General features: G+C 61.5%; 102 protein-coding genes, 14 pseudogenes and 1 riboswitch (1 of these 117 only partly in view). Of the genes and pseudogenes, 80 read left to right on the top strand and 36 right to left on the bottom strand.

Translation table 11 applies throughout. The annotated features are described in order from the left end of the window. Together A9976_RS29155 and A9976_RS29150 are read right to left on the bottom strand one after the other, a co-directional pair. Positions 1–450: the start of an MFS transporter gene (locus A9976_RS29155; RefSeq protein WP_183021855.1), read on the bottom strand. 759 nt of this gene lie to the left of the window's left edge; the window shows 450 of its 1,209 coding nt (coding positions 1–450); the start codon lies at positions 448–450; the stop codon falls past the left edge of the window. A gap of 51 nt (positions 451–501) precedes the next feature. Beyond that, complete coding sequence (locus A9976_RS29150) at positions 502–1,500, bottom strand: LysR family transcriptional regulator (RefSeq protein WP_183021854.1); 999 nt, start codon at positions 1,498–1,500, stop codon at positions 502–504. A gap of 76 nt (positions 1,501–1,576) precedes the next feature. Here A9976_RS29150 and A9976_RS29145 point away from each other — a divergent pair, with 76 nt between their 5' ends. Continuing rightward, complete coding sequence (locus tag A9976_RS29145; RefSeq protein WP_259649358.1) at positions 1,577–2,461, top strand: amidohydrolase family protein; 885 nt, start codon at positions 1,577–1,579, stop codon at positions 2,459–2,461. A 26-nt stretch (positions 2,462–2,487) separates the two neighbouring features. Next, a complete protein-coding gene (locus A9976_RS29140) occupies positions 2,488–3,483 on the top strand; it encodes a tripartite tricarboxylate transporter substrate binding protein (protein WP_183021852.1) in 996 nt (331 codons plus the stop codon). Between the two features lie 25 nt (positions 3,484–3,508). On the opposite strand, the gene A9976_RS29135 is transcribed toward A9976_RS29140, so the two are convergent. Together A9976_RS29135 and A9976_RS29130 are read right to left on the bottom strand one after the other, a co-directional pair. Continuing rightward, positions 3,509–5,140 (bottom strand): gamma-glutamyltransferase family protein, encoded by a 1,632-nt coding sequence (locus A9976_RS29135; protein WP_220808949.1) that lies wholly within the window; start codon positions 5,138–5,140, stop codon positions 3,509–3,511. A 13-nt stretch (positions 5,141–5,153) separates the two neighbouring features. After that, the gene (locus tag A9976_RS29130; protein ID WP_183021851.1) at positions 5,154–6,143 is read right to left on the bottom strand and encodes a tripartite tricarboxylate transporter substrate binding protein; all 990 of its coding nucleotides are present in this window, start codon (positions 6,141–6,143) and stop codon (positions 5,154–5,156) included. Between the two features lie 132 nt (positions 6,144–6,275). Between A9976_RS29130 and A9976_RS29125 the strand changes: the two genes are divergently transcribed. Further along, a complete protein-coding gene (locus A9976_RS29125) occupies positions 6,276–7,160 on the top strand; it encodes a LysR family transcriptional regulator (RefSeq protein WP_183021850.1) in 885 nt (294 codons plus the stop codon). 36 nt (positions 7,161–7,196) lie between these two features. Here A9976_RS29125 and A9976_RS29120 read toward each other — a convergent pair whose 3' ends face one another. Then, positions 7,197–7,580, bottom strand: a complete 384-nt coding sequence (locus tag A9976_RS29120) for a tautomerase family protein (protein ID WP_034395446.1) — start codon at positions 7,578–7,580, stop codon at positions 7,197–7,199. 110 nt (positions 7,581–7,690) lie between these two features. Between A9976_RS29120 and A9976_RS29115 the strand changes: the two genes are divergently transcribed. The 4 genes from A9976_RS29115 (at position 7,691) to A9976_RS29100 (ending at position 11,817) form a co-directional block, all read left to right on the top strand. Beyond that, the gene (locus tag A9976_RS29115) at positions 7,691–8,548 is read left to right on the top strand and encodes a LysR family transcriptional regulator (RefSeq protein WP_183021849.1); all 858 of its coding nucleotides are present in this window, start codon (positions 7,691–7,693) and stop codon (positions 8,546–8,548) included. Positions 8,549–8,959: 411 nt separating this feature from the next. Next, positions 8,960–9,814 carry an RNA ligase family protein gene (locus A9976_RS29110; protein ID WP_183021848.1) on the top strand — a complete coding sequence of 285 codons (855 nt, stop codon included), beginning with the start codon at positions 8,960–8,962 and terminating at the stop codon, positions 9,812–9,814. Between the two features lie 35 nt (positions 9,815–9,849). Next, positions 9,850–10,995, top strand: coding sequence for an AAA family ATPase (locus A9976_RS29105; RefSeq protein WP_183021847.1), 1,146 nt, complete (start codon positions 9,850–9,852; stop codon positions 10,993–10,995). A gap of 90 nt (positions 10,996–11,085) precedes the next feature. Continuing rightward, positions 11,086–11,817: an ABC transporter substrate-binding protein gene (locus A9976_RS29100; protein WP_183021846.1), complete on the top strand. Its 732-nt coding sequence runs from the start codon at positions 11,086–11,088 to the stop codon at positions 11,815–11,817. A 3-nt stretch (positions 11,818–11,820) separates the two neighbouring features. Here A9976_RS29100 and A9976_RS29095 read toward each other — a convergent pair whose 3' ends face one another. Next, positions 11,821–12,987 carry a metallophosphoesterase gene (locus A9976_RS29095; RefSeq protein ID WP_183021845.1) on the bottom strand — a complete coding sequence of 389 codons (1,167 nt, stop codon included), beginning with the start codon at positions 12,985–12,987 and terminating at the stop codon, positions 11,821–11,823. Positions 12,988–13,208: 221 nt separating this feature from the next. Here A9976_RS29095 and hrpA point away from each other — a divergent pair, with 221 nt between their 5' ends. The 4 genes from hrpA to A9976_RS29075 all read left to right on the top strand — a co-directional run bounded on the left by hrpA (position 13,209) and on the right by A9976_RS29075 (position 19,684). Continuing rightward, a complete protein-coding gene (hrpA, locus tag A9976_RS29090; RefSeq protein ID WP_183021844.1) occupies positions 13,209–17,297 on the top strand; it encodes an ATP-dependent RNA helicase HrpA in 4,089 nt (1,362 codons plus the stop codon). Positions 17,298–17,563: 266 nt separating this feature from the next. Beyond that, positions 17,564–18,214, top strand: a complete 651-nt coding sequence (locus tag A9976_RS29085) for a cysteine hydrolase family protein (protein ID WP_183021843.1) — start codon at positions 17,564–17,566, stop codon at positions 18,212–18,214. Positions 18,215–18,275: 61 nt separating this feature from the next. Next, entirely contained in the window at positions 18,276–19,178 is a 903-nt protein-coding gene (locus tag A9976_RS29080; protein WP_183021842.1) for a LysR family transcriptional regulator, read from the top strand. A 2-nt stretch (positions 19,179–19,180) separates the two neighbouring features. Continuing rightward, positions 19,181–19,684, top strand: a complete 504-nt coding sequence (locus A9976_RS29075) for a hypothetical protein (protein WP_183021841.1) — start codon at positions 19,181–19,183, stop codon at positions 19,682–19,684. A 1-nt stretch (position 19,685) separates the two neighbouring features. Here A9976_RS29075 and A9976_RS29070 read toward each other — a convergent pair whose 3' ends face one another. Further along, positions 19,686–20,225: a pyridoxamine 5'-phosphate oxidase family protein gene (locus A9976_RS29070; protein WP_183021840.1), complete on the bottom strand. Its 540-nt coding sequence runs from the start codon at positions 20,223–20,225 to the stop codon at positions 19,686–19,688. A 238-nt stretch (positions 20,226–20,463) separates the two neighbouring features. Here A9976_RS29070 and A9976_RS29065 point away from each other — a divergent pair, with 238 nt between their 5' ends. The 3 genes from A9976_RS29065 (at position 20,464) to A9976_RS29055 (ending at position 23,445) form a co-directional block, all read left to right on the top strand. Then, a complete protein-coding gene (locus tag A9976_RS29065) occupies positions 20,464–22,158 on the top strand; it encodes a long-chain fatty acid--CoA ligase (protein WP_183021839.1) in 1,695 nt (564 codons plus the stop codon). A gap of 185 nt (positions 22,159–22,343) precedes the next feature. Beyond that, the gene (blaOXA, locus tag A9976_RS29060; protein ID WP_183021838.1) at positions 22,344–23,144 is read left to right on the top strand and encodes a class D beta-lactamase; all 801 of its coding nucleotides are present in this window, start codon (positions 22,344–22,346) and stop codon (positions 23,142–23,144) included. An 82-nt stretch (positions 23,145–23,226) separates the two neighbouring features. Further along, positions 23,227–23,445: a hypothetical protein gene (locus A9976_RS29055; RefSeq protein ID WP_012206342.1), complete on the top strand. Its 219-nt coding sequence runs from the start codon at positions 23,227–23,229 to the stop codon at positions 23,443–23,445. Between the two features lie 74 nt (positions 23,446–23,519). Here the strand turns inward: A9976_RS29055 and A9976_RS29050 are convergent, their stop codons facing one another. From A9976_RS29050 to A9976_RS29010, 9 genes are all read right to left on the bottom strand, one after another. After that, positions 23,520–25,169 (bottom strand): PepSY domain-containing protein, encoded by a 1,650-nt coding sequence (locus tag A9976_RS29050; protein ID WP_183021837.1) that lies wholly within the window; start codon positions 25,167–25,169, stop codon positions 23,520–23,522. Continuing rightward, on the bottom strand, positions 25,166–25,504 hold the full coding sequence (locus A9976_RS29045; RefSeq protein ID WP_183021836.1) for a hypothetical protein: 339 nt from the start codon (positions 25,502–25,504) through the stop codon (positions 25,166–25,168). The genes A9976_RS29050 and A9976_RS29045 overlap by 4 nt, the downstream gene beginning before the upstream one ends. Then, entirely contained in the window at positions 25,485–25,757 is a 273-nt protein-coding gene (locus A9976_RS29040) for a hypothetical protein (protein WP_183021835.1), read from the bottom strand. Before A9976_RS29040 ends, A9976_RS29045 begins: the two co-directional genes overlap by 20 nt. A gap of 77 nt (positions 25,758–25,834) precedes the next feature. After that, complete coding sequence (locus A9976_RS29035) at positions 25,835–27,988, bottom strand: TonB-dependent siderophore receptor (protein ID WP_183021834.1); 2,154 nt, start codon at positions 27,986–27,988, stop codon at positions 25,835–25,837. Between the two features lie 159 nt (positions 27,989–28,147). Beyond that, positions 28,148–29,047 (bottom strand): NAD(P)/FAD-dependent oxidoreductase, encoded by a 900-nt coding sequence (locus A9976_RS29030; protein ID WP_183021833.1) that lies wholly within the window; start codon positions 29,045–29,047, stop codon positions 28,148–28,150. Further along, on the bottom strand, positions 29,034–29,519 hold the full coding sequence (locus tag A9976_RS29025) for an Rrf2 family transcriptional regulator (RefSeq protein ID WP_063325713.1): 486 nt from the start codon (positions 29,517–29,519) through the stop codon (positions 29,034–29,036). Before A9976_RS29025 ends, A9976_RS29030 begins: the two co-directional genes overlap by 14 nt. Before the next feature lie 66 nt (positions 29,520–29,585). Beyond that, positions 29,586–30,578 carry a tripartite tricarboxylate transporter substrate-binding protein gene (locus tag A9976_RS29020; RefSeq protein ID WP_183021832.1) on the bottom strand — a complete coding sequence of 331 codons (993 nt, stop codon included), beginning with the start codon at positions 30,576–30,578 and terminating at the stop codon, positions 29,586–29,588. A 49-nt stretch (positions 30,579–30,627) separates the two neighbouring features. Next, complete coding sequence (locus A9976_RS29015) at positions 30,628–31,776, bottom strand: porin (RefSeq protein ID WP_183021831.1); 1,149 nt, start codon at positions 31,774–31,776, stop codon at positions 30,628–30,630. Between the two features lie 183 nt (positions 31,777–31,959). Further along, on the bottom strand, positions 31,960–33,669 hold the full coding sequence (locus A9976_RS29010) for a tannase/feruloyl esterase family alpha/beta hydrolase (RefSeq protein WP_183021830.1): 1,710 nt from the start codon (positions 33,667–33,669) through the stop codon (positions 31,960–31,962). Between the two features lie 195 nt (positions 33,670–33,864). Here A9976_RS29010 and A9976_RS29005 point away from each other — a divergent pair, with 195 nt between their 5' ends. Continuing rightward, on the top strand, positions 33,865–34,752 hold the full coding sequence (locus A9976_RS29005) for an amidohydrolase family protein (protein ID WP_183021829.1): 888 nt from the start codon (positions 33,865–33,867) through the stop codon (positions 34,750–34,752). A 6-nt stretch (positions 34,753–34,758) separates the two neighbouring features. Here A9976_RS29005 and A9976_RS29000 read toward each other — a convergent pair whose 3' ends face one another. Together A9976_RS29000 and A9976_RS28995 are read right to left on the bottom strand one after the other, a co-directional pair. Continuing rightward, positions 34,759–35,259, bottom strand: a complete 501-nt coding sequence (locus A9976_RS29000) for a MarR family winged helix-turn-helix transcriptional regulator (protein WP_096916742.1) — start codon at positions 35,257–35,259, stop codon at positions 34,759–34,761. Positions 35,260–35,340: 81 nt separating this feature from the next. After that, positions 35,341–35,628: a zf-TFIIB domain-containing protein gene (locus A9976_RS28995; protein ID WP_183021828.1), complete on the bottom strand. Its 288-nt coding sequence runs from the start codon at positions 35,626–35,628 to the stop codon at positions 35,341–35,343. A 221-nt stretch (positions 35,629–35,849) separates the two neighbouring features. Here A9976_RS28995 and A9976_RS28990 point away from each other — a divergent pair, with 221 nt between their 5' ends. The 8 genes from A9976_RS28990 (at position 35,850) to A9976_RS28955 (ending at position 43,746) form a co-directional block, all read left to right on the top strand. Next, complete coding sequence (locus A9976_RS28990; protein ID WP_259649357.1) at positions 35,850–36,476, top strand: TetR/AcrR family transcriptional regulator; 627 nt, start codon at positions 35,850–35,852, stop codon at positions 36,474–36,476. Beyond that, positions 36,473–37,522 (top strand): DUF418 domain-containing protein, encoded by a 1,050-nt coding sequence (locus A9976_RS28985; RefSeq protein WP_183021826.1) that lies wholly within the window; start codon positions 36,473–36,475, stop codon positions 37,520–37,522. The genes A9976_RS28990 and A9976_RS28985 overlap by 4 nt, the downstream gene beginning before the upstream one ends. Positions 37,523–37,581: 59 nt before the next feature. After that, positions 37,582–37,673, top strand: a riboswitch (TPP riboswitch). Between the two features lie 67 nt (positions 37,674–37,740). Then, on the top strand, positions 37,741–38,859 hold the full coding sequence (locus A9976_RS28980) for a long-chain fatty acid--CoA ligase (RefSeq protein WP_183021825.1): 1,119 nt from the start codon (positions 37,741–37,743) through the stop codon (positions 38,857–38,859). After that, positions 38,856–40,325 carry an acyl-CoA reductase gene (locus tag A9976_RS28975; protein WP_183021824.1) on the top strand — a complete coding sequence of 490 codons (1,470 nt, stop codon included), beginning with the start codon at positions 38,856–38,858 and terminating at the stop codon, positions 40,323–40,325. The genes A9976_RS28980 and A9976_RS28975 overlap by 4 nt, the downstream gene beginning before the upstream one ends. 5 nt (positions 40,326–40,330) lie before the next feature. Beyond that, positions 40,331–41,137, top strand: coding sequence for an ABC transporter ATP-binding protein (locus tag A9976_RS28970; protein ID WP_409049563.1), 807 nt, complete (start codon positions 40,331–40,333; stop codon positions 41,135–41,137). Beyond that, entirely contained in the window at positions 41,134–41,895 is a 762-nt protein-coding gene (locus A9976_RS28965) for an ABC transporter permease (protein WP_012206326.1), read from the top strand. The genes A9976_RS28970 and A9976_RS28965 overlap by 4 nt, the downstream gene beginning before the upstream one ends. Positions 41,896–41,933: 38 nt before the next feature. Then, on the top strand, positions 41,934–42,947 hold the full coding sequence (locus tag A9976_RS28960) for an ABC transporter substrate-binding protein (protein WP_016453237.1): 1,014 nt from the start codon (positions 41,934–41,936) through the stop codon (positions 42,945–42,947). A gap of 1 nt (position 42,948) precedes the next feature. Then, on the top strand, positions 42,949–43,746 hold the full coding sequence (locus A9976_RS28955; protein ID WP_183021823.1) for an SDR family oxidoreductase: 798 nt from the start codon (positions 42,949–42,951) through the stop codon (positions 43,744–43,746). Between the two features lie 7 nt (positions 43,747–43,753). Here the strand turns inward: A9976_RS28955 and A9976_RS28950 are convergent, their stop codons facing one another. The 3 genes from A9976_RS28950 to A9976_RS28940 all read right to left on the bottom strand — a co-directional run bounded on the left by A9976_RS28950 (position 43,754) and on the right by A9976_RS28940 (position 48,193). Further along, positions 43,754–45,544 carry a methyl-accepting chemotaxis protein gene (locus A9976_RS28950; RefSeq protein WP_183021822.1) on the bottom strand — a complete coding sequence of 597 codons (1,791 nt, stop codon included), beginning with the start codon at positions 45,542–45,544 and terminating at the stop codon, positions 43,754–43,756. A gap of 69 nt (positions 45,545–45,613) precedes the next feature. Continuing rightward, entirely contained in the window at positions 45,614–47,098 is a 1,485-nt protein-coding gene (locus A9976_RS28945) for a helix-turn-helix domain-containing protein (protein ID WP_259649356.1), read from the bottom strand. 627 nt (positions 47,099–47,725) lie between these two features. Then, on the bottom strand, positions 47,726–48,193 hold the full coding sequence (locus tag A9976_RS28940) for a hypothetical protein (RefSeq protein WP_183021821.1): 468 nt from the start codon (positions 48,191–48,193) through the stop codon (positions 47,726–47,728). A 408-nt stretch (positions 48,194–48,601) separates the two neighbouring features. Here A9976_RS28940 and A9976_RS28935 point away from each other — a divergent pair, with 408 nt between their 5' ends. Both A9976_RS28935 and A9976_RS31665 read left to right on the top strand, forming a co-directional pair. Further along, positions 48,602–50,533, top strand: a complete 1,932-nt coding sequence (locus A9976_RS28935) for a midcut-by-XrtH protein (protein ID WP_259649355.1) — start codon at positions 48,602–48,604, stop codon at positions 50,531–50,533. A gap of 35 nt (positions 50,534–50,568) precedes the next feature. Further along, entirely contained in the window at positions 50,569–50,838 is a 270-nt protein-coding gene (locus tag A9976_RS31665) for a type I secretion C-terminal target domain-containing protein (RefSeq protein ID WP_259649354.1), read from the top strand. Between the two features lie 43 nt (positions 50,839–50,881). On the opposite strand, the gene A9976_RS28930 is transcribed toward A9976_RS31665, so the two are convergent. The 6 genes from A9976_RS28930 to A9976_RS28905 all read right to left on the bottom strand — a co-directional run bounded on the left by A9976_RS28930 (position 50,882) and on the right by A9976_RS28905 (position 56,610). Next, positions 50,882–51,025 carry a hypothetical protein gene (locus A9976_RS28930; protein WP_183021820.1) on the bottom strand — a complete coding sequence of 48 codons (144 nt, stop codon included), beginning with the start codon at positions 51,023–51,025 and terminating at the stop codon, positions 50,882–50,884. A 50-nt stretch (positions 51,026–51,075) separates the two neighbouring features. Then, positions 51,076–52,344 carry a ferritin-like domain-containing protein gene (locus A9976_RS28925; protein WP_183021819.1) on the bottom strand — a complete coding sequence of 423 codons (1,269 nt, stop codon included), beginning with the start codon at positions 52,342–52,344 and terminating at the stop codon, positions 51,076–51,078. Positions 52,345–52,352: 8 nt separating this feature from the next. Then, positions 52,353–53,219, bottom strand: a complete 867-nt coding sequence (locus A9976_RS28920) for a phosphate/phosphite/phosphonate ABC transporter substrate-binding protein (RefSeq protein ID WP_013801769.1) — start codon at positions 53,217–53,219, stop codon at positions 52,353–52,355. Positions 53,220–53,282: 63 nt separating this feature from the next. Beyond that, positions 53,283–54,392: an acyl-CoA dehydrogenase family protein gene (locus A9976_RS28915; protein ID WP_183021818.1), complete on the bottom strand. Its 1,110-nt coding sequence runs from the start codon at positions 54,390–54,392 to the stop codon at positions 53,283–53,285. Between the two features lie 293 nt (positions 54,393–54,685). Further along, the gene (locus A9976_RS28910) at positions 54,686–55,915 is read right to left on the bottom strand and encodes an EAL domain-containing protein (RefSeq protein WP_183021817.1); all 1,230 of its coding nucleotides are present in this window, start codon (positions 55,913–55,915) and stop codon (positions 54,686–54,688) included. Positions 55,916–56,307: 392 nt separating this feature from the next. Next, on the bottom strand, positions 56,308–56,610 hold the full coding sequence (locus A9976_RS28905) for a helix-turn-helix domain-containing protein (RefSeq protein ID WP_232245756.1): 303 nt from the start codon (positions 56,608–56,610) through the stop codon (positions 56,308–56,310). Positions 56,611–56,699: 89 nt separating this feature from the next. On the opposite strand from A9976_RS28905, the gene A9976_RS28900 reads away from it, so the two are divergent. Next, on the top strand, positions 56,700–57,416 hold the full coding sequence (locus A9976_RS28900) for an aspartate/glutamate racemase family protein (protein ID WP_183021816.1): 717 nt from the start codon (positions 56,700–56,702) through the stop codon (positions 57,414–57,416). Between the two features lie 158 nt (positions 57,417–57,574). On the opposite strand, the gene A9976_RS28895 is transcribed toward A9976_RS28900, so the two are convergent. Further along, on the bottom strand, positions 57,575–58,957 hold the full coding sequence (locus tag A9976_RS28895; protein ID WP_183021815.1) for a PLP-dependent aminotransferase family protein: 1,383 nt from the start codon (positions 58,955–58,957) through the stop codon (positions 57,575–57,577). 174 nt (positions 58,958–59,131) lie between these two features. On the opposite strand from A9976_RS28895, the gene A9976_RS28890 reads away from it, so the two are divergent. Beyond that, positions 59,132–59,365: a hypothetical protein gene (locus A9976_RS28890; protein WP_012206300.1), complete on the top strand. Its 234-nt coding sequence runs from the start codon at positions 59,132–59,134 to the stop codon at positions 59,363–59,365. A gap of 73 nt (positions 59,366–59,438) precedes the next feature. On the opposite strand, the gene A9976_RS28885 is transcribed toward A9976_RS28890, so the two are convergent. The 3 genes and pseudogenes from A9976_RS28885 to A9976_RS28880 form a co-directional block, all read right to left on the bottom strand. After that, a complete protein-coding gene (locus A9976_RS28885; protein WP_183021814.1) occupies positions 59,439–60,665 on the bottom strand; it encodes a PQQ-dependent sugar dehydrogenase in 1,227 nt (408 codons plus the stop codon). Between the two features lie 169 nt (positions 60,666–60,834). Beyond that, a pseudogene (locus A9976_RS32015) lies at positions 60,835–60,921 on the bottom strand (lactoylglutathione lyase); the annotation flags it as partial. A 96-nt stretch (positions 60,922–61,017) separates the two neighbouring features. Continuing rightward, on the bottom strand, positions 61,018–61,407 hold the full coding sequence (locus A9976_RS28880; RefSeq protein ID WP_183021813.1) for a MerR family transcriptional regulator: 390 nt from the start codon (positions 61,405–61,407) through the stop codon (positions 61,018–61,020). A gap of 75 nt (positions 61,408–61,482) precedes the next feature. On the opposite strand from A9976_RS28880, the gene A9976_RS28875 reads away from it, so the two are divergent. Then, the gene (locus A9976_RS28875) at positions 61,483–62,592 is read left to right on the top strand and encodes an SDR family oxidoreductase (RefSeq protein WP_183021812.1); all 1,110 of its coding nucleotides are present in this window, start codon (positions 61,483–61,485) and stop codon (positions 62,590–62,592) included. Positions 62,593–62,604: 12 nt separating this feature from the next. Continuing rightward, positions 62,605–63,549 (top strand): oxidoreductase, encoded by a 945-nt coding sequence (locus tag A9976_RS28870; protein ID WP_232245758.1) that lies wholly within the window; start codon positions 62,605–62,607, stop codon positions 63,547–63,549. Positions 63,550–63,595: 46 nt separating this feature from the next. Here the strand turns inward: A9976_RS28870 and A9976_RS28865 are convergent, their stop codons facing one another. Together A9976_RS28865 and A9976_RS28860 are read right to left on the bottom strand one after the other, a co-directional pair. Then, a complete protein-coding gene (locus A9976_RS28865) occupies positions 63,596–65,044 on the bottom strand; it encodes a DUF1501 domain-containing protein (RefSeq protein WP_183021811.1) in 1,449 nt (482 codons plus the stop codon). 55 nt (positions 65,045–65,099) lie between these two features. Next, a complete protein-coding gene (locus A9976_RS28860) occupies positions 65,100–67,007 on the bottom strand; it encodes a DUF1800 family protein (protein ID WP_183021810.1) in 1,908 nt (635 codons plus the stop codon). Between the two features lie 351 nt (positions 67,008–67,358). Here A9976_RS28860 and dbpA point away from each other — a divergent pair, with 351 nt between their 5' ends. Continuing rightward, the gene (gene dbpA / locus A9976_RS28855; RefSeq protein ID WP_183021809.1) at positions 67,359–68,759 is read left to right on the top strand and encodes an ATP-dependent RNA helicase DbpA; all 1,401 of its coding nucleotides are present in this window, start codon (positions 67,359–67,361) and stop codon (positions 68,757–68,759) included. Between the two features lie 411 nt (positions 68,760–69,170). Beyond that, on the top strand, positions 69,171–70,820 hold the full coding sequence (locus A9976_RS28850; protein ID WP_183021808.1) for a sensor domain-containing diguanylate cyclase: 1,650 nt from the start codon (positions 69,171–69,173) through the stop codon (positions 70,818–70,820). A 22-nt stretch (positions 70,821–70,842) separates the two neighbouring features. On the opposite strand, the gene A9976_RS28845 is transcribed toward A9976_RS28850, so the two are convergent. Further along, positions 70,843–71,331: a MarR family winged helix-turn-helix transcriptional regulator gene (locus A9976_RS28845; protein WP_183021807.1), complete on the bottom strand. Its 489-nt coding sequence runs from the start codon at positions 71,329–71,331 to the stop codon at positions 70,843–70,845. Next, positions 71,328–72,233 (bottom strand): alpha/beta hydrolase, encoded by a 906-nt coding sequence (locus A9976_RS28840; RefSeq protein ID WP_183021806.1) that lies wholly within the window; start codon positions 72,231–72,233, stop codon positions 71,328–71,330. Before A9976_RS28840 ends, A9976_RS28845 begins: the two co-directional genes overlap by 4 nt. Before the next feature lie 197 nt (positions 72,234–72,430). Here A9976_RS28840 and A9976_RS28835 point away from each other — a divergent pair, with 197 nt between their 5' ends. The 29 genes and pseudogenes from A9976_RS28835 to A9976_RS28700 all read left to right on the top strand — a co-directional run bounded on the left by A9976_RS28835 (position 72,431) and on the right by A9976_RS28700 (position 98,641). After that, entirely contained in the window at positions 72,431–73,606 is a 1,176-nt protein-coding gene (locus A9976_RS28835; protein ID WP_063325953.1) for an ABC transporter substrate-binding protein, read from the top strand. Positions 73,607–73,716: 110 nt separating this feature from the next. Beyond that, a complete protein-coding gene (locus A9976_RS28830; RefSeq protein WP_183021805.1) occupies positions 73,717–74,637 on the top strand; it encodes a branched-chain amino acid ABC transporter permease in 921 nt (306 codons plus the stop codon). A 2-nt stretch (positions 74,638–74,639) separates the two neighbouring features. After that, positions 74,640–75,602, top strand: a complete 963-nt coding sequence (locus A9976_RS28825; RefSeq protein ID WP_259649352.1) for a branched-chain amino acid ABC transporter permease — start codon at positions 74,640–74,642, stop codon at positions 75,600–75,602. Further along, complete coding sequence (locus tag A9976_RS28820) at positions 75,599–76,393, top strand: ABC transporter ATP-binding protein (protein WP_013801789.1); 795 nt, start codon at positions 75,599–75,601, stop codon at positions 76,391–76,393. The genes A9976_RS28825 and A9976_RS28820 overlap by 4 nt, the downstream gene beginning before the upstream one ends. Then, a complete protein-coding gene (locus A9976_RS28815) occupies positions 76,393–77,106 on the top strand; it encodes an ABC transporter ATP-binding protein (RefSeq protein WP_183021804.1) in 714 nt (237 codons plus the stop codon). The genes A9976_RS28820 and A9976_RS28815 overlap by 1 nt, the downstream gene beginning before the upstream one ends. A 235-nt stretch (positions 77,107–77,341) precedes the next feature. Next, on the top strand, positions 77,342–79,651 hold the full coding sequence (locus tag A9976_RS28810; RefSeq protein ID WP_183021803.1) for a type VI secretion system Vgr family protein: 2,310 nt from the start codon (positions 77,342–77,344) through the stop codon (positions 79,649–79,651). An 11-nt stretch (positions 79,652–79,662) separates the two neighbouring features. After that, positions 79,663–80,772: a DUF2169 domain-containing protein gene (locus A9976_RS28805; protein ID WP_183021802.1), complete on the top strand. Its 1,110-nt coding sequence runs from the start codon at positions 79,663–79,665 to the stop codon at positions 80,770–80,772. A gap of 3 nt (positions 80,773–80,775) precedes the next feature. Next, a complete protein-coding gene (locus A9976_RS28800) occupies positions 80,776–81,135 on the top strand; it encodes a DUF4150 domain-containing protein (protein WP_088164314.1) in 360 nt (119 codons plus the stop codon). 29 nt (positions 81,136–81,164) lie between these two features. Beyond that, positions 81,165–81,776 (top strand): hypothetical protein, encoded by a 612-nt coding sequence (locus tag A9976_RS28795; RefSeq protein WP_183021801.1) that lies wholly within the window; start codon positions 81,165–81,167, stop codon positions 81,774–81,776. A gap of 55 nt (positions 81,777–81,831) precedes the next feature. Then, positions 81,832–85,902, top strand: a complete 4,071-nt coding sequence (locus tag A9976_RS28790; protein ID WP_183021800.1) for an RHS repeat-associated core domain-containing protein — start codon at positions 81,832–81,834, stop codon at positions 85,900–85,902. Between the two features lie 3 nt (positions 85,903–85,905). Continuing rightward, positions 85,906–86,529 carry a hypothetical protein gene (locus A9976_RS28785; RefSeq protein ID WP_183021799.1) on the top strand — a complete coding sequence of 208 codons (624 nt, stop codon included), beginning with the start codon at positions 85,906–85,908 and terminating at the stop codon, positions 86,527–86,529. A gap of 325 nt (positions 86,530–86,854) precedes the next feature. Then, complete coding sequence (locus A9976_RS28780; RefSeq protein WP_183021798.1) at positions 86,855–87,079, top strand: hypothetical protein; 225 nt, start codon at positions 86,855–86,857, stop codon at positions 87,077–87,079. A gap of 574 nt (positions 87,080–87,653) precedes the next feature. Beyond that, positions 87,654–87,998, top strand: coding sequence for an RHS domain-containing protein (locus tag A9976_RS31660; RefSeq protein WP_232245759.1), 345 nt, complete (start codon positions 87,654–87,656; stop codon positions 87,996–87,998). 3 nt (positions 87,999–88,001) lie between these two features. Next, positions 88,002–88,247: pseudogene (locus tag A9976_RS31825) on the top strand (RHS repeat-associated core domain-containing protein); the annotation flags it as partial. A 361-nt stretch (positions 88,248–88,608) separates the two neighbouring features. Then, a complete protein-coding gene (locus tag A9976_RS28770; protein ID WP_183021797.1) occupies positions 88,609–89,190 on the top strand; it encodes a DUF416 family protein in 582 nt (193 codons plus the stop codon). A 390-nt stretch (positions 89,191–89,580) separates the two neighbouring features. Next, a pseudogene (locus A9976_RS28765) lies at positions 89,581–90,297 on the top strand (RHS repeat-associated core domain-containing protein); the annotation flags it as partial. Positions 90,298–90,320: 23 nt separating this feature from the next. Then, positions 90,321–90,548, top strand: a complete 228-nt coding sequence (locus A9976_RS28760; protein WP_183021795.1) for a hypothetical protein — start codon at positions 90,321–90,323, stop codon at positions 90,546–90,548. Between the two features lie 586 nt (positions 90,549–91,134). After that, positions 91,135–91,318 (top strand): annotated as a pseudogene (locus A9976_RS31650) (RHS repeat-associated core domain-containing protein); the annotation flags it as partial. Positions 91,319–91,416: 98 nt separating this feature from the next. Beyond that, positions 91,417–92,058 (top strand): hypothetical protein, encoded by a 642-nt coding sequence (locus tag A9976_RS28750; protein WP_183021794.1) that lies wholly within the window; start codon positions 91,417–91,419, stop codon positions 92,056–92,058. Between the two features lie 134 nt (positions 92,059–92,192). Next, positions 92,193–93,001 (top strand): IS5 family transposase gene (locus A9976_RS28745; protein WP_183021793.1). Its coding sequence is split into 2 segments (ribosomal slippage): positions 92,193–92,523 and positions 92,523–93,001, totalling 810 coding nucleotides; the frame shifts between segments, so codons are not numbered across the junction. Between the two features lie 107 nt (positions 93,002–93,108). Next, positions 93,109–93,870, top strand: coding sequence for an RHS repeat-associated core domain-containing protein (locus tag A9976_RS28740; RefSeq protein ID WP_310889435.1), 762 nt, complete (start codon positions 93,109–93,111; stop codon positions 93,868–93,870). Between the two features lie 9 nt (positions 93,871–93,879). Beyond that, positions 93,880–94,395, top strand: coding sequence for a hypothetical protein (locus A9976_RS28735; RefSeq protein WP_183021792.1), 516 nt, complete (start codon positions 93,880–93,882; stop codon positions 94,393–94,395). A gap of 604 nt (positions 94,396–94,999) precedes the next feature. Continuing rightward, a pseudogene (locus tag A9976_RS31815) lies at positions 95,000–95,386 on the top strand (RHS repeat-associated core domain-containing protein); the annotation flags it as partial. A 349-nt stretch (positions 95,387–95,735) separates the two neighbouring features. Next, positions 95,736–96,212 carry a hypothetical protein gene (locus A9976_RS28720; protein ID WP_183021790.1) on the top strand — a complete coding sequence of 159 codons (477 nt, stop codon included), beginning with the start codon at positions 95,736–95,738 and terminating at the stop codon, positions 96,210–96,212. 236 nt (positions 96,213–96,448) lie between these two features. Continuing rightward, positions 96,449–96,661, top strand: a pseudogene (locus tag A9976_RS31640) (RHS repeat-associated core domain-containing protein); the annotation flags it as partial. A gap of 414 nt (positions 96,662–97,075) precedes the next feature. Continuing rightward, positions 97,076–97,594, top strand: a complete 519-nt coding sequence (locus tag A9976_RS28710) for a hypothetical protein (protein WP_183021788.1) — start codon at positions 97,076–97,078, stop codon at positions 97,592–97,594. A 115-nt stretch (positions 97,595–97,709) separates the two neighbouring features. Continuing rightward, positions 97,710–97,982: an RHS domain-containing protein gene (locus tag A9976_RS31635; RefSeq protein WP_259649349.1), complete on the top strand. Its 273-nt coding sequence runs from the start codon at positions 97,710–97,712 to the stop codon at positions 97,980–97,982. A 30-nt stretch (positions 97,983–98,012) separates the two neighbouring features. Further along, positions 98,013–98,174 (top strand): annotated as a pseudogene (locus A9976_RS31810) (RHS repeat-associated core domain-containing protein); the annotation flags it as partial. A gap of 8 nt (positions 98,175–98,182) precedes the next feature. Next, the gene (locus A9976_RS28700; RefSeq protein ID WP_183021787.1) at positions 98,183–98,641 is read left to right on the top strand and encodes a hypothetical protein; all 459 of its coding nucleotides are present in this window, start codon (positions 98,183–98,185) and stop codon (positions 98,639–98,641) included. Positions 98,642–98,777: 136 nt separating this feature from the next. Here the strand turns inward: A9976_RS28700 and A9976_RS28695 are convergent. Next, a pseudogene (locus A9976_RS28695) lies at positions 98,778–99,474 on the bottom strand (integrase core domain-containing protein). A 31-nt stretch (positions 99,475–99,505) separates the two neighbouring features. Between A9976_RS28695 and A9976_RS28690 the strand changes: the two are divergent. The 20 genes and pseudogenes from A9976_RS28690 to A9976_RS28600 form a co-directional block, all read left to right on the top strand. Next, a pseudogene (locus A9976_RS28690) lies at positions 99,506–99,809 on the top strand (RHS repeat-associated core domain-containing protein); the annotation flags it as partial. Between the two features lie 407 nt (positions 99,810–100,216). Continuing rightward, the gene (locus A9976_RS28685) at positions 100,217–100,786 is read left to right on the top strand and encodes a hypothetical protein (RefSeq protein WP_183021786.1); all 570 of its coding nucleotides are present in this window, start codon (positions 100,217–100,219) and stop codon (positions 100,784–100,786) included. 346 nt (positions 100,787–101,132) lie between these two features. Next, the gene (locus A9976_RS28680; RefSeq protein WP_310889430.1) at positions 101,133–102,902 is read left to right on the top strand and encodes an RHS repeat-associated core domain-containing protein; all 1,770 of its coding nucleotides are present in this window, start codon (positions 101,133–101,135) and stop codon (positions 102,900–102,902) included. 4 nt (positions 102,903–102,906) lie between these two features. Continuing rightward, on the top strand, positions 102,907–103,497 hold the full coding sequence (locus A9976_RS28675; RefSeq protein WP_183021785.1) for a DUF6714 family protein: 591 nt from the start codon (positions 102,907–102,909) through the stop codon (positions 103,495–103,497). 95 nt (positions 103,498–103,592) lie between these two features. Beyond that, complete coding sequence (locus A9976_RS28670) at positions 103,593–104,120, top strand: RHS repeat-associated core domain-containing protein (RefSeq protein ID WP_310889434.1); 528 nt, start codon at positions 103,593–103,595, stop codon at positions 104,118–104,120. A 58-nt stretch (positions 104,121–104,178) separates the two neighbouring features. After that, positions 104,179–104,757, top strand: a complete 579-nt coding sequence (locus tag A9976_RS28665; protein WP_183021783.1) for a tetratricopeptide repeat protein — start codon at positions 104,179–104,181, stop codon at positions 104,755–104,757. 181 nt (positions 104,758–104,938) lie between these two features. Beyond that, positions 104,939–105,157, top strand: coding sequence for a hypothetical protein (locus A9976_RS32010; protein ID WP_183021782.1), 219 nt, complete (start codon positions 104,939–104,941; stop codon positions 105,155–105,157). Between the two features lie 78 nt (positions 105,158–105,235). Beyond that, positions 105,236–105,874 carry a DUF6973 domain-containing protein gene (locus A9976_RS32005; RefSeq protein ID WP_409049562.1) on the top strand — a complete coding sequence of 213 codons (639 nt, stop codon included), beginning with the start codon at positions 105,236–105,238 and terminating at the stop codon, positions 105,872–105,874. Further along, a complete protein-coding gene (locus tag A9976_RS28650) occupies positions 105,871–106,191 on the top strand; it encodes a hypothetical protein (RefSeq protein WP_183021781.1) in 321 nt (106 codons plus the stop codon). The genes A9976_RS32005 and A9976_RS28650 overlap by 4 nt, the downstream gene beginning before the upstream one ends. 147 nt (positions 106,192–106,338) lie before the next feature. Next, positions 106,339–107,110, top strand: a pseudogene (locus A9976_RS32000) (RHS repeat-associated core domain-containing protein); the annotation flags it as partial. Next, the gene (locus A9976_RS28640; protein ID WP_183021780.1) at positions 107,098–107,559 is read left to right on the top strand and encodes a hypothetical protein; all 462 of its coding nucleotides are present in this window, start codon (positions 107,098–107,100) and stop codon (positions 107,557–107,559) included. The pseudogene A9976_RS32000 and the gene A9976_RS28640, both read left to right, overlap by 13 nt. 253 nt (positions 107,560–107,812) lie before the next feature. Next, positions 107,813–108,331, top strand: a complete 519-nt coding sequence (locus tag A9976_RS28635; RefSeq protein ID WP_183021779.1) for a DUF3592 domain-containing protein — start codon at positions 107,813–107,815, stop codon at positions 108,329–108,331. Between the two features lie 243 nt (positions 108,332–108,574). Next, a pseudogene (locus A9976_RS31995) lies at positions 108,575–108,741 on the top strand (RHS domain-containing protein); the annotation flags it as partial. 178 nt (positions 108,742–108,919) lie between these two features. Further along, on the top strand, positions 108,920–109,312 hold the full coding sequence (locus tag A9976_RS28630) for a hypothetical protein (RefSeq protein WP_183021778.1): 393 nt from the start codon (positions 108,920–108,922) through the stop codon (positions 109,310–109,312). 245 nt (positions 109,313–109,557) lie between these two features. After that, positions 109,558–109,695, top strand: coding sequence for a hypothetical protein (locus tag A9976_RS31805; protein ID WP_183021777.1), 138 nt, complete (start codon positions 109,558–109,560; stop codon positions 109,693–109,695). Positions 109,696–110,685: 990 nt separating this feature from the next. Beyond that, positions 110,686–110,877 (top strand): annotated as a pseudogene (locus A9976_RS31990) (RHS repeat-associated core domain-containing protein); the annotation flags it as partial. A 374-nt stretch (positions 110,878–111,251) separates the two neighbouring features. Beyond that, positions 111,252–111,677 carry a DUF6896 domain-containing protein gene (locus A9976_RS28615; RefSeq protein ID WP_183021775.1) on the top strand — a complete coding sequence of 142 codons (426 nt, stop codon included), beginning with the start codon at positions 111,252–111,254 and terminating at the stop codon, positions 111,675–111,677. Between the two features lie 264 nt (positions 111,678–111,941). Further along, positions 111,942–112,387, top strand: a pseudogene (locus A9976_RS28610) (transposase); the annotation flags it as partial. Positions 112,388–112,412: 25 nt separating this feature from the next. Then, complete coding sequence (locus A9976_RS28605; RefSeq protein WP_183021888.1) at positions 112,413–112,892, top strand: hypothetical protein; 480 nt, start codon at positions 112,413–112,415, stop codon at positions 112,890–112,892. Positions 112,893–113,265: 373 nt separating this feature from the next. Further along, positions 113,266–113,466 (top strand): annotated as a pseudogene (locus A9976_RS28600) (IS5/IS1182 family transposase); the annotation flags it as partial.

The raw sequence follows: 113,466 nt of genomic DNA, 5'->3' as shown, positions 1-113,466 counted from the left end.
CAGCCCGCCGATCATCACGCGCGAGATGGCGCGCGCCTGCTCGGCGGGGTCGGTCATGGCGTCGGTGGCGGCAAAGCGGTAGCTCTGCACGCAGGCCGCGTAAAAGCCCGCCAGCGCCGTGCCTATGCAGAAGGTCACGAAATCGGAGTGCGCAATGCCCTGGGCCGCGATCACGCCCGAGACCACGCCCAGGATGGCGCCCAGCACATAGGCCGTGCGCCGCCCCATGCGCTGCATCAGCCAGGCCGCAGGCAGCGTGGACAGCGCCAGGCCCAGCTGGTAGATGCTGACCGGCAGCGTGGTGGCCGTGGGATTGGTGGACAGCTGCTGCCCGACCAGGCCGCCCAGCGAAATGATGATGGGCGGCGACGCGCCCCCCAGCGATTGCGCGGCCACGAGCAGGCCGAGGTTGCGGCGCTGCAGCGCTGGAGTGTGTTGTTCTGGTGTCATGGCTTGTGCGGCGGAAAGACCGCATCTTCACCGAAAAGCATGAGGGCTGGGTTAAGCGTTGTTCCGCGTGCCTGCCCTGTCCAGGCGCTGCTGGAGCAGGGATTTGCTGTACGCCTCCTGGAAGATCTGGTGGATCAGCTCCCTGAACCATTTGTGCCCCGCGTCATGGTCGTTGCGCGGATGCCAGACGGCGTCGATGGACAGGGCCAGCTCGGGCAGGGGCATGGGGCGCGCCACGCAGTTGGAGCCGGACAGCACGCTGTGCATCCAGTGCGCGGGCATGGCGGCCACCAGGTCGGTGGATTCGATGACGGGCACCATGCCCAGCCAGGTGGGCACCTGGAACATCACGCGCCGCGCCAGCCCGCGCTCGGCCAGGAGTTCGTCCACGATGCTGCTGCCCACGCCCGTGACCTTCAGGTGGCCCTGCTCCAGGTATTTCTCCAGTGTGAGCGGGGCGGCGGCGGCCGGGTGGTCCTTGCGCATCAGCACCATCCACTGGTCGTCCAGCAGGCGCCGTGACGCCGACAGCACCGAGCGCCCGCGCGAGACGGAAAGGCGGATTTCCACGCCTTCGTACTCGACGCGGTCCGAGGGCTGGCGGCCGTCGAAGGACTGCACCGACAGGCTGATGCCGGGCGCCACCGCACGCAGATGGATGCACAGCTGCGGGAGCAGCAGCACGCCCACGTAGTCGGACAGGCGCAGGTGGAAATTGCGCCGCGCCGTGGCCGGATCGAAGCCCTTGCTGACCTCGATGGCGCTTTCGATCTCGCTGAAGGCCTTGCGGAAGCTGCGCGCCAGGCGCACGGCCTCGGGCGTGGGCGCCATGCCTTCGGCCGTGCGCAGCAGCAGCGGGTCGTTGAACTGGGTGCGCAGCCGGCGCAGCGCGTGGCTGACGGCCGAGGAGGTGATGCCCAGCCGCGCGGCGGCCTTGCCCACGCTGCGCTCTTCCACCAGGGCCTCGAAGATCACCAGCAGGTTGAGGTCGATGCTGCGCAGGTTGACCGGAGCCCGGGGCGCGCCGTCTGCATGTTGAATGCTGTTCATTTTGATGATGACAAAGATGAGCTTGACTGAATTTTATGTGCGTCACGACAATGCACCAGCTTTGAAATGAATGCCCATGAATTCACCCAGTTTCAACCGTTGCGCCGGTGATCACCATGCAGTCGAAAATCCAGCGGAACAATATCTGTTTCCGAAAAATTCCTGCGATACCCATTTTCATGTATTTGGTCATTCCGATGAATTTCCATTGATTGCCGAACGTGCCTATACCCCGGCAATCGCCTCCATGGCGGATTACTGGAAAACATTCTGTCCCTTGGGCGTGGAAAAATGCGTTCTGGTCCAGCCGAGCGTGTATGGCCGCGACCATGGCCTGCTCAGGAAGACGCTGCGCCAGGCCGATGCGGGGCGCATGCGCGGCGTGGCGGTCATCCATGAGGACACGCCGGATGCCGAGATCGAGGAACTGCACGCCCTGGGTGTGCGCGGCGCACGGTGCAATGCGCTGTTTCCCGGCGGAGTCTCCGTCTCCAGCCTGCAGGCCGTGGCCGACCGTATCCGGGGCCTGGGCTGGCACATGCAGCTGCTGGTGAATGTGGATGACGACCCGGACCTGGTGCCGCGCGTGGCCGATATGGGCGTGGCCGTGGTGGTGGATCACTTCGGCCACCCGTCGCGCCAGCTGGGCGCCGGCGGGCCGGGCAGCCGCAACCTGCAGGCGCTGATGAAGGAAGGGCGGGCCTGGGTGAAGTTCTCGGGCGCCTACCGGATATCGGAGACGGCATCGGCCGTGGACCCTGCCGTCGTCCCCATCGCACATGCCCTGGTACAGGCCAATCCGCATCGGATTGTGTGGGGGTCGGATTGGCCGCACCCCGGAATCAACGCCCATTCCCATTCAGGGATTGAACTGGCGCAGGCATTGATGGAATGGGTTCCGGAAGAATACAGGCAAGCGGTATTGGTCGAGAATCCCGCCGTCCTGTATTGGGGTCATTGATTTTCAAATAGCAGGAGACAGAGAAAATGAATCGAATCACATCGGGCCGCAGAGGCTTTATCCGCACGGCGGCATCTTTCGCGGCGCTGGCTGCGGCATCGGCTGCATCGGCAGTGCAGGCGCGCGCATTTCCGGCCAAGCCGCTCACGCTGGTCGTGCCCTTTGCGCCGGGCGGCAATGTGGACATCGTGGCCCGCACGCTGGGCATTCCGCTGGCCCGGCATGCGGGGCAGTCCGTGATCGTGGACAACCGTGCGGGCGGCGGTGGTGCCGTGGGTTCGGGCTGGGTGGCGCGTGCCGAGCCGGACGGGCATACGCTGCTGGTGGCCACGCCGGGCCAGTTGGGCACCTTGCCCGAGATGATCAAGCTACCCTACCGTGCCGACAGCTTTGCGCCCATTGCCGTGGTCAGCCGCACGCCCGTGGTCGTGGTGGTGCGCGCCAACGACGCGCGCTTCAAGACCGCTGCCGATTTCATCAAGGCGATGAAGGCCAGGGATGGCAGCGTGACCGTGGGCCATGCCGGCCCGGGCTCGCCCAATCACCTGGCCGTGCTGCAGCTGGAAGATGCCGTGAAGGTGCGCGTCAATCCCGTGCCCTACAAGGGATCGGGGCCGGCCCTGGTCGATCTGATCGGCGGGCAGATCGACGCCGTGGTGGACCAGATCACCAGCTCCACGCCGCATATCAAGAGCGGCGCCCTGCGCGCGCTGTTCGTGCTGGGGCCGCGCGCCGGGGGCGGGCTGGCCGATGTGCCCGACCTGGCCCAGCTGGGCCTGCCGGTATTCGATGCCACCACCTTCGTGGGCGTGTTCGCGCCCAAGGGTGCGCCCACGGCCAGCGTGGACAGCCTGTATGGCTGGATCTCCCAGTCTGTGGCCGACCCGGAGTTCAGCCGCCTGATCCGCGAGCTGGGCAGCGAGCCCTTCCCGGCCAGCGCGGCCGTGCTGCAGCGCCTGGTCAGCGAAGAAGCCGCGCTGGCGGCGCGGCTGACCCGGCAGGGGCGCCTGCGCGCGGAGTAGCCGCCGCGCGCACTTTCCCTTTCCTCTAGTACCCGGCCGCCAGCCCGTCGCGGCGCGGGTCGCTGGCGATCTGGTAGCCCTCCACGGCGGGATCGCCCATGCGCCAGATGAACTGGCCGGCGCCGAAGTCCTGGTAGGGGTCGTGGATGACCTCCACCTGGTGGCCCAGCGCCTGCAGGCCGGCGATGGTGGCCGGGTCCATGCCGCCTTCCACGTTGATGGCCAGGCCTTCGTTGACGCGCCAGCGCGGCGCATCGCAGGCCGCCTGGGGCGACTGGCGGTAGTCCAGCATGCGCACCACAGTCTGCATGTGGCCCTGGGGCTGCATGTTGCCGCCCATGACGCCGAAGCTCATCACGGGCTGGCCGTCGCGGGTCAGGAAGGCCGGAATGATGGTGTGGAAGGGGCGCTTGCCCGGGCCCACCAGGTTGGCGCGGTTGGGGTGCCGGGGGTCGGTGCCGAAGCCGTGGCCGCGGTTTTGCAGGCTGATGCCGAAGCTCGGCTCCACCACGCCCGAGCCAAAGCCCGAGAAGTTGCTCTGGATGAAGCTGACCATCATGCCGCGCTCGTCGGCCGCCGTCAGGTAGATGGTGCCGCCGCGCACGGGGTTGCCGGCCTTGAAGTCCTGCGCACGGCGCGGATCGATCAGCCTGGCGCGCGATGCCAGGTAGGCGTCGTCCAGCATCTGTGCGGGCGTCACTTCCATGTCCGCATCGGCCACGTAGCGGTAGATGTCGGCAAAGGCCAGCTTCATGGCCTCGATCTGCAGGTGCTGGGAGGCCACGCCATCCACGGGCAGGCTGGCCAGGTCGAAGTTGGACAGAATGCCCAGCGCGATCTGCGCGGCAATGCCTTGCCCGCCCGGCGGGATCTCGTGCAGCGTGTGGCCGCGGTAGTCCTTGGCCAGCGGCTGCACCCATTGCACCTCGTGCGCGGCCATGTCGGCCATGCCCAGGCAGCCGCCGTGCTGCTGCACGAACGAGGTCACGGCCCGGGCAAGCTCGCCTTCATAGAAGGCCTTGCCGCGCGTGGCACCGATGGCGCGCAGGGCGCGCGCTGCGGCGGGAAAGCGGAACAGCTCGCCCACTTCCGGCGCGCGGCCCCGGGGCAGGAAGCTTTCCCTGAACCCCGGCTGCGATTGCAGCTCGGGCGCGCCTGCGGCCCATTTCTGCTGGACCACGGGCGGCACCAGGTAGCCGCGCTCGGCGATCTCGGCGGCCGGCTCCATCAGCGCGTCAAAGGGCAGCTTGCCGAAGCGCTCGTGCAGGGCCACCCAGGCGCTGACGGCGCCCGGCACGGTGATGGAGTCCACGCCCCGGCGCGGCGGCTTGTCCTGGCGGCCGTAGCGCTGGTGGAAGTACTCGGGCGTCCAGCCCTGCGGTGCGCGGCCGCTGGCGTTGAGGCCATGCAGCTCCTTGCCATCCCAGAGGATGCAGAAGGCGTCCGAGCCCAGGCCGTTGCTCACTGGCTCGACGATGGTCATGGCAGCCGCCGCCGCAATGGCCGCGTCCACCGCGTTGCCGCCTGCCCACAGCATGCGCAGGCCGGCCTGCGCCGCCAGCGGGTGGGAGGTGGACACGGCATTGCGCGCGAACACGGGCACCCGCCTGGAGTCGTAGGGGTTGCCGGGAGTGAAGGGAGAGGAAGAGGCGTGCATGAATGAACCTGCCTCAGTCGGCGGTGATGCCCATGGTCTTCACGTCGCGGCTCCAGCGCGTCAGCTCGCGGTCGATCTGCTGCCTGAAGGACTTGGGGTCGCTGGTCTCGGGGTCCAGGCCCTGGGCCTCGAACTGGGCCTGCACTTCGGGGCGCTCCATGATCTTGCGCACTTCCTGGGCCAGCCGCTCGACGATGGCCGGGTCCGTGCCGCCCGTGGTGAACAGGCCGTACCAGGACGTGAAGGCATAGCCGGGCAGGCCGGCCTCGGCGACGGTGGGCACGTTGGGCAGGTTCTTGACGCGCTGTTTCGTGGTCACGGCCAGGATGCGGGTCTGGCCGGTCTTGGCCGAGGTGATGGCGGGCGGAATGCCCGAGAAAATGGCCTGCACCTGGCCACCCGACACATCGGTGATGGCCGGGCCGTTGCCGCGGTAGGGCACGTGCACCAGGTTCACGCCGGCCTGCTGGGCAAACAGTGCGCCGGCCAGGTGCAGCGTGGAGCCGCTGCCCGACGATGCGTAGTTGATGGTGCCCGGCGCCTTGCGCGCGGCATCGATCATTTCCTGCACCGTCTTGTAGGGCAGGGCGGCGTTCACCAGCAGCGCGTTGCCGGACTCGGCCACCAGGGTGATGGGCTCCAGGTCCTTGCGCGGGTCGAACGACAGCTTCTTGGCCAGCACGGGCGCCACGGTGTTGCTGCCGATGGAGCCCAGCAGCAGCGTGTAGCCGTTCTTGGGCGCCTTGGCCACCACCTCGCTGGCGATCAGGCCGCCCGCGCCGCCGCGGTTCTCCACCACCACGCTCTGGCCCAGGCGCTGCTGCAGCTCCTTGGCCAGGATGCGGGCCACGATGTCGTTGGCGCCGCCGGCGGCAAAGCCCACCATGATCTTCAGCGGCTGCGAGGGCCAGGCATCGGCGGCGGGCGCGGCCCAGCCGGGCGTGGCGCAGGTCAACAGGGCGGCGCAGCAGACGAGCAGGCGGCGGGACACGGGTGCGGGCATGGATATCTCCAGAAATCCGGGAAGTGGGAGGGTGCGATCAGGAGGATCGGCTATCGGTTGCCAGCGATTTTGATGATAGAAACTGTTTGGTGAAAGCTGGAATTTCTTACGAATCTTGAAAGCAAAACTTTTATGCCAAGCCTGCGCATTCTTCGCACTTTTCTGGCCGTGGCGGCCGAGGGCTCCTTCACCGCCGCCGGACAGCGCGTGGCGCTGACCCAGGTGGCCGTGGGGCTGCAGATGCGCACGCTGGAAAACGACCTCAAGCGCAAGCTGTTCGCGCGCCAGGGCAAGCTGGTCACGCTCAACGAGCAGGGGAGGGCGCTGGTGCCCATTGCCACCCAGCTGGTGGCGCTGTACGAGCAGGCCAAGCACGGCACGCGGGCCGATGCACCGCTGGCCGGCACCGTGCAGTTCGGCTCCATCGTCTCGGCGCTGAGCCAGCTGGTGCGCGCCACGCTGGAGCTCAAGCGCCACCATCCGGCGGTGGACCTGCATGTGGTCTCGGGCAAGTCCAACCGGCTGATCGCCCAGGTGGAGAACCATGAGCTGGACGCGGCCGTGGTGGTCTGCAACCCGGCCATCAAGCGCCCCTCGCTGGTGTGGACGCCGCTGTATGCCGAGCCCATGGTGCTGCTGGCGCCGCGCGCCGCCCGGCCCGCGGCGCCCGCCGACATGGTGGAGCGCTATCCCTTCATCCGCTTCGACCGTACCGAGCACACGGGCGAGCTGGTGGAGCGCACGCTGCGCCGCCTGCGCGCCAAGCCCCAGGAGTTCCTGGAGCTCAACTCCATCGAGACCATCGTGGAGCTGGTGCGCGACGGCATGGGCGTGGCCATGCTGCCCAATCTGGCGCGGCATGGCTGGGAGGGCGACCCGCGCCTGCGCGTGCTGCCCGTTGCCCAGACCGCCGAGAGCCGGCAGATCGCCCTGGTGCAGCTGCGCACGGCGGCGCGTGCCGAGATCATCACCGCCGTGGGCCAGCAGTTCGTGGCGGCGCTGGCGGTGCCGGCCTGAGCGCGGCGCTGTAGGTGTCGCGCCGATCCGCGTGTCTTAAGTTGCGTATTGCGCGAGCCCATGGCCCATGGACCAGTTCTCCTTGTCCACCTCGACCAGGTTGACGAACACGTCCTCGGGCCGCAGGCCGGGGCTTTCGACCAGCAGCTCGGCGATGCGGCTGAACAGCGCCTTCTTCTGCTCCAGGCTGCGGGTGTTGCTGACCGTGAGCTGCACCAGCACCAGATCGTCGCTGCGCGCCACGCCCAGGTAGGAGGCGCCGTAGCGGAAGTTGTCGCCGTCATGCTCGGTGATGGTCATGAACTGGTCGTCCTCCGGCACGTTGAAGGTCTCGCGCATGGCGCGGTAGAGGCTGTCGCAGATGGCCTGGCGGTAGGCGGGGGACTTGCCGGCGCGCATGTTGATCCGGGTCATGGGCATGGTGTGGCTCCTTTGCGTTGCGTTGCTTTGCGTTGTGGGAGCCTCGAAGGTAGGCCGTGCCAGCTATTTTGAAAAGCCATGATTGCTGATATCAGTAATAATGGATTGCAATGATTCAACGACCCCTCGACCTGGATGCCGTGCAGAGCTTCGTGCACATCGCGGAGCTGGGCAGCTTCACGCGCGCGGCCGAAGCCATGCAGACCACGCAGGCCGCCGTCAGCCTCAAGCTCAAGCGGCTGGAGCAGCGGCTGGGATGCCGGCTGGTCGAGCGCACGCCGCGCCACGTGCAGCTGTCGGCGCTGGGCGCCGACTTCCTGCCCCATGCGCGCGAATTGCTGCAGGTCCATGAGCGTGCACTGGCGCTGGCCGTCAGCACGCGCCAGCGGCTGACCATCGGCATCAGCGACCACGTGGCCGGGCCTGAGCTGCCGACACTGATCGCCCGCATGAATGCGCAGGATCCGCAGCTGCTGATCGACATCCGCATCGCATCGTCCGGCCCGCTGCTGCAGGGGTTTGACCGGCGCGAATACGACACGGTGATCGTTCGCACGCATGCCGGGCGTGACGACGGCGAGCTGCTGGCCGAGGAGCCCTTCGGCTGGTTCGCCGCGCCCGGCTGGCAGCACCGCGCGGGCGAGCCCCTGCCGCTGGCCACGCTGGCCGAACCCTGCGGCGTGCGCGCCATGGCCGGGCAGCTGCTGGATACGGCCCGCATGCCGTGGACCGAGGTGTTCGTGGGCGGCGGCGTGGCCGCTGTCTCGGCCGCCGTCATGGCGGGGCTGGGCGTGGCCGCGCTGGCGCCGCGCATGCTGGCCCTGGGCGCCGTGGACGTGGGCCCGCGCCTGGGCCTGCCCACGCTGCCGCGCCTGCCCGTGCTGCTGCACACCCGCGTGCGCGAAGGCCGGCCGCGCGCGGCGCTGGATGCGCTGGGCGCCGCCTTCAAATCCGCCGTGCGTGGCTAGCAGCCAACAATCGGCCCGGCATGGCACGCAGCCGCTTGTGCCTGCGGGGCAACGGGCGATAGACTCGCACCCCTCCCATCCACCCTCACCCTTTCGAGGTGCACCATGCCCCGCCGCACAGCTTCCTGCTGAACGACTTCGTCACACGCTGATCCTGGCCTTGCCACGGATGTCTTTTGCGTGTGCGCTGCGGTGCGTGGCCTTTTGAGGGCTTGCGGCTGACCGTCCGGTTTGCGGACGGCCCCGACAGTCCTGCCATCTTCCCCTTCGACAGCCTGCCGGCCCGGCCAACACGGGCCAGGCCGCGCTGTCGCTGCATCCCCTGCATTGCGGCGCCTGGCGTCGTCGTCGGCTTTTCCCGCCCCATGGCATGGCGCCGTGGGGTGCTGCATCGTTTTCGGAAAGCACGACATGACCCCATCCATTTCTCCAGGCCCTCGCTTTCTTTCGAGCGTCGAGATCCTCAAGTACCCCCGCACGCCGCACCTGCGCGGCTCGCGCCTGCAGTCCGGCGACCAGGACGACGCCGTGCCCTATGAGCGGCTGGCCGGCCGTCACATCGTCGTCGAGGAAAAACTCGACGGCGCCAACGCCGCGCTGAGCTTTGCCGGCGACGGGCAGCTGCTGCTGCAGTCGCGCGGCCACTACCTGGACAGCGATCGGCCCGGCGGGCGCGAGCGCCAGTTCAACCTCTTCAAGCAATGGGCCCAGGCCCATGAGGGCGCGCTGCTGTCCCTGCTGGACGACCGCTACCAGGTGTTCGGCGAGTGGATGTACGCCAAGCACTCGCTGTTCTACGACGCGCTGCCGCACTGGTTCTGCGAGTTCGACATCTGGGACCGCTCGGAGCGCTGTTTCCTGGACACGCCGCGCCGCCATGCCCTGCTGGCCGGCGTGCCCGTGGTCTCGGTGCCCGTGCTCTACAGCGGGGCGGCGCCCCGGCGCATGCAGGACCTGCTGGCGCTGCTGGCCCCCTCGCTGGGCCGCAGCGCGCGCTGGCGCCAGGCCTTCGAGCAGGTGGTGGCCCGTCAGAAGCTGGACCTGCCGCTGTGCTGGCGGCAGACCGACGGCTCCGAACTGGCCGAGGGCCTGTACCTCAAGGTGGAGGAGGACGGCCAGACCGTGGCGCGCTACAAGTTCGTGCGGCCGGACTTCGTGCAGGTCATCCTCGACTCGGGCTCGCACCACAGCGAGCGGCCCATCGTGCCCAATGGACTGCGCGAAGGCGCCGACATCTTTGCGGCCGACATTCCAAAAAGCTGGTGAGGCCTGCAGCGCAGACCCATCGCAAGGAGATTTCCATGACGAACTGGAAACAGATCCAGTCCCTGGTGCCGCAGCCCGGCGCCGACCCCGACTTCGCGGCCTGCCTGGCCGCCTTTCCCCAGCTGGAGCTGGCCAAAACCACGCCGCAGGACCCGGTCTACCACGCCGAAGGCGATGTCTGGACGCACACGCAGATGGTGGTGCGCGAGCTGCTGGCCGACCCCGGCCATGCGGCGCTCACCGCCACCGAGCGCGAGACGGTCTTCCTGGCCGCGCTGCTGCACGACGTGGCCAAGTGCTCGACCACCGTGGTGGGCGAGGACGGCCGCATCGGCCAGCCCGGCCATTCGCGCCGGGGTGCGCTGGATGCGCGGCTCATGCTCTGGGAAGCCGGTGCGCCCGTGGACCAGCGCGAGGCCATCTGCCGGCTGATCGCCGTGCACCAGGTGCCGTTCTTCGCCTTTGCCGATTCGCGGCGCGGCCTCTCGCCCGAGTTCATCGTGCGCGAGCTGTCCTGGCAGGCGGACCTGCACCTGCTCACCCTGCTGGCGCGGGCCGACATGCGCGGGCGCATCTGCCCGGACATCGCGTCCGTGCTGGTCAACATCGAACTGGTACGCGAGTTCGCGCTGGAAGAGGGCTGCCTGCGCACGCCACGCCGCTTTGCCTCGGCAGAGACGGCGGTGCGCTACTTCCGCGGCGCGCAGCTGCATCCCGACTATGCGCTGCACGAGCAGGCCGGCTCGCGCGCCATCGTCATGTGCGGCCTGCCGGCCAGCGGCAAGAACACCTGGGTGGCCGCCCACCACGGCGACCTGCCCGTGGTCTCCTTCGACGATGCGCGTACGGAGCTGGGCCTGCGCCACGGCCAGAACGAGGGCGCGGCCGCCCACCATGCCGTGGACAAGGCCAAGGCCCTGCTGCGCGCGGGCCAGCCCTTCGTCTGGAACGCCACCCACCTGTCGCGCCAGATGCGCGGCAAGACCGTGGACCTGTGCCTGGCCTACGGCGCCCGCGTGGAACTCGTGCACCTCGAAGCCAGCCGCCCAACCCTGCTGGCCCGCAACCGCGCGCGCGACACCACGCTGACCAACGCGGCCCTGCTCAGCCTGCTGCAGCGCTGGGATGTGCCTTTGCCCACCGAGGCGCATGCGCTGTCGCTGCTGGTCAATGAGGGATAGGTCGGGGGCGCCGGGAGCGGGTGGATAGGGCGTGGGAGGCGGCCACCGGCAGTGCGATACTGCGGCGGATTTCAACCACGGGACCGATCCATGACACCGTCTTCCCAGCTGCTGTCCACCCTCGCGCCGCTTGGCCGCATCCGCGCCTCCATCAACACCGGCAATCCCATCCTTGCGCGGCTGCAGGCCGATGGCCAGCCCGCAGGCGTGTCCATCGACCTGGCCCGGCGCCTTGCGCAGCAGCTGGGGCTGGAGCTGGAGCTGGTGGTCTTCGACACGGCCGCCAAGTCGGTGGATGCCGTCACGCGCGAGGAGGCCGACTTCGGCTTCTTTGCCGTGGACCCCGTGCGTGGCGCGGGCATCGGCTTTACCGCGCCCTATGTGCTGATCGAGGGCAGCTACCTGGTGCGCCAGGATTCGCCGCTGACCGACAACGCCCAGGTGGACCGGGCCGGGCACACCGTGGTGGTCGGCAAGGGCAGCGCCTATGACCTGTACCTGAGCCGAGAGCTCAAGCATGCGCAGATGGAGCGCGCCGTGTCCTCGCCCGCCGTGGTGCAGACCTTTGTGGAATCGACGGCCGACGTGGCCGCCGGCGTCAAGCAGCAATTGGAGGCCGATGCCGCACGCCTGCCCGGCCTGCGCCTGCTGCCGGGCCGCTTCATGGTGATCCAGCAGGCCATGGGCCTGCCCAAGGGGCGCGGCGACGAGGCCCTGCGCGTGCTGGCGGCCTTTGTGGAAGAGGCCAAGGCCTCGGGCTTTGTGGCCGAGGCACTGCAGCGCCACGGCATCCAGGGCGCTGCGGTTGCGCCTGCGGCCTGAAGGTCAGGCCCCGCGCAGCACCAGCAGGTCGATGCTGGCCGGCACGCCCAGGCGCACGGCAAAGCCGGCCCACAGGCCCGCGCCGGAGCTGACGAAGAGCTTCATGGCGCCTACCTCGTACTCGCCGCGCACGAAGCCGTCATTGGCGGGGGCCACCAGCCATTGGTCCATGCCCAGGATCAGGCCGCCGTGCGTGTGGCCCGACAGCTGCAGGCCCACGCCGCGCGCCGCGTTGTCGCGGGCGGTCCTGGGCTGGTGGGCCAGCAGCAGATGGTATTGCGCACCGGCCTCTTTGGCCTGGCGGGCCACGGTGTCGATGTCGGGCGGCACGCCTTCGGGCACGGACGGGTCGGTGTTCTGGCGCGACAGGCGGCCATAGGCCGGATCGCCGATGCCCGACAGCGCCAGGCGCGCGCCCTGCACATCGATCAGCTGCATGCGGTTTTCCAGCAGGTTCAGGCCCAGGCGGCGGAATTCGGCCATCCAGGCGTCGTAGCCGCTGTAGTACTCATGGTTGCCGGGCGCGGCCCACACGCCGTGGCGTGCCTTGAGCTGCGCCAGCGGCGCGACGTTGGCGCGGCCGCTGTCCACGTCGCCGTCCACCATGTCGCCGGGCAGCACGATGAGGTCGGGCCGCGCCTCCAGCGTGCGCTCCACGATGGTCTGCACATAGCGCGCGTCGTTGATGGGGCTGGCGTGGATGTCGGCCAGCACGGCCACGCGCAGGCCTTCCATGCCGGCGGGCAGGCCGGGCAGGCGCAGCGTGCGCTCGTGCACTTCGGGCGGGCGCAGCGCATTGGCCACGCCCCAGGCCGACAGCAGGCCCGCCAGGGCCAGGGCGCCGGTCGTGAGCAGCGGGGTGTGCAGGCGCCGCTTCCAGTCCTCGCGCCGGGCCACGGCGGCCAGCGCCCAGAGGCCGTCGCGCAGCACGATGAAGACGGCCAGCATCAGCAGCAGGGCCAGCACCCAGCCGCCCGGCACCTGCAGATAGGCCAGCGTGCGGTACTCGACCGTGCCCTCGCGCAGCAGCACCAGCAGCAGGGCGGGCGTGCAGCCCAGGGCCGCCGTGGCGACGGCCGCCATCAGGCGTGCGCGGCGCGGCATGGAGCGCACGGGCCACCACAGCCACAGGGCCAATAGCGGAATGACGAGGGCGGCAAGAGAAACCATGGGGAGCAGATCGAGGAAGGCGAGGGGGCGAGGACGGCGGCCAGGGCTGGGGCAGGCGGCATGGCGAGCGTCGATTGTGCGCAATGCCTTGCATGCCGCCGGCCTGCCCTGGCGAAGGCCCTGGCATGCGGGGGTTTTCATGCGGACGGCACAGGCCAGGCGTATGGAAATCCGCAGCCGTGTGGCGCCGCCGGCATGGCGCGGGGATAATCCAGCCCCTTATGCCTTTGAAGATCAGCTTCCCTGAATCCCTGCCCGTATCCGCCCGCCGTGAGGAAATCATGGAGGCCATGGACCGGCACCAGGTCATCATCGTGTGCGGCGAGACGGGCTCGGGCAAGACCACGCAGCTGCCCAAGATCGCGCTGGCGCTGGGCCGGGGCAAGGTCAACGCCACGCCCGACGACAAGGGCCAGGTGCGCGGCCACCTGATCGGCCACACGCAGCCGCGCCGCATTGCCGCCAGTTCGGTGGCCAAGCGCATTGCCGAGGAGCTGAACACGCCGCTGGGCGATGTGGTGGGCTACAAGGTGCGCTTCCAGGACCGGCTGTCCAAGGACGCCTCGGTCAAGCTGATGACGGACGGCATCCTGCTGGCCGAGACGCAGACCGATCCGCTGCTCAAGGCCTACGACACGCTGATCATCGACGAGGCCCACGAGCGCAGCCTCAACATCGACTTCCTGCTGGGCTACATCAAGCAGATCCTGCCCCGGCGCCCCGACCTCAAGGTGGTGGTGACGTCGGCCACCATCGATGCCGAGCGGTTCTCCAGGCACTTCGAAGGCCCCAAGGGGCCTGCGCCCGTGATCATGGTCTCGGGCCGCACCTACCCCGTGGAGATGCGCTGGCGCCCGTTCGAGGAAAAGCGCGACCACGACCTCAACGATGCCATTGCCGAAGGCGTGGACGAGCTGTGGGCCGGCGGCGCGGGTGGCGACATCCTCGTTTTCCTGCCCGGCGAGCGCGAGATCCGCGAGGCCGCCGACCACCTGCGCAAGCACCTGGCCCAGCAGCCCGTGCTGCGCCATGCCGAGGTGCTGCCGCTGTTCTCGCGCCTGTCGCAGGCCGAGCAGGACCGCATCTTCGACAGCCACACGGGCCGGCGCATCGTGCTGGCCACCAACGTGGCCGAGACCTCGCTGACCGTGCCCGGCATCCGCTATGTGATCGACGCGGGCACGGCGCGCGTCAAGCGCTATTCCTTCCGCAGCAAGGTCGAGCAGCTGCTGGTCGAGCCCATCAGCCAGGCGGCGGCCAACCAGCGCGCGGGCCGTTGCGGCCGCGTGGCCAACGGCATCTGCATACGCCTGTACGACGAGGCCGACTTCGGCACGCGCGCGCGCTTCACCGACCCCGAAATCCTGCGCTCCTCGCTGGCCGGCGTCATCCTGCGCATGAAGTCGCTGGGCCTGGGCGACGTGGTGAACTTCCCCTTCCTCGAATCGCCCTCGGGCCGCGCCATTGCCGACGGCTACCAATTGCTGGGCGAGCTGGGCGCCGTGGACGAGCGCGGCGAGCTGCTGCCCATGGGCCGCGAGCTGTCGCGCCTGCCGCTGGACCCGCGCGTGGGCCGCATGATCCTGGAGGCACGCACGCGCGGCGCCGTGGCCGAGGTGCTGGTCATCGCATCCGCCCTGTCCGTGCAGGACGTGCGCGATCGGCCGCTGGAGGCCCAGCAGCAGGCCGACCAGCAGCACGCCAAGTTCGACGACGAGAAAAGCGAATTCAGCGGCTACCTGCGCCTGTGGAAATGGCTGCAGGATGCGCGCGGCGGCAAGGTGGTGGCCAAGAGCCGCAAGGAAATGGCCGGCGCCCAGGCCCCGGCCGCCAAGCCGTCGGCGCGCAATGCCGCCTTCCTGCCCGTGGCCCAGCGCAGCGGCGGGCAGAGCGTGGCCGCCCCGGCGGCCGAGGCGCTGGCGGCCTTCCATCCGCAGTACACCGGCCCCGGCACGGATGACGAGCCCTCGCACAAGCTCAGCAACCGCCAGTGGGAGCAGCTGCTGCGCCAGAACTTCATCAACATCCGCCGCGTGCGCGAATGGCGCGACATCCACTCGCAGCTGCTGACCGTGGTCAACGAGCACAAGTGGAAGATCAACACCGAGGCCGCAGGCTACGACGCCGTGCACCTGTCCATGCTGTCCGGCCTGCTGGGTAACCTGGGCTACAAGGGCGACGAAAGCGATGCCTACCTGGGTGCGCGCGGCATCCGCTTCCATCCGCACCCGGGCGCCCACCTGTCCAAGAAGCCGGGGCGCTGGATCGTTGCGGCCGAGCTGGTGGAAACCTCGCGCCTGTACGGCCGGGGCATCGCCGCCATCGATCCGCAGTGGCTGGAGGAAGTCGGCGCCCACCTGCTCAAGAAGCAGCTGCTCGATCCGCACTGGTCCAAGAACCAGGCCGACGTGGTGGCGCTGGAGCGCGCCACGCTCTACGGCCTGGTGGTCTACAACGGCCGCCGCATGAGCTATGGCCGCATCGATCCGCAGTCCGCGCGCGAGATCTTCATCCGCCAGGCTCTGGTGGAGGGGCAGTGGGATACGCGCTGGCACTTCCTGCCCGCCAACCTCAAGCTGGTGCGCAAGGTCGAGGAGCTGGAGCACAAGAGCCGCCGCCAGGACGTGCTGGTCGATGACGAGCTGATCTACGCCTTCTACGACCAGCAGATCCCCAAGGACGTGTTCAGCGGCGCCACCTTCGACCATTGGTTCCGCGAGGCGGCCAAGGAAAACGCCGACCTGCTGCGCCTTTCGCGCGACGAGCTGATGCGCCACGAGGCGGCCGGCATCACCACCCAGGCCTTTCCCAAGGTGGTCAAGCTCGGCGGCGTGGACTGCACGGCCAGCTACCTGCACAGCCCGGGCGACGCGCGCGACGGCATCACCGTCACCGTGCCGCTGTTCGTGCTCAACCAGGTCAGCGACGAGCGCGTGGAATGGCTGGTGCCCGGCATGCTCAAGGACAAGCTCCAGGCCCTGCTCAAGAGCCTGCCGCAGCGCCCGCGCAGCCGCTTCGTGCCCCTGCCCGAAAGCGCCCAGCGCCTGGCCGAACTCTTCACCACGCCCGAGCGCTGGGGCCAGGGATCGCTGATCGATGCCCTGCTCAAGCAGGTGCGCGACGAGACCTCGCTGGACGTCAAGCGTGCCGACTTCAAGCTGGACATGCTCAGCCCGCACCTGTTCATGAACTTCCGCATCACGGACGAGCATGGACGCCAGCTGGGCCAGGGCCGCAACCTGGGCGCGCTCAAGGCCGAACTCGGCGCCAAGGCGCGCGGCGCCTTCCAGGCGCTGGCCGCGCTGAAGGTGGCTTCGGTCACGGAGGCTGCGGCCCCGCCTGCCGCCGCGCCCGAAGCCGGCAAGAAGGCGGCATCTGGCGCCCGGCAGGACAAGGCGGCAAAGCCTGAAAAGGCGGACCAGGCCACGCCTGCCAGCAACGCCAAGCCCAGCCAGCCCGCCGACAGCCGCTACAAGGAATGGAGCTTTGGCGAGCTGCCCGAGCTGATGGAGATCGGCCGGGGCGGGCAGACGCTGATCGGCTTCCCGGCGCTGATCGATCACGGCGATGCCGTCGGCATCGAGGTCTTCGACGAGCCCGAGGTTGCGGCCGCCCGCCACCGCGTGGGCCTGCGCCGCCTGTTCGCGCTGCAGATCCGCGACGCGCTCAAGTACCTGGAAAAGAACATTCCGGACCTGCAGAAGATGGCCGTCGCCTACATGCCGCTGGGCACTCAGGAGGAACTGCGCGAGCAGATCATCGACGTGGCCATAGACCGCGCCTTCCTGCAGGAGCCGCTGCCCACCAACGACGCGCAGTTCAAGCAGCGCGTGCAGGATGGGCGCGGACGCCTGACGCTGATCGCCAACGAGGTGGCGCGCATGGCCTCCACCATCCTGGTCGAGTACGCGGCGGCGCAGCGCAAGATCAAGGACACCAAGAACGCGCCTGATGCCACGGCCGACGCCGCCCAGCAACTGCAGCGCCTGGTGCCCAAGAACTTCATCGCGGCCGCGCCCTGGACCCAGCTGCAGCATTACGCGCGCTACCTCAAGGCCATCACCAGCCGGCTGGACAAGTACCGCGCCGACCCCGCGCGCGACGCCAGCCGCCTGACCGAGCTGCGCCCGCTGGAGCAGCGCTACTGGCGCCTGGTGGCCGAGCGCAAGGGCCACATCGATGCGCGCATGCAGGAGTACCGCTGGATGCTGGAGGAGCTGCGCGTGAGCTTCTTCGCCCAGGAGCTGCGCACGCCGTACCCGGTCAGCATCAAGCGGCTGGACAAGGTCTGGCAGCAGCTGCAGAACTAGCGCCGCGCCGGCCTGCGGCCCTTTCTTGAGCGGGAGGGCCGCAGGCCATGTTTCAATGCGACATCGCCACCTTCACCGGCACGCGGCCGGTTGAAGCGATGCAAGGCCCAAGGCCGTATGCGCCATCACAGAGATGGCGCATTTTTCAAAGCATGGGCGATCTGTGCAGAACCCGCACAGATGCTGGCCGCTCCATGGCGTTGCGGCGGGCCCTGTGCGTTTCTAGACTGCAGGCATCAACCACTTCACGTTTTCAGGAGCACTGCATGTCCCTCGCAGAACAGGCCAGCCAGGCCACCCAATCCACCGGCCATCCCACCCTCCGAGCCCTGTCCGGCGCGCCGGCGCGCAGCCAGTTGCCACGGGGTGCCACGGCGTTGCTGGTCATCGACTTCCAGAACGAGTACTTCAGCGGCCGCCTGCCCATCCCGCGCGGCCCGCAGGTCCTTGAGCAGGCCCGGCGCCTGCTGCAATGGGCCGATGCCGGGCAGGTTGCCGTGTTCCACATCCAGCACATTGCCCCCGAAGGTGCGCCCGTGTTTGCCGTCAATGGCAGCACCGTCCAGTTCCACCCCGACCTGCAGCCGCGCGCGGGCGACACCGTGGTGCAAAAGCGCAGCGTCAGCGCCTTCGTCGGCACCGACCTGGCCGACCAGCTGCGCGCGCGTGGCATCACCACCGTGGTCATCTGCGGCCTCATGACCCACGCCTGCGTGGCCGGCGCCGCACGCGATGCCGCGCCGCTGGGCTTCGAGGTCGTCGTTGCCAGCGATGCCGTGGCCACACGTGCCATCACGCGCAGCAACGGCGAATCCGTGGACGCCGACAGCCTGCACCGTGCCGCGCTGGCCGAGATCGAGGATGTGTTCGGCGATGTCATGTCCACGGACGGCATCCTGGCGCTGGCGCTGCGCTGAGCGGGCTGGGCGGCATCGGAGGTCCATGCCCCACAATCCCCGCCAAAGGAGTGCATGAGCAATGGACAGATGGCAAGCCATGCGGGTGTTCTGCGGCGTGGTGGACGCGCAGGGTTTCACGGCGGCCCAGGACCGGCTGGGCATGACGCATTCCACGGCGTCGCGCCATGTCAAATGGCTGGAGTCGGAGCTGGGCACGCAGCTGCTGCAGCGCAATTCGCGCGGGCTGAGCCTGACCGATGCGGGGCGCAGCTACTACCTCAGTTGTGTGCAGTTGCTGGAGCAGCTCGATGCGGCCGAGGCCGCACTGGCGCAGCGCCGTGCGCGCGTTGCGGGCGTGTTGCGCATCACGCTGCCGCTGGCCGTGGGCGCCATCGAGCTGGGCGACTGGCTGCCCGAGTTCGAGCAGCAATTCCCCGATCTGGAGCTGCAGCTGCTTTGCACCGACCGGCTGGTGGACCTGGTGGCCGAGGGCGTAGATGCGGCCGTGCGCATCAGCCGCCAATTGCCTGACAGCGGGCTGCAGGCGCGGCTGCTCACGCATTCGCCGCTGGTGCTGGTGGCGTCGCCCGCCTACTTGATGCGCCAGGGCGTGGTGCAGGCGCCCGAGCAATTGGCAGAGCACCGCGCCCTGGCCTTTGCGGCGGGCCCGGCCCCATTGCGCTGGAGCGTGGTGTCCGCGCAGGGCGCCGTCACCGAGGTGCAGCCGCACACGGCGCTGCGCACCGATTCGGTGGCCACCATCTTCGAGGCCGCACGCGCAGGCCGGGGCATTGCTGCGCTGACCTGGCATACCGTGCGCTCGGCCGTGGAGCGCGGCCAGCTGGTGCGGGTGCTGCCCTGTTTTCATCTGGGGCAGTACAGCTACCACGCGCTGTATCCGCGCACGCGGCATCTGCGCCCGGCCGTGCGCGCGTTTGTGGATTTCATGGCGCGGCGCTATCGGCAGGGGTCGGGCGGCTGAGCATGGTCTTCTGGAGCCGGCCACTGGATGCGCAGGAGCAGGCCTTTGTGCGCACGCATTTCGGCGCCTCGCTAGATGCGCTGCTGCCGCGCCTGCGCCTGTACCAGCGGCGCCTGGGCGATACGCGCAGGGCGCTGTCCATGAATGGCGGGCGCATCTTCATGCCGCGCGCCTTCTTCACGCAGTCCGATCCGCACCAGCCGCTGCGCCTGGTGCATCCGGAGATCGCAGGCATCTTTGCCCATGAGCTGCTGCACCAGTGGCAGCGCCTGCAGGGCATGCCCGTCACGCGGCAGGCCGCCTGGCTGCAGTTCAAGGCGCTGTGCGCGCGCGGCGATCCCTATGCCTATGAGCGCTGCGACGATCCCCGGCGCATGCTGCGGCGCTTTGTCCATGCCCAGGTGGAGCAGCAGGGCCAGATGTGGGAGGACCATGTGCGCGCCTGCGTGGCGGGGCAGGGCGATGCGGCGGGCGCCCTGATCGCGGCCCACGTGCGGGGCGAGTGAGTCAGTTGGCCGGGATGCTCAGTGCTTCGATCAGGTCATGGGCCGACACATCGCGCGCCGCGCCAAAGCCCGCCACGTGCCGGGCGATGGATGGCGTGATGCAGACAAAGCGGAAGTCGCCCAGATCGGTCATGAACGCGGCTTCGGGGAAGCGCAGCACATAGCTGTCGCGCGCGCCATCGGCCAGCACGCTGCCGGGCGGCGGCGTGCTGGCCACGCCTTCGATGGCCACGCGCTCCAGTGCATGCACCCCCTCGCCGTCCACTTCGGCCGCGCACACCAGCAGGCTGACGGCCGGGTGCAGCTCCATGGCCCGCGTGTGCGCTGCCAGTGCGCTCACGTGCAGCACAAAGCAGCCAAACTGCGCATTCCAGGCCCAGGGCACCATGGACAGCCGGGGGGCGGGCAGTGCATCTCCAGCCCCGGGGGCAGGGGAGTCGGCGGGCTGGGTGGCCAGGGCCGCGCTGCGGTGGCGGACCAGCAGATCGCGCAGCGACAGCTGCAGGCGGGACAGGCGGGGCATGGCGGGCGTGGAGGGCATGGCGCCATCGTACCTGTGGCGTACTTGTGGCGTACTTTTGACTTGCCCGTGGCCGGCTTGCGAAAGCAGAAGGCGAGTTGCGGTGGCGTCGGTATGCCATGGGCGCGCAAGCGTCACTTTGGCGACGATCTCCTGGGGCCTTCCCCAATGCCGGGAACCGGGTGTGGGCCTAGCCTCGCTGGCAAGGCGGATTGCCGCCGTCCCTTCCACTCACCGACACTTCAAAGCCCATCCACCCATGTCCTCCCAGCCCGCGCACCACGCTTTCTGGCCCAGCCGCCTGCCCCATTCCATCACCGTGCCCGCCACCAGCGTCTGGGACAACCTGGCCGTCAATGCGCGCCGCTACCCGGACAAGGCAGCCATCCGCTACTTCGGCAGCTCCATCAGCTACCGCGAGCTGTGCGAGGGCACGGAGCGCATGGCGGCCTACCTGCACGGCCTGGGCGTGCAGCGCGGCGACCGCGTCATTTTGCTGATGCAGAACACGCCGCAACTCATCCTGGCGCACTACGCCATCTTCCGTGCCAATGCGGTGGTGGTGCCGGTCAATCCCATGAACATGGCCGAGGAGCTCAGGCACTACATCACCGACGCCGACGCCAAGGTCGCCATCACCACGGCCGACCTGGCCCCGGAGCTGGCCAAGGCCAGCAATGCGCTGGCGCCCGGCCAGCGGCTGGAGCACCTGGTCGTCACCCAGTTCACGGACGCCTTCGATGCCGGGGTGCAGGGCGACGACGCCCCGCCCGTGCAGTGGCACGACTGGCTGCTGACCCGGCGTGAGCCGGCCGTGCTCGATGGCGGCAGCGTCCACACCTGGCAGCAGGCCCTGGCCTGTACCGACGCCGCGCCGCCCCATGTGGTGGGCCGCGACGACATGGCCGTGCTGCCCTACACCAGCGGAACCACGGGCCATCCCAAGGGCTGCATGCACCCGCACCGCTCCATCAACCACAACGCCGTGGCGGGCAGCTACTGGGGCAGCGGCACCAGCGAGGCGGTCGTGCTGGCCGTGGTGCCCATGTTCCACATCACGGGCATGGTGTCGGTGCTGCACACGGCCATCTTCATGGGCGCCACCGTGGTCGTCATGCCGCGCTGGGACCGCGAATTGGCCGGGCGGCTGATCTCGCGCTACCAGGTCACCAACTGGACCAACATCCCCACCATGGTCATCGACCTGCTGGGCAGCCCCAACTTTGCGCAATTCGACCTCACCAGCCTCAAGTACATCGGCGGCGGCGGTGCGGCCATGCCCCAGGCCGTGGCCCAGCGCCTGCTGGAGCAATACGGCCTGCGCTTCAGCGAGGGCTACGGCCTGACCGAGACGGCCGCACCCACGCACAGCAACCCGTTCGAGCATCCAAAGCAGCAATGCCTGGGCATTCCCTTCATGAGCACCGAGGCGCGTGTCATCGACCCCGAAACCGGCGCCGACGTGCCGCAGGGCGAGCAGGGCGAAATCGTCGTCCACGGCCCCGAGGTCTTCGACGGCTACTGGAAGCGGCCCGACGCCACGGCCCAGGTCTTCATGGAGATCGACGGCAAGCGGTTCTTTCGCACCGGCGACCTGGGCCACGTGGACGAGGACGGCTACTACTTCATCACCGACCGCCTCAAGCGCATGATCAACGCCAGCGGCTTCAAGGTCTGGCCGGCCGAGGTCGAATCGCTGATGTTCCGCCACCCCGCCATCCAGGAAGCCTGCGTGATCTCCACGCGCGACGCCTACCGGGGCGAGTCGGTGAAGGCGGTCGTCGTGCTGCGCGCCGGCAAGGAAGACACCACGGCCGAGGACATCATCCAGTGGTGCCGCGAGAACATGGCCGTCTACAAGGCGCCCAAGATCGTGCAGTTCGTCAAGGCCCTGCCCAAGAGCGGCAGCGGCAAGGTGATGTGGCGGCAGCTGCAGGAGGCGGAGGCTGGCTGACTGGCCCTCAGGGCCTCAAAGGCTAGAGCCCTAAGCCCTTGCCCTTGCCCTCGGCGCGTTCCTGACGCGGCCGCCGAGGACGCTGTGGGGATGTTTGCTGCATGGGCGCTGCGAATGCTGCGCGCGCATCTATGATCGCGCGCCAGACACTCACACTGCATCAGACAGCACACAGTACACAGCACATGCATGGATTTCCTGGGTCCGCTGCCACGGTCGTGGCGGCATTTTTTTGCCTTCCCGCTTGCGCGCACGAACTGTGCACCATCGTCGCCGACGCCGACACGGGCCAGTCCCTGGTGCACAGCGGCCCGGCCTGTGCCGAGCGCGTCACGCCGGCCTCCACCTTCAAGATCGCCATCAGCCTGATGGGCTATGACGCCGGCATCCTGCAGGACGAATCCCGGCCCGCGTGGCCGTACCAACCGGAGTATCCGGACTGGGGCGGCGATGCCTGGCGGCGAGAGATCACGCCCCAGGCTTGGATGAAGGACTCGGTGTTCTGGTACTCGCAGCAGGTGGCGCGGGAGCTGGGCCAGCAGCGGTTTGGCGCCTACGTGAGGGCCTTCCAGTACGGCAACGAGGATGTCTCCGCCGTTGCCGTGGCCCATCCCGGCCACAACGGCGCGTGGGTGGTGTCCTCGCTGCGCATCTCGGCGGCCGAGCAGGTGGCCTTCATGCGCAAGATCGTGCGCCGGGAACTGTCTGTGAGCAGTCAGGCCATCGACATGACTGCGCGCATCACCCGGCACCCCGTGCCTGTGGACGGCTGGACCGTGCATGGCAAGACCGGCACCGGGTCGCCCGGCAGCGACAACCGCTACGATGCCAGCCGGGCCTACGGCTGGTATGTGGGCTGGGCCACCAAGGACCAGCGCAGGCTGGTGTTCGCCACGCTGATCCAGGATGAGCAGGCTCGAAAGCCCAATGCCGGCCTGCGCGCACGCGATGCCCTGCTGCAGCGATTGCCTGCTGCGGACCGCTGACAATGCACGGGCGTTTCCTTTCCGCACCTCTCCCGCACATCTCCCGCACATCTCCTGCACAAGAGCGACAGACCGACACCCGATGAAGACCATTGACGAAATGCTGAACCTGGACCTGCTCACCCCCGAGCAGCACGTTGAGATCAGCGACTGGATTGCCCGCGCCAACTCCCCCGAGGAAATACTGCAGATGCCAGCCCCCCTGTGGCAGGCCGTGGAGCGGGCCAGCGAGGCCATGGGCGTCAATGCCGATCTCCTGCGCCCACCCTCGCTGGATGCGGGCGGCGCCGTTTTCGGATAGACCCGGCAGCAGGGGATGGGCCGGCCCACCAGGCAACCGGCCCACCTGCGCACTCCCATGGCGTGCCGGCCAGCTCAGCTGGCCGGTGCCGGTGAGTCCTTGGTGTCCTGAGGCGCCAGCCTGTCGCGCGGCGCGGACCACACGCTGTCCTGCGGGCCGCTGCGCGTGCGCCGTGCCGTGGCACGCGCCATCCAGGCCAGGGCCAGCACGCCGGCCGCGGCCGTCAGGTCCAGGCCGATCAGCGAGGTGTCCACCCACGCGCCGGTGCCTGGCGCCAGCCAGCCCAGCAGCGATGACAGCGCGATCGCGGCCGTGCAGGCGGCGGCCAGCCACAGCAAGGCCGGGGCCGCGCGCGCCGCGCCGCGCACGAAGGCCCAGGCCATGCTGGTGAAGAACACGGCGTAGTAGATGCCCATGTGCCATGCGGCCAGGTCATCGACGCGGCCCGGCAGCCACTTGGCGGCGGCAATGGTGGCGGAAATGCCGGCCACGCAGCCCAGGCAGACGCCGACGGTGGCCGAGGCCATGAGGGCCGTGTCGCGCCGCTGCACGGGCATGTCTGCGCCCTTGCGCTGGGCCTTGCGCCGCGTCTCCACCCACAGCAGATTGCCGCCGTAGAACAGCCACGCGCCCGCCAGGCCCAGCAGGAAGTACAGCCACCAGACCGCGAGTCCGCCGAACGAGGCCATGTGCAGCGCGAAGAAGCTGCTGATGAACAGGTTGGGCGTGCTCTGCCCGCCCGAGAGGTAGTCGGCCGAGAGCAGCTTTCCGCTGTAGGGATCGAGCATGGCAAAGCCACCCACGGCGCGCGGCGATACGGCCTGGGGATTCCTGCCCCAGACGCGCACGGTGGGCCTGGGGCCGGTGACCTGGGCGTACTGCAGTCTTTCGGGCTCGAAGCCGGGCGCGGCGGCCTTGACGATCTCCACCAGCTGCGAGGGCTTGAGCATGTCGGCCGGGTTGCGCGCGGGCGCATCCGGGGCCTTGCCCGATGGGCGCGCAAAGGTCTGGGCCCATTGGCCTTCGTGGATCAGCCTGTCCTGCACCTCGAAGATCTGGTCGTGGTAGGCGAAGACCACGGCGCTCAAGGCCATGACGATGTGAAAGGGCAGGCTGACGATGCCCACCACGTTGTGCGCGTCCAGCCACATGCGCTTGAGGTTCCTGCCCACGCGCAGGGCGAAGAAGTCCTTGACCAGCGAGGGCAGCAGGATCACCACGCCCGACACCAGGGCCAGGAAGTACAGGGCCGAGATCGCTCCCATGATCCAGCGGTTGGGGTCCGAGTCCACGGGCAGGCCGACCACGCGGTGCAGCACGTCGATGAACTCCACCAGGCGGGACGGACGCTGCTCATCGACTTGTACGCTGCCGTCGGCCGCGAGCCGTGCCGTGTAGTGGCGTACGGCGCTTTCGTCATGGTCGTCGGCCTTGGGATCGCGCACCTGCCATTGCAGGCGCGGTATGGCGTTGTCGCCCTGCAGCTGCACGATGGCGCCGCGCGCGGCCGCCGGCGTGCTGGCCAGGGTCCGGGCGATCAGCGGCTGCACCTCGTCCATGGGCACGGCCTGCACCACGGCGGCCGGCGGCGTGGACCATCGCCGGATGGGCTCCTTGAACACCGTCAGCGCGCCGGCATAGAAGGCAATGAACAGCGCCATGCCGCTGAGGATGCCCGTCCAGGTATGGACGGATTTGTAGATGCGGATGTAGTCGGCTCTCATGACACGGCTCCCACGCTGCCCAGCGTTGCGGCGCGTACCAGCCACCATGCGGCCAGGGCCAGCGCGTTGGCCCCGCCCAGCCAGGCCCAGGCGCGCAGGCCGCTGGAGAAGAAATACACCAGGGACTGCACCAGCAGCCAGACCGGCGGCACCAGCCACATGACCAGCTGCCCGCTCACCGCCAGCGGCATGTCGTGCAGCAGGGCGGCCAGCAGGCCGCTGGCACTGATCGCCAGGCCCGGGCCGAGCAGCAGGCCGGCCAGGGTCTTGGAGATCCAGTCCGGCCGGATGGGGGCCGGCTTGCGCGGGCGGGCCTCAGGGTGTGCGTCGGCCATGGAACAGCGCTCCGATATAGGGCAGCAGGGCGAAGGCCAGCATCAGCAGGGTGAGCCAGGTGAAGGTGGCGGCCAGCGCCCGCATGTCCTGGGCGAACGCCAGCCAGCCGGCGGCGAGCAGGGCAACGCTCGTGAGCCGGGCAGGCCAGCGCGGCCAGGCGGCCGCCCACAGCCTCTGGTTGGGCGAGGCCGCATAGATGCACAGGCAGGCCAGCGAGGTGGCAAGCAGGCCGGCGACGGTGAAGAACGGCATGGAAATTCGATCGTGGGAAGCAAAAGACCCGGCGGGACACATGCGCCCCGCCGGTTGGCCTGCAAGGCGTCAGGCGGTCAGAACGACACGGTCGCCGACAGCCTGAAGGTGCGCGGTGCGCCGGGCATGACGAAGCCGTCGGTGAACATGCCGATCCAGTAGTTCTTGTCCGTCACGTTCTCCACGCTGGCATTGAAGCGCACGGGCGTGGCGCCGAACCTGGTCTCGTACTTGGCCATCAGGTCGAAGCGGTTCCAGGCCGGGGCGCGCAGCTTGTTGCCGGAGTCCACCCACTGCGAGCCGGTGTACAGCACGCGGCCGCCGAACGACAGGCCCTGCACGGGCGTCTCCCAGTCGATGCCGATGCGCGCGCGCAGCTTGGGCACGCCGTAGTTCTCACGGCCGGAGTTGATCTGGCGCGACTTGATGTACTCCACCCCGCCCAGCAGCGACAGCGTCTGCGTGAGCTTGCCGAAGGCGCTCCACTCCAGGCCCTTGAGGCGCTGCTCGCCATCGAGCACCTGGGCATTGCCGCCGTTGGTGATGATGGACGGCTTTTCGATGCGGAAGGCGCTCAGCGTGTGCGTGGTCTGGCCCGCCTGCAGCTTCACGCCCACCTCGCCCTGCTTGGTCTGCATGGGCGCCAGGGTCTCGCCGGTGTTGGCAAAGCCCGCGCCCACGGTGCGGCCGGGCTCCAGGCCTTCGGTGTAGTTGGCATACAGCGAGACGTTGTCGCCCCAGGGCCGCACGACCAGGCCGGCCATGGGCGAGACGCGGCTCTTGCTGTAGTTGGACGACACGCCGTTGACCAGCGGCGTCTTCACCGTCTGGTGGCGTGCGCCCAGCGTCAGCAGCACCTTGTCGTTGGCGAAGCTCATCACGTCGGCCAGGGCCAGCGAGCGGAATTCGTTCTCGGTGGTGTAGCCCTTCCACTGCGGCGCGCCCGGGAAGGTGGGCGTCGTCGGCTCGTACATGTTGGTGGTGTAGCAGTAGTTGCAGGCCGTGTTGTAGGTGCCTTCCTTGTGCTTGAGGATGTTGAACGACAGTTGCAGACGGTGCTGCACGCTGCCCGTATTCAACTTGCCGATGACGCCGGCCTCGGCCGTGCGGCGCTCGGATTCGGTGTGCACGTTGTAGATGGCGCCGCGCGTGGTGCCGTCCAGGCCCGTGACGATGGCGCGGGTGCCGAACAGCAGGCCCTTGCCCTGCGCCTCGGAGGCGCCGAAGGCGAAATAGCCCTGCCAGTTCTGCGTGAAGTCCACTTCGGCGCGCGCCAGCAGGCCGCTGTTGTCGTACTGGCCGTGGGTGCCGCGGAACATGTTCACGTCGCCGCCGGGCGGTGCCAGCAGCCGGCCCACGCCGGGAATGGCCGCGCTGCCCAGGAAGCTGAACATGCCCGGGCTGCCGCCGTCGATCTTGGTGATGCTGTTGTACAGGTCCAGCGAGAAGCGGGCCCTGTCGCCCAGGTAGTCCAGGCCCAGGGCGCCCACGCGGCGCTTCTGGCTCTCGTCCTTGGCGCCCATGTCGCCCGAGCCGTAGACGCCGTTGAAGCGCAGGCCCAGCCGCTGCTCGGGGCCGAAGCGCCTGCCCACGTCGGCATGCATCTGCAGGTAGGAGTCCGAGACGTAGGTGGCCGTCAGGTCGGCCATGGGCTGGGCCAGCGCGCGCTTGGTGACCATGTTGACGGAGCCGGCCACGCTGGCCAGCGGCGGCATGCCGGACAGCAGCACGTTGGGGCCGCGCATCACCTCCACGCGCTCGAACATCTCGATGGGCACCGAATTGGCCGGAGCCACGCCGTACAGGCCGTTGGTGGCGATGTCCATGGCCGTCACATCCAGGCCGCGCAGGTTGAAGTTCTGCAGCAGGTGTCCCTTGTTGGTGGTGAAGACCACGGCCGCATCGTTTTCCAGCACATCCTGCAGCGACAGGGCGGACCAGTCCTCGGCCAGCTCGCGGGTGTAGGCGTTGACATGCACCGGCGCGTCCACGATGGAGGTGGCGCCCAGAATGCCCAGGCGTGCACCCTTGGCGGCCTTGCGCCCCGGTGCCAGCGTGGGCAGGTCCTCGCGCTCGTACTTGTCGCGCACGTCGATCTGCGACAGCGTCGGCGTCGTTGCGGTCGGCGCCTGCGCTGCATCCTGTGCGATCGCCGTGGACCCGGCGCCGGCGGCCAGCATGGCCAGAACAATGGAGTTGAACCGCAGCGTGCGGCCGTTGGTGGTGTGCATGGACTGGACTCTTGATGTTGTAGATGTCAATGAGAATCAGTCTTAATTATATTTTCGGATTTAGTTAGCATGGGAAGTTGTTGTATCCACGCATCGTCCGTCAGGCTGTTGATCTGCGTCCATGCACGGGCCCAAGGTCCGCCCCCCATCACCACCCCATCACCACCCCATCATCGACCGGTGCGCGCCAATGCCTGCCATGGCGCCATCGCTCACCGCCATGGCCACGTTGCCGGCTGCGCGGGCCGCGTCGCCGCAGGCGAACACGTTGGGGACGCTGGTCGCCTGGCCTTCTGCCATTTTGATGAAGGGCCCCATGGGGCCTTCTTCCAGGGCACATCCCAGTTGCTCGGCCACGGGGCTGGCGATGCGGGTGCGCGGCTGGGTGAACAGGCCGTCCATCACCAGGCGGCGGCCATCCTGCAGCACTACGTCGGCCCGGCCTTCCAGGCGGGCGATGGGCGTGGACTCCACCTGGGTGCCCCGGCGCGCAAGGGTGGAAAGCTCTTCGGCGCCGGGCGTGTAGGCGCCGTTGAGCAGCAGCGTGGTCTGGCCCCAGTCGGGCAGCATGACGGCGTGGTGGTGGGCCAGGGCCGAGCTGGCGATGATGCCGATGCGGCCCGCATTCATCTCGTAGCCGTGGCAGTACGGGCAGTGAAAGACGCTGCGGCCCCAGCGCTCGGCCAGTCCCGGCACGGGCGGCAGGCTGTCATGCACGCCCGGCGCCAGGACGAGGCGGGCGGCGCTGATGGCCGTGCCCGCTGCACGGAACTCCAGCCGGCCATCGGGCGCTACGCGGGCGTCCCCGGCCGTGCCGTCCAGCCACTGCACGGTGGGATAGGCCATCAGCTGCTGCCGGGCCTGGGCGGCGATCTGGCCGGGGGCCACGCCATCCTGGGTGAGAAAGCCGTGCGACGTCTCGCCGGCCTGGTCCACGAAGCGGTTGCGCCGCAGCCCGGCATCGACCACCAGCACCTGGCGGCGCGCACGCGCCAGTTGCAGCGCGGCGGACAGGCCGGCATAGCTGCCGCCGATGACGGCGAAATCAACGTGTTTCATGCGAGTGCTCCTGCAGTTGGTGCCAGCCCTGGCCGCCCGCTGCGCGATGGCGGGCCAGGCGGGCGTGGAAGTCGTGGGACAGGGCAGCCAGCGTCACCGTGCCCAGGCGTGCGAGCAGGGCGGCCTCGGCCTGCTGCACGGCGTTGCTCAGGGCTTCGTTCACGGCCTGGGCGACCAGGCATTCGGGCCGGTCTTCCCGGAAGCCCAGCGCCACCAGGCCGGGCGCGCCCAGGGCCTCATGCACGTCGCGCAGCGTGGTGCGGTCCAGTTCGCAAGAAAGCACCCAGCCCCCGCCATGGCCCTTGGCGGAGGTGACAAGGCCTGCATCGCGCAGGCCCGACATCAACCGGCGCAGCACGACCGGGTTGGTCTGCAGCGCGGCGGCGAGCATGTCGGAGGTGGCAGGTCCATCGCCCTCGGCCATGTGCAGCAGCACATGGAGGACGTCCGAGAATTGGCTGTTCTGTTTCATGCAACATTATTTGTTGCATGAGTGTGGCCTTGTCCCGTGAAGGGGAATGGGCCTGCCGCCGACTGATCAGGACTCGCCCGTGAACCCGATCTGCTTGACCAGCGAACTCCAGCGCTCGAGCTCGGCCTGCTGGTCGGCCGCCATCTCCTGCTGCGTGCTGCCGCGCGCCAGCAGGCCCAGGGCGGCCAGCCCGTCGATCACGGCCTTGTCCTTGAGCGCGGCCGTGATGGCCGCGTTGGCGTTGGCAATGGTGGTGGCCGGCGTCTTGGCGGGGGCGTAGAAGCCGAACCATTCCTCCACCGTGACATCGGGAAAGCCCAGTTCGGCAAAGGTGGGCACGTCGGGCAGGAAGGGCGAGCGCTGCTTGCCCGAGGTGGCCAGCACGCGCAGGCGGCCGGCCTTCAGGTACTGCAGGTAGTCGCCGCTGGGGTTCATGGTGGCCGCGACCTGGCCGCCCACCAGGTCGGTGATGCTGGGCACGGTGCCGCGATAGGGCGCGTGCTTGAGTTCCACCCCCGAACGCAGGCTCAGCAGCGCGCCCAGCAGGTGCGGCATGGAGCCCGCGCCCGGCGAGCCGAAGTTGGCCCGGTCCGGGTGGGCCTTGGCCCAGGCCAGGAAGTCCTTGAGGGTCTTGACCTCGGCCGGCACGGCAGGCCCCACGGCCAGGCCGTGGTAGATGACGGCGCCGATGGAGACGGGGATCGCATCCTCGGGCTTGTAGGTCAGCTTGGGGTAGATGTGCGGGTAGACCGAGAAGGCCGACACGGGCGCCAGCGCCAGCACCGAGCCGTTGGGCGGGGCGTTCTTCAGGGCCTCCACCGCGATGCGGCCACCGGCGCCGGGCTTGTTTTCCACGAAGCCCGGGCCTTTGCTGTAGGGCGTGCCGCCCAGCCGCTCGGCCACGCGGCGGGCCACGCTGTCGCCCGAGCTGCCGGCCGGAAAGCCGTACATGATCTTGACCTGGTCCAGTGCCTGGGCCAGGGCCTGCAGTGGCGACAGCGAGCCCAGGGCGGCGGCGCTGCCCAGGGCCTGGACGAAATGACGGCGATGCATCTGCATGGATGTCTCCTGGTGAAATCGAAAAAAGGAAAAGCTGGAAAGAACAGGCTCAGAACATGTGGCGGATGCCGACGTTGATGCCGGTCTGCGAGCGGCCCGGCGCGGTGTTGCTGCCCGGGGCGCCGCCGCTGACCGAGACGGTGGCCAGTCGGTCGTTGCGGATGTGGCCGAGCTGGGTGTAGACCGCCGTGCGCTTGGACAGGTTGTAGATGGCGCGTGCCACCAGCAGGTCGGAGTCGTAGCCCGAGACGCCGCGGTAGCGCAGCGTCAGCCACTGGGTTTCGAGCACCAGCGCCTCGGTGACCGGGTACGAGGCGCCCACGTACCAGAGGTTGCTGCGCGGCTTGACGGCGTCGCCATCGTTGTCGCGGCGCAGCAGGCCGCCGCCGACCTTCACGCCGGCCAGCTTGAAGTAGCCGCCCAGGTGCAGGCGCTCGTCATGCTTGGCGCTGGAGGTCATGCCGCCGAACACCGGGTCGGTGGACGAGGCCGGCGTGCGGCCGTTTTGCTGCTCGTAGCCCAGCGCCAGGCCCCAGGCCGGCGTGTCGTACTTGGCGTACAGCGACCACTGGCGGCAGGCCTGCGTGTCCGATCCGCTCTCGCCCGGGCAGTTGGTGCCGGCGGGGCTGGGGCCTGCGTTGACGGCATCGCGCCCGAAGCTGTAGCCCGCGCCCAGTGCCAGGCCGCCGAAGTTGCCGCGCCAGGCCAGCATGTTGTCGGCGCGCGAGTTGGGGATGTAGGCATCGAGCGAGCCCATGGCGAACACGGCCGGGCCGATGATGTCCGAGTCCAGCAGCGACCAGAACAGCATGGAGTTCTGGCGGCCCATGGTCAGGCTGCCCCAGTTGCCGCCCAGTCCCACCCAGCTTTGGCGCCCGAAGCCGCGCCCGCCCTGGTTGAAGGTGCCCTGGTCGGGCGCAAAGCCCGACTCCAGCGTGTAGATGGCCTTGAGGCCGCCGCCCAGGTCCTCGCTGCCGCGCAGGCCCCAGCGCGAGGGCACCAGGCTGGTGGTCGATGGCATGCGGCTGAGACCGCCGCCCGCCGCCACATTGTTCATGTGCTCCACGCCCACATCGACGATGCCGTAGAGCGTGACGCTGGAGGTGCCTTGCGCGAAGGCGCCGAAGCTGGTGCTGGAGCCGGCCATGGCCAGCACGGCGGCGGCCGCCAGGGTCAGCGTGGAAGGGGTTTTTTGCATGGTGATGTCTCCTCTGGTTTGAAAAATCGTTGCCGTCTTGGCGTGGGTGTCCGCGCGCCTTTTTTCAGGCGCAGCGGTGCCCGGCCCCGCCGAGGGGCGGGACTGCGGACAAGGGGTGGATGAGGGCGGAGGGGGCGTGCCGTTCAGGAGATCGTTCAGGCGCCGCCCGCCTTCAGTGCATGGTCAGCGGCAGCTGAAGCTGGCAGCGCTTTCCATGTCGCCGCTGCCGTTGTAGTGGGCGGCCAGCGGATGGGGGCACAGCGGCCGGGTGCGCGTGGGCGACCAGGTGGCTGGCAGGTCGGCGTTGACGCCACCCGCGTTGCCTGCGCCGCGCGCACTGGCGATCACGCGGTCTGGGGCCTGGCCTTTCTCCACCCAGGCCACGAGGGAGCTGAGCATGTCGAACTGCTCGGTGGCCGGGCCGCCGCTGCAGTGGTTCATGCCGGGCACCAGGTACAGGCGGGCGAAGTCGGCTGCGTCGCCATGGTTGCGGCGCAGCGTGTCGTACCACTGCACGGTGTCGTCGCTGGAGAAGATGGGATCGGCCGTGCCGTGGTAGACCATGAGCTTGGCGCCCCGGTTGCGCAGCACGGGCAGCTTGCCGTAGTCGGGCGGGAGCATGAAGGACAGCGCGCTTTCGGTGTACAGCGCCGTCGTGGCCTGGACCTTGGCCAGCATGCTGTCCACGCTGCCTGTCAGCGCGAACTGCGGGCCGTTGAAGGTGGTGGGGTTCTCGGGTGGCGCCTGCCAGACCAGGCCCACGGCGCCGGTGTCCAGGTTCAGCGAGTTGGAGAATTTCCAGCCGGCCCAGCCGGCCGTATCCAGCCCCGCGTCATACGGGAAGCTGCTGTAGATGCGGCTGCCGCCGCTGGTGGCTGCGCCCTTGAACAGGCCGGCAATGGTGCTCTTTTGCTCGGCGCTGAGGCAGCTGCCGTCGCGCGCGCCGCCGCAGGTGGGCACGTCGCGCGACAGGTCGAAGCTCGCCTGGCAGGCTGCGCCGGCCTGCACCATGCCGTCGGTGGCGCCGTCCAGCGCATCGCACCGGGCCAGCACGGCCTGGCTGACCAGGCGGCGCTCTGCCTGGGTGAAGCCCGTGCCCAGGTCGGCGGGCGTGGTGGCCAGCCGGGCGTAGCCCTGGGCACCGGCAATGTTGGCAATGGCCGCCAGCGGCAGGCGCGTGCCGGGGTTGCCGGCAATGATGCCGTCGTACTGGTCGGCATAGCGCGAGGCCGCCACCATGGCGTGGCGCCCGCCGTTGGAGCAGCCGCCCAGGTAGGAGCGGTCCGGGCCCTTGCCATAGGCCGTCTGCAGCGCGCTGCGCGCCATGGGCGTGAGCTTGCCCACGGCCTGGTAGCCGTAGTCCAGCCGCGCCTGCGGGTCCAGGCCGAAGAAGGGGCCCAGGCTGCCTGCATGGCCCGCATCGGAGCTGAGCACGGCAAAGCCCATCTGCAGCGCATTGCCCAGCGGCCCGCCGCCCAGTGCGCCCACGGCCGTGCTCACGCTGCCGTCCAGGCCGCCGTTGGCCTGGTAGAAAAAGCGCCCGTTCCAGTCGCGCGGCAGGCGCATCTCGAAGCCCACGGCGTAGCTCTGGCCGTCGACGGTGCTGACGCGCTCGTGCATGCGGCCGGTCACGCGGCAGTGCTCGGCAATGGGCTTGCCTGCCACCGTCAGCGTGCCGGCAGCCACGGTCTCGGCGGCGGTGATGCGGGTGTTGGGAAAAGAGATCTTGGCCGCCAGGTCGTTGCACGACAGCAGGCTTGCCGGGCGGGCCTCGGCCAGTTGGGAAATGCCGTCGTTCGAGCCGCCGCAGGCGGCCAGCAGCAGGGCGGGAAGGGCGGCGGCCAGCGTGACCGGCAAGGCGCGGGAACGGGTCTTGTGGATCTTTCTGTCCATGTCTGTCTCCTCGGAAGGTGGTGTGAAGCCTCAGCGCGAAACCGTTGCGTGGCAGCCGTTGCCCGCTTCCGCATCGCTTTCTGATGGCCGCGATTTTGGTTATATTTAATAACCAATTCAAGCGGCCTTTGCAAAATTCTTATTGGGACTTCCCCTTGATGCCGGGGCAGGCAGCAGGCCGCACAGGAGACAGACATGGACCACGAAAAACTGATTGCCATCGACATCCACACGCACGCCGAGGTGAGCTGCTGGAACCCGTTCGACAACTACGGCGAGGAATATGACCGTGCCGCCGACAGATACTTCGGCAACGGCCGCCGACCGACCATCGCCGAGACCGTGGCCTACTACCGCGAGCGCAACCTGGGCCTGGTGATGTTCACGGTGGACAGCGAGTCGCAGCTGGGCCGGCGCCGCATTCCCAACGAGGAGATCGCCGAGGCCGCGCGGGCCAACAGCGACATGATGGTGGCCTTCGCCAGCATCGATCCGCACAAGGGCCGCATGGGTGCGCGCGAGGCGCGGCGGCTGATCGAGGAAGAGGGCGTCAGGGGCTTCAAGTTCCATCCCACGGTGCAGGGCTTCCATCCCTACGACCGCATGGCCTGGCCGATCTACGAGGTGGTCGCCGAGCACAAGCTGCCGGCCATCTTCCACACGGGCCACAGCGGCATTGGCAGCGGCATGCGCTGCGGCGGCGGCCTGCGCCTGGCCTACAGCAACCCCATGCACCTGGACGATGTGGCCATCGACTTCCCCGACATGCAGATCGTGATGGCCCACCCCAGCTTTCCCTGGCAGGACGAGGCCTTGTCCGTGGCCCTGCACAAGCCCAATGTCTGGATCGATCTGTCGGGCTGGAGCCCCAAGTACTTTCCCCGGCAGCTGGTGCAGTACGCCAACACCCTGCTCAAGGACCGCGTGCTCTTCGGCAGCGACTATCCGCTGATCACGCCCGAGCGCTGGATGAAGGATTTCCAGGAAGCCGGCTTCAAGCCCGAGGTGATGCCCGGCATCCTCAAGGGCAACGCGGTGCGGCTGCTGGGGCTGGAGCAGCCGGCAGCGGAGAAGGCGGACTGAGCGCGCTCAGTTGTAGATCTTCTGCAGCAGCTGGATCAGCGTCCTGCGCTCGGCGTCGGTCAGGCGGTAGGTGGCATCCATTTCCAATTCCGCCGCCGTTCTTTCCGCCCGGGCCGTGAGTTCGGCGCCAGCCGGCGTCAGGTGCACGCCCACGGCGCGGCGGTCGGTGGGGTGGGTGCGCCGCTCGATCAGCTTGCGGCGCTCCAGCGCTGCGATCAGGCCCACCAGGTTGGGCGGCATCACATCCAGCGCCGCGCACAGCTGGCGCGAGGTGATGCCGGGGTTGTGGGACACCAGGGAGAGCACGGAGAACTCCACCATCTTGAGATCGTGGGTGGCCATGCGCTCCACGAAGACTTCGATGATGGACAGCGAGGCACGCCGGGCGTTGTAGCCCACCAGGGTGTGCAGGAAGGAGGCGTCGATGGACGGCCCCGGCGCTGCAGTGCTGGACGGGGCCGTGTTCTCTTCGGCAGGAGCGGGCTTGGGTGTGCGGGCGCGGGGCATGGGGACAAGGAGCTGAAAGCCGAATCATAGTGGGGCGCGGCTGCCATGTCCCGATGCCGGCGCAGCGGACTTGCTCTGGTGCTAGAAGTCGAAAAGATCGGAGAGAAAGCCTTCGCGCTTCTTGCGGCGGTAGCCATCGTGGCTGGAGTGCTCGCGCCGGTCATGGGATCCGTCAGGGCCCGCGCGCCGTTCCTGCGGGCGTTCATAGGCTGCTGGCGCTGCGGGTGCCTGGGCGGCGGAGCGCTCGATGAGCTTGTCCAGTTCTCCGCGGTCCAGCCAGACGCCGCGGCATTGGGGGCAGTAGTCGATCTCTATGTTCTGGCGCTCGGAGATGATGAGCGTGGCATCTCGGCAGGCGGGACATTGCATGACAGTTTCACCTTTGCCTGTTCAGGCAGTGGCTCCATCGGCAACGATGGAGTGTGGGCCGGGCTGTTATGCGTTGAGATCTCCAGCGAAGGCCGTTCGACTGCGGGGGCGGTGGATAGTTCCGCCGCCCGAAGCGCCATTTCCATGTCGTGCCGTGCCATGCGACCTTGATGGCAGGCCTGGTATTGACTATGAATGAACGTTCGTTCATTATTCGAGGCATGAAAAAGAAGGAAGACATCAGCGAGCGCCGGGCCGTCATCGTGGAGGCGGCCCTGCAGTGCTTCGTGGAGCGCGGCTTTCACTGCACCAGCATGCGCGACATAGCGCAGATGGCGTCGGTGAGCCTGGGCAATCTGTACAACCACTTCGACAGCAAGCAGGCCTTGATTGCCGAGGTCGCCACGCAGGAGCAGACCGAGCTGCTGCCCTTGCTGCAGGCGCTGGAGCAGGCAGCAGCCCCTTCGCTGCCTGTGGTGGCGCAATTCCTGGCCGCCTACCAGGCGCTGTGCCGCCAGCGGGAATGGGCCGTGCTCAGCGCCGAATGCCTGTCCGAGATCGCGCGTTCGCCCGGGCTGGCGCCGGCCTTCGAGGCCAACCGCAGGCGCATGCTCGACGGCCTGGCAGGCTTCATGGAGCGCGGGGCGCAGCAGGGCCTCTTGCGGCCTGCCGTGCCCGTGCGCCTGGCCGCGCAACTGCTGCTGGACGCCGTGGAAAGCGATGCCCTGCGCTTTGCGCTGGCGGTGACGCCGCAAGAAGACGCGGGGGCGGATGAAGGGGTCGATGTGCGGCATCCCGCCTTGCTGGCCTGCCTTCTTGGAGGCGAGGCACGGGGAGACGCGACATGAGGCACGCCACCGGCAGGGGCGCCCGCCTGGCGGGGCTGGACCTGGCGCGCTACCTGGCGCTGGCGGGCATGGTGTTCGTCAACTTCAAGCAGGCCATGCATCCCGCGCTGCAGGAGCCTGGCTGGCTGCTGTCGTTCTTCCATTTCCTGGAGGGCAAGGCCTCGGCCACCTTCGTGGTGCTGGCGGGCCTGGGCCTGGTGCTGGCCACGCGCTCGCTCGAGTCGGCCACGGCGCGCCTCTGGACGCTGCGCCGCGCGCTGTTCCTGCTGGTGGCCGGCTGGATGAACCTGCTGATCTTTCCGGCCGACATCATCCACTACTACGCGGTGTATTTCGTGCTGGCCATCGCCTGGCTGCAGGCCGGCACCGCTGCGCTGCTGGCCGGCATGGCGGCCGTGGCCGCGCTGTCCGCCTGGGCCTTGCTGCAGCTGGACTACAGCCAGGGCTGGGACTGGGCCAGCCTGTCCTACCAGGGCCTGTGGGAGCCGGCTGGCTTTGCGCGCAACCTGCTGTTCAACGGCTTCCATCCGGTGCTGCCGTGGTTTGCGTTCTTCCTCTGCGGCATGCTGCTGGCACGCCTGCCGCTGGCCGAGCCGCGCGTGCAATGGGGCCTGGTGGCTGCGGGCGGCTTGATGGCGGGCTTGGCCTGCGCCGTCTCGGCACTTGCGGCACAGAGTGAATGGGCTCCCTGGCTGGCCACCGGCCCCATGCCGCCCGGCCCAGCCTACCTGCTGATGGGCCTGGGCTGCGCCAGCATTGCCATCGGCGCCTGCCTGCGGCTGGCCGACCGCTGGCCCGGTGGACCGTGGCGCGGCCTGCTGCCGGCCGGGCGCATGACGCTGACCCTGTACCTGGCACACATCCTCATCGGCATGGGCCTGCTGGAGGCCCTGGGCGCGCTGGACGGATCACGCAGCCTGCGCGAAGTGGCCGTGGCGGCCGCGCTGTACGTGATCGTCGCCAGCCTGGCCGCCTGGGCCTGGAGCAAGAAGGTGGCGCAGGGGCCCGTGGAGTGGGTGATGCGGCGGCTGACGGCCGTGGGCTGATGCGGCCCGCAGCAGGATTGTCCCGGTCCTGCACCCTTGGCGACCCTGCTGTAAGATAGCCCTCCGCTCCGGGGTGCACGCCAGTGCTGAGATCCACACCCGAGAACTTGAACCGGGTCATTCCGGCGGAAGAAGAGCTTGCACCCCTGCGTGGCCGCCCATGCGCCACGGGCGGGGGAGCCTTCGGAGCATCACGTCCCAGCTCTCGAAGGAATTCCATGGACAAGGCCCGGCCCCAGGCGGCTTCTCTGGTCGCAGACCTGCTTGCATTCATCGCCATGGACGGCTGCACCGACGAGCAGTTCGACGCACTGGCGCTGCGGCTGTTCGCCTACCAATACGAATCGAATGCGCCGTTTCGCAGCTTCTGCCAGCGGCGCGGCGCCACGCTGCGCAATGTGAAGACCTGGAGCGACATTCCCGCCGTGCCGATTGACGCGTTCAAGGCCATGGAGCTGCGCAGCGAGCCGGCCTCGCCCTCGGAGCGCGTGTTCATGACCAGCGGCACCACGGGCCAGGCCAAGGGGCTATCTTCCCGCGGGCGCCACTTCCATCCCGCGCTCCATGTCTACGATGCGTCGATGACGCGCAACTTCGCGCAGCGCTTCATGGCCGGGCACGAGCGCCTGCCCATGGGCATTCTCTTTCCCGACGAGCAGGCCATGCCCAACTCTTCGCTGGCCCACTACCTGACGCTGGCCATGTCGGAATTCGGCACTCCCGACAGCCGCTACTTCCTCACCCCCGAAGGACTGGACATGCCCGGCCTGTGCGCCGCGCTGCAGGAGTCCGAGCGCAGCGGCCGCCCCTATGCGCTGCTGGGCGCCAGCTTCAGCCTGGTGCATGTGATGGATGCGCTGCGCGAGCAGGGCCGCAGCTTTTGCCTGCCGCCGGGCAGCCGCATCCTGGACACGGGCGGCTACAAGGGCCAGTCGCGCGAGCTGCCGCTGGAGGATTTCTACGCCGACCTGTGCCGGCTGCTGGGCGTGCCGCGCAGCCACTGCATCAACATGTACGGCATGACCGAGTTGAGCACGCAGTTCTATGACGACGGCAATGCCACACTGCCCTCGGTCAAGTCGGGGCCGCACTGGATACGCTCGCGCCTGGTCGAGCCCGTCACCGGGCGCAGCGTGGCGCCCGGCGAGCGCGGCATTCTCGTGCACTGCGACCTGGCCAACTACAACGCGGTCACCACCATCCTCACCGAGGACGTGGGCCTGTGGGCCGGCCATGGCGAGAACAGCGGTTTCCTGTTGCTGGGGCGTGCCGAGGGCGCAGCGGCCAAGGGCTGCTCGCTGGCGGTCGATGAATTCGTGAAGGCTGCGGCGGCATGACGACGGAGCGGATCACGGCCGGCTACCTGCCCGAACTGCCTGGTTTGCGCGAGGACGAGGTGCAGTGGCATGTACTGCCCTTCGAGCGCGGCGGCATGCGGCTGGAAGTCTCCGTGCCCCTGCTGACCGGCCCGCAGATGCATGCGCTGGCAGCCCATGTGCGCCGTGCCGCCGACCGCCACCTCAGGGCCATGCCCGTGGCCGAGATCATCGACGCCATCGACCGCGCCATTGCCCGCCTGCTGGACCGCAGCGATCCCTATCGGCGCCAGGCCGAGGCCTGGCTGCCCGTGGTCAGCGGCTATGACGCCGACATGGTGCGCCTGGGGCTGACGGGCTTCTTCAAGACCTTTCGCGCCGCGCAGCTGCGGCGCTTCGTGGCCGAGGACTTTGCCAACCCGGCCGTGCTCGACGGCTTCCAGCCCGCGCCCAAGGGCGGCGCGGTGCGTGCTTTCGGCCCCGACCTGCTGATGCACAGCTGGGCGGGCAATGTGCCTGCGCTGTCCCTGTGGAGCCTGGTCTGCGGCCTGCTGGTCAAGGCGCCCGCCATTGGCAAGCTGGCCAGCGCCGAGCCGCTGTTCGCGGGCTGGTTCGCGCGGCTGCTGGCCGAGGTCCACCCGCCGCTGGCCGATTGCCTGGCCGTGGTGTGGTGGAGCGGTGCGGATGGCGCGGATGGAGATGCCGCCGCCGCGCTTCACGCCGAGGCCGACACCGTGCTCGCCTACGGCGGCAACCAGACGCTGCAGGCACTGCGCCAGCGCCTGCCCGTGACCACGCGCTTTCTGCCGCACGGCCACAAGCTGGGCTTTGGCATGGTGGGCGCTGCCGCGCTGGACACGCTCAAGGCGCCTGCCGTGGCGCGGCTGGCGGCCTGGGACGTGATGCGCTATGACCAGCAGGGCTGCTACTCGCCCCATGTCTTCTACGTGGAGCGCGGCGCCCCCGTCTCTGCGCGTGCCTTTGCCGACTATCTGGCGGCCGAGCTGGCCAACCTGCAGCGGCGCTTTGCGCGCCGGCCGCTGGAGCTGGAGGAGGGCGCCGCCGTGGCCCGCTGGCAGCAGTCCGTGGAATGGTCGGGCGACGCGCAGCAACTGCTGGGTCCCGTTGACGCGCCCTGGAGCGTGGCGTACAGCGACAGCCTGCAGCCGCTGGCGCCCACGGCCCTGTACCGGACGATTGCCGTGGTGGGAGTGGACCGCCTGGATGACGCCGTGCCCGTGGCGGCCGCGCAGCGCGAATACCTGCAGACGGCCGGCATTGCCGCCTCGCCCGAGCAGTTGTACCGGCTGGCCGGCCTGCTGGGCGCGGCCGGCGTCACGCGCATCAGCGCCATCGGCTCCATGAGCATGCCCGAGGCCGGCTGGCACCATGACGGCCGCTTCAACCTGCTGGACCTGGTGCGCATGACCGAGATCGAGCAATCTGCCGAGGCGGCGGCGCAGCCGTTCGCCCCGTATGCGGATTGACATCCATGCACACCGGCACGACGGGCATGACGGGCATGACGGGCATGACAGACGGGACTGACGGCATGGCGTTTCTCGATATCGAACAGGTGGTGTTCACCTACCCGGGCCGCCCGCCGGTGGTGGACGGCGTGGACTGGCGCGTGCAGGCCGGTGAGGTCCACTGCCTGCTGGGCCGCAGCGGCTGCGGCAAGACCACCTTGCTGAAGCTGGCGGCGGGGCTGCTCAGGCCGCAGTCGGGCCGCATCCTGCTGCGCGGCGCAGAGCTGGCCGAGCCCGGCCCGCAACTGGGCTTCATGTTCCAGGCGCCCACGCTGCTGGAGTGGCATACGGCGCTGGGCAATGTGCTGCTGCCCGTGTCGCTGCAAAGGCGCCCCGCGCCGCAGGACGAGCAACGCGCCCTGGCGCTGCTGGAGCAACTGGGCCTGGCCAGCCACGCGCAGCGCCATCCGCGCCATCTCTCGGGCGGGCAGCAAAGCCGCGTGGCGCTGGCACGGGCGCTGGTCCTCGATCCGCCGCTGCTGCTGCTGGACGAGCCCTTTGCCGCGCTGGACGCCATCACGCGCGCCGAGCTGCAGGACGACCTGCTGCGCACCTGCCGCGAGCGCGGCACCACGGTGCTCTTCGTCACCCACGACATCAACGAGGCCGTCTACCTGGGCGACCGCATCGCCCTCATGCACGGCGGGCGCATCGTGGCCGATATGGCGGTCGATCTGCCCGCGCCGCGCACCCAGGCCATGCGCCACGGGCCGGCGTTCAACGAGCACTGCGCCCGCGTGCGCGCAGCCATGGACAGGACGGCGGCATGACGGTGTCCTTGTTCCATGCCCGCCTGCTGGCCGCCGCGCTGGCGCTGGTCCTGCTGGGCCTGTGGGAGCTGCTGGTGCGGCAATGGGGCCTGTCCGCCCTGGTGCTGCCGGCGCCCTCGGCCATTGCGGCATCGCTGTGGACGGGGCTGGCCACGGGCTATTTCTGGCCGCACATCCGGGCGACGCTCCAGGCCCTGCTGCTGGGGCTGGCGGCCGGCAGCGCGATCGGCCTGCTGGCGGGCATGGCCCTGGCTGAATCCGAGCTGCTGGAGCGTGTGCTCAAGCCCTATGTGGTGGTCAGCCAGGTCGTGCCCAAGCTGGCGCTGGCGCCGCTGTTCGTGCTGTGGTTCGGCTTCGGCATGCTGCCCACGGTGCTGATCACCGCGCTGATCTGCTTTTTCCCGCTGATGGAAAACACCTTGACCGGCCTGCGCCAGGTCGATGCCCAGCGGCTGCAGCTGTTTCGCATGCTGGGCGCCACGCGGCTGCAGACGCTGCTGCGCCTGAAGCTGCCCACGGGCCTGCCCGCCATTCTTGCGGGCCTGCGCGTGGCCGTGGTGCTGGCCCTGGTCGGCGCCGTGGTGGCCGAGTTCATGGGCGCCAGCCGCGGCCTGGGCGCCGTGGTCATTGCCGCCCAGGGAATGATGGACACCACCCTCATGTTTGCGGCCCTGGTGCTGATCGCCGCCATGGGCCTGCTGCTGTACCAGGCCTGCCTGGTGCTGGAGCGCCGGCTGCTGCGCTCGCGCGCCGCCTGACCACACTGAACACTCCCGAAACCTTTTCCCAAAGCGCCATGCACACACCGCAATCCCCCTTCCTCACCCGCCGCAGCCTGCTGGGCGCCACCGCTGGCCTGGCAGGCCTGGCTCTGGCCGGCACCTCGGCAGCGGCCGCGCCTGCCCAGGGCAAGATCCGCCTGGCCGGATGGAGCAAGCCCATCAGCGAGATCACCAACATCCTGGCCGAGCCCGACAAGGGCTTCTTCAAGGCCCAGGGCGTGGAGCTGGCCTACCTGCCCGGCGCAGGCGGCGGCGACGCCATCCGCAACATGCTCAGCGGCCAGGCCGACGTGGCCTTCACCGATCCCGGCTCCTTCTTCATGGCGCTGGACAAGGGCGAGAAGCTGGTCGCCATCTACGACATCTACCCGCAGAACGTGTTCAACGTGGTCTCGCTCAAGTCGGCAGGCATCCGCAAGCCGGCCGACCTCAAGGGCAAGAAGATCGGCGTCTACAGCCTGTCCAGCGGCACGCGCCAGAACCTGCTGGTGATGCTGCACCAGGCCGGCCTCAAGGAATCGGACGTGACCATCGTCGTCACCGGCCTGCTCAACTTCGCGCCGCTGATGCAGGGTCAGGTCGATGCCACGGCCGCCACCGACACCGGCCTGGCCGTGGGCCTGCGCAAGGGTATTGGCGAGGTCGATGTGATGCAGGTGCGCGATCACCTCAACATCTCCAGCGACATGTTCGTGGTGCGCGAGGACACGCTGCGCGACAAGAAGGACCTGCTGCGCGCCTTCCTCAAGGGCTACCGCGACAGCGCCGCCTGGATGATGGCCAACCCCGATGAGGCCGCCACGCTGGCCGGCAAGCACGCCATCGACGGCACCCAGCGCGATATCAACCTGGACGTGATCCGTCTGCGCAATGCGTCTTCGCAGCCGCTGCAGGCCGGCAAGCCGCTGGGCAGCTTCGACCTGGCCGCCCTGCAAAAGGGCGCCGACGCCTACCGCGCGCTGGGCATGGTGCAAAGGCAGATCAAGGTGTCCGACGTGGTGGACACCAGCCTGCTGCCCGGGGCCTGAGATGGCACAGCCGTCTTCCCTGGGACTGCAAGGCAAGGTGGTGCTGGTCACCGGCGCCGGCCGCGGCATAGGCGCGGCCATTGCCATCGCCTTTGCGCGCGAGGGTGCCACCGTGGTGGTCAACCACCTGTCCAACGATGAGGCCGCTGCCCGCACCGTGGCGGCCTGCCAGGCGGCGGGCCAGGAGTCAGGCGGCGACGCCTGGGCCGTGAAGGCCGACGTGGGCTCGCAGCCTGCGGTGCTGGCCATGGCCGATGCCGTGGCGCGCGAGGCGGGTGCCATCGACATCGTGGTCAACAACGCCTTCAAACCCTACGCCTTCGACCCCGAGCGCCGCCGCCGCTTCGACGACCTGCAATGGAGCGACTACCAGGCCCAGTACGACGGTGCCGTGGGCGCGGCCTTCAATGTCTGTCGCGCGGTTCTGCCGCAGATGCGCCAGCGGGCGCGGGGCAGCATCGTCAACATCGCCAGCAACCTGGTGGAGCACCCCGTCGTGCCCTACCACGACTACACCACGGCCAAGGCCTCGCTGGTGGCCTTCAGCCGCAACCTGGCCAGCGAGCTGGGGCCCGTGGGCATACGCGTCAACTGCGTTGCGCCGGGCCTGGTCTATCCCACGCAGGGCACGCAGGACACGCGCGAGTCCTTCCGAGAATCGCTGATGGCCGCCACGCCGCTGCGCCGCCTGGCAAGCCCCGAAGACGTGGCGGGGCCGGTGCTGTTCCTGGCCTCGGAACTGAGCGGCTTCATGACGGGACAGGTGCTGTTCGTCGATGGCGGACTGGTGATGCGCTGAGCCTGTCCTAGAACTGTTCCCACTCCTCCGCCATCTCGGCCGCCGTGGCGCGGCGGGGTGCCGTGGTCCTGGCAGGCAGCGCCAAAGGCGCGCTGGAGGCCGCAGCCGCTGCCGCGCGCAAGGGCTGGGTGCGGGGCGCGGCGGGTGCCAGCGCTGGGGAAGGTTGGACGGTCTTTGCGCGTGCCGGCGCGGCCGTTGCCACCGACATCGACATGGCCTGTGCGCGGGCTGCGCTCTCATCCAGCCGGAACACGCTGACCAGTTGCACCAACTGCGCGGCCTGCCGGTTCAGGCTGTCGGCGGCGGCTGCGGACTCTTCCACCAGGGAGGCGTTCTGCTGTGTCACCTGATCCAGTTGCTGCACCGCATCGCTGACCTGGGTCACGCCTTGGGACTGCTCCTGCGTGGAGGCACCGATGTCGGAGATCAGTTCGGCCACGCGGTGCGTCTGGGTGACGATGTCGTTCATGGTGCTGCCGGCCTCGGCCACCTGGCGGGAGCCGGCGGCGACCTTGCCCACGCTCTCGCTGATCAGGCCCTTGATCTCCTTGGCCGCGTTGGCGCAGCGCTGGGCCAGGGAGCGCACCTCCGAGGCGACCACCGCAAAGCCCTTGCCTTGTTCCCCGGCACGCGCGGCCTCCACGGCGGCGTTGAGCGCGAGGATGTTGGTCTGGAAGGCGATGGCGTCGATCACGCCGATGATTTCCTCGATCTTGCGCGAGCTGTGCGTGATGTCCTCCATGGTGCTGACCACGCCATGCACCACCTCGCCGCCGTGCACGGCCGTTGCGCTGGCCGACTGGGCCAGACCCGAGGCACTGCGCACCGTGTCCACGTTCTGCTGGATGGTGGCGGTCATCTGCTCCATGGAGGCGGCCGTTTCCTCCAGGTTGGCGGCCTGTTCTTCCGTGCGTGCGCTCAGGTCGGCATTGCCCGAGGCGATCTGGCTGGCGCCCGTGGCAATCGATTCGCTGCTGTGGCGCACCTGGCTGACGATGTCGGCCAGGCTCGCGCGCATGGAGTCCAGCGCAGCCAGCAGGCTGGTAGTGTCACCGGGCCGCAGCGCCACGGCCACCGCCAGGTTGCCCTTGGCGACTTCCTGCGTGATCTGCGCCGCGTAGGCGGGCTCCCCGCCCAGCAGGCCCGTGATGCGGCGCGTGATGGCCCAGCCCACCAGCGCGCCCGTGGCCAGGGCGGCCAGCGCCAGGGACAGCATCAGCCGCCCGGCAGCCAGGGATTTTTCCTCGGAAGCATGCGCCGTTTCCGTGGCACGCACCTGTTGATGGGCCAGGATGTCATTGATGGAGGTGAAGAACGCGTCCTGGCGTTTGCGGAACTCCCCGCTTTCGCCGAGCATGGCCGAGACGGCCTGCAGGTCGTGGCGCGTGGCCGCCTCCATGAACTGGTCGAGCAGCGGCAGATAGGCAATGCGCGCGTTCTTCATGTTGTCGTACAGGGCAACGCCCTGCGGTGTGCTCAGGCCTTCGCGGAACTTCTCCATCAGCTGGCCGATCTTCTGGCGCTGTGCATCCAGCGCGGCCTTGGCCAGCTTCTTTTCCGCGGCGTCCTCCATCAGCGCCATGCTGCGCACGCCGCGAAAGATGAACTCCACCGAGCCCTTGATCTCCACCAGCCTGAGCAGGCTGGTGATCCGCGTGTCGGCCAGGTAGGACACATCATCGGAGGCCTGCACCAGCTGGGCGCGGCCATACAGCGCGATCGATAGCGCAATGGCAATGAGAATCGAAAATCCCAGACCCAACATGGAGCCCGTCTTCATGTTTTTCAGGTATGTCATGCGTATTCCTTTCAGTATTCAATATGGCTGCGTGCCATGCAATCGGGCCGCATTGCATAAGAATCCGGGTCACGCCAATCGATGATGGCGTACCCAGAGAGACGGTGGTATTCCATAATGTCCGGAGAAATCTCTGGAAAATGATGAGAGCGAGGAATAACCCAGCTGCGAAGAAATCTGTCCTATGCTCTGGTCGGTGGTCAGCAGCGATTCGGCCGCAAGATGGATACGGCTTTGTCTTATATATTCTCCGATACTGCACGACCGGCTGTTGCGAAAGGAAACCTCCAATGTGCGCCGGCTGACGCGGCAATGGTCGGCAATGGTCTGGATCGGTAGTTTCTTGTCCAGGTTTTCTTGTATGTATTGGAGGGCGCGCTTGACATAGGCGGGTTCCAGATCGTGCAGCCGTGCCTCGTCCATCGCCGTGAATCTGGATTTCTCCAGATAGGGGCTGATGGCCATGCTCTTGAGCCGCATGATGTTCAGCGCCTTCAGCGTGGACAGGGCGCCTGCAAAATCGCCCTGCGTCTCCTGTATGTGGTACTCGTAGACCAGGGCATTGCGGTACAGGCCCTCGAGCTGGTAGGTCTGGGCCGTGGACTTTGCCAGCACCACCGCCTGCAGGGCCTGGGCATACTGGCGCTTGCTGCAGTGCACCAGTGCGCTGCTGAGCCAGGCCCAGCCGGCAATCGGCGGGTTCTTGATCTGGTGGCGGACGCCGATGCCTTCAATGGCACGGATCACGCAAGCGGCTTCGCGGCGGCCCGCATCCAGCCCTTTGACCGAGAGCTGCAGCAAATCGCTGTAGGGCCATGCCAGGCCCGCTGGCAGCTGGCGGCCGACCCGTTCCAGCAGCGCCTGCAGGTCGGCGCTGTCGGGTGCCGCGGCACCGAGCTGGACCAGGCCTGAATCCGGGGGCGGGCCGCACCACAGATTCTGGTGATTCTTGTAGAGATAGATCTTCCACAGAATCTGCGCCCTGGCCCAATTGATCAGGGCGGACAGCCAGGGCGTGACGCCTGGCGCCATCAATGCGAAATCATGGTCCTTGCCTTCGATCAATTGCAGCGCGGTATCCAGCTCACCGAGCCGGCTGTGCGCCAGCGCCCTCACATAGGTGGCGCAGGCCATGGATTCCGGCTGCAGCAGCGCGGGATTGGCCATTGCCGCAGTGGCCAGTGCAATCGCATTGCGCTCCTCGCCAAGTTGACAATGGATGAAGGCGGCCGCAATGCGGCATGAGACCACGCGGTCAGGCATGCGGTGCAGCTCGAAGATGGCCTGTGCCTCTTGCACATATCTGAGCACCAGCATGGGATATATGGAAGGCTCGGGCCATTTGCATGCCTGTAGCAGTTCCTCGGCCCGGCTGATTTTTTTATATCCAGTATCGGCTTGCTGGTGATGGTCGGATATTGTTCTCCATAATCTGGATGCGCTCTCATCTTGGTGGCCGTGGATGTGGTGCGTCAAAAGATTGAATGAGTAAGAATTCTTATATGAAAAAATCAATGAACAGGCGGGTGTGATGCATTTTCCCGATGAGTTCATCGGCAAGGTGTTTCAGAACACCTCCTGGGAAACACTGATTGACTGGAAGAATCTTACAGGTTGAACAAACAATTGTTTACATTTGGTTTTTATTTTTCTTGCCGGATTGCGCAGCCACTTGTCCTTTTGCGAAACTTTCTCTCTTTTAAATCGCCTAATTCACTGATTGGACAGGCTTTTTCTGATTGGAAAAATCCATTCAAATAGGTGAAATATTCCCTGGTTTTCATGGGGTTGTTACAGCGCACAGGCTCCAGCCAGGCTGCCATGTCGGCATGGCAGGCGCTGGCCGCGCCTGTCCCGGCAATCAGAAGGCGTGCGATATGCCCAGCAGCACCGAGCTGGGCCGGCTGCCTGCCTGTACCACCGGCCCCGCATTGCCGACACCGGCTGGAACATGCGCGTGGAAGCCCGCGAGATGATCACCTCGCAGCAACTGCGCGCCCTGCGCGCCGGAGAGCTGGACCTGGGTTTGAGGCGCCCCGGCAAGGGCGAGCCACTGGCCGAGGAAGTGGCGATCCCTACTGCCTGGCCATGGCGCCATCCCGTCCACTGGCGGCTGGCGAAGGCGCCCTGCCTCTGCAGTCTGCTGCGCATGGCCCTTCGTGGGCTTTGCGCGCCTTGGCCTCAGCCAAGGAGCCACAGCAGCGCGGCTGCAGAGGCAAGAAGCAGGGCCGCAGCCAACCCCTGGCTGTACCGATGGTTCACGAACGCGGCCAATACGCAGCACGTGGCGCAGCCAAGGAAGAGCGCCGCACCGCTCCACGCTGCAAACCATTTGGAGAACAGCAACAGGCCCAGGCCCGCGAGTGCGCAGACTCCTGGTGCCTGCCAATTCCTTGGGCTGCTGTGGACGCCCTGCAGCCACCACAGCAGCAGCGACGCCACGAGCAGGCCGGGTCCGGCAAACCTGGGCCACCCTTCCAGCCAGGAAACGAATACCCGCTCCGTCCGAAATCTGTGGATGCTGATGACAAGCACTTCCCCTGTGCTTGTCGCCGACCAGATGGCGCTGAAAAAGGACCAAGTGGCAGGCAGCAAAAGCAGCAGGCCGATTGCAAAGGCACATTTCGCCTGGGACTGTTCGGTGGTCATGGATGCAGGGGCAGCGCGCTGGGTGCAATCAGCCGGGGTTTGGTGAGAAGCCGGCATTCTTTCATGATCGACCGGCTGGGAAGCGCGACAGGCGCAAGCGCCACTTGAAGGGACGAATAAAGCAAAAGACTATGCCGCAGTCAATGGCCTGCAATGGGTGCTCCAGGCCCGGCACGATGATGGTCTGTGCGCAGGGCCCTGCGCATGCTGTGCCTTTCAAGCACACGGGCGAATATCCGCAAGCCGTGGCGTGGAGTGATCTATGCAATTACCTGTTTTCAGGTATGTGCGCGATGCAGGCGACCGGATAAAGTAAGAAGTCGTCAGCAGAGCAGTCATTTGTAACCAGCCCCAAGGCGGCGCAAAGGTCTGCCTTGTCTTTTCTGTTCGTCTTTTCCGGCAAGGCCCATGCTGCAACGTTTCCATTTCCCCGCTCGTGGCGTCGGCTTCGTACAGGCGTGCAGCGCTCTTGCTGCTGCCGTTGCCTTGCCGGCCGCCCAGGCCCAGAGCATCACGGTGGCACCGCTGGCAGCCGTGACGCCGACGGCGATTCCTGTGGACCACCCTGGCGCTCTTGCGCTGCTGGCGTTGGCTTTGGGGGCCTGCCTTGTGCGGGGTGTGCAAAAAGGGCGGATCTCCCTGGTCGGCCTGCGTGCCTGGGCCATGGGCGGTGCTGTTGTCGTGACCGCGGCCACGGCGGTCTGGGGCGAGCGGGTGCAGGCCCAGATTCAGGAATTGCAGGAAGCCTTCAGCCAGGCCGCAGGCGAGACGCTCACCGTTCCCGTGCAGACGACAGCGCTGGGTGCCGATGGCGCACCGCAGGGATTCCTGCCCGTGGTCTATCGCAACCAGACATCGGTGCGGCTGAAAATCACCGGCATCACGCACCCTGTGTGGAACACCTGCTTTCCGCTGGGCGTGCCCGGCGCGATTCCCTCGACGGCCCCACGTCCCGGCAGCGCCTGCGCAGTCGGCGCCGCGCTGGAGGCGGGCGATTCCTGCTGGGTGGACGTGGCGCAACTGTGCGCCGAGGCGGCGGATACCGTGCGCGGCAGCCATCCCAGCGTGCTCGTCCCCGATACCGTGAAGGTGGCCCCGGGAGGGCAAGGCACGGGCAACGTGCTGGTCAACGACGCCGATCCGGATGGCCCGCTGACCGTCACCCGCTTCACCTATGAAGGCCAGACCGTGGCGGCGGGCAGTTCCAGGACCGTGGCCGGGCGAGGCACTTTGGCGCTGCAGCCCAACGGCGCATTCACCTTCCAGGCGGATGCTGGCTACAGCGGCAACTACCCTCTGGTCATCGGCTATGCCACGCAGACAGGAGCATCCAGCACGTTGAGCATTTCCGTGAACCGGGCGCCCGTGGCCCACAGCGATACAGCTGCCACCAGCGCTGCTACGCCAGTCACCATTGCCGTGCGCAGCAATGACACGGATGCCGATGGCGACAGCCTCACCGTCACCGGCGTGAGCCAGGGCGCACAAGGCTCCGTGGTGATCGATGCCATCACGGGCAACCCTGTCTATGCGCCGAACAGCTGGTTTTCCGGCAAGGACAGCTTCACCTACACCATCAGCGACGGCAATGGCGGTTCCGCCACGGCCAGCGTGACGGTGACTGTTCAAGCAGCGCCTGCCGGCAATCAGCCTCCGGTGGCCGTGGCGGATTCGATTTCCGTGGCCGAAGGGAGCACAGCCACCGTGTTGGTGGGGGGCTCGCCCAGCCTGCTGGCCAACGACACGGATCCTGACGGCGATCCGCTCGTCGCGGTGCTGGTGACAGGTCCTGTGCACGGAACCTTGGCCCTGAATGCGAATGGCACCTTCGGCTACACCCACAACGGCAGCGAGACGACTTCCGATAGCTTCACCTACCGTGCCAGCGACGGGCAGGCCATGGGAAACATCGTCACCGTTTCCATCACGGTCACTCCCGTGAACGATGCACCGGTCGCCGTGGCAGATCAATTGATGGTTGCCACGGACATCCCGCTGAGCATCAGCTTTGCCACGCTGCTGGCCAACGACACGGATGCTGACGGTGTCAACCTGACCATCACCTCGGTTCATGCGCCGGTCAATGGCAGCCTTGCATCGCAGGCGGGCGGGGTGCTGTTCACGCCCGCTGCAGGCTACGAAGGACCGGCCAGATTTCTCTACACCGTCAGCGATGAGCACGGCGCTACCAGTACCGCAACGGTCAATCTGTCAGTTGGAGCGGCCAGCGCTCCTTCGGTCGTTGTCCTGAAGTCCGCGCTGGCCATCGCGCACGGCACAGGCGGGACCAGCGTCAGGTTTCCGATCACCACGAAGCTGGTGGATACGGATGGCTCGTAGACCCTGTCGATCAGGATCAGTGGAGAGCGGCGGCTATGCGGGCAGCTCGGCCAACGAATACATCACGGCTGCCGCGGGAACCCCTGCACTTCGAGATCACGGGGGGCGATACCTGGGTCCATGTCAGCCACGCGGGCGGCTTCGGTGCAGACTCCCATGCGGTGGGTGCAAGCTACTGGGCATCGGCCGAGACACAGCAGATCATCCTGGAAGGCGTGAATCTGCAGACGCTGTATTCCGGTGCCACCACGGATCAGCAGATCATCACCCAGCTGCTGAACAACAATAAATTGATGGTGGATTGAGGCTGCCGTTCGGGCCTCGTCGTGCGAGAAATGCTCCCGCAGCTCAACGCCGCTCTTGTGCAGGCGCAGACTGCTCCTGGCCCGCCTTGGTCGCGCGGGGCGGTGCCACCGGCATGGGAAACCCGACAAGCGCGAGCGCCACTGCGAAAGGCAGCAGGCAGTAGAAGAGCACGCGCTTGAGCTTCATTCGCCGGAATTGAGGGTGCTTGCGCAGCCTTCAAGTGGGCTGTGCCCCGTCTACATGAAATTTCTCGTATGCAGCGAAGCCAGCCGCTCTGCGTGTTCCCGCTCGAACCCCAGCCGCAGCAGCTTGGAAAACCGGCCATCGGCCATGTCGCGCATGAGCTGCTGCACGCGGGCGGCGCCCCGGGCCAGGGCTTCGGGGGTGAGGGCGCCGGCGGCGATGAGGATCAGGGCGTCGAAGACTTCCTCGTTCAGGCCCGAGGTGCCGGCCAGGTTGTCGAAGCGCTGCTCCACGGCCTGGGCCAGCTGGTGCTGGAAGCCGGGCTCGTGCTGCAGGCGGTACAGCAGGTGGGACATGCCCAGGGCCACATGGCGCGCCTCGTCGCGCGCGGCCAGGCGGCAGATCTGGCGGGTGAGGGGGTCGGGCGCCTCGGTCTGCAGGAACTGCAGCAGGTGCACGAAGGTACCTTCGCCCAGCACCGACAGCAAAAAGCCCGCCACGGAAAAATCCGTCTCGTCCAGCAGGCTCTTGAGCGAGGCCTGACCGCCCGCCGTGGACAGGGCGGGCTCGCGGCCGTGGCGGCGGATGCGGCGCGTGAAGACATCGATATGTCGCGCCTCGTCGGCCACCTGGATGGCCAGCGCCGCCTGCAGCTCGCGGTAGTGCGGGTGCAACTGGCCCAGGAAGCGCGCAGGCACCAGCAGGGCCGCGTTCTCGTTCTCCACCATATAGGTCATGAGCTGGACGATGGCGTCCTCCACGGGAGCGGGCAGCTCGGGTGCATCGCACCAGTCGATGTCGGTGTCGGCATTCCACTGCGCGGCCACGGCCTGGGCGTAGAGGTCGGCGGCGCTGTCGGTCCAGACCTGCAGCTTGTCGCTGAGCCGGAAATGGAAGGCCGGAGCCCCGGCTTCCACCTGCGCGCCCCGCGCCGCCAGGCCCCAGAACGGCTGGGCCTGCGCGGCCACGGCATCGCTGCCCGCGCGTGCATCGCTGCGGCCCGTGTGCGCCGCGCCGCGCCAGCGCCCGGCCTGGGCGCCGCCGCGCGCGACGATGGCCATGGCCTGTGCAGCACCCGCGCCGTCCTCCCAGCGCAGGCCGTGGCCCTGGTCGCGGCACCAGCCCGACAGCTGGGCCTGCCAGCCCGGCGCGCTGCCGGTTACGCGCAGCTGCCCGCCCACGGGCAGCGCGGCCAGCGCGTGCTTGACCAGAAGATGGGCACCGGCATCGAAGCCCAGGCCCTGCAGGTCGATGACAGGCAGATCGGCGACCGGCATATCGGTCAGTGGCTGGGCGGGACTGGAGGAATCGGGCATGGCCATGGCGCGTGTCAGTAACGGTAGTCCTGCACGGTGATGCGGCCTTCGGCGTCGTAGAAGGCCTCGTCCGTCACCGCGCGTTCCAGCAGGCCGTAGCCCGTGCCTCGGCCCGGGTGCCAGACTTTCAGGCCTTCCAGTTCCAGCAGCGGGCGCACGGCCGCGTCGTCCCAGGACATGGCCAGCAGGATGTCGCGGAAGGCGGCGGCGCGTTCGGCATCGATGTGCGGGCCGGCCGTCATGTTGCAGTGGTCGAACGCGCCCGAGGTGGCCAGCACGCGCGTGCCACCGGCCGGCAGCGTGCCCTCGCGCGCAAAGGCCTGGTAGTTCTTGCCAACCATCCACGATGCCTGGATCTCGCCGGCCACCATGGCGGCGGCGGCCAGGCGCTCGCCGCCGATGTGGTCGCCATGCTTGCCGCCCAGCACGTCGAAGCGGCGCGCCGTGTAGTCGCGCCCGGCCACCAGCCCTTCCTGGCGCAGATGGTCCAGCGGGATCAGCGTGGCCTGGGGCGAGTCCACCGCACCGAATCCCACGGTCTTGCCGCGCAGGTCCTGCACGCTCTGGATGGGGCTGTCGGCGGGCACGACCAGCAGCGAATGCAGGTCCAGGTCGGTATCGCGCATGGCGATGGACTCCACGCGCAGGCCGCGCGCGCGGGCCATGCGGTCGGCACGCACAAAGGCCAGCGGCGAGTTCCAGGCCAGGTGCACATCGCCTGCGATCAGCGCCTCGGTCAGCGACTCGTAGTTGGAATAGAGCACGTAGTCGAAGTAGTAGCCGCGCTCGATGAAATACGCCTTGAAGCCTTCCCAGATGGTGATCACCTTGGGGGCGTAGGCCACGGCGCCGAGCTTGATCACGGGGGCGGTTGTCGTCATTCGGAAGTCCTTTGCTGGATGGGGGAGGGTGGTGAAGCGATCGACGGGTTCTGCCGTTCAGGTTCAGGCGGCGGCGTCGCACATGCCTTTGCCGAGCATGTCGTAGATCACGTCGGTGGTGGGCGCCATGACCGAGGCGGCACGCGCATCGCGGAACAGGCGCTCTATGCCCAGCTCCTTGCGGAAGGCGGCGCCACCGCACACGCGCATGGCAATGTCGGTCACCTCCAGCGCGGCTTCGGCGGCGGCGGCCTTGGTCTGCAGCAGTCGCGTGCGCGTGTCGGCTCGGGCGGCCTGCACGGCGGCCACGGTGTCGTCGCGCAGCAGGCGGGCCTGTTCCAGGCGAAGCTGGGCGCGGGCCAGGTAGGCGCGGATGGTGGGCAGGTCGGCCAGCGAGCTGCCGCTTTCCGCAAAGCGCGTGCCCGCCACATGGGCCACGGCGCGGCGCAGTGCGCCCTGCATCAGGCCGATGGAGGTGGTGGCGATCAGCGTGGGGAAAAACGGCATCAGGTGGCGGCCCTTCACGGCCTCGCCCTCGCCATCGGCGCCCAGCATGCGGGCGCGCGGCACGCCCACATCACGCGCCTCGATGGGCGACGACGCATTGCCGCGCAGCCCCATGCCGTTGAAGCGCCCGGGAATGGACAGCCCCGGCAGCCGGCTGTCCACCAGCCATAGCGTATTGCCCTCGCCCTGCGTGGCGCGCGAGATCCAGACATAGGAATCGGCCTCGCCGGCCGAGGTGATCATGCTCTTGAGCGCATTCAGGTGGATGACATCTTCGGCAGCGGTGGCCGTGCCCGTGGGCGCCCAGATATGGCTGCGCGATCCGGCCTCGGACACGGCCAGCGTGGTGATGTGGCGGCCGGCGGCAATGTCGCGGCGCACTTCGTCATCGGCAAAGGGCTCGATCAGTGCCACGCCGCAGTAGTGCATGGTCAGCACCATGGCCGTGCAGGGGCAGTCCTGGGCAATGCGCTCGATCACCTGTACCGCCTCGGCCAGGCCCTTGCCCCGCCCACCCACCTCGCTGGCGCTGATCAGGCCCAGCAGGCCGGCTGCGGCCAGCGCATCCAGCGCTGCGCGCGGGTAGCGCGCCTGCTCGTCAATCTGCGCGGCCTGGGGCGCGATGATCTCGCGCATGAGGGGTTCGAGTTGCTGCAAAACTTCCATCTGGGTTCACCGTAGGCATGCCCATGGCCGCCTGCCAAGAGGCACTTGCTGGAAGTCTGGGGAAATGCTGGAGCGCCGCGATGGCCGCTGGGCGCGCCTGCCGCATGCAGACCTGCAATGGCGGATGGGCTGGGGGAAAGAATGCGAAAGATTATGCGCCGAGTGCGTGGCGGCCGGGCGCAATTGCCGGTGGCGCTTGATTTCGGTCAATTGGTGGCTGGGTACTGCCTTCGGCGGTTTCGGCCAACAGGCGGCCGGCAGCCAGACGAGGATGCCTGCTGGAAGATCGTGGTCTATATTGCAGCGCCCATTGCCAGCGCCTCTTGCGGCCCTATCGGCTTGGCAAAAAAGTAGCCCTGGGCCAAATCCACGCCCAGGCTCGCCAGAGTGTTGAATTCCTCGGCTGTCTCCACACCCTCGGCAACCACCACGCTTCCTATCTCGTGCGCGAAGCTCGTGAGGCCCTTGGCCAGCGCACGGCGGCTGCGGTCGGTATCGACATCGTGCGTGATGCTCATGTCCAGCTTGATCATGTCTGGTTGCAGATGCAGGATGTGCCGCATGCTGGAGTAGCCGGCCCCCGCATCGTCGACTGCCAAGGTCGCGCCCCGGCGCCGCAGCGGCGCCAGGGCATCGGCCAAAGCCCTGTAGTCATCCACGGCGGCATGCTCCGTGATTTCCAGCGTCACGCGTGAGAGATCCCGATCCGAACCCAGAAGCCTGGGCAACTGCCCCGACTGGATCAACTGCGGTGAGCAGTTGACGGCGACCAGCCAGTCGGTGGGCAGGCTTCCGAGCGCGCCAAGTGCTGTGTCGATCGCATGGCGCTCCAGCTCCAGCCCCAGCCCCACCTCGTGCGCTGCCTTGAACCACTGGTCGGGCGGGCGACGTGGCTCCAGGTCAAAGCGTGACAGACATTCGAAGCCGTGCAGCTTTCCTGTCGCGATGGTGTATACGGGCTGAAATACAGGGCGCAGCGCATTGCCTTGCATTGCAAGTCGAATTTCGTGGGTTACTTTGTCTCTTGCATGCCGGACGGCAGAAGTTGCACTGAAATGAAGTCCCAATAAATCGGAGAATGCGCGCAGCAGCGACATATCGTGCACACTCAGCGCAGGATTGGGCTGGTGGCTGAAGCAGCACAAAGTGCCGAACAGTTGGTTGTCATCCAGACGGATGGGGACGCTCAGGTGCGAACCGATAGGAATGGTGTGCGTTTCCGGTATCTCCTGGGCAGCGGGTAACAGGGATGTGTCGGGAATCAGCTCTGGCAACTCGCCATTGACCACTTTCTGGCAATAGCCCTCGCTCAATGGAATCTTCTGATGCCGAAAAATCACTCCGGCAGTGCTCTCGTCCACATGCTCCAGCACCCGATCCGCTTCCCGGAATCGGGCCACAAAGGCTACGTCCATGCCGAGATGCCGCCGAACGACAGACAGAACACGGTCGACTCCATCCAGTTCAATGGCGAAAGCGAAAATTCTGCTCAAAGGTGCGAATGTGGATTTACGAAGGGTCATTTCGTTGATCTGCTCTATCAGATGTGTACGCACATTAAATTCACATGCTGCCTGCGGGTTGGCTATCCTCTGTTCCGAGTGCGATGGCAATCGGCGCGGTATGGCTTGCTAAAGGGAATGAATTATCATTAACCCGATCCATTGACCGGTGCACGGCAAAGTGTGGTTGCCGCGCGATCACACCCCCAATCTCAACCCCCAATCGCAGCCCAGAGCAGTAGCGAGAAGAACAGACATGAGTATGCGCGGTTGAAGTGCGCAGGTCGAGTCCGTCTGTTCGGATTGACAATAGTTATGAAAATCCAACACGGGCCGCTGAAAGTGCCTGGCACTCCCTGGAAAGCCCGTGAGGCCCTATGTCCTGGCTGTGACTGTCTCATGTGCTCCATCGGTCACTGCTTGCCCGTGTGACGAATGCGGGCCAGGTACTGGCCCGGCGTCAGCCCCAGAGTTTTGCGGAAAGCCGCTCCCATGTGCGACTGATGGCCGAAGCCGCAATCGTGGGCGATACCAGCCAGGGAATGGGCACCCGCCTGCATCATGGGGCGGGCCGCCGGTACGCGGGTTTCCACAAGATAGGCATGCGGCGTCATGTCCGGCAGCTGGGAAAACTCGCGCAGAAACTGCAGCGGCGTGCGGTGGATCATCCGGGCCAGCTGCGCAAGGCTCAATGGCTGTGCAAAATCGGCCGCCATGCGCTCCAGGACAGGGCGGCACCGGGCGCAAGGCCTCGACGCCGGCGGTGGGCGCGTTGCATTGCCGAGCCATGAAGCACACTACAGGCATGAACTCAAACCACACGGAAATTCACCGCGTCATCGGTCTCATCGGTGGCATGAGCTGGGAGTCCAGCGCCGAGTACTACCGGCTCATCAATCAGGGCGTGCGTGACAGGCTGGGTCCGCTGCGCTCTGCAAAACTGCTCATGTACAGCGTGGATTTTGGCCCCATCGAGCTGGCCCAGCATGAAGGCCGATGGGACGACGCGGCCGCCTTGCTGGAGGATGCCGCGCGACGGCTGCAGCAGGGCGGGGCGGACGGCGTGCTGCTGTGCACCAACACCATGCACAAGCTGGCGGATCGCATTGCGGCAGCGGTGCGCATCCCTTTCCTGCACATTGCCCAGCCGGTAGCCGACGCAGCCCGCACAGGCGGCTACCGGAAGCTGGGGCTGCTGGGCACACGCTTCACCATGGAGCAGCCCTTCATGCGTGAGCGGCTGCAGCAGCAGGGTCTGGAGGTGCTGGTGCCGCAGGAGGCGGACCGCGCCGAGGTGCACCGCATCATCTACGAGGAACTGTGCACGGGCCGGATTCTTGAAGAGTCGCGGCGCACCTACCAGCGCATCATGGCGCAGCTGGCCGGGCAGGGCGCGCAGGCCATGGTGCTGGGCTGCACGGAAATCAGCCTGCTGGTGCAGCAGGAGCATTGCCCCGTGCCCGTGCTGGATACCACCGCCCTGCATGCGCAGGCGGCGGTGGACTTCGCTCTGGCGCCTTGAACGGCCAGCGAGCCATGCCCAGGTCTGCTTTCAAAGGCGTGCACCCCCCGGGTTGCCGGGCGCCTTGAGCCGTTGTGGCAACCCATCGGCGCAACGCCTCACGCCTCACGCCTCACGCCTCACGCCTCACGCCTCACGCCTCGGTGCGCGCTGAACCGCTAAACCACGGCAGCACTGAACGACTCGGGCAGGCGCGCAAGCAGGTGCGACAGCCGTTGAAGCCCTGCCTGCAGGCGTCCACGGTCCTTGATGCTGCCCAGGGAGATGCGGATGGCATTCACGGATTCGCCGCCGGTGGCGAAGGCCTGTGCCGGCGTGACGGCGATGCCCTCGCTGTCGGCGGCACGCGCAAGCTGCGAGGAACTCCAGTAGCTGGGCAGCTCCAGCCACACATGCAGGCCGTCTCCCGCGCCGCTGTACCGGCCCGCCAGCACATCCCTGGCCATCAGGTGGCGCAGGCGCGCCTCCTTGCGCACGCCTTCCATCAATTTTCCGGCCGAACCGTCGAGGATCCACTGCGTGGCCAGGGCGGCCGTCAGCGGCGTGGCCATCAGCGCAAAGGATCTCAGCGCGACAAGGAAGCGCTGGCGCTCGTGCGGGTCAGGCAGGAGCACGAAGGCCACCCGCAGACCGGGCGTCAGGCATTTCGAGAGGGTGGAGATGTAGTACACCTGCTCCGGGGCAAACCTGGCGATCGGCGGCGGCGGGGCATCGGCCAGCAGCCAGTAGGGATCGTCCTCGACGATGCGCACATGGCAGCGCTTTGCGATGCTGGCGATCTCCTGGCGCCGGTCCTCGGCAAGCGTGATGGCGGTCGGGTTCTGCAGCGTGGGGTTCAGGTAGACCAGCCCGGGCCTGTGCTGTCGGCATGCCTGCTCAAGCCGCTCGGGCATGATCCCCTGGCTGTCCGCTTGCACCGCAATGATGCGCCGGCCGAACTGGGCCGCTGCGGCACGCAGGCCGGGATAGCTGGTGGGCTCGGTCAGGATCACATCGCCAGGCTCCGTCAGCGCAAGCACCAGGGCGGCAATCGCCGCCTGCGCGCCCGGGCAGACCACCAGCTGCCGGGCATCCACATCTCCGAACATGGGCTGCAGCCACCTGGCTCCCGCCTTGCGGTCTGAGTCGCTTCCCCCGCCCAGGTGGTAGGTCATGAGCAACTGGGCATCCGCACCCATCAGCACTTGAGACAGGCCCTGCTTCAACATGTCGTCCAGGTCCACGCCAGCCGGCGGTGGCGGGGTGTTCATGCTTAGGTCCAGCACGGCGTTCAGCTCCACCTTGGGCGCCGCGACATAGGTGCCTCTGGCGCCGCGTCCTTCCAGCAGCTGGCGGCGCCTGGCTTCGTCGTAGGCGCGCGTGACCGTCGTCAGGTCCACATCCAGCTGGGCCGCCAGCCGGCGTTGTGGGGGCAGGCGGTCACCGGGCTTCAGCGATCCGTCTGCCAAGGCTGCCTGCAAGGCATCGGCGATCTGCAGGAATCGGGGGCCGCCCTGCACGGCCAGTTGCGGCAACCAGAGGGGCAAAGGCTCATCTTGCATGGATTTAAGCGGCGACGTATGGGTTCATGTATGGAAATTGCTTTTGGGTAGTATGCGCCACAAGGTGTGGCAGTACCGTGCTTGCATGGCCGTCGCTGACGCTCTCGCCTTCCATGTCCGGGAGGGAGGCTCCTCACCATGGACAGCGCCAAGTCATTGGCTGGAAGCTCTCAAATGATCGATTGGGTCCCCATAGTCTTCGTCACCTTCAAGGTGCTCGTGTTCGGCACGGCCATGTTCTTCGCCATCAAGTGGCATTACGACCAGGGCAAGAAGAAGGGGGCGAGCCGGCGTGAGCTGCTCATTGCCAGCGGCAAGATCGTTGCCGTCTTCACGCTGCTGCTGCTGTGCGTGCTGCTCTTCACCTTCGGCCTGGCCACCATGCTGGGCATGGACCTGAGCCTTTGATGGCAGGTGGCGCTGCCAGCGCCGGGCCTGTGCCCGCAGGCCGTGCCCAGCGCGGCAACCATCCTCCAGCTGCCTACTTCGGTGCGAGCCGATACAGACCGCCCTCGCGGTCGTCCTCGATCAGCCACAGCGCACCATCCGGCGCCTGCGCCACGTCGCGGACGCGAAAGCCTACCGTCCAGTGCTCGGCAGGCGTGGCGCTCGCGCCGTTCACCTCGATCCGGTGCAGGGCGCGGGTCAGCAGGCCGGACGCAAACGCTGAGCCCTTCCACTGCGGAAACATCTCGCCGCTGTAGAACATCAGGCTGCCCGGCGCGAAGACAGGCGTCCAGTAGATCACGGGCTTGGTGAGGTCCGTTCGCGTATCCGGGCTGGCAATGGGCACGCCGTTGTAGTTCACCGCATAGGAGACCAGCGGCCAGCCATAGTTCTTGCCCGGCTCGATCAGGTTGAGCTCATCGCCGCCGCGCGGCCCATGCTCAAGCTCCCAAAGACGCCCATCCGGCGCGAACGCCAGGCCGTAGGGCGTGCGATGCCCCGTGGACCAGGTCTCGGACGGCGTCGGATTCGGACCGTCAAAGACAAACGTGCGCAACACCGGCGCGGTCTTGGCGGCCTCTGTGTCCTTGGGCGGATCGATCACCGGAACCGACGTCGCGCCGGTCTGCCCTTCCATCGGATTGCCGGGCGCGGGCTTGCCGTCCAAGGTCAGCCGCAGGATCTTGCCGGCCGGCTGATTCGGGTCCTGGGCAGGCGTGAAGCGCTGCCGGTCCCCGGCCGTGAGGAACAGAAACTTCCGGTCCGGCGAAAAAGCCACGGCGGCACCCACCTGCCCGCCCTTGCCCTTGACGGGGTCGCGCCAGATGACCTTGAGGCCGTCCAGCGCAGCGGTGCCGGCACCGATTCTGAGCGTGGCGCGCGCGAGCGCCAGGCTTGAGGTGCCGCGGATTTCTCCGGGCTCCGAATAGGTCAGGTAGATGGCCCCGTCGCTCGCATACGAAGGGGCCAGGTAGACACCCAGCAGGCCGTTCTGGTTTTCATGCAGCACGGGCGGCACGCCGGTGACTTCGAGCTTTTGCCCGTCCTGGGCCGCGAGAAACAGCTTGCCAACCTTCTCGGTGACCAGCATGCGCCCGTCCGGCAGGAAGGCGATGCGCCAGGGCAGATCGAATTGCGCGACCTTGGTGAGCTTGAACGGAGGCGATGCAGTGGCAGGCAGGGTTCCCGCATTGATCTGCGCCAACACAGGGGTTGCAACCATGAGCAACCAGGGAATGAGTCCAGACTTCGGCAATCGCATGCTTTGCTCCGCAGTGGGGGACGGGACAGTATCCGCGCATCACCGCGGCACCGCCGAATGCACCGCCGAATTCCAGGCTGAAGGTGCGCCACTTGGCATGCGTGACCAGCATGACCTGGATCGCCTCGCTCCAGACCATGGCGGAACCATCCTCACTGCTGAACTGCGGGTTCTGGCTGAAGCCCAGCGCCTTGTAGAAGGCGGTGGAGGCGCCGAGGTCGGTCACGGGGAGACTGATGAAGAGGGACTTGGTCATGCTTGGCTCCGTGTGCGGGGCTGCAGTTCTGCTGGGTGCAGGACTGCTCGGTCAGAATATCCATCATGCAGCACCTGCACTCCGGATGCTGCCCCATTAATTGGAAGAGCCATTGAGCTGCTGAAGCTCAAGTTGCCTGGCCGCACTGGCTTCAAGGTTTGCGCGCTCCGCGTCCAAATACCGATAAATGCTCTTGAGGTCAGTGATTTTCTTTCTGATTTCCGCCATCTTCTTTTCAATCAGCCTTGCACCCCCGGCGCAATCTATTGACTTGTTTCTCTGAGCATTCAGAATTTCGCCTATTTCCCCAAGAGAAAACCCCATGCTTTGTGCGCGCTGGATAAAGTCCAGGTCTTGCAGGGTTTGCGGCGTGTAAACGCGATAATTGTTGGCTCGCCGCAAGGGTGAAATAAGGCCGATTTTCTCGTAATAGCGCAAGGTATGGCGCGTGGCGCCGCTGCGGACCTCAAGTTCCCCGATATTCATGGAAAAAATCGCTTGACTGTAGAGTTGAGTCGACAGTCTACACTTGGTTTTTTCATCGTGCCAAGGAGCAGAAAAATGAGCGTGGAGTGCTTTGTTACGGGAGGGACGGGCTTCATCGGCCAGCATTTGCTGTCGTACCTGAGCGCGAAAGGTCACACCATTCGGGTACTGATGCGTCGCCCGGAGCGCCTCGCTGAACTGCGCCAGCAGGTCGAGAGTCTGGGTGGCGTCGCAGCCCGCGTCTTTGCCGTAGCCGGCGATCTGGAGCAAGAAAACCTCGGTCTGAGCCTTGCGGATAGAGAGGCCCTGCGGCAGGCCAAGGTCGTATTCCATCTGGGAGCCCACTTCGCCTGGGGCCTTTCAATGGCGCATGCACGTGCAGTGAATGTGGAAGGGGCAAGGCGCGTGGCGCAGTTGGCGGCCGAGCAAGAGAGCCGGTTGGTGATGATCGGCGGCTACATGCTGAAAAACAATGAACATCTGCAACGCATAGGGATTGATCCCGGCCATCCGGAGCTGACGGATTGGCCTGCCATCTATCGCCAAGTCGGTGCTTACGAGGCGAGCAAGCTGGAGGCGCATTTCGCCACCCTCAGCTTTATGAATGCCAAGGGTGGAGAGATGACCGTTGTACACCCCGCCACGGTTTGCGGACATAGCCGCACGGGGCATATGGCGGATGGCCAGCCGCTGGTGGATCTGATACGCAATCTGGTGCAGGGAAAGCTGGCTGCAGTACCCGGTACTGCCGCGCACTGGTTGCCACTGGTCACTGTGGATTATCTGGTCGAGTTGGTGGCGGCTTGCGCCTTTGATCCTTCCATGGTGGGCCAGGAACTGCTGGCCCTCGATGCCCAGAGCCCCGGCTTGCAGGAACTTCTCGCGCAGGTGGCACAACCTTTGGGGCTGAAGGCGCCCGGGTATCATATTCCGCTGCGATTGCTGAAATGGCTTCTGGGTATTCCTCCCATCGCGAGGTTTTTGAATACCAGCGCCGAGGCCCTGGATTTTATCCAGACAGCCCGTTTTGACACGACGGAAGTGGAGCAATTTGCCCAAAGGCATGGAATCACAAAGCCGGATATGCGCCAGTCGTTGAGGAATACTGCAATATACGTCAACTCATATTGCATTCCAAAAGGCAAGGCCCGCCGACTTGCCCCTCCACTGCGCAGAACATCATAATCACCGCTTTCAATGGTGCCCGAGTTGGCGCTGCGCACCAAGGTCAAGGAGCTCGTTTCAGTGAATCAACCAACCCATCCACGCATTGCGGTGCTGGGGCCCGGGGCAATCGGGACAACGGTTGCTGCTGCGCTGCATGAAGTCGGTCGCACGCCGTTGCTGTGCGGTCGTACGCCGCGCGACAGCCTGACGCTGCACGGCAGCGGTCTTCGCATCGTGGTTCCCGGCCCGGTCAGAACGGACCCGGCCCAGGTCGAAGGTCCGGCGGACCTCGTTTTTCTAGCGGTCAAGGCGACTCAAACTGCTGCGGTTGCGCATTGGCTGGCGGCGTTGAGCGGTCCGCAAACCGTCGTGTGTGTCCTGCAAAACGGGGTTGAGCAGGTGGAGAGTGTCACCCCGCTGTGCCCGCAGGGGCGAATCGTTCCCGCAGTCGTGTGGTTCCCTGCACAGGCGCAACCCGACGGGTCGGTGCTCTTGCGCAGCGACGCCCGGATCAGCCTGCCTGACGAGGCCGCTGCCCTCGTGGTCGCGCAGGCACTGCAAGGCACCCGATGCTCGGTAGACCTGGTTTCGAATTTCAAATCCCTGGCGTGGCAAAAGCTGTTGCAAAACGCAGCGGCCGGGCTCATGGCACTCACGCATCGCCGCTCGGGCATGTTCGGCCGGCACGATATTTCGAAGCTCACTCTGGACTATTTGAGGGAGTGCCTGGCCGTGGCACGTGCCGAAGGTGCTGAACTGGGCGATGAGGTCCCACAGGCGATCCTCGACAAGTTCCAGGCATTCCCGGCCGACCTGGGCACGTCCATACTGGCGGATCGTGAGGCAGGCCGGCCGCTCGAATGGGATATCCGCAACGGTGTCATCGCGCGCCGCGGCCGGGCGCGCGCAGTTCCGACACCGATTGGTGATGTCCTGGTGCCACTTCTCGCCGCAGCGAGCGACGGCCCCGGCTGATCATTCGTGCCTTGACCACAAAGCCCGCCATCGCAAAAGCAAGGCTTCAGCCCATGAACCCCAGATCGATGGGATATGCCGAGCCGCCGAAGTTGCCGATGTGCGGCAGCACCCCCGCCAGCTCGGTATTCGCCACGCCGAACCAGCGCGCCAGGGTGGCGGCGTACTGGTCCACGGCGGTGCTGGGCAACAGGCGCCCCTGGCCGACGTGCCACTGGTCTTCGCTGCCGCTGCCGTTGCCCACGCTGATGGGCGGTGGCGCGCCATAGAAGGACGCGCCACGCACTGCGCCGCCCACCACGAAGTGGTGGCTGCCCCAGCCATGGTCCGAGCCGTCGCCGTTGGAGGTCAGCGTGCGGCCGAAGTCCGACGCGGTGAAGGCCGTGACCTTGTCGGCCACGCCGAGTTCGGCCGTGGCGTTGTAGAAGGCCGTCATGGCGCTGCTCACCTTGCTGAGCAGTTGCGGCTGGTTGGCGATCAGGTTGTCGTGCAGGTCGAACCCGCCCAGCGAGACGAAGAACACCTGCCGGCGCGTGCCCAGCGCGTTGCGTCCGGCGATGAGCCTGGCCACCACCTTGAGCTGGTCGGCCAGCGGGTTGCTGGCAGGGAAGGCGGTGGACAGGCTGGCGCTGGAAAGGGCCGAAGAGATCTGCCCTTCGGCACTGATGGAGCGCTGCGTGACGCGGGCGTACTCGGCCTCCATCGCGTGGGGGCCGACCGTCTGCACCAGCTCGCTCAGCAGGCCGCGCACGGCGGTCGATCCATAGACGCTGGCGCCCTTGACCGCGTTGATGGGCACGGCGCCGCTCGGGCTGATCTGGTACTGCAGTGCCTGGTCGCCTGAAAGAAACACGGCGTTGCCGGTGGCCGAGATGCAGGTGAAGAGCGACGTGGCGTTGGCCGACAGCGCCAGATCGCCCAGGTTGCCGCCCCAGCCCACGGTGGAGCCTTCGGCGCCCTGCGACTGCCAGACCGACTGCTGGTCGTTGTGCGAGAAGAGCTTGGGCGGCAGCGGGTAGCTGCGCCGGTCGCCACTGGTGTATTGGGTCCGCGTGAGCGGCACCAGCAGCGGGCCGACGTTCAGTTGCACGGCCGCACGGCCCGCGTTGAAGAGGCCGGCCAGGCCCGTCATGGACGGGTGCAGCGCGTACTGCATGCCACCGGCCAGTGCCGTGCGGGGTTGCAGCAGCGTATTGCCCAGCGCGGCGCGGGCCAGGGCAATGCCACCGGCCGTGCCGTCGCTGTTGCCGCCGCGGATGGTGGAGTACTGCCCGTAGCGGGTGCTGTCGTAGGGCACGACGGTGTTGGCGTAGTCGCAGCCGCCGTAGAGGAAGACGCAGACCAGCGCCTTGTAGTCGTTCGCCTCGAAGGCGGCGGCCTCGCCCAGCGCGGCAAGATTCAGGGCGAAGGGCAGGGCGGTGCCGGCGGCGGCCAGTTGCGTGCTGCGGCGCAGGAATGCGCGGCGCGTGTGGCGGGCGGGGTCGATGAAATTCATGGCGATATCGCTTTGCTTTGCAGACGTTCGGTCACCTGTTCGGTCACTTGTTGGGTCACTTCTGCACCAGATATTCGGGACTGGCCATCACCAGCAGCACGGCGGCGGCCACGCGGTTGAGCTGGGTGGCGGTGTTGCTGGTGGCCGTCACCGGAGTGGCATTGAGCGCGGCCACGATGCGCGCCTGTGTGGCGGCCGATACCTGCCCTGCCGACAGCAGCAGCGCCACCTTGCGCACCAGCGCGGCGGCGTCGGCCACCAGGGGAAGCAGGTTGGCGTAGCTGCAGGTGATGTCGAAGCCGTTGGCCGCGCTGCTGCCGCCCTGGGGCAGGTCCGGCGCGTTCACGTAGTAGCCGTTGCGGATCACGTTCTGCATGAAGTTCAGGTAGCCGCTCACGCTGGTCTCGGTGACGATCTGGAACTCCGGCGCCACGCTGCCCGTCGTGGCCAGGGCGGTGGAGGGCGGCACGTAGCCCGGGCGGAAGAAGTTGAACACCGAGCCGGAGCGCAGCGGGCTCTGGCCCAGGCGGGTGGCCGGGTCGCTCAGGTTGTCGATCTTCCAGGTGCCGCGTGCCGACCGCAGCCCGAAGGTGCGGCCCCATTGCACGAAGCGCACCATGGGCTCGCGCAGGCGGCCGTACTGGGGGCTGGCAAGCCCTGCCGCGCTGTGCGCCTCCGGGTCCAGCAGCACGGTGGCGATCACGGCGCGCAGGTCGCCCCGCGTGCCGCTGCCGTTGTCGGCGAAGGCGGCGGCCACGCGCCCCACATAGGCGGGGCTGGGGTTGCTGGTGACCAGCCGCTGGATCAGCTGGCGCCCGATGAAGGGCCCGACGTTGGGGTGGTTGAACAGCGTGTCCAGCGCCGCCTTCAGCGCCGCTGGCCCCGACGTGCCCGCAGCCACGGTCGTGCCCAGGAAAGTGGCGGCCAGCGTGGAATGGCGCGCGGCGTTGAAGGCCATGGGCAGCAGCGCCTGCTGCAGCCCCGTCACCGTGCTGCCGCTCAGGTTGGTGGGCTGGTTCTTGCTGGTGTCGTAGTCGTAGCCGGTGAAGACGCGCGCCAGGTTGCTCACATCGGCTGCCGAATAGGTGTCGATGCGGTTGCCGCTGCCGTCGCGCTGCTCGGTGCCGTCGGGGTTGAGGCGGTAGAGGCCGATGGTGAACAGCTGCATCACCTCGCGGGCGTAGTTCTCGTCGGGCTGGCGGCCGCTGCGGGTGTCTTCCTTCTGGTTGCCGCGCGTGCTCAGGTAGATGCCCATGGCCGGGCTGAGTGTCACGGCCTCCAACAGCGCGCGGAAATTGCCGAAGGCGTGCTGGTTCAGCAGATCCCAGTAGCCGGAGGCCAGGAAGATGCTCCAGGGCTGCTCCAGCCCCGTGGTGGAGACCACCATGATCTCCGACAGCGCCAATGCCACACGCTTGCGCACCGCGTCGCGCTCCGTGAAAAGCTGGCTCCAGAGCATGAAGTCGGAGGGATACGAGACGTTGTCGTAGCGCGTGCCGGCCTCTGCCACGCCGTAGCCGCGCTGCATCAGCCAGGCCGTGCCCGTGGTGTCCACGGGCAGCGCGAACTGCTCGGCCAGCCAGGGGCCGTAGCCCTTGGCGCGCAGCGCTGCGATCTCCTCGTCGGTGGCCGAGAACTGCGCCTGCAGCAGGAAACGCGCGGCTTCCTCGTCGCTGGCGGGGGTGGCCGTGGTGCCGGTACCGGTTCCGCCACCAGGGCCGGTGCCCGTGCCCCCAGTGCCGCCGTTGCCTCCATTGCCGGTACCGGGTGCCGTATCGCCCCCACCGCCTCCGCAGGCCACCAGCAGCGCGGCCGCCAGGGAGGAGGCCAGGGCGGGAGGGATCAAGGAACTCTTGGCTTCGTGGCCGAGGTGGTCCGGCTCTGCGCAGGCCGGGTAGGAGTTCGCGGGCGCGCGGTCAGGCGGCTGCAGCGTGGAGGCTGCAGCCTGTGGTGTGGGGTGCATTGCGGGCTTTCAGGCGGCGGCCGGGGCGTGGCAACGAACTGCCTCGCTCCTCGGCGCGTGGCGCAGAGTGTTCCAAGGTTTTCGGATGTGAGCGGACACTTTTCAGTCCTAAAGCGTGTCAAGATGTTATGCGTTGCAGAGGCGGCATGCAGAAACACGGCGTTGGGCCAAGACGCATGGGTCTCGCCCGGGGCCGCCGCCGGTTGACGCGTCTTGTGTCATCCATGGCTTCAACACCCCGCTGGCCGTCCTCTCGCACATGCTGGCAATTGCCCAGCATGCCTCCTGTTCTTTTTCAGTGACCAACGTGTGCGCTTCGGTCTTGAAATCGCCAACTTTAAAATGCCCCCCATGACTCCTCCCTCGGCTTCCCCCCATTCCTTCGACAAACTTGCGCTTTCGCCGGCAACGCTCGCCAATCTTGAGCGGCTCGGCTACCTTGAAATGACGGCGATCCAGCTCGCCAGCCTGCCCCCTGCGCTTGAAGGCAAGGATGTGATCGCTCAGGCGAAGACCGGCAGCGGCAAGACCGCAGCCTTTGCCCTGGCGCTGCTGGCCAAGCTGGATACGCGCAATTTCTCGGTGCAAGGCCTGGTGCTCTGCCCCACCCGCGAGCTGGCCGATCAGGTGACGACCGAGATTCGCCGCCTGGCGCGTGCGGAAGACAACGTCAAGGTGGTGACCCTGTCCGGTGGCGTTCCGCTGCGCGGCCAGAACGCGAGCCTGGAGAACGGCGCGCACGTGATCGTCGGCACGCCCGGCCGTGTGATCGATCACCTGGACCGGGGCAATCTGAACCTTGATTCGCTGAACACCTTGGTGCTCGACGAAGCGGATCGCATGCTCGACATGGGTTTCGTCGATGACATCGCCAAAGTCGTCAAGCAGTGCCCCCCGCAGCGCCAGACCTTGCTGTTCTCCGCCACCTACCCCGAAGGCATCGCCAAGCTGGCCGCGCGATTCATGCGTGACCCGGTCACGGTCAAGGTCGCCGCACAGCACAGCGGCGAGCAGATCGAGCAGCGCTGGTACGAGGTGGACAAGGAAGAACGCTTGCCTTCGGTAGCTCGCCTGCTGGAGCATTTCCGGCCCGAGAGCACGCTGGCCTTCTGCAATACCAAGGCGCGCTGCCGGGCCCTTGCCGAGCTGCTGCAGGCCCAGGGCTACAGCGCGCTGGAGCTGCACGGCGATCTGGAGCAGCGTGACCGTGACCAGGTGCTGGTGCGCTTCGTGAACGGCAGTTGCTCCGTGCTGGTCGCCACCGATGTGGCGGCTCGCGGGCTCGATGTGACCCATCTGGGCGCCGTCATCAACGTGGACATCACCCCCGACCCTGAAGTGCACGTGCATCGCATCGGCCGCACAGGCCGCGCCGGCCAGAAAGGTTTGGCCCTGAGTCTTGCGACGATGGACGAAATGGGCGCGGTCGGAAACATCGAGCAGATGCAGGGCAGCCCATCCGTCTGGTACCCGCTGGACGAACTGACACCGGCTCCCGGCGGCCGGCTCCTGCCATCCAAGGCCACCATCCACATCAATGCCAGCCGCAAGGACAAGATCCGCCCGGGCGACGTGCTGGGCGCGCTCACCGCAGACCTGGGCTACACCCGCGAGCAAGTGGGCAAGATCGACATCAACGAGTTCGCAACCTATGTGGCCGTGGACCGCAAGATTGCGCATGACGTGGTTGCCCGGCTCAATAGCGGGAAGATCAAGGGGCGAACGGTGAAGGCGCGCTTGCTCAAGGATTGAGGGGTTTCAGGCACATCAGTCAGTGTCACTTCTGTGTGGGGCATGGGCAGTGCATGCCAGTCCCTTTCAGCAATGGGCCAGCATGCCGTGCTGGTGCCTTGGGAAAGGGAGGCTTGGCGCGGCAGCGTGCGCGGCCCGGTGAACGGTGGTGCGGGTCAACGGCGGCTGCTGCGCTTGTGTACGGGTCGCCAAACCCGTGTCCCCGGGGAACAGGGAAATACCCTCCGAAACCGGGGCGCCCCCAATTCCTGCCCGTCCGGCCTATTTTTCCGAAGCCGGGGACAATATCGGGTTCGCGGGTTTTTCCGGCTTGACTTGGGTCAAGACCGAAATCACCCGCGCAAAGACGCTGCCCAGGCGCTGAGCCCGGACGCAGAAATCCCAAGATCGGACGGCGGCGGGACTGCCGAGATGGCGCAGGTGCATGTGATGGAGAGGGATTGGTGGACAAAGGCCTGGTGCGGAGGCAAAGGCCGGCCCGTGAAGCGTGATGCCCGCCTGGTGGCCTGGTTGCTGGCGGTGGTGTTCGTGTCGGTCTCTGCGGCCACGGTCTGGCAATTGGTGGCGGCGCGCCAGCGCACGCTGGCCGAGGTCGATACCGGCAACCGCAACCTGGCCCAGACACTGAACACCTATGCCGAGGGCGTGATCACCCAAAGCTCCATGCTGCTGCTGGGCATTGCCGAGCGGCTGGAGGTGGATGGCGCCAGCCCCGTGCTCCTGGAGCGGGTGCTGTACCTGGTCAACCGGCAGGAGCAGCTGCTGAACCAGCTCAACGAGCTGCTGATCGTGGATGCGCAGGGCCATTGGCTGATGTCGTCCAAGGGGGCGTTCCCCGAAGGATCGGAAAGCTCCGGCCGGGACTACTTCACGCACCACCGTGACGACGCATCTTCAGGCATCTACATCGGTCCGCCGATCCGCAGCCGCTCCACGGGCGAATGGGTGATCACCATCAGCCGGCGCTATACGGACGCCGAGGGCCAGTTTGCGGGCGCGGTGGTGGTGGCGCTGGGGGTGGAGAATTTCCTGCGGCTGTTCGGCAAGATCGATATCGGCGAGAAGGGGGCCATTGCACTGAGCACGCCGGGCGGGCAGTTGCTGGTGCGCCACCCGTTCCGCGAGCAGGACCTGGGGCGGGACTTCTCGCAGTCGCCCAATTTCCTGCGCCACTACGTGGGGGCGATGTCGGGCACGGCGTCGTTCCGCTCGGCCCTGGATGGCACGGAGAGAATCTATGCCTTCCTGCGCAGCGAGCGCTATCCGCTGGTGACCACGGTGGCCCTGGGCCGCGATGAGGCGTTGAGCTCCTGGCGGCGCCAGGCGCTGCTGACGCTGGCCGTGGTGCTGGGGCTGTTTCTGGCGATTGCGTTGATCGGCTGGCGCCTGACGGCCGCGATGCGGCTGCGTTCGCGCGCCGAGTGCTCCCTGGTCAGCGCGCGCGAGGAATTGCTGGACGCCAATCGCCGGCTGGAGGTGCTGGCCGCGCAGGACCAGTTGACGGGCCTGGCCAACCGCCGCCGCTTTGACGAGGTGCTGGAGCGCGAGGCCCGTCGCGCTGCGCGCGAGGGCACGCCGCTGTCGCTGCTGCTGATCGACCTGGACTACTTCAAGGACTACAACGATGCCTACGGCCATGTGGCGGGCGATGCCTGCCTGCAGGCCGTGTGCAGCGCGCTGGCCCAGGCGGTGCAACGGCCCGGCGACATGGCGGCGCGCTATGGCGGGGAAGAGCTGGCCGTGGTGCTGCCCAATACCGACAAGGCCGGCGCGCAGCAGGTGGCCGAGCGGCTGCGCGCGCGCATCGAGGGCCTGGCCCTGGAGCACCGCATCAGCCGCTTTGGCCATGTGACGGCCAGCATTGGCGTGGCCACGACGCAGGGTGATGAGGCTGGCGTCAACCAAGGCGCGACACAAAGCGCGATACAAAGCGCGATACAAAGCGCGACCCAAGGCGCTACACAAGGCACCACCCAAGGTGCCGCCGTGGCGCTGGTGGAAGCGGCCGACCGTGCGCTGTACCGCGCCAAGGCCGCAGGGCGCAACTGCGTGCAGGGCTGAATGGGGTTGGGTCTGCGCGCGCTCAGTCCGTGGGCGAGCGGTGGGCCACCACCTGTTGCTTGAGGTCGCCCAGCGCCTGGTACAGGTCGTTGCGGCTGGCCTGCGGCATGTCGCCGAACATGCCCATGACCCAGGATTCATGCGCCTTGGCCATGCGCGCAAAGGTCTTGCGGCCCAGTGGGGTGAGGTGCAGCACGGAGCTGCGCCGGTCGGACTCCACCTTGGTGCGTACCACCAGGCCCTCTTTCTCCAGCTGGTCGGTGATGCCGGTGATGTTGCCGTTGGTCACCATCATGTGGCGCGACAGCTCGCCCATCTTCATGCCCTCGGGCGCGCGCTGCAGCTGGGCCATGAGGTCGAAGCGGGGCAGGGTGGTGTCGAATTCGCCGCGCAGGCGGTTGCGGATCTCGCCTTCGATCAGATTGCAGCAGGTGAGCATGCGCAGCCACAGGCGCAGCGCATGGTGGTCGTCGGGCGCTGCGCGCGATTCCAGGTCGGGGGCGTGGGTCATGGCTGGTTCTGCGGTGTGGGGGCGCTCAAGCCCATCTGCGCGAGGATGGCGCGCGTCAGCGGGCCGGCCGGGTCGTTCAGGGTGAGCACGATGTCGAAATGGTTGGTGCCGGGCATGGCCACGTACTGGCCTGACGATGGACCGGGGCCACGGCGCTGGTTCCAGGCGGCCAGGTAATCGTCGCTCTGGCGCTTGAATTCATCGGTCTCGCTCTCGCCGTAGCTGACGATGAGCGGGCAGGCCGCGCCGTGCGGCAGGAGAGCGGGGCTGTTGCGAATGGCATCCTGCTCGCTCAGGCGCATCCATTCATTGATGTGGGTGTGCACCAGCGGGCGCAGGTCGAACAGGCCCGACAGCGGCGCGGCGCCGCGCACCACGTCTTCGGGCACGCCGTAGTCCGCATGCCAGCCACCGGCCAGCAGCATGCCCGCCAGGTGGCCGCCGGCCGAGCTGCCGCAGACATGGATGCGGCCCGGGTCGCCTCCGTAGCGGGCGATGTGGGCATGCACCCAGGCCAGGGCGCGGCGTGTCTGGTCCACGATGCGGTCCAGCGTGACGGCGGGCGCCAGCGAATAGTTCAGGGCCACCACCACGGCGCCGGCGCGCGTGAAGGTGGGCGCCATGCTGCTGGAGTCGTCCTTGGACAGCAGCCGCCAGTAGCCGCCGTGGATGAAGAAGAGAACAGGGGCGCCTGCCGCCCCGGTTGCTGCCGGGAAAATGTCCAGCAGCTCGTCGTCATGCTCGCCATAGGCCACGTTCAGCGCGCAGGGCAGGCTCTGGCGCGCGGCCCGGCTGTCGTCGGCATAGGCCTTGATGATGGGGGTGATGTCGGGTACCGTCGCGCGGGCGTTGTACTGGACATCGAGTCCGGCGCGGTCGTAGTGACGGTAGAGTGCGGGCATTGGAACGGAGATGGCGCGAAATGGTTTGTATGGCAGGTATTGGTACAAGTCCCAGACTTGTTCTGCAAAATACTTTAAACCTAAACTAAGACCCGCGCCAACCGTTCCAGCCCTTACAGAGTTTCCCGTCCAGCGTGACGGAAGACTGTCTCACCACCGATTGCCATCCGCGCGGCCCGCGCAAGGAGCACAGCAGCATGCGTTTCCTCACCCCCTTCCTGGCCGCAGCGGCCCTGGCCCCTGCCTTTGTTCCCGCGCTCGCGCAGGCGGACACCATCAAGGTCGGTATCGCCAACGATATTTCCGGGCCGTTTGCCGCGTTGGGCGCCGAGGCGCGTGATGGCTTCAACCTCGCCATCAAGCAGCTGGGCGGCAAGCTGGGCGGCCAGCCGGCCGAGTTCCTGCAGACCGACATGGGCGGCAACCCCGACCAGGCGCGCCAGCTGGTCACGCGCTACATACAGCGCGACAAGGTGGATTTCTTCACCGGCCCCATTGGCTCCAACGTGGCCCTGGCCGTGGGCCCGGCGCTGTTCGGCGCCAAGGTGCCCTACCTGTCCAACAACCCCGGCCCCAGCCAGTTCGCCGGCGCGCAGTGCAATGCGTTCTGGTTCGGCACGTCCTACCAGAACGATGCCTTCCACGAGGCAGCCGGCAAGCTGGCCGCCGACCGTGGCTTCAAGAAGATGTTCATCATGGCGCCCGACTATCCGGCGGGCAAGGATGCGCTGGTCGGCTTCAAGCGCGGCTACAAGACCGCGCCCGGCGAGGAGGTCTACACCAAGCTGGGCCAGATCGACTACGCGGCCGAGCTGGCCCAGATCCGCGCGGCCAAGCCCGATGCGGTCTACATCTTCCTGCCGGGCGGCATGGGCATCAACTTCGTCAAGCAGTTCGTGTCCACGGGGCTGTCGCAAAGCGTCAAGCTGATCGGCCCGGGCTTCTCGGCCGACGAGGACGTGATCCAGGCCGTGGGCGAGCCCATGCTGGGCATGGTCAACACCGCGCAGTGGGCGCATGACCTGGACGTGCCGCAGAACAAGGCCTTCGTCGAGGCCTTCCGCAAGGAGTACAAGGGCCGCAACCCCTCGGTCTACGCGGCCCAGGCCTATGACGTGATCATGGCCATGGATGCGGCGGTCAAGCAGGCCGGCGGCAAGGCCTCGGACCGCCAGGCCATTGTCAAGGCGCTGGAGAAGGCCGACTACGCCTCGGTGCGCGGCCCCTTCACTTACGGCAAGAACCACTATCCCATCCAGGCCTATTACCAGCGCGTGATCGAGAAGGACGGCAGCGGCCGCATCACCAACAAGCTGGTGGGCAAGGTGTTCGATAAATATCAAGACGTCTACGTCAACGACTGCAGGATGTGACCCCGCCGCCGCGCCCCCGTCGGGCGCGGCGTGCCTTGATCTTGATTTTCAAAGCCGGATGATTTGTTGACCGCGCGCGGGCCACTGCGCCTGCGGCAGGGGGCGTGTGGATGACGTGGACGCTGCTCTTGGAGCAATTGCTGAATGGCCTGCAGTTCGGGCTGATGCTGTTTCTGATCGCGGCCGGGCTGACCCTGGTGTTCGGCATCATGGACATCATGAACCTGGCCCATGGCTCGCTGTACATGGCGGGCGCCTATGTGGCGGCCGAGACCATGCAGCGCACGGGCTCGTTCACCGCGGCCGTGCTGGTGGCAGCCGTGGCCACCGGCGTGGCGGGTGTGGTGCTGGAGCTGGTGCTGATACGGCGCCTGGCCGTGCGCGACCATCTGGCCCAGGTGCTGGGCAGCTATGCCGTCATCCTCATTGCCAATGACCTGGTCAAGATGGTCTGGGGCCCGGCGCCGGTGATGCTGAACATGCCGGCCGCGCTGTCGGGGCCGGTGCAGTTGCTGCCCGATCTCATGTACCCGGCCTACCGGCTGATGATCATCGTCTTCGGCCTGGCCGCCGCGTTGGGCCTGTACTGGTTCGTGACGCGCACGCGCGCCGGCGTGCTGGTGCGGGCAGGGACCTCCAACCGCCAGATGGCCACGCTGATGGGCGTGCGCGTGCCGCTGCTGTTCCTGGGCGTGTTCACGCTGGGCGCCATGCTGGCGGCGGTGGCGGGGGCGCTGCTGGGGCCCATCACTTCGGTGCAGGTGGGCATGGGCGAGGACATCCTCATCCTGGTGCTGGTGTGCATCGTCATCGGCGGCATAGGCTCCATACGCGGCGCCCTGGTTGGCGCCTTGCTGGTGGGCATGGTGGATACGGCGGGGCGGGCCTTTTTGCCCATGCTGCTGCGCCAGGTGTTCTCCCCGGCCGTGGCATCCAGCGTGGGGCCCACGCTGGCGGCGATTTCCATCTATGTGCTGATGGCGGTGGTGCTGGTGTACCGTCCTTCCGGCCTTTTCCCCGCGCGAGGCTGAGCATGGAACACAGCACATTACAGGGCCGGTTCCAGGCCCGGTTCTTCTGGACCGTGCTCGCGCTGCTGGCGCTGGCGGTGTTCCCGCTGGTGGCTCCGGCGCTGGGGCTGGACTTCTACATCTCCTTCGTGCGCCGCGTACTGATCTACGCGCTGGCTGCCACCAGCCTGAACCTCATCCTGGGCTATGGCGGCATGGTGGCGCTGGGGCATGCGGCCTTCTTCGGTGCGGGGGCCTATGCGGTGGGCATCCTGGCGATGAACGGCGTGACCTCGGCCCTGGTGGCCTGGCCGGCCGCCGCGCTGCTGGCCGGGCTGCTGGCCGCCGCCACGGGCGCCGTGTCGCTGCGCACGCGCGGCGTGTACTTCATCATGATCACGCTGGCCTTTGCGCAGATGCTGTTCTACATCTTCATCTCGCTGCGCCAGTACGGCGGCGAGGACGGGCTCAACCTGCCCGGCCATTCCGTGCTGCCCGGGCTGGACCTGGGCCACGATGTCTCCTTCTACTACGTGGTGCTGGTGCTGTTCGCGGTGCTGATGGCCGTGTTCGGGCGGCTGGTGGATTCGCGCTTCGGCAAGGCGCTGCAGGGCGTGCGCGAGAACGAGTCGCGCATGGAGTCGCTGGGCTACCCGGTCTATCGCATCAAGCTGGCAGCCTTTGTGCTCAGCGGCGCCGTGGCCGGGCTGGCGGGCGCGCTGCTGGCCAACCACAACCTGTTCATCTCCCCCAGCCTCATGCACTGGACCCAGTCGGCCAACCTGCTGATCATGGTGCTGGTAGGGGGCGTGGGCCTGCGCTGGGGCGGCGTGGCCGGCGCCGTCGTCATGCTGACGCTGGAGGAAGTGCTTCGCATGTGGACCGAGTACTGGCACCTGCCGCTGGGCCTGCTGCTGCTGTGCGTGGTGTTCGGTGCGCCGCGCGGCCTGATGGGCCTGTGGCCCGCACGCGGGAGGCAGGCATGAGCGGCGCGGCCACCCCTATCTCCATTCCCACCCCGGCCCTGGAAGCCAAGGGCCTGGTGCGCCGCTTTGGCGCGCTGCTGGCCACCGACCATGTCTCGTTGTCGCTGGCGCCTGGCGAGATCCATGCGCTGATCGGCCCCAATGGCGCGGGCAAGTCCACGCTCATCCATCTGCTGTCCGGCACGCTGGCGGCCGATGCGGGCACGCTGGTGCTGGCGGGGCGCGATGTGAGCGCGCTCAACGCCCACCAGCGCGTGGCGGCGGGGCTGTCGCGGTCTTTCCAGATCACCAACATCTTCAAGCAGTCCAGCGTGCTGGACAACCTGGTGCTGGCCGTGCAGGCGCATGCGGGCAGCAGCTTCAGCTTCTGGCGCCCGCGCGCGGCCGAGACCGCGCTCTACGAGCAGGCCCGCGAGCTGGCGCGCGAATGCGCCATTGACGCCAGCCTGCTGCAACGCCCCGCTGGCACGCTGCCGCATGGCGAGCAGCGCAAGCTGGAATTCGCGCTGGCCCTGGCCGCGCGCCCTGGCGTGCTGCTGCTGGACGAGCCCATGGCCGGCATGGGCCCCGATGAAACACTGCGCCTGACCGAGCTGATCGAATCCCTGCGCGGCCGTGCCGCCATGCTGCTGGTGGAGCACGACATGCAGGCCGTGTTCCGCCTGGCCGACCGCATCTCCGTGCTGGTCTACGGCCGCATCATCGCCACCGGCACGCCCGACGAGATACGTGGCAACGCCGACGTGCGCCAGGCCTACCTGGGCGACGAAGAAGTGAAGGAGGGCGCGTGATGCTCGAAATGCAGGCCGTGCAAAGCGGCTACGGACCCAGCCAGGTGCTGTTCGGCGTGGACCTCCGCATCGAGGCAGGCCAGGTCGTCACCCTGCTGGGCCGCAACGGCATGGGCAAGACCACGCTGCTTCGCACGCTGCTGGGCCAACTTCCGCTGCGCGCCGGCCGCATGGTGTTTGCCGGGCAGGACATTGCCGGCTGGGCCACCGACCGCATCGCCCGCGCCGGCGTGGCCATCGTGCCCGAAGGCCGCCAGTGCTTTCCCAACCTCACGGTGCGCGAGCACCTGACGGCCTTTGTGGCCCATCGCAATTCGGGCAGCCCCGGCGCGGCTGAGCCCTGGACGCCCGAGCGCGTGTTCGCGCTGTTTCCCCGCCTGGGCGAGCGCGCCTCCAACATGGGCAACCAGCTGTCAGGCGGCGAGCAGCAAATGCTGGCCATAGGCCGCGCCCTGGTCACCAACCCGCGCCTGCTCATCCTGGACGAAGCCACCGAGGGCCTGGCCCCCCGCATCCGCGAAGAGATCTGGGCCTGCCTGGCCCAACTGCGCGCCGCCGGCCAGACCATCCTGGTCATCGACAAATACGTGGAGCGCCTGCTGGGCCTGGCCGACCGCCACCTCATCCTGGAGCGCGGCAAGGTCGTGTGGAGCGGAGACTCGGCCGCGCTGGATGGGGACAGAGCGCTGTGGGAACGGTATTTGGGAGTGTGAGCACGCGCAATGCATTCGCGGTTCAAGGCGAAATTCAAGGCGCGATGGAGGGTTGAATGGCATTGAAGATCAATGGGTGGCATGCCATTCAAATACAGGCCTGTATCCAAGATAGGCAATTGCTTACATTTACAGGATGTATCCGGCCCTGCATTTGATTGCCCTATGGCCATCGGCTTGTCTATGATCCCGGCTCACCAAGAGCAGGGAGGCCGCCCCCAGGGCGGCGCGCACTATGACACGCCGAGTCACCATACACACGCCATTGGGCGAGCAGCTGCATTTCCGTGAATTGCGCGGCCAGGAAAACATCAGCCAGCTCTTCAGCCTCGATGTGGAAATGCTCAGCGAAAGCGAAAGCATCGATCCCAAGGTCCTATTGGGCAAAAACGCCACCATAGAAATAGAAACCCAGGGCGGCGGCAGGCGCTTCATCGACGGCATCGTCACCCGCTTTAGCATGCAGGGCCAGGACCACCGCCACTACGCCTACAAGGCGCGCCTGAGCCCCTGGCTGTGGCTGGCCACGCGCAAGAGCGACTTTCGCATCTTCCAGAACCAGGCCGTGCCCGACATCATCGAGCAGGTATTGGGCGTCTATGGCCATCCCCTGCAAAAGAAACTCACGCGTGCGTATCGCAGCTGGGACTACTGCGTGCAATACAACGAAAGCGATTGCGACTTTGTCTCGCGATTGATGGAGCACGAAGGCATCTACTATTTCTTTGAGCACGCATCGGGCCGGCACACCCTGGTGCTGTGCGACGACATCATTGCTTCGCACGGCGTATTGCCCGGAGGCGCCTCCATTCCCTTTTATCCCCCGGAAAAAGCCGCCGCAGGCGATCAGGAAAACATCCACGCCTGGCAGCTGGAGCAGGAAATCAAATCGGGCCGCCATTACAGCGACGACTACGATTTCAAGAAACCCCGGGCCGACCTCACCCACCTGCGGCGCGACCCACCGGGCCACGCCCATGACGGCCACGAAATCTACGAATGGCCGGGCGGCTACACCCAGCTGAGCGACGGCGAGGACTACATCCGCGTGCGCCTGAAGGAAAGCCTCACGGGCCAAAGCCGGGTGCGGGGCCAGTCCTGCCACCGGGCGCTGGCCACGGGCTACACCTTCAGCCTCTACAACTACCCGCGCGGCGACCAGAACCAGCAGTACCTGATCACGGGCCTGAGCTACCACCTCAAAGAAAACCCCCGCGTCAGTGCCGTGGCCCCGGGCGCCAAGGGCAGCGCCGCGGAAGACGGCTCCTTCCAGCGCTACGAGTTGCAGGCCCAGCCCACCAGTCTTGCCTACACGCCACAGCGCACCACGCCCAAGCCCCGCACCACGGGCCCGCAGACCGCCGTCGTCGTGGGCCCGGCCGGAGAAGAAATCTGGACCGACGAATACGGCCGCATCAAGGTGCAGTTCCACTGGGACCGGCTGGGCGCCATGAACGAGAACTCCAGCTGCTGGATCCGCGTGGCCACGAACTGGGCAGGCCCGGGGTTCGGGGCCATCTCCATTCCGCGCATAGGCCACGAAGTGGTGGTGGACTTTCTCAACGGCGACCCCGACCACCCGCTGGTCACGGGCTGCGTCTACAACGCGGCCAACATGCCGCCCTGGGCGCTGCCGGCCAACGCCACGCAATCGGGCATCAAGACCAGATCGAGCAAGGGAGGCGCCGCAGGTGCGGGCATGAAAAACGGCCCGGGCGATGCCAACGCCATCCGCTTCGAGGACAAGGCAGGCGCCGAGCAGCTGTGGCTGCATGCCCAGAAGGACCAGCTCACCGAGGTCGAGAACGACGAGGACAAATGGGTGGGCAACGACCGGCGCAAGACCGTGGACCGGGACGAGACCAGCGTCATCCACCGGGACCGTACCGAGACCGTGGACCGCAACGAGAAGATCGATGTCCACGGCTGGCGCACTGAAGTGGTGGACCTGGATGAGACGCTGACCGTTCACCAGAACCGCCAACGGACCGTGGATCTGAACGAGACCGTGAAGATCGGGCAGTCACGCAACAAAACCGTTGGCAAACACGAGAAGGACAAGATAGGTCGCAACTGGTCCATCGCTGTGGGCCGGTTCAAGACCGAGACCATAGGCATCGCCTACATGCAGAACGTGGGTGTCGCCAAGATGGTGAATATTGGCGTGGCCTACAACCTCAACGTAGGCATGACCATGATCACCAATGTGGGCAGCAGCCGCAAGGACATGATCGGCAAGACACAGGATGTCAGTGTGGGCGACAAGTACGAGCTCAAAGTCGGCGCGGGCAGTGGAGGGGGCGGCAGTGGAAGCGCATCTTCCGGGATGGCGATGAACATCACCGCGCCCAGCAGCGCGAATTCGGAAGGCGGCGGCGCGGCCGGGTCATCCATCACCATGGACGGCAAGAGCATTACGTTGAAGGTGGGCAAAAGCCTGATCGTGATGCAGGAGGATGGGACCATTGTCGTCAATGGAAACACCATCGATGTGGTTGGGTCCAAGCACATAGGCATGGAATCCGACCGGATAGACCTGAACTGAGGGGGTGTGCAATGAGCAGCCCCTCCTATGTTCTGGAATCTTCGACGCCCTCTGCGGACTTGCCCGAAGTCAGAAATCGCACCCGCTTCCCGAGCCAGTATTTTCAGATGCTGGATACCGATGACCACGTATTTCACGTCATGGTCACCCGGATTACCTATGACCTGAATCGACTGGATGAAAACGGGTTTCCACGTCTTGCAAAAAAGCAAGTTGAACTGGTGCAAACCGACGAGTTCTATACCGGGTGTCATACCAGCTCGATTGTCCAGGAGAGCGATTTTTCGCCCTACAAGCCCCGCTGCGATGTCATCTTCTCGCATGCCTTTGCATATTCTCCGGAGGAGAAACCCTTCAATCGCTGGACTGCCGGTGTCAAGATCGATAAATGGGACAAGGTGTTGATGGTTTGCGGCCCGCGCGTCATACGCTCCGGTTTATTGGGCTGGCAGCTCAGTGAGCCAGAAAAGGCCACTCGTGTACCTATCTGCCATGAACTTGCGTTTGGTGGAACCTGTCGTTGGCCGGAAAAAAACGATGAAGACGCCGATCCCGAGATTTTTTCGCGTCATGAACTCAATCCGATTGGATGCGGATTCCTGGACAAGGCATGGGTCAAAAAAACCGGGAAAAATGAATTTCGTGCACCACAGATCGAAGTGTTCAACAAAGCCTTCGATGATGGATGGCTCCGCGGCCAGAACTATCCTGTGGTCGGGCTGGGGCCTATCGGACGCTGGTGGCAGCCACGTGTGCAGCTGACAGGCAGCTATGACCACAAATGGCTTGAAAGCCGTTGGCCTGCCTTGCCCAAGGATTTTGATTTTTCCTACTGGAACTGTGCACCTGCGGACCAGCAGATTGATTATCCAAAAGGTGGCGAGAGCATTACCTTGTTCGGACTGACGCCAGGCGGAGGATATTTGCGCGCAAAGGTCCCAGGCAATCATCCTTATTCATTGGTGGGGCTTCACGCGGGCCCGGTACTGGAGCGCCCCATGCATCTAGATACGCTGATTTTCGACATGCAGAAGATGACACTGACCTGCGTGCACCGCACCAACATCGCGGCCAATGCAGGAATAAAGATGATCGAAGTTCTTCAGCGCACCCAGGAGTGATTTATGGCAAAGGAAATGGGAACAGCCCAGGATGGCCAGTTTGTCTTGATCAACACACTGCCGGATGTATGCCTGACGCCCAACAAAAAAGGGAAACCCATCCCTTATCCCATCATGCATAGCATGGATCAGAGTGGGCAGTGCTCTCCCAATGTGTTTTTTGCAGGAAAGCCTGCCTACCTGCACGAAGAGAGCTACGTGGACAACGTGAAAGGTGATGAGCCAGGTGGAGGCAAGGGAATCGTGTCCGGCACGCATGTAGCGATCAGCCGCAGCGAGCAGCACAGCGCCACCGTTTTTGTCAACCAACGCCATGTGGTGCGGACCGGTGACAAGGTCTGGATGAATCGCAAGAAACCCTGACCTGACATGATAATAATGGATTATTGCAAATGACCACCTCCGGCAATCGAGTCAGTGATGGCTACGAATATTCAAGAAGCCCAAAAGGTGATGGATGGGTTCTTCATGAAGTTGTGGTCAAGCCCGATGAAAGCTATAAGGTCTACAAACGCGCGACGAAGAAAGCGAACGGATTCCCGCAGCCTGGCACCCATGCCAATGCCCCGGGGATCATCACACCAAAAACCGAGACATATCAAGGCTCAGCGCCTGCGCAGCAGAAGACAGAACCAAAGCCGGGGCTGCCACCATTGTCCGACTGGGAAAAAGGCATCGATGGGCTGAAGAACTATGTCGATGGCGTTCCTCGTGAAAAGATAAGAGGAGAAACTTCTGCGATTCTTACTGAGCTTGGCGACTATGGGTCAGGGCGATCCATTCCTGGTGGGGGTCCTGAACAATATGCGCGCCGCGAGCAGCTGAAAGTGGCTTTGGAGCTTTTCAAGGAAAGGGCCAGCAAGGAGAGCATTGATCCCAAGGAAGTCCCTGAATTGGGAAGCTATGCACGCAACCAGCTCACTACGGTATTTTCCGCCTCCCTGTCCGGGGCGTTTATTCGGCGCAGGGGCAAGGGGAAATCCGACAAGAACTGCGCCTGCTAGAAAAATTCTGCAGTGCGAAAAAATAGACAAATAGATAAAAAGAGAGGGAATACGCATGAGCGCCAATCCTGAAACGATTCAACTGGCCTATGGCGCATGCGTGCTCAATGGGGTCAACGAGCGAGACTTCGTGATCGACGGGGCCATGCCCCTGCATTGGCAGCGCACCTACCTGTCCGACAACGCGCATGCAGGCCTTCTTGGCAGGGGATGGACTGTGCCCATGTCGCTGCATCTGCTCGCAATGCCCGAGGAAGTGGTCCTCATCGATGCGCAGGGCCGGCGTATTTCGTTTCCGCATCTGGAGGCAGGCCAGCAGTTCTACTCCCGGTATGAGCACATCACGCTGCGGTGTGTAGGTGGTGCAAGCTGGGAAGTGGTCAGCCAGGATGGCACGCGCCTGCTGTTCGGCCGTGGCGACGAAGCGCCTGGGGCCGCCGCAGCGGCCGCCACCCGCTATATCCGCTTGGCGGGAGTGGAGGACAGCAACGGCAACGGCTTCCACCTGCAGTACGACGCCGCAGGCCTGCCCGTGACACTGCGCAGGACGGACGGCGTCCAAGTGGGTTTTGCCTATGACTGGTCCATCGTCCCGGGCAGTCCCCGGCTGGTGCAGGTGCTATGGCATGGTCAGCTCGAGGAAGAGGCGCCGCTGCTGGTCAGCTACCGCTACAGCAAGGATGGCGACCTGAGCGAAGTCGTGGATGACACCGGTGTCGTCTGCCAGCGGTTCACGTACGTGGACCACCGACTGGTGGAGCGCCAGGAAGCCAGTGGGTTGGTTGTCTGCTACGAATGGAGTTCCCTTCAGCCAGAGGCCAAGGTACTGGCCATGCGGCACTCCACAGGCGCGCAGTGGCACATGCGCTATGACGACGCGGCGCACACGGTCCAGGTCACGCACATCAGCGGCACGATGTCCCGCAGCTTCGAGCAACGCTTCGATGCGGATGGCCACCTTCTTGCATCGGTGGATGCGCTGGGCGGCGTTACCCGGCTCGAACGCGATGCCTATGGGAACGTGCTTTCACACACCGACGCCCAAGGCAACATCACCACCTACCAATACGACGCGCGGGGACGGACCACGTTGGCACACCTGCCTGACGGCGGCCAGGAGTCCACGCAGTGGCTGCAGGGCCAGGACAAGCCCGTAGCCATCACCGATGCCCTGGGGCGGACCACCCGTTTCGAATGGGATGAGCGCGGAAACCTTCTGAGCACCACGGCTGCGGACGGCAGCATCACCCGCTACCGCTACGACCAGCGCGGCCTGCCCGTCACCATCACCGATGCCCTGGGCAAATCCCGGCAACTGCAATACAACGCGCTGGGCCAGCTCGTCCAATACACGGACTGCTCCGGCCAGCCCACGCAACTGCTATGGGATCTTGAGGGCAACGTGCTGTCCATCACCGACGCACTGGGCCACAAGACGCTGCACGGATACACGCGCCTCAACCGTGGCCGGCGCCTGACCTTGCTGCGCGCAGCGGATGGCAGCGAGGAACGCTTCGCCTATGACCCGGCAGGCCGCCTGATTGCGCACCAGGACCCACTGGGACAAAACACCCGCTACCAGCTCGACGTCTACGGCAACCCGCTCGCCCGCACCAATGCGCTGGGCCATTCGTTGCAGTACGAGTACGACGGCTTCGGTCGCCTTACGCGCCTCATCAACGAAAACGGGGCCCACTACCGTTTTGCCTGGGATGCCCTGGATCGTCTCCTGGCGGAGCAGGGCTTTGATGGCCGGCGCCTGGACTACCGCTACAACCGTGTCGGCCATCTGCTGGAAATGGTCGATGGACTGTCCCAGGGCGCCACATGGATGGGGCGCGATCCATCAGCCATCCGTACCTACTACCAGCGCGATGCCATGGGGCGCATGCTGGAGCGCCGGGCCCACAAGCGCGGGCAGCCATCCACGCGCACCCGCCTGGCCTACGACGCCGCGGGCCAGCTCACCATGGCACGCAATGCCAATGCACGGGTGCAACTGCTCTACAACCCCGTGGGCCAGATCGCCAGCGAAATCCTGCACACCCGCCTGGGCCAGCACAGTGCACTCACGCACCGCTACGACCTGCTGGGCAACCGCATCTCCACCTGCCTGCCCGATGGCCGGACCATCCACACGCTGACCTATGGATCGGGCCACGTGCACCAGATCCATATCGACGGCGAAGTCATCTGCGACTTTGAACGCGACGCCCTGCACCGGGAAATCGAGCGCAGCCAGGGCTCTCTGCGCAGCCGCTACCACCTGGACCCCCTGGGGCGCCTGCTGGCCAGCCAGGCCGGGCCCGCCTCAGACGGGGCAAGCACAGCGCCTGCTGCCAGCACCCACAACACCACCAGCGGCCAAAGCATCGCAAGGCGCTACAGCTACGACGCTGCAGGCCAGTTGCAAAGCATCGACGACAGCCGCACGGGCCGCACGCTCTACCAGTACGACGCCATCGGCCGCCTGACCCAAGCCCTGGCGGGCCATGCGGCGGAGCGCTTCGCCTTCGACCCGGCGCACAACCTCATCGACCCCGATCAGCCGCCGCCACAACAAGCCAGCCCTGCCAGCCCGCGCCCGCCAGGCACGGAGACTCCGGACGAACAATGGGCGCGCTACGTCAGGGAACACCTTTCAGACCCCAACTTCAACCTGCTCCAACTGAGGGACGACGCGCTGATCGCCAACGCCGACCCCGCGCAATGGGATCGCGTGGCGGGCAACCGGCTCAAGGTCTGGCAGGAGCACCGCTACGAGTACGACACCTGGGGCAACTGCACCGACAAGCGCAGCGGCAAGCACCAGATACAGCACTTCACCTGGGATGCGGAGCACCAGCTCATTGCAGTCCACACGGAAAACCAGAACCAGCGCCAGGGTGAGCAGGCGCACTGGCGTTATGCCTACGACCCCTTTGGCCGGCGCATAGCCAAATGGCAGGAACACCACGCCCCTGCAGTCCAGAAAAAGCTCGCACGCCACGCAGTCACACACTTCCTGTGGGATGGCAACCGCCTGCTGGCCGAACACGCCCTGCAGCACAAGGACGGCAAGGACACGACAAGCCACAGGCTCTACCTGTATGAGCCCGACAGCTTCGTGCCGCTTGCCCAGGTGCAAAGCCTCTGGAGCAAAGACCAGCAGGCGCGCGACAAAGCCCTGGGCAGCCCCTTCGTGCAGCAGGCCTTGCACGAAGCGCGCAATGACGACAAGGTCTGGAACACCAAGGTCCTGCCGCTGCAGCGCAAACTGCAATCGCGCCTGAAGGGCGTGGTGCCTCAGGAAGCACCCCCCAAGGCGCTGCAAAACCAGACCTTGCATGTGCACACGGACCACCTGGGCACACCCCGGGAACTGACCAACGCGGAAGGCCATATCGTCTGGGCCGCCAGCTACAAGGCCTGGGGCGCTACGGCCAGCATTGACCATCCCGCCGTGCTGCAGACGGTACGCATGGGCAATACCTTGACCCAGCACTGGGTGGAACAGGACCAGGACAGCCGACCTGAGCAGCACCTGAGATTCCAGGGGCAATACTTTGACGTTGAGACGGGGCTGCATTACAACCGGTTCAGGTACTACGATCCGGATGTGGGGAGGTTTGTTAGTCAGGATCCGATTGGGTTGGCGGGAGGGGTTAATACATACCAATATGCAGAGAACCCAATCATTTGGGTGGATATATTTGGTCTTGCAAGAATGCGAGGAGCAACCTCCAAGGTATCTACCTCGAAGGGGTCTAGCTCATTGCCAAATTTGCCAAAGGGCGTACATTCGGAAATAAGAAATCTGGATGTGTTAAATAAACAAGGTGCATTAAGAGGGCAGCATGTAACAATTTCCGATATTGAAGGACATTTTGGAACTGGAAATATACCTGTTGGAATGTGTTGCAAGTGTCGATTGAATATGTTTGACTCTCTTATTGAAGGTGGAGCAACCGGCGTAACGATACCAGAAACTCGTGCCAATAAAGTTGTTGGTCAAATTACAATAAAAAGAGAGAATTTCTTGAAAGCTCAAAAAGATTTAGGAGATATGCTTAGTAATATTCCGCAAAGTAAAACACTGTGTCGTTCCAATTCATCTTGGGATATTTTGAAGAAATATAGTAGTTAGATTATGAATCCGTACGTTGTAAATGAAAAAGAATATAGTGGATCAATTGGATTTCGTTCTGATATATATTTTGATATACATCACAACGAGGCATTCGGGTATTCGAAGGATTTGGGTTGTTTCGCGTTAAATAAAACCCCACTTGTTGATCCAAGTTTTTCAAAAATTGAATTCATAGAAAGAGATGTGAATGGATTTTGTATTAAAAAAACAAAAACATCAAAAATATTAAAATATTTTGATCAAACACCATTGCAAAAAGAGATAACAAATCAGCTATTTTTATTTATAAATAATTTTCATTATGGAAAATCTGGCAAACAGTATTTAAGTATTGAGTATGTGGATAAATTCTTCACAAGCTTCAAAGTGGCTGAATATGGCAGCTTGGAACCAAAGTATTTATCCATTGCAAGAGCAATAGATGGGCGGGTTTATACCGGCGATTATCCTTTGAGTGATGATGAGTCAATTCCTTTGTTGTCGATATGTATGGATAAGAATTCAATAGTGGTGAATCATGAAAACAATCCTCTGGTATTCGAAGTTGAATTGCAAGAAGAAGTTGTGCGAATGATCTCGCAATTAATGAAATTTGGATTTCCGGATGAATATGTTCAATTATAAAATTGACGCCTAAATTTTCTTTACACGACACTTTATAAATAAATAATGCGGAATTTCGGCTCCGAAGCGTTCGAAAATTGAACTCTACTTTGAAGGAAATTGGTAAATAAAAAATGGTGAGCTTACAACTAAATAAATCAATCCAAAGAAAATTAATGAATCTCAGAATTTAATGAGCTTAAAGAATATGGGAATCAATGGCAAGAAGAAATTGATAAAAGTGCGGGCCTACATAGCTAAAAGAAAACTCAGGCCAACCGAGCCGTCTTACAAAAATAGTTGGCTAGAAAAAACCTGACATGTCACCCGTTTATGGGATTGCTAAATGACCAGTATTCATTCTCTGATGTTGAATCACCAGAGGGAAATGAAAAATATAGGAGAAATGATTGGCCTCCCATACGCAGCTAAAGTTATTAACGAAAATGAAATATATGCTATTGATGGAGTTACCAAACATGATCTAAGTCCAATGCTGAGAGATCGATTTATTTTTTGCGACAGATGGGATGATTTTTATCTTTCTCAAAATATGCTCTCTTTGGATTAGATAAATAATTTTCCATACAATGCGAAGTTGGTGGAATGGATAAGTCTGAGAAAAGAAAATTGGGATCATGTGCCTCCGGGAAGTGTAGGGGATTCTTTCTGTTCTATTTTGTTATTCAATCCTTATGAGCCAGAAGAGATATATATTGACTGGAGCGAGTGAAGGAAAGAACATGCGATCTGGCATTGCGCTCAGTCGGACTACTATAGATATGATAATCTAGAAGAATTTTTCATGGAAATATCAAGAGTATAATAAAATATACTATTTGTGGAGCGATTTTCTTCCCGCCGGCTTCTACAAAAATCTTGTAGAGATATTTTTTTGATTGTGGAGATGTGTGTAAGCCACAAAAGGCGTCCTGGCACTATGCCTTTGATCCCTTCGGCCGGTGCCTAGCCAAATGGCAGGAAACGTCTGAACAGAAATATTCCGCCCCGGCGCAGGCACTGCCTCCCCTGTCACCCACTTCCTGTGGGACGGCAACCGCCTGCTGGCCGAACACGCCCTGCAGCACAAGGGCGGCAGGGACACGACAAGCCACAGGCTCTACCTTTATGAGCCCGACAGCTTTGTGCCGCTGGCCCAGGTGCAAAGCCTCTGGAGCAAAGACCAGCAGGCGCGCGACAAAGCCCTGGGCAGCCCCTTCGTGCAGCAGGCCTTGCACGAAGCGCGCAATGACGACAAGGTCTGGAGCACCAAGGTCCTGCCGCTGCAGCGCAAACTGCAATCGCGCCTGAAGGGCGTGGTGCCTCAGGAAGCACCCCCCAAGGCGCTGCAAAACCAGACCTTGCATGTACATACGGACCACCTGGGCACACCCCGGGAACTGACAAACGCCGATGGCCATATCGTCTGGGCCGCCAGCTACAAGGCCTGGGGCGCCACGGCCAGCATTGACTACCCCGCCGTGCTGTAGACGGTGCGCATGGGCAATACCTTGACCCAGCACTGGGTTGAGCAGGACCAGCACAGCCGACCTGAGCAGCACCTGAGATTCCAGGGGCAATACTTTGACGTTGAGACGGGGCTGCATTACAACCGGTTCAGGTACTACGATCCGGATGTGGGGAGGTTTGTTAGTCAGGTTCCGATTGGGTTAGCTGGTGGATATAATGTTTATCAATATACGCCTAATCCTACTGGGTGGATTGATCCATTAGGATTGTGTAAATGCGATTGCAGAGAAAAAAGCAGATGCCGAGAAAAGAGCAATAGAGATTCATCAAAAAGTACTTGAACCGGCACAAAGTCGAACCACAATTGCAGTTACTCCAACAAAGGAAGGAGTTACCATTGTTAGTAGCAGTGAAGCAAGATTGCGTCCTGCTCAGCGCGCTAGCTTAAAACCCAACGAAATAGAGGCCAAGGGGCCTGGGCACGCAGAAATCACTGGGCTTAATACCGCTGTATCTCTGGGTCTAAATCCTATTGGGATAGCTGCAAGTCGACCAATATGCTGCAATTGTCAAGATGAAATGGGCAAGAGAGGTGTTCCGCCCTTGAGTCCAAGGAAGAATAGATAAATTATGCTTGATTTTTATCAATTTAAAGAAGCGCTAAATTCCTTTCCAAAAAGATTTCAAACATCGTTAACTCTTGCATTTTGTGAGAGAATGTTTCCTGGATATTCTATATTTTGCGAAAAATATAATCTGCCAAAGCCATTGCGACAAATCCTCAATCAAGCATGGATTATAGAGGAGGGTGACAAATACGATAGATTTGTGATTGATGATTTGGAGAGTCAGGCGGAGTCTGTTGCACCAGATACGGAGGATTATCAAGATATATTGGTGTCATCTGCTTTGGATGCTTGTTTGGCTTTGTCTTTTTGGTTCAAATTTAAAAATGATAAAGATATAAACTCTAGAAATCATATATTGGATTTTGGGAGAGATACATTGGATATGTATATTCAGGTTTTGGAGGATATGGATACTGGAGATCATCATATTGATGAGGAGGTAGAAAAACATTTTCTTGTGAAACAGGAGTTGGATAGACAGGCGGAGGATATTATTTTGGCTAAAAATATGGCATCGAATGAACTATTATTTGAATTGAAGAGAAAATATAAAAATACAAATATAGGATTAATTGTTAATTGACGAGTTTTTAAATTTATCATCTTCTCTAGGGGTTTAAGATAATACTGAGATACTTATTTGCCTAAAGTCTTTTGATGGTGGTAAATAAATCCTTGCTTAGAGTTGCCAGATCGATGCTTAAAAATTAAGTATTCTGAAGGATTTAATTCCGTGAAATTGATGGCTTTGCGGTATACCGCAAAGCCTCTGGGAAAACACCAGGGTGCATGCGGCAAATCCTTGTACAACCCCCTTTGTGTAGTAGGCCCTGCACGAAGCGAGCAATGACGACAAGGTCTGGAACACCAAGGTCCTGCCGCTGCAGCGCAAACTGCAATCGCGCCTGAAGGGCGTGGTGCCGCAGGAAGCACCCCCAAGGCGCTGCAAAGCCAGGCCTTGCACGTGCATACGGACCACCTGGGCGCCCCCCGGGAACTGAACAACGACGCATATGGCCATATCGTCTGGGCCGCCAGCTACAAGGCCTGGGGCGCTACGGCCAGCATTGACTACCCCACCGTGCTGCAGACGGTACGCATGGGCAATACCTTGACCCAGCACTGGGTGGAACAGGACCAGGACGGCGGATCTGGGCAGCACCTGAGATTCCAGGGGCAATACTTTGACGTTGAGACGGGGCTGCATTACAACCGGTTCAGGTACTACGATCCGGATGTGGGGAGGTTTGTTAGCCAGGATCCGATTGGGTTGTTTGGTGGTGTGAATCTATACCAATTCGCACCGAATCCTATTGAATGGATAGCCCCATTAGGATTAAGGTGCGATAGTCCTGCGCAAAAACTAGCTAGAAAATTAAGAGCAGTAGAAGGTGCGCAGGATAAAGCCGTAAGAGTTAGAAATTTGCCGGACGGAAGGGTTCGGTATTATGAGAAAGAGGCGCTTGCAGCCAAACTTGGACCAACTAGAGGGCGCTCACATGTAACGGAGTGGAATCCAAATACAGGGCAAGTACGCGTATGGGAGGAAACCTATGATCATATGGGTAAGGTAAATCGTGTTCATCCTAAAATGAATAACGGAGAAATTCTTGAACTACCTCATTATCCTCCAACTAAGGCAGATATAGATTCAGGTAAAGCGACTGCAGCGGGAAGAGCCACGTGCTGAAGTTGTTAGTAAAGGAGATGGATATGTCTGATACGAAGCATCGATTTTTAAAAGGGTTAAATCTATTAATTGAAAATGAAGGGTATTCCGCTGAAAAGATTTCTAGATATGTCTTTGAATTTAGCTTGGATTATCGTATAGATGATTCAAAGCTTAATTTTGTGATTGACTTTCTGAAAGGAATGGATGCAGGTCCTGAATTTGAATTGTCCGAAGAAGAGTTTTGGGATTTTATTGCCAATAATATTTGATATCAAGGATTGATATTGAATTTATTGATGAATGAGTTTTGATTAAATAAAAATTGTTCAATATGTTTCATAGAGCAATAATATCGAAAACTTACTAACGAACTGCCTTGTGGAGAGCGTAAGAAATTACAGTGCGATATTGAATATTTTAGAATCAGAATCAGTTCATGGAATTTTTATTTGATGGTGTGCAATATAATTCTATTATCAAATAATTGATAGCTATTGTTTTGTGGTAAGTGTAATAAAAAAATGGTTGTAAGATAAAGATTCAGAAACTGTTATTGAAAAGAAAATTCTTATTTATGTTTTTGTTTCCAGTGTGGATATGCAGATATCTCCAATCGTGTTGAACAGGAGACGTAATTCCTGCAGAACGTGGCAGAGTTGATCTTCGATGTATATACGAGCCACTTGGACATGCTGATGGACTCCCAACGCAGATGGCCATATCGTCTGGGCCGCCAGCTACAAGGCCTGGGGCGTTACGGCCAGCATTGACCATCTCGCCGTGCTGCAGACGGTACGAATGGTCAATACCTTGACCCAGCACTGGGTGGAACAGGACCAGGACGGCGGACCTGGGCAGCACCTGAGATTCCAGGGCAATACTTTGACGTTGAGACGGGGCTGCATTACAACCGGTTCAGGTACTACGATCCGGATGTGGGGAGGTTTGTTAGTCAGGATCCGATTGGGTTGTTTGGGGAGGGGTAAATTTGTATCAATATGCCCCTAATCCAATAGATTGGATCGACCCCTTGGGTTTAGATAAAATATCAGCAAGCTTTTCGAATAGATTGAAGCCTAGTTTCAAAATATTAAATCGATTGGGAAGATTGTTTTCTGATCTAATACATTAATTATTATGATTAAATTGATAGAAATTCCAGTTCCAGAAGTCATTAATAAAAAAACAAAGGCACTTGCCGTCTTGGATGCCATATTTTGTCAAGAATGTGAGTTGAGATATTTTAGTCACAATTCTAAATGGTCAGATATTTCTGAAATGGGATCCATGAGAGATGGAGAGGGTGATGATTACTTTATATTGTTCATAAATTTTGGTGCTGCGATAAAAGGTAGTTGTCGTGAAAGTTATGAGACTGGAACCAATCGTCTTGCTAACATGGACCATAAATTGATTCCGAAAATATATGTTGATTTTATCAATGAGCCGGCATTTTATATAGAAGAGGCGACGTTCATTATCTGGTTTGATGTGGTCGATAGAAAATGGAAAAAAATAGGTGATTCAAACGATGATGATTACTTGGGTGGTGGGGCGGATTCTCTGTTGCGATGGATATGTGGTGGACCAGAGGTTTATAAAAATTGGGCGGAGAAATATTTTGAAAAGATAATAAATATTGAGCTTGTGAGAAGTGTTTTTGAATTTAAACCGATAGATATGAATTTTGTGAAAACTATAATTTTTGATATCGATTTGGATAAGCTGCAGGAGGATCTTGAGGAAATTGGATATCCTTATATAGGATATTCTGAATAGAAGTGAGAAGTGGAAATTAAGTAAGTTTTGGATTTTGCCAAAATATAATCTCTGAAAAATTACAGGGGATCTCTAAGAGTGGCTAACACCACTTCGTCATAGCCCCTCGCAGAGCAGTTATGCTTGCGGCCCTCATGGCACGACGACCCGTAAGCAAAGAACTGTGGCGACAGCTGCAACCCCTCATCCCAGCCTTCGTGCCTTCTGCCAAAGGCGGTGCGCGCAAGCTCGCAGTCAGCGATGAAGCCGCTCTCAACGGCATCCTGTTTGTGCTTCAAACAGGCATTCCGTGGGAAGACCTTCACCAATCCCTTGGGTACGGCAGCGGCATGACTTGCTGGCGGCGCCTGCGCGACTGGAACGCTGCTGGTGTCTGGGAGCAGCTGCACCAGGCCATGCTGACTCGCTTGCGTGAACATGACCAGATTGATTGGAGCCGTGCCAGCATTGATGGCTCCTCGGTACCAAGCCCCCGGGGGGCCAGGAAACGGGTCCAAACCCCACGGACAGAGGCAAGCTCGGCTCCAAGCGACACATCGTCGTAGATGCCAGAGGCATCCCACTAGTGATCTTGGTCAGCGGCGCGAACCGGCATGACTCCAAGATGTTCGAGAGGTGCGTGGACGCGATTCCTGCGATTGCTGGCCTGCCAGGACGTCCCCGCAAAAGGCCATCGAAGCTGCACGCCGACAAAGGTTACGACTTCAAGCGATGCCGAGTCCACCTGAGGCAGCGGGGCATCATTGGCCGGATTGCCAGACGAGGCATTGAGAGCAGTGAGCGGCTGGGAAAGCACCGGTGGGTGGTGGAAAGGACGCACAGCTGGTTTGCAGGCTTTGGCAAGCTGCGAATCCGCTTTGAACGACGGCTGGATATCCACGAAGCGTTGCTGAAATTGGCGGCAGCGATCATCTGCGCACGCTTCGTGGATCGGTGGTGTTAGCCACTCTAAAAACCTCAATTCGCTGCAGCGCGAACTGCAATCGCGCCTGAAGGGCGTGGTGCCGCAGGAAGCACCCCCCAAAGGCGCTGCAAAGCCGTACCTTGCATGTGCATACGGACCATCTGGGCACTCCGAGGGAATTGACCAACGCGGAAGGCCATATCGTCTGGGCCGCCAGCTACAAGGCCTGGGGCGCCACGGCCAGCATTGACTACCCCGTCGTGCTGCAGACGGTGCGCATGGGCAATACCTTGACCCAGCACTGGGTTGAGCAGAACCAGGACAGCCGGCCTGAGCAGCACCTGAGATTCCAGGGCCAATACTTTGACGTTGAGACGGGGCTACATTACAACCGGTTCAGGTACTACGATCCGGATGTGGGGAGGTTTGTTAGCCAGAATGTCGTTCGCTTAGTTGGCGGTATAAATTTTTACTTCTATGCAGCTAATCCTATTGCATTTGTTGATCCCTGGGGGATGGCACCGATTGCGCATCAAAGAAATGGCAAGACTTTATGCATTAAAGATAAATTCGCGGCAAACTCTCCTGAATCCAAAGAGCAAAAAAACTTTGTTGATCGATGGAATAAACAAATAAAAAACAATGGAGGCAGTATGACTCGAAGAGTTCTTTATTCTCAGGAGCGGAAAGATTCTGATGAGTGGAAACGAAAAATACGGTGTCAATGTCCGGCAGGTAAGGTCGCGGGACATGTTCCAGATGCTGCAGCTGGTGGGCCGGCAGTTCCTTTGGATTGGATGGCGCAGTTCCCTGCGACCAATGGATATGTAGGCGGAATTGTTCGACATTTGCCTGTTGGATATTCCTATGACAATGTGAAGCTTGTTGCGGATTTAGCAAACTGCTAAGGAGAGGATATGAACGTTCTAGATCTTTTGAGAAAATATAAAAATATAAGAGATGCTGAAATTCCAAAACTTGGTCCGCATAGGATTGAAAAATCCATTCCTTACTCAGGAGGTATAATGACTTTTGAGCCAGGTTTCTCTAGGCCGATAAGTCCTATGTTGAAAAAGAGATTTGAATTTTGTTCGACATGGGAGAATGCATATCTATCGCAGAAATGGCTTTCTATTGATGAAATAAATAATTGGGAAAATGATGAAAAAATAAATGAATGGGTAAATCTGAGGAAAGAAAATTCCTACGATGGAGATCCTTTGGAAGATTATCCAATGAGAAATTTGGCTATTTTTGCTATCAACCCATATGAGCCCGAAGAGATCTATTTGGTGTGGGATGAGGGTAGATTGGAGCCCAGAGTGTGGCATTATTTTGGTGCCGAATTCTATAGATTTAATTCTTTCAGAAGGTTTCTATTGTATATCAATGGGATGATGGACGATACGGATACTGCTAGGGAGGTAATTTAGTGATATTTCATATGTCGATCAATTTATATTATTTCTGCCGATATTCTAAGGTTTCAGATGGTTGATGTTGCTCGCCTAAATCTGTGAATTCGCTGCTCCCGATTTTCGGAAAAATAATTGAAGAAAAATTTATATTATTGATGTATTTATAAGATATGGTATGGGCTCATCGCTCAGTATCGATTTGCTTTTTGCGGCAGATGGGATGAATCTTAGCTTTCTAAAAATATACATTCCTTAAATGAGGTAAATAATTGTCGATATAAGGCGAAGCTGGTGAATGTGAGAAAAAAGGGGGGGAAGTTGGATATATCAAGTCTCTCAAGGAGAGGCTTAAATTAGATCAATTGAGTGATAGAGATCATATTTTCAGGTCTCTATAAATCTGGAGATTCGTGCCGCTGGCCCAGGTGCAAAGCCTCTGGAGCAAAGACCAGCAGGCGCGCGACAAAGCCCTGGGCAGCCCCTTCGTGCAGCAGGCCTTGCACGAAGCGCGCAATGACGACAGGGTCTGGAACACCAAGGTCCTGCCGCTGCAGCGCAAACTGCAATCGCGCCTGAAGGGCGTGGTGCCTCAGGAAGCCCCCCCAAGGCGCTGCAAAACCAGACCTTGCATGTACATACGGACCACCTGGGCACTCCGAGGGAACTGACCAACGCAGATGGCCATATCGTCTGGGCCGCCAGCTACAAGGTCTGGGGCGCTACGGCCAGCATTGACCATCCCGCTGTGCTGCAGACGGTACGCATGGGCAATACCTTGACCCAGCACTGGGTGGAGCAGGACCAGGACAGCCGACCTGAGCAGCACCTGAGATTCCAGGGGCAATACTTTGACGTTGAGACGGGGCTGCATTACAACCGGTTCAGGTACTACGATCCGGATGTGGGGAGGTTTGTTAGTCAGGATCCGATTGGGTTGGTTGGGGGCGTGAATCACTATTTTTATGCACCTAATCCGATTAACTGGAGCGATCCATATGGCTTGACTGGTGCTCGATCAATAAAAACTGGTCCCAATATTCCTGGGGGGACGGTTTCTGGATTGAGTACGGGGGAAGGAGGGGAAGGAATTACCAACTAAGCGGTGCAGCGGGCAATGGACAGGGTGCCCGAAAAATTCCGCTCACCATTCCATGGAGATTGTGCGGAGCCAAATGGAATGAGTAAGGCTGCAAATTTAGCGGGTGTAAAAACTGATGAGGAGCTAAAGAATATGAACAAAGGGTCGCAGATTTCAGCGCATAGAAATGACAAGAAAGGAAAGTTAATGAACCCTTGCTCTAGTTGTCAATATTTGCTTGATGAGCAGGGTGTGGGTTGCTTTACGAGGTTATTAAATGGAAAACCTTAATGTAAAAGATATGATTGCAGAAATATATAAAATTCTCGATTGGGAAAATGTTGGATTTTATTGTATTATAGATCTATATGTTAAATATTTGAATGATTTATATGAGAAGCCGAAGTTTAACGAAAAAATAAGCATTTTAACCAATTTTGATTTTAAAAAATATTTGCAATATGCTGAACAGAATTCGAAGAGATTGCTTTCTGATGAAAAAAACAAAAAATTAAAAGAAGAGCTGTGGCGGGAAAATGTTGGTAGTCCGCAGAATATAAAATCAATTATTAGATTGTTGATAACAGCGCTAACTACCGAGCAGGAGATGCTGGCTTATAGTAATTATCCAGAATATGTGGCTACGGATTTGCTGGATCTTATGATTATAAGTTTGGCTAAGGTCGATCTTGAGTATGCAAATGGTTTCTTGAATTTCTCTAGGACGCGCTTTGGACTGGATAATAGACTTTGAGCACAAACTGCAATCGCACCTAAAGGGTGGCGTTGTGCCGCAGGAATATCAGCCCCAAGGCGCTGCAAAGATGTACACGCCGACCATCTAGGCGCCCTCTCGGGAACTGACCAACGCAGACGGCCATAGCGTCTGGGCCGCCAGCCAGCTACAAGGCCTGTGGCGCCACGGCCAGCAGTGACCATCTCGCCGTGGTGCAGACGGTGCGGATGGTCAATACCTTGACCCAGCACTGGGTGGAGCAGGACCAGGACGGCGAACCTGAGCAGCACCTGAGATTCCAGGGCCAGTACTTTGACGTTGAGACGGGGCTGCACTACAACCGGTTCAGGTACTACGATCCGGATGTGGGGAGGTTTGTTAGTCAGGATCCGATTGGGCTTAGAGGTGCCACAAATTTCTATATTTGCGCATTAAATCCAACGGAGTGGATTGATGTTTTAGTTTTAAATCCAAGGTGTAGATATGATCCTGATATGAGTTATTTGGAAAAACTGCTCATAATATTCATGGAGAGTTATTAAAGACCAATGGATCGCCCAGAGGCTTTAATAGCACGACGGTTGCTGCAGAAAAGTGCAGATGATGGACGGAAAAATACGAACAGTTGCCGCAAAAATTCAAGGACAATTTTCCTGAGATTAGGCTGCAGCTGCTCATGGATCTGGAGTTATTCCTGTCAATGTCGCGAAAACGAAAGCTCCAGAGGGGCATGCGGAACGTAATATCATCGATCAATGGGTAAAACCAAATGGATAGAGAGTTTTAGAAGTTGCGGCGAGTAGGCCAATTTGTAAAGATTGGCAAGGATGCATCGATTCCAGTGGTGTTAATCCAGTTTTTCCGAGAAAAAAGTTAAATAAATGAATGAAAAAATAATTCAGCATGGTGTCGAGTATGTGTTGTCTCTTTTGATCATTGATAGAATGAAAAATGATTGTAAAGGATTTTCAGATGAAAACATATTAAAGTTAATCGATGATTTGTGGGGCGTACTCTCGAAGAAGATTACAAAAAAATTTCTGAAAGATGGTAAGAAATATATAAATCAAATAATTGTTGATGAACAGGGTGCTTCTAAGGAGGAAATGTTGGTCAATTTTCTTGCATATTCTCTAGATGAACTGATTTTTCAGCTCCTTGATGCGGATGGATTCACTGGAGATGGAGTGATTGACTACAGAGTTCAGGAAGTTGAGTTTGTTGAGCAAGAGCATATTTTTAAAAGCTCAAAAAATGTGAGCCTAAACTCTTATCAAGAAGAGGATGTGAGAAAAAAAGGGGATGAGGAAATTGAATATATAAAATCTCTTAAGGAGAGACTTGGGAGGCTTGAATTAGATCAATTGAGTGATAGAAATTATATTTTTAGATCTCTATAAATCTGGAGCTTCGTGACACTGGCCCAGATGCAAAGCCTCTAGAGCAAAGATCAGGAGGCGCGCGACAAGGCCCTGGGCAACCCCTTTGTGCAGCAGGCCTTGCACGAAGCGCGCAATGACGACAAGGTGCTGGAGCACCAAGGTCCTGCCGCTGCAGCGCAAACTGCAATCGCGTCTGAAGGGCGTGGTGCCGCAGGAATCACCCCTCAAGGCGCTGCAAAGCCAGACCTTGCACGTGCATACGGACCACCTGGGCACACCGCGGGAACTGACCAACGCAGATGGCCATATCGTCTGGGCCGCCAGCTACAAGGCCTGGGGCGCCACGGCCAGCATTGACTACCCCGCCGTGCTGCAGACGGTGCGCATGGGCAATACCTTGACCTAGCACTGGGTGGAACAGGACCAGGACAGCCGACCTGAGCAGCGCCTGAGATTCCAGGGCCAATACTTTGACGTTGAGACGGGGCTGCATTACAACCGGTTCAGGTACTACGACCCGGATGTGGGGAGGTTTGCTAGTCAGGATCCGATTGGGTTGGTTGGTGGGTTGAATTTATATCAATATGCTCATAATCCGGATGATCTATGAATAAACCTCGTATAAAAGAAATAATTGAGGAGATTGAAGATTTCTTGAAAATTGAAAGTAAAGACTTTCAGTATATATTGGAGATGTATTGCGAATATCTCAAGCTTTTGTCAAAAAATGATGGCTTTAAATTCTGTATTAATGACGAATGTGTCAAATTATTTTCATCTAATTTGTGGATTGTCGAGAAGAATATAAAAGGAGAAATGACGCTTGATGAGATGCGAATTGAGAAGGTTAGGCTTATAAATTTAAAGGAAAATTCTGAAGCAAATTGTGCGCGTTTAATAAAACTATTATTGACAGGCTTGGCTACCAAGGAAGGCATGCTGGACTACAGCAACTATGAAGAATACTTGGCTAGTGATATGCTTGAAATATCATTTGCTTCATTGCGAGATGTTGATATTAAATGCGCGGAAAATTTTTTGCTCTTCTGTAGAAATTATAAATAAATGCTGTTTTTGCGTAATTTGTAGCGAACACAAATATCTTTGGCGTGCACCACGTCGCCGGTGAAGTCATCTGCGATATTGAACGCCACGCCCTGCATCGGTAGATTGAGCGCAGCCAGGGCCCCCTGCGCAGCCGTTACCAATTGGACCCCTTGGCCTGCAGCACAAAGACGTTAAAAAAAGTGTTCAGTCCCGCAGTGAGATGGTGCTGATGAAGTCTAAAGCGGCCTGGATCTTTCTCCCATGCCTCGCAAATCGCTCGGAATGGCGTCTTCCTCCTGAGCGCATTCGAGTGCTTGCCGAAGTTGTAGCCTTGAACGAATGTCTGGACATGCTCCCGTAGCTGCTCCAGGCCCTCCTACCCATACGCCTTGATCGTGGACTCCTTGATGGTCCGGTTCATGCGCTCGACCATGCCGTTCGTCCAGGCGTTGTACGGCTTGGTATGCCTTTTTCTCGACATGCGTGAATTTTGTGACGCGGTCTATGGCGACGAACATGTGCTGTTTGCCGCTGGAGATCTTCATTTCGGCGCTGTCGATGTGCTTGGGTGCTGTCTCCAGGAGTTGTCCCATGAGATCGTCCAGCGACAGATGCCCTCGCTTGCGTAACGCAATCGCCAGGTGTTCTTGCTCTTGGGAAAGATGCTGGCTTGCTCTGTCCCGAGGACCCATGGGCTCATCGAGCACCGAGGTGCGCGCGCGCCACTGGGCCACGGCCTTGGGGTTGATGCCGTAGAGCTGGGCCAAGGACCGATGGGAGCCGGTCGCTAGCTGGAGCTCTGCCCGGATACGCGGCGTTGTGCGGACGCTGCCATGCAGGCGGATTGCCATAGTGCTTTCTCCTGTTCCAGGCTCAAGAATGCACCATGACTTCCTGGGACCGTACACTCTGACGAACCAGACCGGTCAGGTGGCCTGGGCCGCCAAGCTGGACCCCTCGGGCAATGTGCTGCAGGAGTACAACCACGCAAGGCATCCACCAGGCGATCCGGCTGCCGGGGCAGCACCATGACAGGGAAACGGGGCTGTATTACAACCGGCATCGGTATTACGATCCGGTAGTGGGGAGTTATATCAATCAGGATCCGATTGGATTGATGGGTGGGGTAAATTTCTTCACCTATCCCTCAAATCCATTGCTTGGTATTGATCCAACAGGTCTCTCTGGAAAAATCCCGAAGAATTTTGGAAAGGACAAGCCAATTAACCCTGTTCCAATTCCAGAAAAAGGGCCTTATCCATTAGATAAGGTATACGATCAAATAAATCCTAATGACAAAGTATGGAAGAAGTTTAGTCCATTCGATTACACAACTGAATGCCTGGAGTGGGAGTCGGATAATGAAGGAAGGACATGTCGTCCTTTTGATGAAAAACCTGGAAAAACTATCACAAGAAGCAACGATAGTATTCTTTCTAGTCCTAAATCAATGACTTTGCCAGTTGGCGAGAAATGCAATAAATCTCGGCTGAAGAGCAACCCCACCGGACCTGGCACCGCTCCTGCAGCAGATACGGACGATATATTGGAAATTATGCAAAAGATCATGACTAGACCAAAAGGAACACAACGATGAAATATTTGTTTTTTTTATTTTCTATTTGTTTGAATTTTTCTTCATCGTACGCCAAAGATATTGAAAGTCGAGAGCCAGAATGTTTGGTTGGTGTAGATTCAAAGAAATTTGCGGCCAGTTTTCAAATTATGGATAAAGATCAAAAAATATGGATTATTAATGATGGGGGCAATGAAATAAACTATTCTTGGGTAGTTGAACCCGGGTCAATAAATAATGGTAATTTTCTTCCTGTAAAATATGCATTTGGTGTCGGTCATAGAAATGAGTATGAATCAAAGGGGCAGCAAGAAAATTCGCTATCGTCTTTGTTGGAGGAAATAAAAAATAGTGGAATGATTTATATAAATAGCCCGGATAAAAAAAGCAGACAGAAAATATCAAGGAGTCTGGAAAATATTCAAATTCATATGATTTTAGACAGAGATAAAATAATTCTTTATTCTAGGAGCATTGAAGGAAGAAATAATATTTTCTCAAGTAAACCTACACATGCAAGGATGACCATGAAAACCCCATACAAATCACAGTCCTACACCTGTCTAACAGAAATTGATTATCAATAGAATTCGCAATGGATGTAATTTTTGATTATTTAATGTAGTGGGTTTTATATCTCATAATGCAAGATTGGTGTAAATAAAGAGGCAACATATCACAGACGGCAACGCCGCGCAGCAAAGCAGAAGCCACTACCGCTGGGACGAAGGCGGGCGCCTCGCCGAACGCCAGCTGCCTGCCACACCCCATGCGCCCGGACAAACCCACCGCTACGAATGGGATGCGGCCGGGCGCCTCACGGCGGCCAGCGTCTGGCAGCACAGCACCACAGACAACGACAACGGCCTCATCGCCCAACTGCAAAGCCGCATAGCACTGGAACGCGATGCCCTGGGCCGCATCACGGCAGAAGTGCCGCAGCTGTACCGCCCAGGCAAGGACGGCGGCGCAGACCAGATCGAATACGAACACCGCATCGCCCACACCCTGGACCCCCTGGGCGCACGCCAGCACAGCCAGCTGCAAGGCCTGGGGAAAATTGCTTGGCTCAACTACGGCTCAGGCCATGTGCACGGACTGCAGCTCAACGGCGCCGACCTCATCGACTTCGAACGCGACAACCTGCACCGCGAAGTCCGCCGCAGCCTGCACCCACCCACCCCCGCAGCAGACGTACACCACCCCCTGCAGGTGCAACGCCAATGGGACAGCATGGGCCGCCTCGCGGCCCTGGGCACCACAGGCCTGCAAAGCACGGAAGGCAGGGATCACCTCGTCCAGCCCCTCATCGGTCAGATCCTCGGCCGCCGCTACCACTACGACAGCCTGGGCCAGCTCGTCGCCATCGAACAGGCCGGCGCCCCGGGCCAGGCCGCGCAACTGCTGCGCTACGGCTACGGCTACGACAGCGCCGGGCGCCTGAGAGCGGCCACCGACAGCCAGGACCCCCAGACCACCACTCGCTGGCAGATCGACCCCGCAGGCAACCGCCTGCCAGCACCCGGTGCACCTGGCGCACCGGGCCAGACGAACACCCAGGACAACTGGGCTGCCCAGGTCCACGCCCACTGGCGGCACACCGACTTCAACCTCATGGGCCTGGCCCACCTTGCAGGCCAGCGGCAAGGCCCCGTGCAGCGCTGGGAAGACAACCGCATCGGCTTCACTGAAGACTGCGTCTGGCGCGACGACCCCTGCGGCAACCGCATTGCACAGATGCATGCAGACCACAGCCAGCAGCAACTGCACTACGACGGAGCTCACCAGCTCATAGCGTTGCGCAGCAGCCGGATCCAGGGCAACGCGGAGCAGTTGCGCCACCACAGCCGCTACACCTATGACGCCCTGGGCCGCAGGCTCAAGCAGCAAGTGGAAAGCGCGGACTCCACAGAATCCACCCGCACCCACTACTACGGCTGGGACGGCGACCGCCTCATCCACACCGAACGCCTGCAGGGCGGCGATGACACGCGCCACATAGAACACACCATCTACGAACCGGGCAGCTTCACGCCCCTGGTACGCCTGAGCACCACGGCCAACGGCGACCCGCAAAGCGCGCCTCACCTGCTGGTGCAAGCCATCACCGCAGGCCTGCCCGACCAGAACGACCCCAACCACACGCCGGCCCTGGCCCTCATGCAAACCATGCTCAGTGCCATGCCGAGGGACATGCAGCAAGACGCCGCCCGCCACCTGCGCCTCACCCTGGAGCACGGCCTGCCGCCCAGTGCCCAGGCGATCCTGGGTGAACAGGCCGAGGGCACGGCCCGCCTGCTCAGCGGCATGCAGGCCCAACTGCAGAAACAGGAAAAAGAACAGCACGCCCGCATCGCCATCCACCACTACCACTGCGACCACCTGGGCGCACCCATGGCCCTGACGGACCAGACCGGCCAGGTGGCCTGGGCCGCGAAGCTGGACCCCTGGGGCAACGTGCTGCAGGAATACAACCCGCAAGGCATGCACCATGCGATCCGGCTGCCGGGGCAGCACCATGACAGGGAGACGGGGCTGTATTACAACCGGCATCGGTATTACGATCCGGTGCTGGGGAGCCATATCAATCAGGATCCGATTGGATTGGCAGGTGGTGTAAATAAAATTTTGTACTTAGAGTCTTCTCCAACATTAAAAATTGATCCCACAGGATTGAATACAGTCGCTATAGGGGCAGGATAGGGAAATGCACAGGACAGGCGGAATAAATATGAATTTGAATAATATAATTTCAGAAAGATTACGTGATAGTAAACTTGAGCCTTCTTTACGGGAAAGATACAACATTGCATTAAAGAAAGAATTTTCTGATGATCTGCCGAATTGCGGATTGTTTATTGATAATACATTCTACGGGGACGATGCTATTGACTATGAGAAGGGTATTAGACTATTTCGAGGAAAAAAATGGACCGAGGTTGATCTTGATTATTTATATGAAGAATATGTGCAGTTTTTAATGTTGAATGACGACGGTTTTATTTATTACCTTCCGTCATTTTTGTTATATTTCTACGATCTTAAACATTTTGCATTGGAATATTATATTTATTTTATGGATAAGTTGGAGCTGGGGCTGAATGAATCCAAGGCTACTTACAACGCAGGCAGACGACGGCAGGATTATTCTGGATTCAACAAATTGAGTCACGAGCAATCCAAGCTTGTTGCAATATTTTTGATAAATACAGCTAATTTGCTTCCAGATGGATACATGGAGAAGGCGCAAGCGCAGAGAGCGCTGACCAACTATTGGGGTAATTTTTTACTATTCTGATTAATAAATCAAGGGATTCATATAATCTTATTGATTAATGCATTCATTCTTTGAGTAATGATAATTATATTGATATAAAAGAGTAATACCAGGCGATCCGGCTGCCGGGGCAGCACCATGACAGGGAGATGGGGCTGTATTACAACCGGCATCGGTATTACGATCCGGTGGTGGGGAGTTATATCAATCAGGATCCGGTCGGGTTGATGGGTGGGGTAAATTTGGTTAAATATCCATTTCATCCAAATGCGGGTATTGATTCATTTGGCTTGTTAGGGTTTGGAAATATTTTTGAAGATGCAAAGAAAATGTGGGAAGTAAAGGAAAAGGGTGATCAAATAAATGATGCAAAAGAAACGGCGGATCTAGTGAAAGAGATCGGGAATAAAGGGCGTCGACGCAGAGAGCTTCAAGATAAGATATCGAAATGCATACCTGCTGTCCCTGATGTTCCAAAGGGGTGTGAGGATTTGTCTGCTATGGAGAAAGAGATTGATGCTCTAATGAAGGAAGACGTTAAGGATGTCGGGAAAGTCACAAAAGACGCTATAGAAAATATACCTGAAACCACAGCAACTGGACCTGTCTCAAATCCTAAGATACCAATTAAATTCCATTGGTGATAGTATCTTATTAAAGTAAGACAATTTCATTGGAAATGAATTTATTTCATGGAGATTTATGCCGTTTCAAAGAAGAATATTGTTACTAGTAGTTTCTTCACTTTTTTCTTTTTTGTTTGTTTTGCCGTCGTTTGCGCAGAAGAAAGAAGCCTTATGTCAAAAATATGCAATATCAATAGTGGAGCTGAAAAGAGCGGCCTCTGACGGGGATGCCCATTCTCAACTATGCCTTGGTGAAATTTATTTAAATGATGAAGGCAGTTATCGAGACTATAAAGAAGCTTTTAAATGGTTTTTTTTGGCCGCGAGTAACGGCGATGCGAATGCTCAGTATATCGTGGGTGTTTTGAATGATGACGGGAAAGGTGCCCCTCGAAATTTTAAAGAGGCATTGAAGTGGTATACATTATCTGCCGAGAACGGAAATCAAAAATCTCAGTTAATGATGGGATTAATTTATAAAGAAGGCGAAAAGGTTAAGAGAGATTACAAAGAATCAATGAGATGGTTTCATCTCGCTGCGGCGCAGGGAAATAGAGATGCACAATTTCAGCTAGGTTTGATGTATGGGCTGGGACGCGGTACTCCTCAAGATTCAAATGAGGCAAGAAAGTGGTTTGATTCTGCAAAAAGGTGATTTATGTCAATGTTGCCGGTAAACCCGCCAAAAAATGAAAGAAGCGCAATATCTCTGTAGAGTTTTCTCACATTGCTCATGACCTGCAGTTCGTCCTCACGCCGATACAAGAAAATGTGGTGCTGCACCGTCGATGCACTTCCTCCAGGACGACCCCAGCCACACGCCAGCCCTAGTCCTCATGAAAACGATGCTCAGCGCCATGCCGTGCGACATGCAGCAAGAGACTACCTGGCACCTGCGCCACACCCTTGAGCACGGCCTGCCGCCCGGCGCCCAGGCCATGCTGAGCGAACAGGCCGAGGGCGCCGCACGCATGTTCGGTATGCATGCAGGCCCAACAGCAGGAGCAGGCCAAAGCGTAGTAGTCGCGCATCGCCATTCACCGCTACCACTGTGACCATCTAGGCACACCCATGGCCCTGACGGACCAGACAGGCCAGATGGCCTGGGCCGCAAAGCTGGGCCCTGAGGCAATGTGCTGCAGGAATACAACCCGCAAGGCATCCATCAGGCAATCCGGCTGCCGGGGCAGCACCATGACAGGGAGACGGGGCTGTATTACAACCGGCATCGGTATTACGATCCTGTGGTGAGGAGCTATATCAATCAGGATCCGATTGGGTTGGCAGGTGGGGCCAATAAGAATATTTATGTCAAAAATCCAAACAAAGGCATGGATCCACTAGGTTTGATGGAAGAGCTGAGTCATATATGGAATATCGGTCCATGGGATGATCTTAGTACAAAATCTGATAATAAAGATGCCCTGTCTACAGCTCAGAGAAAATTTCCAAGGAATGAGTTGCACAATGGAAAGGGCGATGCATTCCGTCATTGTTATTGGTCTTGCATTATGAGCTTAAGGATGGGGGTAGACCAGGCGAAATCTGTTGGCGATACTCATGAGGAGTATGGAGCAAAAGCAGGTCAAGTAAAAAAGGAGGAAATAATGGATTTGCACAACAATCAAAAAGGCAGAAATTGCTCGCTATCTTCAAAAACAAAAAATGACTGTGAAAATAATTGCCAAGATAGTCTTGATGATGGCGGTCTATGGTTTATAGATAGAGATTCTGGCGCGCTCACCACAAGCCAAGATTGGAAAATTCCATGAAAATCAAATTAACAGTAATTATTATTGTTTCAATAATATTGAGTTGGTATTTCTTCTTAAAAAAAGATGATTTTAGTTATTATATAAATAGAGATTACGACGTTGTTTGCATATTCCCACCATATACGCCAAAATTATTTGTTCTTGAGGATTTGAAGAAATATTCAAATGATATAAAAGATGATGTGATATATAAAGAATCAATGGATGACGGCGTTTTTACTTATTTCTTTATAAAAAATAATGGAATAATTTCTTCTGGGGAAGAAATGGTGATAAATAATTCTATGGGTAAATATGGGTGTTTTGGTAAATAAAATATTGCCATGATTTAATATTCCGTGGGATAAAGACTAGTGCCAAGTAGCGTAGATTTTTCTTGGCTAATGCACTCATGCAGTTAAGCGAGACTTTTGATATTGCATCTATGCTAAGGTGGGTGTGCACGTCGATCTATAACATTTCAGCAGGGCGATAAGAGCGCTATCCACCACTATCACTGCCATTGCGACCACTCGGGCACACCAATAGCCCTGACGGACTGGCCAGGGCCAGCCAAGCTGGACCCCTGGGGCAATGTGCCGCAGGAGTACAACCCGCAGGGCATCCACCAGGCGATCCGGCTGCCGGGGCAGCACCATGACAGGGAGACGAGGCTGTATTACAACCGGCATCGGTATTACGATCCGGTAGTGGGGAGTTCTATCAATCAGGATCCTATTGGGTTGGCTGGAGCGGTTAACAAAAGTATATATGCGATAAATCCCATGATTTTCATGGATACTTTGGGCTTGGCTCCTGTAAAAACGTGTGCAGAGAGAATTTTGAAATCAGCGGACAAATTAAACAATCAAGAAAAATATTCATACGCCTCGAGTTATGGCTTTGGGTCAGAAAGAAATGTAATCTCTTTGTTCATGAAGTGCTATAAAATGCAGCTGTCGAATCTCCCTCGTGCTACAGATTCGGGAGTATACCAATAGAACCAGCAACTGCTGGAGATTGGGGAAATCCACAAAAAACAATTCCCGGATTTGAAATTGTTACTTCTCCAAAGCCTGGTGATATTGTCGCAGTAGCATATCCATATGGGGACGCTACTGGGCATGTGGCAGTCGTGACCGGGAGTAGTACAACCATTGGCGCGGGCTCGGAAGACGGATCACATTCAACTGGTTGGCATGGAATGGGGCATCGCCTAAAGGCAATCCAATATATAGAAGATGCAAAGATTGAAAAAGATGATGAAAGCAGTAATTTGCATAATAGCGGCAACGCTTGGTTTTCAAATAATAGCTTTGCTAACTTTCTTGATGGCACCAATGAAAATTGATTTATCGGATATAGAGGGATCTGATTTGTCTCATATTTTTAATGAGCTGGGAAATCCAGACTATGATTTGAGCGTCAAAGATATAATGGGATGGCAAAGCCATCGCTACCTAATTCGTCAAAATGTCGAACTTAGGATAAAAGAATCTAACATTAAATCAACTGCTTTCCCTGTATCAATAAGTGTTTCAAATACATTGGGAAAGGAAACTTATTATTTCAAATTATCAAAATACTCAAGATTTGACGGAAATAACAATTTTATTAGAACGACCACCATAACCGCATGGCCATACGGTGATTTTCTAATAAGTAAAGAGATCGTTGAAAATAAAGATCACCAGTCACAGTGAGTCTCGATATGCGTAGATTGTTCAGCCCCATGGGTTATAACAAGATGGGGCCAAAACGCGCGCAGATCGCTTGGTCATGTTGGGTACCCACGAGGAGCAAACCATAAAAATGCTGCAGGAGATGCGTAAGTAACTGCAGGAACAACAGGCCTAGGTCAATAAAACGGATCAATCGGCACCTTGGGGCAGGCGACCCTGGGAAGTGCTGTTAGTGGTACTACTGAACTTCCATGTCTAACTTGCGAGACGAAATGTGAATAACCATAAATCAATAATTGATGAGCTGGAACCATACTTATGGCCCAAGACACTTGGTGGTTGGTCGGTTTTTTTTGTTGCAGTTCTATTGTCAATCAATTTGACGAAAGAGATATATTCCACAGCATTTGGATATTTTCAAATCATCCCCTGGGAAAATAAAAACGCAAGATTGGAAAAATTATCAATAGAAGATAGAGCAAATAAATACAAATTTGTAAGAGTGGAGTACAGCTATGAAGTCAATGGTATAAGATACAAAGGAAATCGTATAGATCCCGATGAGCAAACAGTTGTTCAAATGACAAATAAAAAAATAATGGAGCTCAAGAAAGCATCTGAAGAATCCAACTCAATAGAAATTAGGTATGACCCTAAAAACCCAAAAAAATCAGTCTATCTTTCTACGCCAAATGATTTATATTTTATGGCATTGATTGCAATTCCTATTTTGATACTGTCATTTTTATATATTTTAATAATCTTCAGAAAAATAAGAAATCCACGAAAATAGTTTTCGCAAGTTCATGAAGATAATTACTTCTTCAAAAATTATAGTTGTCAATAAAGCTATGAATTATGTAAAGATTACGCAGAGACCGTAGCGCCAAAAGATTTCATTGAGAAATATCAACAAGTAAAAGCTAACCCCAGAGCTTTTTCAGGATGCGATTAGTCTCTGCAGCAAGGCCTGTAGGTGATAGTACAGAAGATGGATGAGCACCATCCGGCAGACTGCTCGGGCCCCAACACGCGCCATGACTGCGACCACCTGAACACTCCGCTGGCGCTGGCACCAGACGGGGCAGATAGCCTGGGCTGCAAAGCTGGACCCCTGGGGCAATGTGCTGCAGGAATACAGCCCCGCAAGGCATCCATCAGGCAATCCGGCTGCCGGGGCAGCACCATGACAGGGAGATGGGCCGTATTAAGCGCGAATTTCATAGACATTGCCCATTCCCAACATCAATGGAAAACGATCCTGGGCAAAGCTAGGTAGAATCTGCTGTAGATAAAATTATTGATTTCAAAATGGAATGAGATTTGACTACTATTGTTTCGGTTGGAGAATTTTATTTTCTGAAATTAATGGAAAATAAACATGAAAAAATTGGCGCTAACTATAAGTCTATATATTCTAACTTTTGCTCAAAATTCCATGGCTGAAGGTGAAAAAGAATGGATGTTGTTGAGTAGATCCGATGGATGCATATCATTGGGGGAGTTGTATTTTGAATATCAATATCTAAATCAAAGGAAAACTCCTGGTGAAATATTTAATGAGATAAAGAAAAAATATAAAACAACAAGCATTAAACCATTTGTGGATTATATAAAAAAAGAAAAAATGGATGGAGAGAAGATTGGTTTAAATGAGAGATCATTTTTTAAGAATTTCAATAGAAAAAATTCGATAATCATTGAAAGCAAAGAAGATAATATTGAAATAATTCTGGTCACAAAATTATTGTGCGAAAAGATTTTTAAAAATTAAAATACTTATCCACAGCAGTATGAAAAACACCAAGGACGATTTCCCTAGGGCGCATGATGAATTTCTCGCCTAAGCTCGGCACCTAAGTGACTGGCGGCAGCATGCGTATCACGCATATAGTACTAAACATATCCATTACTAAGAAAGGGATGGCAACTGCCTAACCCCACGCCGAACGCATGCAGCACGGCAGGGACACCCTCCACATAGAACACACGGTCTACACAAACCGAGCAGCTTCACGCATGAGCACCACGGCCAGCGAACCCTATCTGCTGGTACGAGCCATTACCGCAGGCCAGCCCGACCGGGGCGACCCCAGTCACACGTTGGCCCTGACCTTCATGCAAACCATGATCAGTTGCATGCAGGCTCAACTGTAAAAAAGTAAAGAGAGCAGCACGCCCACATCGCCATCCACCACTACGACTGCGACCACCTGGGCACGTCAATGGCGCTGATGGACCAGACAGCTAGGTGGCCTGAGCAGCAAAGCTGGACCCTTGGGGAAATGTACTGCAGGAGTACAAAACGCAGGGCATACACTAGGCGATCCGGCTGCCGAGGCAGCACCATTCCATTTCGGTGCGGCATTGCACGCCATACAAGATTCGACTTCACCCTCTCACTCGGGATTTCAATTTTGGATTGGACAAGAGAGTACTATGGATATTCTTGCTCATACAGGGAAAGAATCGTTGGTCCCCAATAAAGATAGTCCACTATTTGAGAGCACAAAGAAAGCGTGGGAAGCATTAAAATCCGGTGATATAAATGGATTCACTTGCCCCTGTAAATAAAATGCGAAATTGCAATTTCATAATATGCACAACATTTATGTGGCCCTCTGCCTGCTGGGCCTCAGGTGATATATCTGCCCTATATTTGGTCTCAATAGATATGTTGGCTTTTATATTTTCAATATATTTGGCTGCAAAGATCAAATATGTAAAGAATAAAATATATGCAATGGCATCTATTGTTCTTCTGTCAATTTTTAAAGGTGTTATTAATTTCAAAGTTCCTTTTGTTGATAACAAAATCTCTCTGATGGCATCGACTTGTATTTTTGTTATAACAAGTGTTTATATCGTCATTCATTTCAAGAAATAGTCCGTATTTAAATTACTGATCTCAAATCTGAAGAGCAGGCCTGCTTTATATTTATGCAACATACTCTGGACAAGCTTTGTCTAGAAATTGGGCATCTGTTGGTGGACCAATAGGTGCAGTAGTGGGGGCTGCGATTGGCGTCGCGGTGGCCAAGAGCTGGCTATGCCAGCATCGACCATCCCGTCGTGCTGCAGACGATACGCATGGGTAATACCTTGACCCAGCACTGGGTGGAGCAAGACAAGCACAACCGGCCTGAGCAGCACCTGAGATTCCAGGGGCAATACTTTGACGTTGAGACGGGGCTGCATTACAACCGGTCCAGGTACTACGATAAGGATGTGGGGAGGTTTGTTAGTCAGGATCCGATTGGGTTGGCTGGTGGATATAATGTTTATCAATATATGCCTAATCCTGCTGGATGGATTGATCCATTAGGATGGTGTAAATGCGATTGCGGAGAAAAAACAGATGCCGAAAAAAGAGCAATAGAGATTCATCAGAAAGTACCCGAAGCGACACAAAGTCGAGCCACAATTGCATACTCCAACAAAGGAAGGAGTTACCATTGTTAGTAGCAGTGAAGCAAGATTGCGTCCTGCTCAGCACGCTGGCTTAAAACCCAACGAAATAGAGGCCAAGGGGCCTGGGCACGCAGAAATTGCTGGACGGTATACCGCAAAGCCTCTGGGACAACACCAGAATGCATGCGGCAAATCCTTGTACAACCCTCTTCGTGCAGCAGGCCCACGAAGCGCGCAATGACGACAAGCCTGGAACACCAAGGTCCTGCCGCTGCTCGTTCAAATAGAACAAGGTATTGACTATGGTGGATTATTCCCTCATCAAAAATATTGCTTTTGGCATAAAAAGATATGTAGAAAAACAGGAGATTCTACATACTTCTTTCATGAGAACTCACAGTGATCTTGTGAAGTTGTCAAATATAGAATTTCTTCCTCGCAGTGGATTTGTTTTTGATGAAGAAATGAATAAATGGAAATTTAAAAAACATGGATGCGGTTATGAATTCTCTCATGAAAGTACGATTGTTGATATAAATGATTATTTTCTGTCAAATGGAGATTTTTTTAACGTCAATAGATTATCTTTCTATTTCGAATCGATTAAATTTAATTTCAAGAACCAAGATGCAGACGATGCGATTAAATCAGCCTTGATTTATTTGGAATCTACAGGAAAGATCGTGAAGGTGCTGCCAACTGGGTATTACAGGTTCCTTTCATCTTAATGCTGTCATTAATTTAATAATTGGCAAATAGGATAAAATCTTCTGGATTTTACATTAAATAATAATCTTTGAAAATAGTATTTATTTCGTATCAATAAATTTTTATGAGAATAAAACTTGGATTTATAAGATTCTATTTAATCCGCCCTGAACAACCTGCAAGCCGTTGATCTGGTTCGCAGTTCTTCGGGTTGTTAAACGCAGGATTTGCAAGGTATGGTTCTGCCAACGCCTGTTTTCTTGCAAATTCCACCAAGGATTCCCATGGGGCCAAAGCCTTCACAGCCGCAAACGGCCGAGTTGTTCCGTCCACGGCTGGACGAGCAGATGAGCATGCCTTACCCGCTGGTCAAGCTGGCGGCGTTGATCGACTGGCCCGAGGTCGAACGCTCGTTCGCGGTCTCGTTCACTTCTGTGTGTGGCCGGCCCGCCTTGCCGCCGCGCCTGATCGCAGGGCTGCTGTACCTGCAGCACACTTTCGATGCCTCCGACGAAACCGTGGTGAACACCTGGGCGGAGAACCCGTACTGGCCCAGAAGGCCAGCACGCAGCAGGTGGTCGTGGATACCACCAACAGCCGATTGCTGGACAAGAGCCGCCAGCACCTGGTCAAGGCAGCACAAGACCACGGACTGCGGCTGCGCCAGAACTACAACCGGGTGGCCCCGCGCCTGGCCGCGCAGCTCGGGCGTTATCTGCCTGCGGCTGAAAACATGATTGTTCAGGACGTACTAAATGACCAATATTCATTCTCTGATGTCGAATTACCAGAGGGAAATGAAAAATATAGGAGAAATTATTGGCCTCCCATCTGCAGCTAAAGTTATTAGCGAAAATAAAATATATGCTATTGATGGAGTTACCAAATATGATCTAAGTCCAATGCTGAGGGATCGATTTATTTTTTGCGACAGATGGGATGATTTTTATCTTTCTCAAAATATGCTCTCTTTGGATGAGATAAATAGTTTTCCATACAATGCGAAGTTGGTGGAATGGATAAGTCTGAGAAAAGAAAATTGGGATCATGTGCCTCCGGGAAGTGTAGGGGATTCTTTCTGTTCTATTTTGTCATTCAATCTTTATGAGCCAGAAGAGATATATATTGACTGGAGCGAGTGCAGTAAAGAACCTGCGATCTGGCATTGCGCTCAGTCGGATTACTATAGATATGATAATCTAGAAGAATTTTTCATGGAAATATCAAGAGTATAATAAAATATACTATTTGTGGAGTGATTTTCTTCCCGCCGGATTCTACAAAAATCTAGTAGAGATATCTTTTTGATTGTGGAGATGTGTGTAAGCCACAAGAAGCGTCTTGGCGTCTTGGCGTCTTGGCGTCTTGGCGTCTTGGCGTCTTGGCGTCTTGGCTTTATGCCTATGACCTCTTTGGCCGGCGCATAGCCAAATGGCAGAAAGCATCCCAGCAAAAAAAGTCCGCCTCCCTCCCCATCATAGGTAGTCCGCCCTGAACAACTCGGAAGCCGTTGATCTGATTCGCGGTTCGTCGGGTTGATGGGCGCGGGATTTGCAAGGTATGGTTTTGCCAGTACCTGTTTTCTTGCAAATTCCTCCGAGGAGTCCGATGGGCCCGAAGCCTTCGCAGCCACACACGGTCGAACTGTTCCGCCCACGACTGGACGAGCAGATCAACATGAAGCACCCGCTGGTCCGACTGACCGCGTTGATCGACTGGTCCGAGATCGAGCGCACGTTCGCGGTGTCGTTCACTTCGGGCCGCGGCCGACCAGCCTTGCCGGCGCGCCTGGTGGCCGGGCTGCTGTAT

Origin of the sequence: Delftia sp. UME58 (genome assembly GCF_014170385.1) — a bacterium.
Taxonomy (GTDB): Bacteria; Pseudomonadota; Gammaproteobacteria; order Burkholderiales; family Burkholderiaceae_C; genus Comamonas; species Comamonas acidovorans.
The sequence above is the reverse complement of the archived record's forward strand: the minus strand, read 5'-3'. Positions and strand labels throughout refer to the sequence as shown.

What these genes read in the sequence shown, in the direction of transcription:
- A9976_RS28935 (WP_259649355.1), top strand. Translation starts at nt 48,602, where the DNA reads ATGCTGCAACGTTTCCATTTCCCCGCTCGTGGCGTCGGCTTCGTACAG.
- A9976_RS28920 (WP_013801769.1), bottom strand. Translation starts at nt 53,219, where the DNA reads ATGACGACAACCGCCCCCGTGATCAAGCTCGGCGCCGTGGCCTACGCC.
- A9976_RS28905 (WP_232245756.1), bottom strand. Translation starts at nt 56,610, where the DNA reads ATGGCGGCCGATTTTGCACAGCCATTGAGCCTTGCGCAGCTGGCCCGG.
- A9976_RS29110 (WP_183021848.1), top strand. Translation starts at nt 8,960, where the DNA reads ATGACCCCATCCATTTCTCCAGGCCCTCGCTTTCTTTCGAGCGTCGAG.
- A9976_RS28980 (WP_183021825.1), top strand. Translation starts at nt 37,741, where the DNA reads ATGGACAAGGCCCGGCCCCAGGCGGCTTCTCTGGTCGCAGACCTGCTT.
- A9976_RS29070 (WP_183021840.1), bottom strand. Translation starts at nt 20,225, where the DNA reads ATGCCCTCCACGCCCGCCATGCCCCGCCTGTCCCGCCTGCAGCTGTCG.
- A9976_RS29085 (WP_183021843.1), top strand. Translation starts at nt 17,564, where the DNA reads ATGTCCCTCGCAGAACAGGCCAGCCAGGCCACCCAATCCACCGGCCAT.
- A9976_RS28640 (WP_183021780.1), top strand. Translation starts at nt 107,098, where the DNA reads ATGCAAAGATTGAAAAAGATGATGAAAGCAGTAATTTGCATAATAGCG.
- A9976_RS29140 (WP_183021852.1), top strand. Translation starts at nt 2,488, where the DNA reads ATGAATCGAATCACATCGGGCCGCAGAGGCTTTATCCGCACGGCGGCA.
- A9976_RS28990 (WP_259649357.1), top strand. Translation starts at nt 35,850, where the DNA reads ATGAAAAAGAAGGAAGACATCAGCGAGCGCCGGGCCGTCATCGTGGAG.
- A9976_RS28630 (WP_183021778.1), top strand. Translation starts at nt 108,920, where the DNA reads ATGAAAAAATTGGCGCTAACTATAAGTCTATATATTCTAACTTTTGCT.
- A9976_RS28650 (WP_183021781.1), top strand. Translation starts at nt 105,871, where the DNA reads ATGAAAATCAAATTAACAGTAATTATTATTGTTTCAATAATATTGAGT.
- A9976_RS29095 (WP_183021845.1), bottom strand. Translation starts at nt 12,987, where the DNA reads ATGGTTTCTCTTGCCGCCCTCGTCATTCCGCTATTGGCCCTGTGGCTG.
- dbpA (WP_183021809.1), top strand. Translation starts at nt 67,359, where the DNA reads ATGACTCCTCCCTCGGCTTCCCCCCATTCCTTCGACAAACTTGCGCTT.
- A9976_RS28875 (WP_183021812.1), top strand. Translation starts at nt 61,483, where the DNA reads ATGAGCGTGGAGTGCTTTGTTACGGGAGGGACGGGCTTCATCGGCCAG.
- A9976_RS28975 (WP_183021824.1), top strand. Translation starts at nt 38,856, where the DNA reads ATGACGACGGAGCGGATCACGGCCGGCTACCTGCCCGAACTGCCTGGT.
- A9976_RS28825 (WP_259649352.1), top strand. Translation starts at nt 74,640, where the DNA reads ATGGAACACAGCACATTACAGGGCCGGTTCCAGGCCCGGTTCTTCTGG.
- A9976_RS28960 (WP_016453237.1), top strand. Translation starts at nt 41,934, where the DNA reads ATGCACACACCGCAATCCCCCTTCCTCACCCGCCGCAGCCTGCTGGGC.
- hrpA (WP_183021844.1), top strand. Translation starts at nt 13,209, where the DNA reads ATGCCTTTGAAGATCAGCTTCCCTGAATCCCTGCCCGTATCCGCCCGC.
- A9976_RS29120 (WP_034395446.1), bottom strand. Translation starts at nt 7,580, where the DNA reads ATGCCCATGACCCGGATCAACATGCGCGCCGGCAAGTCCCCCGCCTAC.
- A9976_RS29055 (WP_012206342.1), top strand. Translation starts at nt 23,227, where the DNA reads ATGAAGACCATTGACGAAATGCTGAACCTGGACCTGCTCACCCCCGAG.
- A9976_RS28735 (WP_183021792.1), top strand. Translation starts at nt 93,880, where the DNA reads ATGAACGTTCTAGATCTTTTGAGAAAATATAAAAATATAAGAGATGCT.
- A9976_RS28955 (WP_183021823.1), top strand. Translation starts at nt 42,949, where the DNA reads ATGGCACAGCCGTCTTCCCTGGGACTGCAAGGCAAGGTGGTGCTGGTC.
- A9976_RS29080 (WP_183021842.1), top strand. Translation starts at nt 18,276, where the DNA reads ATGGACAGATGGCAAGCCATGCGGGTGTTCTGCGGCGTGGTGGACGCG.
- A9976_RS29100 (WP_183021846.1), top strand. Translation starts at nt 11,086, where the DNA reads ATGACACCGTCTTCCCAGCTGCTGTCCACCCTCGCGCCGCTTGGCCGC.
- A9976_RS28895 (WP_183021815.1), bottom strand. Translation starts at nt 58,957, where the DNA reads ATGCAAGATGAGCCTTTGCCCCTCTGGTTGCCGCAACTGGCCGTGCAG.
- A9976_RS29115 (WP_183021849.1), top strand. Translation starts at nt 7,691, where the DNA reads ATGATTCAACGACCCCTCGACCTGGATGCCGTGCAGAGCTTCGTGCAC.
- A9976_RS28710 (WP_183021788.1), top strand. Translation starts at nt 97,076, where the DNA reads ATGAATGAAAAAATAATTCAGCATGGTGTCGAGTATGTGTTGTCTCTT.
- A9976_RS28925 (WP_183021819.1), bottom strand. Translation starts at nt 52,344, where the DNA reads ATGGCCATGCCCGATTCCTCCAGTCCCGCCCAGCCACTGACCGATATG.
- A9976_RS31665 (WP_259649354.1), top strand. Translation starts at nt 50,569, where the DNA reads ATGCGGGCAGCTCGGCCAACGAATACATCACGGCTGCCGCGGGAACCC.
- A9976_RS29030 (WP_183021833.1), bottom strand. Translation starts at nt 29,047, where the DNA reads ATGAAACACGTTGATTTCGCCGTCATCGGCGGCAGCTATGCCGGCCTG.
- A9976_RS28860 (WP_183021810.1), bottom strand. Translation starts at nt 67,007, where the DNA reads ATGCACCCCACACCACAGGCTGCAGCCTCCACGCTGCAGCCGCCTGAC.
- A9976_RS28760 (WP_183021795.1), top strand. Translation starts at nt 90,321, where the DNA reads ATGTCTGATACGAAGCATCGATTTTTAAAAGGGTTAAATCTATTAATT.
- A9976_RS31805 (WP_183021777.1), top strand. Translation starts at nt 109,558, where the DNA reads ATGAGCACCACGGCCAGCGAACCCTATCTGCTGGTACGAGCCATTACC.
- A9976_RS28865 (WP_183021811.1), bottom strand. Translation starts at nt 65,044, where the DNA reads ATGAATTTCATCGACCCCGCCCGCCACACGCGCCGCGCATTCCTGCGC.
- A9976_RS29025 (WP_063325713.1), bottom strand. Translation starts at nt 29,519, where the DNA reads ATGAAACAGAACAGCCAATTCTCGGACGTCCTCCATGTGCTGCTGCAC.
- A9976_RS28910 (WP_183021817.1), bottom strand. Translation starts at nt 55,915, where the DNA reads ATGACCCTTCGTAAATCCACATTCGCACCTTTGAGCAGAATTTTCGCT.
- A9976_RS29065 (WP_183021839.1), top strand. Translation starts at nt 20,464, where the DNA reads ATGTCCTCCCAGCCCGCGCACCACGCTTTCTGGCCCAGCCGCCTGCCC.
- A9976_RS28880 (WP_183021813.1), bottom strand. Translation starts at nt 61,407, where the DNA reads ATGAATATCGGGGAACTTGAGGTCCGCAGCGGCGCCACGCGCCATACC.
- A9976_RS28750 (WP_183021794.1), top strand. Translation starts at nt 91,417, where the DNA reads ATGATTAAATTGATAGAAATTCCAGTTCCAGAAGTCATTAATAAAAAA.
- A9976_RS28815 (WP_183021804.1), top strand. Translation starts at nt 76,393, where the DNA reads ATGCTCGAAATGCAGGCCGTGCAAAGCGGCTACGGACCCAGCCAGGTG.
- A9976_RS29010 (WP_183021830.1), bottom strand. Translation starts at nt 33,669, where the DNA reads ATGGACAGAAAGATCCACAAGACCCGTTCCCGCGCCTTGCCGGTCACG.
- A9976_RS28870 (WP_232245758.1), top strand. Translation starts at nt 62,605, where the DNA reads ATGGTGCCCGAGTTGGCGCTGCGCACCAAGGTCAAGGAGCTCGTTTCA.
- A9976_RS29000 (WP_096916742.1), bottom strand. Translation starts at nt 35,259, where the DNA reads ATGCCCCGCGCCCGCACACCCAAGCCCGCTCCTGCCGAAGAGAACACG.
- A9976_RS28830 (WP_183021805.1), top strand. Translation starts at nt 73,717, where the DNA reads ATGACGTGGACGCTGCTCTTGGAGCAATTGCTGAATGGCCTGCAGTTC.
- A9976_RS28700 (WP_183021787.1), top strand. Translation starts at nt 98,183, where the DNA reads ATGAATAAACCTCGTATAAAAGAAATAATTGAGGAGATTGAAGATTTC.
- blaOXA (WP_183021838.1), top strand. Translation starts at nt 22,344, where the DNA reads ATGCATGGATTTCCTGGGTCCGCTGCCACGGTCGTGGCGGCATTTTTT.
- A9976_RS28800 (WP_088164314.1), top strand. Translation starts at nt 80,776, where the DNA reads ATGGCAAAGGAAATGGGAACAGCCCAGGATGGCCAGTTTGTCTTGATC.
- A9976_RS28805 (WP_183021802.1), top strand. Translation starts at nt 79,663, where the DNA reads ATGAGCAGCCCCTCCTATGTTCTGGAATCTTCGACGCCCTCTGCGGAC.
- A9976_RS28845 (WP_183021807.1), bottom strand. Translation starts at nt 71,331, where the DNA reads ATGACCCACGCCCCCGACCTGGAATCGCGCGCAGCGCCCGACGACCAC.
- A9976_RS28950 (WP_183021822.1), bottom strand. Translation starts at nt 45,544, where the DNA reads ATGACATACCTGAAAAACATGAAGACGGGCTCCATGTTGGGTCTGGGA.
- A9976_RS29050 (WP_183021837.1), bottom strand. Translation starts at nt 25,169, where the DNA reads ATGAGAGCCGACTACATCCGCATCTACAAATCCGTCCATACCTGGACG.
- A9976_RS31635 (WP_259649349.1), top strand. Translation starts at nt 97,710, where the DNA reads ATGACGACAAGGTGCTGGAGCACCAAGGTCCTGCCGCTGCAGCGCAAA.
- A9976_RS28720 (WP_183021790.1), top strand. Translation starts at nt 95,736, where the DNA reads ATGGAAAACCTTAATGTAAAAGATATGATTGCAGAAATATATAAAATT.
- A9976_RS28665 (WP_183021783.1), top strand. Translation starts at nt 104,179, where the DNA reads ATGCCGTTTCAAAGAAGAATATTGTTACTAGTAGTTTCTTCACTTTTT.
- A9976_RS29145 (WP_259649358.1), top strand. Translation starts at nt 1,577, where the DNA reads ATGAATTCACCCAGTTTCAACCGTTGCGCCGGTGATCACCATGCAGTC.
- A9976_RS29035 (WP_183021834.1), bottom strand. Translation starts at nt 27,988, where the DNA reads ATGCACACCACCAACGGCCGCACGCTGCGGTTCAACTCCATTGTTCTG.
- A9976_RS29075 (WP_183021841.1), top strand. Translation starts at nt 19,181, where the DNA reads ATGGTCTTCTGGAGCCGGCCACTGGATGCGCAGGAGCAGGCCTTTGTG.
- A9976_RS29125 (WP_183021850.1), top strand. Translation starts at nt 6,276, where the DNA reads ATGCCAAGCCTGCGCATTCTTCGCACTTTTCTGGCCGTGGCGGCCGAG.
- A9976_RS29045 (WP_183021836.1), bottom strand. Translation starts at nt 25,504, where the DNA reads ATGGCCGACGCACACCCTGAGGCCCGCCCGCGCAAGCCGGCCCCCATC.
- A9976_RS28675 (WP_183021785.1), top strand. Translation starts at nt 102,907, where the DNA reads ATGCACAGGACAGGCGGAATAAATATGAATTTGAATAATATAATTTCA.
- A9976_RS28930 (WP_183021820.1), bottom strand. Translation starts at nt 51,025, where the DNA reads ATGAAGCTCAAGCGCGTGCTCTTCTACTGCCTGCTGCCTTTCGCAGTG.
- A9976_RS28940 (WP_183021821.1), bottom strand. Translation starts at nt 48,193, where the DNA reads ATGACCACCGAACAGTCCCAGGCGAAATGTGCCTTTGCAATCGGCCTG.
- A9976_RS28885 (WP_183021814.1), bottom strand. Translation starts at nt 60,665, where the DNA reads ATGCGATTGCCGAAGTCTGGACTCATTCCCTGGTTGCTCATGGTTGCA.
- A9976_RS29005 (WP_183021829.1), top strand. Translation starts at nt 33,865, where the DNA reads ATGGACCACGAAAAACTGATTGCCATCGACATCCACACGCACGCCGAG.
- A9976_RS28890 (WP_012206300.1), top strand. Translation starts at nt 59,132, where the DNA reads ATGATCGATTGGGTCCCCATAGTCTTCGTCACCTTCAAGGTGCTCGTG.
- A9976_RS28820 (WP_013801789.1), top strand. Translation starts at nt 75,599, where the DNA reads ATGAGCGGCGCGGCCACCCCTATCTCCATTCCCACCCCGGCCCTGGAA.
- A9976_RS28840 (WP_183021806.1), bottom strand. Translation starts at nt 72,233, where the DNA reads ATGCCCGCACTCTACCGTCACTACGACCGCGCCGGACTCGATGTCCAG.
- A9976_RS29135 (WP_220808949.1), bottom strand. Translation starts at nt 5,140, where the DNA reads ATGCACGCCTCTTCCTCTCCCTTCACTCCCGGCAACCCCTACGACTCC.
- A9976_RS28995 (WP_183021828.1), bottom strand. Translation starts at nt 35,628, where the DNA reads ATGCAATGTCCCGCCTGCCGAGATGCCACGCTCATCATCTCCGAGCGC.
- A9976_RS29020 (WP_183021832.1), bottom strand. Translation starts at nt 30,578, where the DNA reads ATGCAGATGCATCGCCGTCATTTCGTCCAGGCCCTGGGCAGCGCCGCC.
- A9976_RS28810 (WP_183021803.1), top strand. Translation starts at nt 77,342, where the DNA reads ATGACACGCCGAGTCACCATACACACGCCATTGGGCGAGCAGCTGCAT.
- A9976_RS28795 (WP_183021801.1), top strand. Translation starts at nt 81,165, where the DNA reads ATGACCACCTCCGGCAATCGAGTCAGTGATGGCTACGAATATTCAAGA.
- A9976_RS29040 (WP_183021835.1), bottom strand. Translation starts at nt 25,757, where the DNA reads ATGCCGTTCTTCACCGTCGCCGGCCTGCTTGCCACCTCGCTGGCCTGC.
- A9976_RS28685 (WP_183021786.1), top strand. Translation starts at nt 100,217, where the DNA reads ATGAAATATTTGTTTTTTTTATTTTCTATTTGTTTGAATTTTTCTTCA.
- A9976_RS28835 (WP_063325953.1), top strand. Translation starts at nt 72,431, where the DNA reads ATGCGTTTCCTCACCCCCTTCCTGGCCGCAGCGGCCCTGGCCCCTGCC.
- A9976_RS28780 (WP_183021798.1), top strand. Translation starts at nt 86,855, where the DNA reads ATGACCAGTATTCATTCTCTGATGTTGAATCACCAGAGGGAAATGAAA.
- A9976_RS28790 (WP_183021800.1), top strand. Translation starts at nt 81,832, where the DNA reads ATGAGCGCCAATCCTGAAACGATTCAACTGGCCTATGGCGCATGCGTG.
- A9976_RS28785 (WP_183021799.1), top strand. Translation starts at nt 85,906, where the DNA reads ATGAATCCGTACGTTGTAAATGAAAAAGAATATAGTGGATCAATTGGA.
- A9976_RS28970 (WP_409049563.1), top strand. Translation starts at nt 40,331, where the DNA reads ATGCACACCGGCACGACGGGCATGACGGGCATGACGGGCATGACAGAC.
- A9976_RS28850 (WP_183021808.1), top strand. Translation starts at nt 69,171, where the DNA reads ATGGCGCAGGTGCATGTGATGGAGAGGGATTGGTGGACAAAGGCCTGG.
- A9976_RS29015 (WP_183021831.1), bottom strand. Translation starts at nt 31,776, where the DNA reads ATGCAAAAAACCCCTTCCACGCTGACCCTGGCGGCCGCCGCCGTGCTG.
- A9976_RS28900 (WP_183021816.1), top strand. Translation starts at nt 56,700, where the DNA reads ATGAACTCAAACCACACGGAAATTCACCGCGTCATCGGTCTCATCGGT.
- A9976_RS29105 (WP_183021847.1), top strand. Translation starts at nt 9,850, where the DNA reads ATGACGAACTGGAAACAGATCCAGTCCCTGGTGCCGCAGCCCGGCGCC.
- A9976_RS28965 (WP_012206326.1), top strand. Translation starts at nt 41,134, where the DNA reads ATGACGGTGTCCTTGTTCCATGCCCGCCTGCTGGCCGCCGCGCTGGCG.
- A9976_RS28770 (WP_183021797.1), top strand. Translation starts at nt 88,609, where the DNA reads ATGCTTGATTTTTATCAATTTAAAGAAGCGCTAAATTCCTTTCCAAAA.
- A9976_RS28605 (WP_183021888.1), top strand. Translation starts at nt 112,413, where the DNA reads ATGACCAATATTCATTCTCTGATGTCGAATTACCAGAGGGAAATGAAA.
- A9976_RS28985 (WP_183021826.1), top strand. Translation starts at nt 36,473, where the DNA reads ATGAGGCACGCCACCGGCAGGGGCGCCCGCCTGGCGGGGCTGGACCTG.
- A9976_RS29130 (WP_183021851.1), bottom strand. Translation starts at nt 6,143, where the DNA reads ATGCCCGCACCCGTGTCCCGCCGCCTGCTCGTCTGCTGCGCCGCCCTG.
- A9976_RS32010 (WP_183021782.1), top strand. Translation starts at nt 104,939, where the DNA reads ATGAAAACGATGCTCAGCGCCATGCCGTGCGACATGCAGCAAGAGACT.
- A9976_RS28915 (WP_183021818.1), bottom strand. Translation starts at nt 54,392, where the DNA reads ATGGAAGTTTTGCAGCAACTCGAACCCCTCATGCGCGAGATCATCGCG.
- A9976_RS28615 (WP_183021775.1), top strand. Translation starts at nt 111,252, where the DNA reads ATGGTGGATTATTCCCTCATCAAAAATATTGCTTTTGGCATAAAAAGA.
- A9976_RS29150 (WP_183021854.1), bottom strand. Translation starts at nt 1,500, where the DNA reads ATGAACAGCATTCAACATGCAGACGGCGCGCCCCGGGCTCCGGTCAAC.
- A9976_RS28945 (WP_259649356.1), bottom strand. Translation starts at nt 47,098, where the DNA reads ATGAACTCATCGGGAAAATGCATCACACCCGCCTGTTCATTGATTTTT.